The organism is Variovorax sp. EL159 (assembly GCF_900100965.1).
GTDB lineage: Bacteria > Pseudomonadota > Gammaproteobacteria > Burkholderiales > Burkholderiaceae_C > Variovorax.
The window spans coordinates 113,330-199,795 of sequence record NZ_FMUJ01000010.1 but is presented as its reverse complement, the minus strand read 5'-3'; the positions used below and the strand labels follow the sequence as shown (position 1 = coordinate 199,795).

The following is an 86,466-nucleotide window of genomic DNA, read 5'->3' as shown; positions in this document are numbered from 1 at the left end:
CTGATACTAATTGCTCGTGCGGCTTGACCCTATAACTTTGATCAATCCGATCAAGGTGTTATGCCAAGTTGACGCATTCAAAATAATTCGCCAAAAGCTGATTCCAAACTCTATGAATTCGTTGTGCTGATCATGTGATCAGCGCGACAACCCTTTATGCCTGATGACCATAGCGAGTTGGTACCACTCCTTCCCATCCCGAACAGGACAGTGAAACGACTCAGCGCCGATGATAGTGCGGGTTCCCGTGTGAAAGTAGGTCATCGTCAGGCTCTTACAGCCCAGAAAACCCCAGTCAGCAATGACTGGGGTTTTTTGCTTTGCGTGCGCGAAAAGCAGAGGCAAAGGACAAATCAATGCGGCCAGAGCAATGCTCGGCTCCAATAGCACAAGCAGGGGGCGAGCCAGAAAAGAAAAGGCGCCCTTCAGTCAGTTGTTGGCACCAAACAGGGAGAGCTGAAGCAAAGACTGATTCAGCAAGCCGCCCGCAAGCACCAAGCGGCTAGTGCAACCGGTGAAGTGGCAGCAGAAGTTCAAGTGCGCTGGAATCGCTTTCACAAATAAAAAAAGCCCGATGAAAATTCATCGGGCTTTTCTCAAGCTGCTAATTAGCCTGTCTGAACCAGCACCAATCAGGCCGCCAAGCGCTGCTCAATCGCAGCCTTGGTCTCCGGCAGTTCCTTCGGCAGGTGGTGTTCCAGCTGCTTGAACAGCTCTGCGTGCAGTTTCAGTTCAGCTTCCCACGCGGCCTTGTCGATGCTGGTCACGGTAGCGAATTGCTCGGCGCTGAAGTTCAAACCAGTCCAGTTCAGATCTTCATAGCGCGGGCTCACACCAGTGATGTGCTCGATACCCTCGGTCTTATTGCCTTCGACACGATCGATCATCCACTTCAGCACCCGCATGTTCTCGCCGTAGCCAGGCCAGACGAACTTGCCGTCGGCGCCCTTGCGGAACCAGTTGGTGGTGTAGATCTTCGGCAGCTTGGCGCCCGAGGCCTCGAGCTTCTTGCCGAGGTTCAGCCAGTGCTGGAAATAATCGCTCATGTTGTAGCCCATGAACGGCAGCATTGCGAACGGATCACGGCGCACCACACCTTGCTGGCCAGCCGCGGCTGCAGTGGTCTCCGAGCCCATCGTGGCAGCCATATAGACACCCTCGACCCAATTGCGAGCTTCGGTCACCAGCGGCACGGTGGTCGAGCGGCGGCCACCGAAGATGAAAGCGTCAATGGTCACGCCCTTCGGATCATCCCAAGCGTCGTCGAGCGCAGGATTATTGGTCGCAGCCACGGTAAAGCGCGCGTTCGGGTGCGCCGCCTTGGCGCCGGTTTCCTTGGCGATCTGGGGTGTCCAGTCCTTGCCTTGCCAGTCGATCAGGTGCGCCGGCAGCGCTTTACCCGGTGCGTCCTGTTCCATGCCTTCCCACCACACGTCGCCATCATCCGTCAGTGCGACGTTGGTAAAGATCACCCCGTCATCCAGGCTGCGCATGCAGTTCGGATTCGTCAGCATGTTGGTGCCGGGCGCGACACCGAAGTAGCCGGCCTCGGGATTGATGGCGCGCAGCGAGCCGTCGGCCTGCGGCTTGATCCAGGCGATGTCGTCGCCGATGGTCGTGACCTTCCAGCCTTCGAAGCCGGCGGGCGGCACGAGCATCGAGAAATTGGTCTTGCCGCAAGCGCTCGGGAATGCCGCGGCCACGTGGTACTTCTTGCCTTCAGGATTGGTCACGCCCAGGATGAGCATGTGCTCTGCCAGCCAGCCTTCGTCGCGACCCATGTTTGAGGCGATGCGCAGTGCAAAGCACTTCTTGCCGAGCAGCGCATTGCCGCCGTAGCCCGAGCCGTAGCTCCAGATTTCGCGTGTTTCGGGGTAATGAACGATGTACTTGGTCTTGTTGCAAGGCCAGGACACGTCCTTCTGCCCGGCTTCCAGCGGCGCGCCCACGGTATGCACGCAGGGCACGAATTCGCCGTCGGTGCCCAGCACCTCGTACACGGCCTTGCCCATGCGGGTCATGATGCGCATGTTGACTGCGACATACGGCGAATCCGACAGCTCGATGCCAATGTGCGCGATCGGCGAACCCAGCGGGCCCATGCTGAACGGAACCACATACATCGTGCGGCCCTTCATGCAGCCGTCAAAAAGCGGCTGCAAAGTAGCGCGCATCTCGGCCGGGGCCATCCAGTTGTTGGTGGGGCCGGCGCTTTCCTTTTCCGCGGAGCAGATGAACGTGCGATCTTCGACGCGCGCGACGTCGGTCGGGTCGGAAACAGCGAGGAACGAATTCGGGCGCTTGACCGGATTGAGCTTCTTGAAGGTGCCGGCGTCGACCAGTTGCTGGCAGAGCCGGTCGTATTCTTCCTTGCTGCCGTCGCACCAATGGATGGCGTCGGGTTTGCACAGCGCGGCCATATCGGCCACCCAGGCAATCAGCTTGGCGTTCTTGACGTATGAGGGCGCCTGAATGGTGAGGCCCTTCATCGTGGGTGCGTTCATCGGAAATCTCCTAAGTTGAAAAATCGTCTTTCCGAACGGGGCGCCGCGGTGCCTTCAAGAGGCGCGGAGGTCCGTTTGAGAAAACGTTTCGGCTTCGGGAGATTGCTGAATGCTGCGCCTGCGCGGGCTGCACGACCCGCGGACAAAGGCGCAAAAGCCTGTAGTCAGGCCATGAAAACTGCGATGGATGCCAGCAGGAGCATCAGGACGCCGCCAGCCAGCGGCAGCACGAGGGGCATGAGGTGAACGACCGATTCGACGGCGTCTTTTTCGACAGCGGCGTCATGGCCGTGTTCGACGGGAGTGGGGTTGGACATCGGGAAAGTACCTCGAATACGCAAATGACAGACTGCCGATATTTTACCGGCGGGTAGCCACTGACAGGTCTAGGGGGTTGCGAGCCCCCCAACCCCGAGTGTCAGACGGCTCAATGTTGTTCTTCGGCCTCGAAGCCGGCGTCTTTCAGCGCGACCAGTACGGCTGCCAGGTGGGCCCGCCCGCGGGTCTGCAGTACCAGCTCGATGTCGACGTTCTGTGCCGCCAGCATGGTGAAGGCGCGCTGGTGGTGCACCTCGTCGACGTTAGCGCCCGCTTCAGCCACTGTGGCAGTGATCTGGGCCAGCGAGCCCGGCACGTCGCGTGCGCTCACGCGCACCCGCGCCAGCCGTCCGGCACGCACCATGCCGCGCTCGATGATGGCCGCGAGCAGCAGCGGGTCGATGTTGCCGCCCGACAGCACCAGCCCGACACGCTTGCCCCTGAACCGCTCCGGATGCCGGATCAGCGCCGCAAGCCCAGCGGCCCCGGCGCCTTCGACCAGCGTCTTCTCGATCTCGAGCAGCATCAGCACGCCCTGCTCGATGTCGCCTTCGTCCACCAGCAGCAGGTCGTCGACCTTGCTGGCGATGATTTCCTGGGTCAGCACGCCGGGCGTGCCGACCGCGATGCCCTCGGCGATGGTGCTCTTGCCCTGCGGGTGGTGCGTGCCCTTCACGGCGTTGACCATGCCTGGGAATCGCGTCGTCTGCACGCCCACGATCTCGATGTCGGGCTTGCGGTCGCGCGCCGCGACCGCCATGCCCGCGATCAGCCCGCCGCCGCCGACGGCCACCACCAGTGTGTCGAGGTCGGGCACCGCGTCGAGCATCTCGAGCGCCACCGTCCCCTGGCCCGCGATGATGGCTTCGTCGTCATAGGGATGAACAAAGGTCAGCCCTTCGCGCTGCGCGAGCTCCAGGGCATGGGCACGTGCTGCGTCGAGCGTGTCGCCATGCAGCACCACCTCGGCGCCGAAGCCCCTCGTACGTTCGATCTTCACGCCGGGCGTGAAGCGCGGCATCACGATCAACGCGCGAAGCCCCAGCCGCTGCGCGTGATAGGCCACACCCTGCGCATGGTTGCCGGCGGACATGGCAATCACGCCCGTGCTGTTCCGGGAAAGATCGACCAGCTTGTTGCACGCGCCACGCTCCTTGAACGAGGATGTGAACTGCAGGTTCTCGAACTTCAGGAACACCTGGGCGCCGACGATCTCCGACAGCGTGCGTGACTCGACGCAGGGCGTATTGAGCACCTGACCTTGCAGGCGCGCCGCGGCGCGCTGGATTTCTTCGATTCCGACCATGGCGCGCATTGTGGCTGGAATCGCACCATGAGGGTTTTTACCGTTTGCCGGTCTTCCCGAAGCCAAAAGTCTGCGTTATGGTCTCTCCACGAATTTCCTGATCGATAGGAGGTTGCCTGATGGTCAAGCGTGCGGGTGTCGATGTCGTGGCTGCTGCAGTACGCGGGCAGGCATTGCCGTCGCCCGGCCTCAAGGAGGCGCCGGTGCTCGAGCTCATGTGCTCGCACTTCGTGCTCACGCTCGCCGCCAAGCAAGGCCCGCGCTTCAACGTGCGGCGCGATATCAACGGGCTGCTTTCGCTCACCGGCCGGCATCTCGTGTGGCCCACGGCCGTGCTGCACCGATTGCGCGAGTTCCTCGGCCGTCGCTGCGCGGGCAACGAGGCATGGAAGGGTGTCGAGAATTTCGATGGCCGCACGCTGCTCGAACGGCATGGCGTGTGGCGCGGCCCGTATGAAGAAGGCACGCTCTTCTTCTACCTCGACGAATACGCGAAAGACCAGCCCAAGGACCTGCTCTCGGTGCTCGCCGTCACGCGCGACTGGCTCACGCATGCACTGCGCAAGCAGTCAACGCTGGTCGAGAAGAACATCGATGCGCTCGCAGGCCTGCTGCAACTGAACAAGGCCGAGCGCGCGCTGCTGCTGTACGGCACGCTCGCGCGGTACCAGCGCGACCTGCGTTCCCTGCTGGTCGAGTTCAAGGTCAACAACGCGCCCGAGGCCTATGCGGCCATCGCCGACATCGCCGGCGTCAACGCGAGCGAAGTGGGCGAGGCGTTGCGGGCAGGCTCGCGGCTCGAACGCATAGGCCTTGTCGAGAACCTGATCTCCGAGCACAACATCACCGACCTCGCCGACCTCATGAAGGTCAGCGAGAAGCTGCCGCCCGTGCTGATGCGCGAGTACCGCGACCACAACGAGCTGATGGCGGTGTTCACGCGGCCGTCGGCCAAGAGCGCGCTCACGCCGCACGATTTTTCCTTTGTCGAAGAAGACGCGCAGATGCTCGTCACGCTGCTGCGTGCCGCCGTCGCGCGCAAGGAGCCCGGCGTCAACGTGCTGCTCTACGGGCCGCCCGGCACCGGCAAGACCGAGCTTGCCAAGGTCGTCGCGCAGGCGGCGGGCCTCGAGCTCTTCGAGGTCGAATACGCCGACCGCGACGGCAATTCATTGAGCGGCCGCGACCGCTACCGCTCGCTGCAGATCGCGCAGGTCTTCCTCAAGGGCAGCGCGCAGGCGGCCTTGCTGTTCGATGAAGTCGAAGACGTCTTCCCGCCCATCAGCACCGAAGCCGCGCAGTTCATGGCCCGCGCGGAGCAGATCCCCGCACCCACCAGCGGCAGCGTGAGCGGCAAGGCCTGGGTCAACCAGATCCTTGAAGCCAACCCCGTGCCTACGCTCTGGGTCACCAACCGCATCGAGCAGATCGACCCGGCCTTTCGGCGCCGCTTCGCGTACCACCTCGAACTGAAGTCGCCGCCGCCCGGCGCGCGCGAGCAGCTCGTGAAGAAGACGCTCGAAGGCGTGGTCGTGTCCGAAGCCTTCACCGCCAAGCTGGCCGGGCGCAAGGGCCTCACGCCCGCGCAGATCCGCACCGCGGTGCGCTTCGCGGGGCTGGCCCGCACCGACGATGCCTCGATGGAAGGGCTGATCGAACGGCAGCTGCGCAACGCCGACATCGCCCTGGGCACGCTCGACACCGGCCGCGGCGAGCGCCGCAGTGTCACCACCTACGACCTCGACATGCTTCATGTCGAGACGCGCTTCGAGATCCCGCGCATCGTCGAGGCGCTGAAGGCGCGTGGCCACGGCACGCTGTGCTTCTATGGCGCGCCCGGTACCGGCAAGACGGCGCTGGCTGAGCACATCGCCAAGGCCGTCGGCCGTCCGCTGATCGTCAAGCAGGCCAGCGACCTCATGAGCAAGTACGTCGGCGAAACCGAGCAGAACATGGCCGCCATGTTCAAGGACGCCGAGAACGAAAAGGCCGTGCTGCTGCTCGACGAGGCCGACTCCTTCCTGCAGGACCGGCGCGGCGCGCAGCGCACCTACGAAGTCACCGAGGTCAACGAGATGCTGCAGGGCATGGAGCGCTTCAACGGCGTCTTCATCTGCACCACCAACCTGCTCGACCGGCTCGACCAGGCGGCGCTGCGGCGCTTCACCTTCAAGATCAAGTTCAAGCCGCTCACCAAGGAGCAGCGCGAGCGCATGTTCGTGGTCGAGGCACTCGCGGGCGATGCCGCGCTCATGACCAGCGCCCTGCAGGCGCGGCTGGCCCAATTGCCACAACTGTGCCCTGGGGATTTCGCAGCAGTGAAACGGCAGACCGATATCCTCGCGGCCGAGTTCTCGGCGGCCGAGTTTCTCGACCAGCTCGAGGCCGAGCACCGCATCAAGCCCGAAGTGCGCGAATCGCGCGGCATGGGCTTCGTACAGTAGCCGCAACGCGGCGACTGGCGGCAGGCGGCGACAGAACAACGGGTGCGAAACCCGGGGAGCGTATCGGGCGGGCAGGCTGCGCGATGCGAAACATCCGTCCGGCATCGCGGACACGAGGAGGAACACATGGCTTTTCGCAAGGTAGACATGCGGCGGCTGCCGCGTCCTGGTGCCTGGGCTGCGGCCGCCACGTTCGCCGTGGCCAGCCTGCTGGCGGGCTGTGGAGGCGGCGGAGGTGGGGGCGGCGGCGGTATTCCGTTCGCCGCGCTCCCCGGCACCACGCCACCGCCGGCCACCGGCACCGGTGGCAGCAGCGGCATCGTTCCTTCGGCGACCGTGGCCGGCATGTGCGCCTCACCGCGCAGCGGCACCAACCCCGACACCGGCGCGGCCTACCCCGACCGTGCAGGCTCGATTGACAACGAAAAGAGCTGGGTGCGCGGCTGGATCGACGAAACCTACCTCTGGTACGGTGAAGTGCCGACCACCCTCAAGGCGAGCGACTACGCAACGCCGGTCGCCTGGTTCAACGTGCTCAAGACGACAGCCACCACGGCGTCGGGCCGCGCCAAGGACCGCTTTCACTTCACCTACGACACCGAGGTGTACCGGCAGTTGTCGCAGGGTGGCGTGTCGGTCAGCTACGGCGCGGAGTTCGTGTCCATCGCCACCAGCCCGCCGCGCGAACTGCGCGTTGTTCTCGTCGAGCCTGGCTCGCCCGCCGACGTCGCCGGGCTGAAGCGCGGCGCCAAGCTGGTGACCGTCGACGGCGTCGATTTCGTCAACGCGACCGGCACGGCCAATGCCGCGACGATCAACGGCGCGCTCTCGCCGAAGACCGTGGGCGAGACGCACAACTTCACGTTCCAGCTGGGCAGCGCACCGGCCGCATCCTATTCGCTGAAGGCGACCAGCGTCACGAGCAAGCCGGTGCAGAACGTCACGGTGCTCGACGTGGGCGGCGGCAACCATGTGGGCTACATGCTGTTCAACGACCACATCACGACCGCCGAACAGCAGCTCATCGATGCGGTGAACACCTTCAAGGCCAGCCCGGGTGGCATCCAGGATCTCGTGCTCGACATGCGCTACAACGGCGGCGGCCAGCTCGCCATTGCCAGCCGTCTGGCCTACATGATCGCCGCGCCGTCGGCCACGGCGAACAAGACCTTCGAGCAGCTGACCTTCAACGACAAGAACCCGTTCCACTTCTCGCAGGCGCAGAGCCAGATGCCGTTCTACAGCACCAGCCGCAACGGCGCGGCGCTGCCTTCGCTCGGCCTGTCGCGGGTGACCGTGCTGACGAGCCCGGACACCTGTTCGGCCAGCGAGTCGGTCATCAACAGCCTGCGCGGCGTGGGTGTCACGGTCAACCTCGTCGGTGGCACCACCTGCGGCAAGCCCTACGGCTTCTATCCGCAGGACAACTGCGGTACCACCTACTTCGCGATCCAGGTCAAGGGCGTGAACCAGCTGGGCTTCGGCGATTACGGCGATGGCTTCCCGCCCACCTGCACCGTGCCCGACGACTACGATCACCAGCTCGGCGACCCGAACGAAGCCCGGCTGGCTGCGGCCCTTGCCTTGCGCAGCGGAGGCTCTTGCCCCACGTCGACGGTCAAGGCCGCGGCGCAGGGCCTGCAAAAGACCCAGCCGGCCGAAGCCGAGACGCCCTTCCTGATCGACCAGTCGCCGTTGCGCCGCAACCGCCTGTTCGACCTCGCCCCCAACCCGGGCTGACCCCGCTCCGCGCCCTCGCGGAAAACCCCTAGGCCACGGCGCTTGCCACGCCCGTGGCAAGCGCCGTAGAGTTTCGCAAACGTTTGCGCAAAGCTTTGCGCAAACGTTTGTATTTCGGTGGTCTTCGACTGAAAACCAAATTCTTAGGAGCGGAACAATGCGCAAATGGATCGGGACGGTGTTCGCCGTCGTCATCGCGGTGCTGGCCGGTTGCGGGGGCGGAGGCGACGGTGGCGGTTTTGCCTTCGGTCCGGGTTCTGGCGCGGGCACTGGCTCCGGCGGGCCTTCGGCCGCTGCCGCGCAGAAGATCATCATCGACAGCGACTACAACACCATGAGCGACGACGGCCAGCTCGGCGTCATGGCCGCGCAGCTGCAGGCTACGGGCAAGGTCCGGGTCATGGGCATCAGCGTGGTGTCGGGCAACCAGTGGCTCAAGCAGGGCGTGGCCGATGCGCTGATGTCGGTCGAGCGGCTCGGCGTGGGCGACCGCATCGGCGTCTACTCGGGCGCGAACTACGCACTCAACCACACCTATGCCGACGTGCAGGCCGAAATGGCCGCAGGCGCGGGCGGTGACGGCTACCTGGGCGCCTGGGGCGGCCCCGAGCCCATGACCGCCGCCGACCTCAAGCCTTCGCCCGACGGCTTCGCCACCCACACGAGCGTGCAGCGCAAGAGCGCCGTCGATTTCATCGTCGACACCGTGAAGGCCAACCCGAACGAGATCACCATCCTGGCCATCGGCCCGCTCACCAACATCGCGCTCGCGGTGAGGCAGAACCCCGAGATCGTGCCGCTCATCAAGCAGATCATCTACATGGGCGGCGCCATCGACGTGCCCGGCAACACCACCAAGGCGGCCGAGTTCAACTGGTGGTTCGACCCCGATGCAGCGCAGTTCGTGGTGCGGCTGCCGATCCCGCAGGTGGTGGTGCCGCTCGACGTGACCGACACCGTGTTCCTGACCAAGTCGATCTACGACCGCATCGCGCACCCGGCCAAGCCCACCGCGGTGACGGACGTGTTCCAGAAGCTCAACGGCTACGGCTTCGACGGCAAGAACGGCTTCGAGACCAACCCCAACTACACCCAGAACATCTGGGACACGCTGACCCTGGCCTACCTGATCGACCCGACCTACGCCACCCAGACGGAGGACCGCTACGTCGACGTGATCGCCAAGCCGGGCGCGCCCGACAACGGCCGCTCCATCGGCTATGTCTCGCAGCCGCCGGGCCCGGCACTGCAGAAGCTGACGGTGGTGAAGAAGTTCGACAACGCGCGTTTCTTCACGCTCTATGTCGACCTGCTCACGCGGCCGGTCCCCATCACGCTGCCGGCAACCAACTGAACCGGCAAGCCTCAGCGGCTAGAACGCTTCGCAGACCCGCAGCACCTCGGAGCCATAGGCCTCGAGCTTCTTGGTGCCGATGCCGCTGATGCCTTGCAGGTCTTCGAGTGTGGCCGGCGCGCGCTCGGCGATGGAAGCCAGTGTCGCGTCGTGGAAGATCACATAGGCCGGCAGGTTGTGCTCTTTCGCGACCTCGGCGCGCCAGGCCTTGAGTGCCTCGAAGCGCTTCTTGCCGATGTCGTCCAGCTTGGCCGCCGCCGGCGAAGGTGCGCCCTTGGCGACTTTCTCGCGCCGCGACTTGCGCTCCGCCGGTGACGAGATCGACTCGCGCAGCGTCACCGCCGCCTCGCCCTTGAGCACCGCGCGCGAGCCTTCCGTGAGCTTCAGCGTGTTGAACGCTTCCGCGTCCACCGCCAGCGCGCCCGTCGCGATCAGCTGCCGCAGCACGCCGCGCAGCTGCACTTCGCTGAACTCCGCGCCCAGCCCGAAGGTGCTGATGCGCTCGTGGCCGAACTGCTTGACCTTCTCGGTCGACTTGCCGCGCAGGATGTCCATGATGTGCCCCGCGCCGAAGCTGATGCCACTGAGCTGCTGCACGCGGTAGATGGTGCTGAGCAGCTTGCGCGCGGCATCGGTGCCGTCCCACACCTGCGGCGGGTTCAGGCAGTTGTCGCAGTTGCCGCAGGGCGTGCTCTTCTCGCCGAAGTAGCCCAGGAGGCGCACGCGCCGGCAGTCGCTCGCCTCGGCCAGCGACAGCAGCGCATCGAGCTTGCCGCGCATCACCTGCTTGAATTCTTCGCCGGCCGGGCTCTCGTCGATCATGCGGCGCTGGTTCACCACGTCGTTCAGGCCGTAGGCCATCCAGGCGTCGGCGGGGCCGCCGTCGCGGCCCGCGCGGCCGGTTTCCTGGTAGTAGCCCTCGATGTTCTTGGGCATGTCGAGATGGCCGACGAAGCGCACGTCGGGCTTGTCGATGCCCATGCCGAAGGCGATGGTCGCGACCATCACGATGCCTTCCTCGCGCAGAAAGCGGTCCTGGTGCTTCTGGCGCACCGCCGCGTCGAGCCCCGCGTGGTAGGGCAGGGCGTTGATGCCCGCGTCGCGCAGCGTCACCGCGAGTTCTTCCACGCGCTTGCGCGACTGGCAATACACCACGCCCGCATCGCCTTCGTGCTCGCGCTCGATGAAGCGCAGCAGCTGCGTGGTCGCGTCTTTCTTCTCGACGATGGTGTAGCGGATGTTCGGCCGGTCGAAGCTGGAGACGAACTGGCGCGCCTCTTCGAGCTGCAGCCGCTCGACGATGTCGGCGCGCGTCAGGTCGTCGGCCGTGGCCGTGAGCGCGATGCGCGGCACGCCCGCGTAGCGCTCGTGCAGCACGGTCAGCGCGCGGTACTCGGGGCGGAAGTCGTGGCCCCACTGGCTCACGCAATGCGCCTCGTCGATTGCGAACAGCGAGAGCTTGCCGCGCTCCTTCAGCGAGTCGAGCTGCGACAGAAAGCGCGGCGTGTTCACGCGCTCGGGCGCCGCGTACAGCAGCGTGATCTCGCCGCGCAGCATGCGGCGCTCGACGTCCTGCGTCTGCTCCCAGTCGAGCGTCGAATTCAAGAAGGCCGCGCTCACGCCGGCCTCGTGCAGCGCGCCCACCTGGTCATGCATCAGCGCGATCAGCGGCGACACCACCACCGACACGCCATGCCCCGCGCGCTGCCGCGCGATGGCCGGGATCTGGTAGCACAGCGACTTGCCACCGCCCGTGGGCATCAGCACCAGCGCGTCGCCGCCCGCGACCACGTGGTCGACGATGTCCTGCTGGGCCCCCCGGAACTGCGCGTAGCCGAAGACTTCGTGAAGGATGTCGGCGGGTGCTGCGCTGCCGGGAGCGTCGTCGAGAGGATGGGGAGCAAGAGAGGACACAGGCAGCGAACGCGACGGTGCGCGAGGGCAAAAAGGGGAAGGCGCCGATTGTCCCCCAGTGGCATCGATATGACTGTGGCACGAGGTTTGCAACAGTGGCCTCCGTCTCGTCGCCTTTCCTGTATAGACAGCAATCTGGTGCATTTCACTCAGGCATGCACCGAAAATGACATTTCGGGTTATCCTGTATATACAAGTTGGGGCGCTTGGCAACAATGCGAGGCGTGTGCTGTCCGGAGTCCGGGGCGCATCGCCGAGTCACCTCTCTCAAAAAATGGAACCAGGAGTCCCCATGGTCAAGACGGTAGTTGTGAAAGTCGCTTCGCTGCTGGCAGCAGGTGCATGTGCAGCGGGCATGGCCGGAACAGCGGCTGCCCAGGAAACGAAGATCTCGCTCGGCATGTCCGGCTGGACCGGCTTCGCGCCGCTCTCGCTGGCCGACAAGGCCGGCATCTTCAAGAAGAACGGCCTGGACGTCGAACTGAAGATGATCCCGCAGAAAGACCGCCACCTGGCGCTCGCTTCCGGCGCGATCCAGTGCGCGGCCACCACGGTCGAGACGCACGTCGCCTGGAACGCCAACGGCGTGCCCATCGTGCAGATCTTCCAGATGGACAAGTCCTACGGCGCCGACGGCCTTGCTGTGCGCAACGACGTCAAGACCTTCGCCGACCTCAAGGGCAAGAGCATCGGCGTGAGCGCCCCGGGCACCGCGCCGTACTTCGGCCTGGCCTGGATGCTCAGCAAGAACGGCATGACGCTGAAAGACGTGAAGGTGGTCTCGCTCGAGCCGCAGCCCGCCGCGCAGGCCTTCGTGGCCGGCCAGAACGACGCCGCCATGACCTACGAGCCCTACCTCTCGACCGTGCGATCCAATCCCGCCGCCGGCAAGATCCTGGCCACCACGCTCGACTACCCGATGGTGATGGACACCGTCGGCTGCGCGCCCACCTGGCTCAAGGCCAACGCCAAGGCCGCCGCCGCGCTCACCAAGTCGTACTTCGACGCGCTCGACATGATCAAGGCCGATCCGGCCAAGGCCAACGAACTCATGGGCGCGGCCGTCAAGCAGAGCGGCGAACAGTTCGCCAAGTCGTCGGCCTACCTGCGCTGGCAGGACAAGGCCGCCAACCAGAAGTTCTTCTCGGGCGAGATCACCACTTTCATGAAGGACGCCGCGGCCATCCTTCTGGAAGCCGGCGTGATCCGCAAGGCACCTGAAGACTACACGGCGACCTTCGATGCAAGCTTCGTCAAGTAAGGCCCTGCCGCAGATGGCGCCCCGCGCGGCGTCTGCGCCTGCCGTTTCACCCCAACCCGTGACACCCCCCATGGCCCCCGTGCGCCGCCGCGCGTTCGCGCCCCTCGAACCCATCAGCGCGCGTGCCCGCATGGTGCTGGGGCTCGGCTTCTTCGTCCTGTTCGTGCTCGTGTGGGCGCTTGCCACGCTCGGCGGCTTCGTGTCGCCGACCTTCCTGGCAAGCCCGCCGACCATGGTCAAGGAGGGCTGGCTGCTCTTCACCGAGTACGGCTTCATCGGCGACATCGGCATGACCGTGTGGCGCGTGTTCGGCGGCTTCCTGCTGGCGGCCGTGTTCGCGGTGCCGCTGGGTATCGCGATGGGCACCTGGAAGACCGTCGAGGCTTTCTTCGAGCCTTTTGTCTCGTTCTGCCGCTACCTGCCGGCCTCGGCCTTCATTCCGCTGCTCATCCTGTGGGCGGGCCTGGGCGAAATGCAGAAGCTGCTGGTGATCTTCATCGGCTCGTTCTTCCAGATCGTGCTGATGGTGGCCGTCACCGTGGGCGGCGCGCGGCGCGACCTCGTCGAGGCGGCCTACACGCTGGGCGCCAACAGCCGCGGCATTGTGGCGCGGGTGCTCATTCCGGGCGCCGCGCCGGGCATCGCCGAAACGCTGCGCCTCGTGCTCGGCTGGGCATGGACCTACGTGATCGTGGCCGAGTTGATCGGCTCGTCCTCGGGCATCGGCCACATGATCACCGACAGCCAGGCGTTGCTGAACACCGGGCAGATCATCTTCGGGATCATCGTGATCGGCGTCATCGGGCTCTTGTCCGACTTCGCTTTCAAGGCAATGAACCGCCGTCTGTTTGCATGGGCCGCACTGTGAAGAACCAACTCTCCATCCAGGGCGTCTCGCGCGTCTTCACCGGCACCAAGGGCCAACGCACGCAAGCGCTGCTGCCCATCGACTTCGAGGTGAAGGAGAACGACTTCGTCACCATCCTCGGCCCGTCGGGCTGCGGCAAGTCGACGCTGCTGCGCATCGTGGCGGGGCTCGACTTTCCGACCACCGGGCAGGTGATGCTCGACGGCGAGCGCATCGAAGGCCCGGGCGCCGACCGCGGCGTGGTGTTCCAGAGCTACACGCTCTTTCCGTGGCTCACCGTGGCGCAGAACATCCGCTTCGGCCTGCGCGAGCGCGGCATGAGCGAGGCCGACCAGAAGGAGCGCAGCGAGTTCTTCATCGCCAAGGTCGGCCTGCGCGGCTTCGAGCATCACTTCCCCAAGCAGCTCTCGGGCGGCATGCAGCAGCGCACGGCGATTGCCCGCGCCCTGGCCAACGACCCCAAGATGCTGCTGCTCGACGAGCCCTTCGGCGCGCTCGACAACCAGACCCGCGTGCTCATGCAGGAGCTGCTGCTTGGCATCTGGGAATCGGCGCAGAAGACGGTGCTGTTCGTCACGCACGACATCGACGAGGCGATCTTCATGGCCAACCGCGTGGCGGTGTTCAGCGCGCGGCCGGGCCGCATCAAGACCGAGATCGCGGTCGACTTTCCGCATCCGCGCAGCTACACCATCAAGACCTCGCCGGAGTTCATGGAAATCAAGGCACGCCTGACCGAAGAGATCCGCGCCGAGTCGATGGCCGCGGCGGAGCATTGACCGACAGCACGATGAAACGCGACCTGCCGACCCTCGCGCTCTACGCGCAAGTCAAGGATCACATCTCCCGCAAGATCCAGGACGGCACGTGGCCGCCCGGCCACCGCCTGCCTTCGGAGCATGAGCTGGTCGCGCAGTTCGGCATGGCGCGCATGACGGTGAACCGCGCGCTGCGCGAGCTGGTCGAGCAGGGCCGCATCGTGCGCGTGGCAGGTGTCGGCAGCTTCGTGGCCGAGAACAAGCCGCAGTCGACGCTGCTGCAGATCGCCAACATCGCCAGCGAGATCCGCCAGCGCGGCCACGACTACCGCTGCGAAATGATCGAGGTCGAACGCCTCGCGGCCTCGCCCGACGTGGCCGCATGGCTCGGCCTGCGCCCCGGCGACTCGGTGTTCCACAGCGCCTGCCTGCACTGGGAGAACGACACGCCCGTGCAGCTCGAAGAGCGCTACGTCAACCCGCAGGTCGTGCCCGACTACCTCGAACAAGACTTCAACAGCACGCCGCCCAGCGAATACCTGCTGCGCAACGTGCCCTTCGACCAGATCGAACACGTCGTCGATGCCGTGCTGCCCAGCGCCGAACAGGCCGTCCGGCTCGCGATGACACCCACCGACCCCTGCCTGCTGCTGACGCGCCGCACCTGGATTCGCACCACGCCCGTGACATGGGTGCGCTGCCTGCATCCTGCGTCGCGCTACAGCCTGGGCAGCCGCTTCCGAGCCGACGGCAACCCCAGCTCCGGCTAAAGCAATGAACTCTCCCCCAGTCTTCGCGCACTTCGTGTCGCTTCGCCAACCCCCTCACCGGGGGCAACACCGGCGGCCCGGCAAAGCCGGTTCCGCGGTGTTCCACGAAGGAACCTAGCTTTTTTTATCGTCGTTATCGACTTCGTTTTCTCTCGCAATCACTTGTATAGACAGGTTCACATGCCAATCCACAACACCGCTTCATCCGATGCCACCCTGACCCTCACGCCCGGCAAGGTCGACCTTGCGATGCTGCGACGCATCCAGGCCGGCGGCGTGCAACTCGTGCTCGACCCGTCGGTGCGTGCCGGCATGGCGCAAGCCGAGGCGGCGGTGCGCCACATCGTCGAGAACGACCAGGTCGTCTACGGCATCAACACCGGCTTCGGCAAGCTCGCGAGCACGCGCATCGGCAACGACCACCTGGCCGAGCTGCAGCGCAACCTCGTGCTGTCGCACAGCGTGGGCACGGGCGAGCCGCTGGCCGCGCCGGTGGTGCGCATGATCCTCGCGACCAAGGCCGTGAGCCTGGCGCGCGGCCACTCGGGCGTGCGGTCCGCGCTGGTCGACGCGCTGCTGGCGCTGTTCAACGCGGGCGTGACGCCCAGCATTCCGTGCAAGGGCTCGGTGGGCGCCTCGGGCGACCTCGCGCCGCTCGCGCACATGGCCTGCGTGCTGATCGGCGAAGGCGAAGCGATGCTGGCCGACGGCAAGAAGGTCAGCGGCGCCGAAGCGATGCGCAGCATCGGCCTCGAGCCCTTCGTGCTCGGCCCCAAGGAAGGCCTGGCGCTGCTCAACGGCACGCAGGTGTCGACGGCGCTGGCGCTCGCCGGCCTGTTCGGTGCGGAAGACGTGTTCGCCGCCGCGCTGATGTCGGGCGCGCTGTCGCTCGAAGCCATCCAGGGTTCGATCAAGCCTTTCGACGCGCGCATCCACATCGCGCGCGGCCAGCCCGGCCAGATCGCCGTCGCAGGCGCGGTGCGCACGCTGCTCGAAGGCAGCGAGATCGTTCCCTCGCACGCCGACTGCGGCCGTGTGCAGGACCCGTACTCGGTGCGCTGCATCCCGCAGGTGATGGGCGCCTGCCTCGACAACCTCGTGCATGCATCGCGCGTGCTGGTCATCGAAGCCAATGCCGCATCGGACAACCCGCTCGTGTTCTGCGACACCGGCGAAGTGATCTCGGGCGGCAACTTCCACGCCGAGCCCGTCGCCTTCGCAGCCGACATCATCGCGCTGGCCGTGAGCGAAGTCGGCGCCATCTCCGAGCGTCGCCTGGCCTTGCTGCTCGACAGCGGCCTGTCGGGCCTGCCGCCGTTCCTGGTGCGCGATGGCGGCCTCAACTCCGGTTTCATGATCGCGCAGGTCACGGCCGCCGCGCTCGCGTCCGAGAACAAGTCGCTCGCGCATCCGGGCAGCGTCGACAGCCTGCCGACCTCGGCCAACCAGGAAGACCACGTCTCGATGGCCACCTTCGCCGCGCGCCGCCTGGGCGACATGGTCAACAACACCGCGGTGGTCGTCGGCATCGAAGCCATGGCCGCTGCACAAGGCATCGAGCTCAAGCGCAAGCTCAAGAGCTCGCCGCTGGTCGAAGCGGAATTCGCCAGCATCCGCCAGAAGGTCGCCTTCCTCGAACGCGACCGCTACCTCGCCCCCGACATCGAAGCCATGCGCCTGTGGGCGCTGAAGGCCGAGCTGCCGGCCGCGCTGCTCGACATCCTGCCCAGCCACTCGTAAAACACCACCCGACAGATCGACAGACAGATAGGAGAACCTCGCCATGAACGCTCCCGACAAATTCGCCCTGAACAATCCCGATGCGGCCGACCCGCGCCATGACCCGACGCGTGTGATCCGCGCGCCGCGCGGCAGCGAACTCAACTGCAAGAGCTGGCTCACCGAAGCGCCGTTCCGCATGCTGCAGAACAACCTCGACGCGGAAGTCGCCGAGCGTCCGCAGGACCTCGTGGTGTACGGCGGCATCGGCCGTGCCGCGCGCAACTGGGCCTGCTACGACCAGATCCTCGCGTCGCTGAAGGAACTGAACGACGACGAGACGCTGCTGATTCAATCGGGCAAGCCGGTCGGCGTGTTCAAGACGCACGAGAACGCGCCGCGCGTGCTGCTCGCCAATTCCAACCTCGTGCCGAAGTGGGCCAACTGGGAGCACTTCAACGAGCTCGACCGCCAGGGCCTCTTCATGTACGGCCAGATGACGGCGGGCAGCTGGATCTACATCGGCAGCCAGGGCATCGTGCAAGGCACCTTCGAGACCTTCGTCGAAGCCGGCCGCCAGCACTACAACAACAGCCTTGCGGGCAAGTGGATCCTGACGGCGGGCCTGGGCGGCATGGGCGGCGCGCAGCCGCTCGCGGCCACGCTGGCCGGTGCGGTGTCGCTCAACATCGAGTGTCAGCAGTCGAGCATCGACTTTCGCCTGCGCACGCGCTACGTCGACAAGCAGGCGCGCGACATCGACCACGCCTTCGAGCTCATCAAGCAGCATTGCGACGCGAAGGAAGCCGTGTCGATCGCGCTGCTCGGCAACGCGGCCGACATCCTTCCCGAGCTGGTGAAGCGCGCGAAGGCCGGCGGCCTCAAGCCAGACCTCGTGACCGACCAGACCTCCGCGCACGACCTCATCAACGGCTACCTGCCCTCGGGCTGGAGCGTGCCGCAGTGGCAGGCCGCGATGAAGGATGCGTCGCAGCACGATGCGCTCAAGAAGGCGGCCGCCAAGTCGTGCGCCGTGCACGTGCAGGCCATGCTCGACTTCCAGGCCATGGGCATCCCGACCGTCGACTACGGCAACAACATCCGCCAGGTCGCGTTCGACGAAGGCGTGAAGAACGCGTTCGACTTCCCCGGCTTCGTGCCCGCCTACATCCGTCCGCTCTTCTGCGAGGGCAAGGGCCCGTTCCGCTGGGTTGCGCTCTCGGGCGACCCGGAAGACATCTACAAGACCGACGCCAAGATCAAGGAGCTGTTCCCAGAGAACAAGCACACGCACCGCTGGCTCGACATGGCGCGCGAGCGCATCAGCTTCCAGGGCCTGCCCGCGCGCATCTGCTGGCTCGGCCTGGGCGAGCGCCACATCGCCGGTCTGGCCTTCAACGAGATGGTGAAGAACGGCGAGCTGAAGGCGCCCATCGTCATCGGCCGCGACCACCTGGACACCGGCTCGGTCGCCAGCCCGAACCGCGAGACCGAAGCCATGAAGGACGGCACCGATGCCGTGTCCGACTGGCCGCTGCTCAACGCGCTGCTCAACACCGCCGGCGGCGCGACCTGGGTCAGCCTGCACCACGGCGGCGGCGTGGGCATGGGCTACTCGCAGCACTCGGGCGTGGTGATCGTGTGCGACGGCACCGACGCTGCGGCCAAGCGCATCGAGCGCGTGCTCTTCAACGACCCGGCCACCGGCGTGATGCGCCATGCGGACGCGGGCTACGACATCGCGGTGGCCACGGCGAAGAAGCAGGGCTTGAAGCTGCCGATGATCAAGTAGGCCCGGCGAGTGAAGTAAAAAAGCGGGTCCCCGACACACCCCACAACAAGGAGACCCGACAATGACCTTCGATGCCCTCGACCTGCAGCGCCGCGTGCAGGAACGCGTGGACGACGCGCTGGTTGCGCAGTTCCAGCGCGACGGCGCGGTCTGCATCCGCCAGCTGCTCACGCCCGACGAGCTGGCGCTGCTGCAGGGCGGCATCGAGGCGAACCTCGCGGCGCCGAGTCCGCGCGCCAAGGTGGCGAGCCGTCCCGATGATCCGGGCCGCTTCTTCGAGGACTTCTGCAACTGGCAGGAGATCGATGCCTTCCGCCGCTTCATCTTCGAGGCGCCGCTCGCGCAACTCGCGCAGCGCCTGATGGGCTCGCAGACGGTGCGGCTGTACCACGACCACCTGCTCGTCAAAGAGCCCGGCACGCGCCAGCGCACACCGTGGCACCAGGACCAGCCCTACTACAACATCGAAGGCGAGCAGAACGTCAGCATGTGGATTCCGGTCGATCCGGTGTCGCGCGCGGCCACGCTCGAATTCGTGGCCGGCTCCCACAAGGGGCCGTGGCTGATGCCGCGCACTTTCATGGACAACCACGCCAAGTGGTTCCCCGAAGGCAGCCTCGAAGACCTGCCCGACATCGAGGGTGCGCGCGAGCGCTTTCCCATCGTCGGCTGGAACATCGAGCCGGGCGATTTCGTCTGCTTCCACATGCTCACGCTGCATGCGGCCGCCGGCGTCGAGGGGCCGAACCGGCGCCGCGTGTTCTCGGTGCGCTTCCTGGGCGACGACATCCGCCACGCGCCGCGCAGCTGGAAAACCTCGCCCGATTTCCCCGGCCTGGCCGATTCGCTGCCAGCCGGCGCACCGATGGACGACGCACGTTTTCCGCTGCTGGTGGGCTGAACGCGGCCGGATGCAGGTAAGACGAAGGTAGAAAGAAAAAACACCTCGATTCCCATCGAATGGGAATCGAGGCTTGGAACTGAGAACGGCGCGCAAGATACTGCACGCCGGTTCTACTCCCAACATCTCGCGATTGCCTCCGATGACGCCCCCGACCGAGACCCCCGCCCACAACGACCGCGCCCTGCGCGTACTGTCGGTGCTGGCACAAAGCAAGGTGGCGATGACGGCGGCCGACCTGGTGCAGGCCACCGGCCTGTCGCAGAGCACGCTGTACCGGCAGATCGCCATGCTGCGGCGCTGGGGCTTCGTGATGGAGTCGGACGGGCGCTACTCGCCGGGCCCGGTGAGCGTGCAGCTGGCAAGCGGCTTCGACGGCAACTCCGACCTCGTCATGGCCGCCCGCGCCGACATGCGCGCGCTGGTACAGCAAAGCCATGAGAGCGTGGCGCTGGTCACGGCGGTGAACGACCGCGTGGTGTGCCTGGAGATGATCGACAGCGAACATTCGCTGCGTTGCTCGTTCGACCGGGGGCGCAGCGTGCCCGCCCGCGACGGTGCCAGTGCCAAGTGCCTATTGGCGCACATGCCGCTGGACCAGCGCGATGCCTTGCTCGACGGGCTGGACGAGAGTCCGCAGCGCCGCGCCGAGCGCGCCGCCGAACTCGATGCGATCCGCCAGGCCGGCCATGCCGTGACCCACGGCGAGGTCGATGCCGGCGTATGGGGCGCGAGCGCACCGGTGCTGGCTTCGGGCCGGCGGCTGCGCGGCGCGATCACGCTCATGGCGCCGCTCACGCGTGTCGAGGGCATGGAAGCTGCATTGCTGCACATGACCGTCGTCACCGCGGCGCGCATCTCGCGGGCGCTGCAGTAGCCCATCGATCCTTCGTTTCTTCTTTCTTTCAAACCCACGAAAGCCTCTCACCATGAACACACGTCGCACCCTCGTCGCCGCCGCACTGTCCGGCCTTGCACTCATCGGCTTCGCCGGCACGGCGCAAGCCCAGGGCGAGCCACTGCGCGTCGCCACCGACGCCACCTTCCCGCCGATGGAGTTCGTGGAAAACGGCAAGCGCACCGGCTTCGACGTGGAGCTGGTCGAGGCCATCGGCAAGACGCTGGGCCGCAAGATCGAGTGGATCGACATCGACTTCAAGGGCCTCGTGCCGGGCCTCATTTCCAAGCGTTTCGACATGGCCGTCTCGGGCATCTACATCACCGACGAGCGCAAGAAGGTCGTCGACTTCACCGTGCCGTACTACGCGGGCGGCCTCGTGGTGATGGTGAAGGACGGCAACACCGCCATCAAGACGCCGGCCGACATCAACGGCAAGAAGGTCAGCGTGCAGGTGGGTACCAAGTCGGTGGCCTACACCAAGGAGAAATTCCCGCAGGTGCAGCTGATGGAAGTCGAGAAGAACCAGGAGATGTTCAACCTCGTGGACATCGGCCGTGCCGACGCCGCCGTCACCGGCAAGCCCGCCGCCTACCAGTACGTGCGCACGCGCGGCGGCCTGAAGGTGCTGCCCGAGCAGATCACCACCGAGGAATACGGCATGGCCATCCGCAAGGACACGCCCGAGCTCACCAAGGCCGTGAACGGCGCCATCGCCAAGCTCAAGGCCGACGGCACCTACGCCCAGATCGAAAAGAAGTGGTTCAGCGCCAACACCAAGTAAGCGCGCCATGGACTTCGATTTCTCGCCAGTCTGGCAAGGCTGGCCCGACCTGTTGCGCGGTGCGCTCGTCACGGTGGAGATCACCGCCTGCGCGCTCGCGCTGGGCTGCGTGCTCGGCCTCATCGTGGGCATCGGCCGGCTGAACCCGAAGCGGCGCGGGGTCTATGGCATCTGCACCGCTTACGTGGCGGCCATTCGCGGCACGCCGTTGCTGGTGCAGCTGTTCATCTTGTTCTTCGGCCTGCCGTACTTCGGCATCGTGCTGCCGGCCTTCGTGTGCGGCGTGCTGGGGCTCGGCGTGTACTCGGGGGCCTATGTGTCGGAGATCGTGCGCGGCGCGATCCAGTCGATCGACAAGGGCCAGACGATGGCGGCCCAATCACTCGGCATGACGCCCGACGTGGCCATGCGCCAGATCGTGCTGCCGCAGGCGGTGGTGCGCATGATTCCGCCGCTGGGCAACGAGTTCATCGCGCTCATCAAGAACTCGGCGCTGGTGTCGCTGCTGACCATCCACGACGTGATGCACGAGGGGCAGAAGATCATCAGCGTGTCGTACCGCTCGCTGGAGGTGTACCTGGCCATCGCGGCCGTGTACTTCGTGCTCACCGGAACGATGACGCTGGTGCTGCGGCACTTCGAACTGAAGCTGCGGCAAGGCGGGTTGATGCGATGAGCGTGTTTCGTTTTTCCCGTTCCACGCTGCCCGCCATGCCGTGGAAGAACGGCGGCGGCACCACGCAGGAAATCGCGAGCTGGCCGCAGGGCGCGGGGCTCGACAGCTTCGGCTGGCGCGTGAGCATCGCGACCATCGCGGCGGCCGGGCCGTTCTCGGTGTTCGCGGGCATCGACCGCAGCATCATGCTGCTGGAGGGCGACGGCGTGCGCCTCTTCACGCACGACGGGCGCATTGCGCACCGCCTCGACGTGCCGCAGCAGCTCTTTGCCTTCAGCGGCGACGACGCCATCGATTGCACGCTGCTCGGCGGCGCATCGAACGACTTCAACGTGATGACGCGGCGCGGACAGTGGCGCGCCGATGTGCGCGTGCTCGATCGCGCTGCAGCCATCGATCCCGCACCGCACGGCGTGTTGCTCGCGCTGCGTGGCGAATGGCGTCTGGACGACGAGACGCTTCGCGAAGGCGAGGGCATCTGCTGGGCCGATGCCGCACGCGGCTGGCAGGCCGCGCCGGCGCATGAAGACGCACGGCTGGTGGTGGTTCGTATCGTGCCGGCCTGACGGCAGGAAGAGGAACAGATGATGAAACCCACAAGTGAATTCCCCTCGGCCGACGGCCTCTGGACCGGCCTGCGTCTCGCACCCGGTGCGGCGCCGGGCGTGGCATTGGCAGAAGATGCCGAAGCCGCCATCGTGGTCGCGCAGGGCGCGATCCGCTGGGTCGGCGCACGCAATGCGCTGCCCGCCGAGTACGCAGGGCTCGCATCGCACGATGGTGGCGGCGCGCTCGTCACGCCGGGCCTCGTCGATTGCCACACCCATCTGGTCTACGGCGGCCAGCGTGCCAACGAATTCGCGATGCGGCTCGCGGGCGCCACGTACGAAGAAGTGGCCAAGGCCGGCGGCGGCATCGTGTCGTCGGTGCGCGCCACGCGCGAGGCCGACGAAGACACGCTCTTCGCGCAGGCCGCGCCACGGCTCGAGCAGTTGCTGGCCGATGGCGTCTGCGCCATCGAAATCAAGTCGGGCTACGGCCTGTCGCTGGAACATGAGCGCAAGCAATTGCGCGTGGCGCGGCGCCTAGGCGAAGCTTACGGCGTGACCGTGCGCACCACCTTCCTCGGCGCGCATGCGCTGCCGCCCGAATACGCGAACCGCAGCGGCGACTACATCGACCTCGTGTGCCGCGAGATGCTGCCCGCGCTCGCGGCCGAAGGGCTGGTGGATGCGGTCGATGTGTTCTGCGAGCGCATCGCCTTCTCGCTCGCCGAAACCGAGCAGGTCTTCCAGGCGGCGAAGGCGCTGGGCCTGCCGGTCAAGCTGCATGCCGAGCAACTGTCGGACATGGGCGGCGCCGCGCTGGCCGCGCGCTACGGCGCGCTCTCGTGCGATCACATCGAGCACCTGTCGGCCGAGGGCATCGAGGCCATGCGGCAGTCGGGCACCGTGGCCGTGCTGCTGCCCGGCGCGTACTACACGCTGCGCGACACGCACCTGCCGCCCATCGCCGCGCTGCGCGCCGCGGGCGTGCCGATGGCGGTGTCGACCGACCACAACCCCGGCACCTCGCCGGCGCTGAGCCTGCTGCTGATGGTCAACATGGCCTGCACGCTGTTTCGTCTGACGGTGCCCGAGGCGCTGGCCGGCGTGACCGTGCACGCCGCGCGCGCGCTGGGCCTGCAGGACACGCACGGCGCCATCGCACCCGGCATGCCCGCCAACTTCGTGCTGTGGAACGTGCGCGAAGCGGCCGAGCTCGCCTACTGGTTCGGTCAGAAGCCCGCGCGCACCGTCGTGCGGCAAGGTCTTGTCACCATGGAGAACGCTGCATGACGCGCACGCTTTTCGCAGCCGACGCGCTGCTGCCCGCGGGCTGGACGAAGAACGTCCTGCTGTCGTGGAACGATGCCGGCCAGCTCACGCAGGTTCAGTCCGCCGTGCAACCGCCGGCCGGTGCGCAGGTGACGAGCGGCCCGGTGATCCCCGGCATGCCCAACCTGCATTCGCACGCCTTCCAGCGCGCCTTCGCGGGCCTGACCGAGCACCGCGCCGAGCAGCACGACAGCTTCTGGAGCTGGCGCACGCTGATGTACCGCTTTGCCGCGCGCCTCGGGCCGCAGCACATGGAAGCCATCGCGACCTGGCTCTATGCCGAGATGCTCGAAGCCGGCTACACGAGCGTGTGCGAGTTCCAGTACGTGCACCACGACGCCGACGGCCGCCCCTATGCCGACGATGCGACCCTGAGCCTTGCGCTGCTGCGCGCGGCGCAGAAGGTTGGCATCGGCTTCACGCTGCTGCCGGTGCTCTACCAGACCGGCGGCTTCGGCGACGTGCCGCCCACGGAAGGACAGCGCCGCTTCATCCGCTCGACCGACTCGATGCTGCGCCTGCTCGACGCACTGAAGCCGGTGTGCGATGAACAAGGCGCGCGCCTTGGCATGGCGCCGCACTCGCTGCGCGCGGTGCCGCCCGAAGCGCTGCGCGATGCCATCGCGGGGCTCGAAGCCATCGACCGCACCGCGCCCATCCACATCCACATCGCCGAGCAGACGAAGGAAGTGGACGATTGCGTGGAGTGGAGCGGGCTGCGCCCCGTCGAATGGCTGCTCGACCATGCGCCGGTCGATGCGCGCTGGTGCCTCGTGCACGCCACGCACATGAACGCCGCCGAATACGAGTACGCCGCCAAGAGCGGCGCGGTCGCGGGCCTGTGCCCGACGACCGAAGCGAACCTCGGCGACGGCATCTTCGACTTTCCCCAGTGGCGCAGCCACGGCGGCGCATGGGGCGTGGGCTCCGACAGCCATGCCAGCGTCAACGCCGCCGAAGAACTGCTGATGCTCGAATACAGCCAGCGCCTGGCCCGGCGGCAGCGCAACGTCGGCGCCAGCGCGGCGCAGCCGCATGTCGCGACGGCGTTCACGCTCGAAGCAGTGCAGGGCGGGGCGCAGGCCGCGGGCCGTGCCGTCGGCGGGCTGGCCGTGGGGCAGCAGGCCGACTTCGTCGTGCTCGATGCCGCGCACCTCGCGCTGCAGGGCCTGTCGGCGCCCGATATGCTTTCGGCCCACGTTTTCGCGAGCCATCGCACCTCCGCCATCGACAGCGTCTGGGCCGCGGGCTGCGCGCGCGTCGTGGCCGGACGCCACACGCTGCATGACGCCGCCGCGGCCGCCTTCGTGGCCGCGCGCACCCAACTCCTCAAGGACTGAATTCCCATGGCCTTCACCACCACCGAACCGGCATTCCGCTTTCGCCAGGGCACGCGCCCGCTGCTGATCTCGATGCCGCACGTCGGCACGCACGTGCCGCCTGCGCTCGCCGCGCGCTTCACCGACGAGGCGCGCCACGTGCCCGACACCGACTGGCACCTCGAACGGCTCTACGACTTCGCCGATGCGCTCGGCGCCTCGGTGCTCGTGGCCACGCACTCGCGCTACGTGGTCGACCTGAACCGTCCGCCGGATGGCGCGAGCCTCTATCCGGGCCAGAGCGTGACCGGCCTGTGCCCGGTCGACACCTTCGACGACACGCCGATCTACGCGAACGCGGCCGACGTGCCGGGCGATGAAGAAATCGCCGCGCGCCGCGATGCGATCTGGGTGCCGTACCACCGGCAACTGCAGGCCGAGCTCGATCGCCTGAAGGCCGCGCACGGCACCATCGCGCTGTGGGACGCGCACTCGATCCGCTCGGTGCTGCCGCGCTTCTTCGAGGGCAAGCTGCCCGACCTGAACCTGGGCACCGGCAAGGGCACGAGCTGCGATCCGGCGCTGGCCGAAACGCTGCTGGGCATCGCGAAGTCGGCCACCGGCTACACCGGCGTGCTCAACGGCCGCTTCACCGGCGGCCACATCACGCGCCAGTACGGCAACCCGGCTGGCGGCGTGCACGCGGTGCAGCTGGAGATGACGCAGTCCAGCTACATGCAGGAGGCGCTGCCCTTCGACTACCTGCCGGCCGTGGCCGCCGGCGTGCAGCCGCATGTGCGGCGCATGCTGGAAGCGGTGCTCGACTTCGTCGAAAGCCGCCGCCAGTGAGCCATGAGGGCTTTCTCGCCGCCCTCGGCGAGGCCCTGGGCACCGGCCAGGTGCTGACCGGCGAAGCGATTGCCGAACGCCACCGCAGCGACTGGAGCGGCCTGCCGCCGGTGTTGCCGCTGGCACTGGTGCGGCCGCGCGACACGCAGGAGGTATCGACGGTGCTGCGCTTGTGCGCCGAGCACCGCGTGCCGGTGGTGCCGCAGGGCGGGCTCACCGGGCTGGCCGGCGCGGCCGTGCCGAGCGTGGATGCGATCGCAATGTCGCTCGAGCGCATGAATGCCATCGAATCGGTCGATGCCGCCGCCGGCACGCTGACCGTGCAGGCCGGCGCCACCCTGCAGTCGGTGCAGGAGGCAGCGGCCGCGCAGGGCCTGCTGTTCGGTGTGGACTTCGGCGCGCGCGGCTCGTGCCAGATCGGCGGCGCGCTCTCCACCAACGCGGGCGGCAACGGCGTGCTGCAGTTCGGGATGATGCGCGAGCAGGCGCTGGGCCTGGAGGTGGTGCTGGCCGATGGCCGCGTGCTGCCGATGCTGCGGCCCATGCTCAAGAACAACACGGGCTACGACCTCAAGCAGTTCTTCATCGGTGCCGAGGGCACGCTGGGCGTGATCACGCGCGCGCTGCTGCGGCTGCATCCGGCACCGCGCGCCAAGGCCACCGCGTTGGTCGCGCTGCCGGACTTCGATGCCGCGCTGGTGCTGCTGCGCCGGCTCGGCGCGCGCTTTCCGGGCGCACTGGCGGCCTTCGAGCTGATGTGGCGCGACTTCGTGCAGACCTCGCTGCGCTGGCAGCAGCTGCGCGAGCCTTTCGATGCGGCGTACCCGCTGCAGGCGCTGATCGACGTGGCCGGCGAAGACGAAGCCGCGCTGCGCGATGCGCTCGAAGCGGCGCTGGCCGATGCGATGGACGAGGGCACGGTGGCCGATGCCGCCATCGCCCAGTCAGAGGCGCAGGCGCGCGCCTTCTGGAAGATCCGCGAGGCCACTGCCGAGCTGCCGGTGCACATGCATCCGCCGATCAACCTCGACGTGAGCCTGCCGATGGCGTCCATTGGCCGCTTCGCCGACGACTGCCGCGCGGCGCTCGATGCGCGCTGGCCCGGGCACCACTCGCTGTTCTTCGGCCACGTCGGCGACAGCAACCTGCACATCACGACCGACGGACAGGCCATCGGCGGCGAGGCCGAGGCCTTCGAGCGCATGGTCTATGCGCAGGTCGAAGCCTGCGGCGGCAGCATCTCGGCCGAACACGGCATCGGCCTGCACAAGAAGCCCTACCTGGGCGCCAGCCGCAGCGCCGACGAACTGGCCGCGATGCGCGCCATCAAGCAGGCGCTCGACCCTCTTCAACTGCTCAACCCCGGCAAGGTATTCGACCTGTGAACACAAGCACCATCCACTCGCTCGCGCGTCCCGAAGTGACGCCGCTGCCGCCCTACAACGCGGGCCTGTCTTCGGACGCCGTGCGCACGCGCTACGGCGTCACCGACATCGCGCGGCTCGCGAGCAACGAGAACCCGTACGGCCCCAGCCCCGCAGTGGGGCGCGCGCTGGTCGATTTGGCGGCGCGCGCGGGCACCTACCCCGATGCCAACTGCACGGCGCTGCGTGCCGCCATCGCCGAACGCACCGGCGCCCGGCCCGGCGAGGTGGTGATCGGCAACGGTTCCGAAGACATCCTCCAGATGCTGTGCCAGGCGCTGCTGTCGCCGGGCGACCGCGTGCTGACGCAGCGCCCGGCCTTCGGCCTGCACGAGATCTACCCGCGCATGATGGGCGCGCAGGTCGAGTTGCTGGCGCTTACGCCGGAACTCGGCTTCGACGTCGATGCGTGGTGCGCGGCGCTCGCGCGCGGGCCCAAGGTGGTGATGCTGGCCAACCCCTCGAACCCGGTCGGCTGCATGTTCGATGCGGACGATTTCGCGCGCCTGCTCGCAGCGGTGCCCGGGGGCACCTTGCTGGTGGTGGACGAGGCCTACTACGAATACGCGCGGCTGGCGCCCGGCTACCCCGACGTGCTCGCCATGCTGCGCGCACGGCAGGTGGCCGACGAAGGCCGCTCCCCGTGGATCGTGCTGCGCACCTTCTCCAAGGCCTGGGGCCTGGCGGGCCTGCGCGTGGGCTACGGCATCGCGTCCGACGAGGCACTGGTGCAACTGCTCGACCGCGTGCGCACGCCCTTCAACGTGAACCTGGCGGCGCAGGCCGCGGCGCTCGCGGCCTGGGGCGACGAGGCCTTCATGGCGCAGGCCGTGGCGCGCACCGTGCAGCAGCGCGAGGTGCTGGCGGCGCAGCTTCGCGCGCTCGCCGCATCCGTCCTGCCGGGCCTTCGCGTGGCGCCCTCGGCGGCCAACTTCCTGTTCGTCGATCTCGCACGGCCGAACGGGCCGGTCAACGAGGCGCTGCTGGCGCGCGGGATCATCGTCAAGCCCTGGAAGGAGCCGGGCTTCGAGACTTTCATCCGCGTGTCGGTGGGCACCGACGAGGACAACGCGCGCTTCGTGCAGGCACTGGCGGAGATCGCGGGCGGCCAGGGCTGACGCCGCGCCGGCGCTGGCAAGACCCGCCTGCGCGCCGGGCCAGACCGGGGTTTTTACAATCGCGGACATGACCAAGCCCCTTATCTATACCCGCGGCCAGTCGCTGCCGGGCATCCTCGCCAAGCGCATCGCCATCCTCGATGGCGCGATGGGCACGATGATCCAGCGCTTCAAGCTCACCGAAGAGCAGTACCGCGGCGAGCGCTTCAAGGACTTCGAGCGCGACGTGAAGGGCAACAACGAGCTGCTGTCGCTGACCCGGCCCGACGTGATTTCGGACATCCACGAGGGCTACCTCGCGGCCGGCGCCGACCTGATCGAGACCAACACCTTCGGCGCGACCACCATCGCGCAGGAGGACTACAAGATGGCGCACCTGGCGCGCGAGATGAACCTCGAATCCGCGAAGCTCGCGCGCGCGGCCTGCGACAAGTTCAGCACGCCCGACAAGCCCCGCTTCGTGGCCGGCGCCCTTGGCCCGACGCCCAAGACCGCGAGCATCAGCCCCGACGTGAACGACCCGGGCGCGCGCAATGTCGATTTCGAGCAGCTGCGCGCGGCCTACTACGAGCAGACCGAAGCGCTGGTCGAGGGCGGCGCCGACGTGATCCTGGTCGAGACGATCTTCGACACGCTCAACGCCAAGGCCGCGCTGTTCGCGGTGGACGAGTACTTCGACAACAGCGGCCAGCGCCTGCCGCTGATCATCAGCGGCACGGTCACCGACGCCTCGGGCCGCATCCTGAGCGGCCAGACGGTCACCGCGTTCTGGCACAGCGTGCGCCATTCGCAGCCGCTGGCCATCGGCCTGAACTGCGCGCTGGGCGCGGCGCTGATGCGCCCCTACATCCAGGAACTGGCGCGCGTGGCGGGCGACACCTTCATCAGCTGCTACCCGAACGCGGGCCTGCCCAATCCGATGAGCGACACGGGCTTCGACGAGACGCCCGACGTCACCTCGCGCCTCTTGCACGAGTTCGCGGCCGAAGGGCTGGTGAACATCGTGGGCGGCTGCTGCGGCACCACGCCGGACCACATCGCGGCGATCGGCAAGGCTGTTGCACCGGTCGCGGGCCGGGTGCTGGGCAGCAACAACGCGGGCTTCTACCGCGAAGCCGCGTAGCTGAGCTCGCCCCCAGGCTGCGCGCACTTCGTGTCGCTACGCCAACCCCCTACCGGGGGCAACACCTGAGGCCCGGCGGAGCCGGTTCCTCGGTGTTTCACGAAGGGGACGCGGGTAAAGCGGATTGGTTGGGTTGATGGCTGATTGACAGGCTCTCGGCGCGCGGCCTACGCTGGGACGCACAGGAAAAGGAGCCAGCCATGACCCCTGCATTCGTCCCTCGCTGGATCGGCATCGGTGCGCTCGCCCTGGTCCTGCCGCTTGCGGCCTCGGCGCAGCAGGCATTCACGCGTGGCGCGGTCAATCTGCGGGCGGGGCCGTCTGGCGACTACCCGCTGGTCGCGCGGCTCGGGCCGGGCCAGCCGCTGGAAGTGGTCGGCTGCGTCAACGGCTACAGCTGGTGCGATGTGGTGCTGCCCGACGGCGGGCGCGGCTGGGTCTGGGCAAGGAACCTCGACTACGCCTACCAGGAGCAGCGCGTGCCGCTGGCCACTTACGGCGCGGTGATCGGCGTGCCCATCGTCAGCTTCGTGATCGGCAGCTACTGGGCCGACTACTACCGCGACCGGCCCTGGTACGGCGACCGGCGCTGGTGGGGCAACCGCCCGCCGCCGCCGATCGCGGGCTGGCGTCCTCCACCGCCCGTGCGGCCGGGGTGGCAACCGCGGCCGTGGCCGCCGGGCCCCGGCTTTCGTCCGCCCGGACCGGGCTTCCGACCGGGGCCAGGTCCGCGCCCGCCGGTGGACCCCGGTTTCAGGCCGCCCCGGCCGCCGGGTTTCCGGCCCGGGCCGCCGCCCGGCATGCCGCATCCGCACCCCGGAGGCGGCCGGCCCGGCGGAGGTGGTGGGCACCCGCACGGCGGTGGCGGCGGGCATCGGCACTGACTGACCGACTGAGCAGGGCGCGCGCTATCCGGCCTTGGCGGGCTGGGCGCCGGCGGCCGCCTGGCGGTCCCGTGCGATCAGCGCCACGAAGCGCTGGGCGCCCAGGCCCAGCGGGCGCTCTCTCGACCACACCAGATCGACCCACAGGTCGAGCCCGTTGCTGAGGTTCTCGAAGGGAATCTCGACCAGCGCGCCCGCCGCCACGTGCGGCCGCGCGAAGTTGCGCGGCAGCCAGCCCCAGCCGAGCCCGGCGGTGATCAGGCTCAGCGCCGCCAGCGCGTTGTCGGTGCGCCAGACATGGCGCGCGAACACGAAGCGCGGGTCGCTGGTGGTGAGGTCGCGCCCGGCCACCACGATCTGCCGGGTGTTCGTCAGGTGCTCTTCGCGCAGCCGGCCGCCGGAGGCCGCGAGCAGCACCGGGTGGTCGGGCGCCATCACGGCCACCATGATGTCGCTGCCGACCTCCTGAAAGCCCTCGCGGCCGTCCAGGCTGGGGCGCTCGAACACCAGCGCCAGCTGCGCCCGGCCGCTGTGCAGCAGGTCGAGCGCGTCGGCCTGCGGGGCGGCCAGCACTTCCACCTGCAGCAGGGGGTATTCCTGTGCCAGCTCGGACAGCTGGCCGCTCCAGGGGGCGGCCAGCAGCTCGGGCGCGATGGCGAGCGTGAGCCGGTCTTCCAGCCCCTGCGTGAGCGCCAGCGCCTGCACCTGCAACTGCTTGAGCTGGGCGGCCAGCAGCCGCGCCTGTGGTTCGAGCGAGCGGGCGGCGGCGGTCGGCTGGGGCTCGCGGCCGCTGCGGTCGAACAGCGGCAGGTCGAGCTCCGCTTCGAGGTTGGCGATGGCCATGCTCACGGCCGACGGCACCCGGCGCAGGGCCCGCGCGGCGGCCGAAAAAGAGCCGTGGTCGATCACGGCCAGAAAGACTTCGACGTTGTCGCTGGAAAAGGCCATGGCACCGATCTATCAGTAAAACTGAAACAAGTTAACTTTTTATATCAGCAAATAGCAAATAAAGTCCACCCCATCGCAGTCAAACATTTCAGTGAGCAAGTCATGCAAGGCATTCAGCGTCGCATCGTTTACATCTCCCTTTACGAAGGCATCGCCATCGTGGCCGCCAGTGCCGGCCTCGCACTGATGACGGACGCCGGCCTCGGCCATTCCGGCATGCTGGCGGTGGCTGCCTCGGTCATCGCGGTGCTCTGGAACCTGGCGTTCAACGCCCTGTTCGAGCGCTGGGAATCGCGCCAGGCCGTGCGCGGGCGCAGCGTGCGCCGCCGGATCGCGCACGCCATCGGCTTTGAAGGCGGGCTGATCGCGTTCCTGGTGCCGATGTTCGCGTGGGGCCTGGGCGTGTCGCTCTGGCAGGCGCTGGTGATGGACCTGGGGCTGGTGGTGTTCTTCCTGGTCTACACCTTCATCTTCAACTGGGCCTTCGACCGCGTGTTCGGCCTGCCGGCCTCGGCCATGGGCGAAGCGCAACCCGCGTAAGCCTGCGCTTACTTAGCCACCTTGCCGCGCCGGCTTGGACGCGGCAGCCGAGCGCATCGCCAGGGCACCGCTCAGGCGAAGGCGCTCGGTGTCGTTGAAGAGCGTCTCGCGCAACTGGGCCTGCTCGGCTTCGGAGGCGTTGGCGTAGCGGTCGAGCCGGGCATTCCACTCCTGCGTTTCCTGGTCGAGCGTCGCCAGGCCGCGCGCCACTTCGTAGCCGTAGGCCTCGCTGCGCGCGGCAAAGCGCTCCTGGGGGCTGGCGCCGCGCGCGTCCAGCGCCTCGGTCTGGCGCATCGCGTCCAGATGCGCCACCGATTCCTTGCGCACCTCGCGCTGTTCCGGCGACAGCCAGGCCTGCTCGCTTTTCGCGAGGGCCGCGGCCCGCTGCTCGGGCGTCAGGGCGGTGTTGGCGAGCAGCTCCAGCTTGTCGGCCATGAAGTTGTCCTGCCGGATCTGGTCGCCGAACAGGCCTTCGATTTCCTCGGGTGCGAAGTACTGCCGGCGCAGCGCCTCGCGCGCCTGCAGGCTGCGGCGCAGGTAGGCCGCGTCGCCGGGCGTGGGCGGCTGCATCGCCTGCATGGCTTCCTGCAGGTCGACGTAGCGCTCCAGCAGGCCCAAAGCGCGCACGCGCCAGTCTTCGCGCAGGTACTTGGCGAGCAGGGCGGGGGCCCTGGCCATCAGGGTGGCCTTGCTGTCGGCCTGTGCTTCGGCGAGCACCTTGTCGAAGACGGAGACAAGGTCGCTGGTCAGCAGCGCATCGGGGGCGGCGGGCGTTTGTGCCGGGCGTGGTTCGGGGTTCGGCGTGGGCCTGGCTGCGGCGGCCACGGCGTCGCGAGCGGCCGCCGGCGATGCATCGGTCGCGTCGGGCCCGGCCGCGAGCCAGCCACCGCCGACGGCGATCAGCAGCGCCCCGCCGGCGGCCCAGAAAGGCCATTGCCTGCGCATGCCCGCGCCCGCCCTCAGAGGCCCACGCTCTTCAGCCGCGCGGCCTGTTCCTTGAAGATTTCCGGCGGCTTCTTCTCGTAGTACGGGAACTGGCTGCCATAGGTGTTGCCCAGCACCTGGTTGACCTCGTCCAGATGGTTCTGGCGGTAGTCGCCCAGGTGGGTGCCCAGGCGGGTAGTGCAGACTGCGAGCAGGCCGTCGTTGGCTTCGCCGAAGAAGAAGAGCGTGCCCAGCGCCGACAGGGCGCCGTCGCTCGGGTCGAACAGGCTGAAGCCGGTCGAGACGCCCGACCACGAGTAGTAGCGCACGCCGTTGACCGTGGCCGCGCCGCTCTTGACGTCGCACGAGGAGCCGGGGGCAGGGCGCCCCTGCGGGAATTTCTTGTCGAAGGCTGCGCCGCCCGCGGTGGTGAGCGAGGCCAGCGCGTTCAGCGGCACTTCGGGCAGCTGGCTCGGGTCCTTGCCGGAGAGGAAGCCGATCACGTTCGTCAGCAGCCCGATGGCGGTCACGGCCACGCCTTGCGCAAGGCTGCCGTCGGGCAGCTTGGCCAGCAGGTCCGCCACCTTCGAGCCGCCGTTCGCACCGCCCACCGATGTGACCGACGCCACCATGTCGGGCGCCACCGCCGCAACGTAGCGCACCGTCGGCGCGCCCTGCGAATGGCCGATCAGGTTGAACTTGAGCGTGGGGTTCTTCTCGAGCACGCGGATGGTCTTGAGCTCCTGCAGCAACTGCTCGCCGCGGATCTCGGAGGTGTTGGTGCCCGACACCTGGGCCACGTAGACCTTGGCGCCCGCACCGGCCAGCTTGCCGGGAATGTCGTAGAAGTAATCGACACCCAGCAGGTTGTCAAAGCCCAGCAGGCCGTGGACCAGCACGATCGGGTACTTGGTCTTGGCCTCGTCGGATGTCGCGCGGGCCTGCACCAGCGTCGATGTTCCGCTGGCAGCGGCATGGGCGTTGTGCGTCAGGGCCGCCGCGGCCATGAGGCCGCAGCAAAGCGCCACGGCGCGCATCGGGTTGGCTGCAAGCTGCAGTCGGGCGTTCCACTTCCTGGCCATCTGGCGCTCTCCCTTACGTTGGTTGAAAAACACGAACGTTCGTTCAGAAACGGTGGCCGCATTCTGTGGATGCACGCCGAAATGGAAACTGGGGTTTTCCCCGGGGCTGGCCGAATCGCCCTAAAATGCGCGACTTCCCAAGGAGCGTTGCAGCGGCTTGCCACAGAGGCAAACCGTCAGGCTTGGGGCGACAACGACGCTCGCCTGTTCGACTGTTCCGCAGGTGAGGCCATGTCCCAGATTCCCGCTTCCTCCTCCTCTTCTTCTCCCGTTCCTCCGCCCATGAAGCTGTCCGGTCTCGAACCGGTCGCCATCGGCGAGGGCACGCTGTTCGTCAACATCGGCGAGCGCACCAACGTCACCGGCTCCAAGGCCTTTGCGCGGATGATCCTGAACGGCCAGTTCGAAGAGGCCCTGGCCGTGGCGCGCCAGCAGGTCGAGAACGGCGCGCAGGTGATCGACATCAACATGGACGAGGCCATGCTCGACAGCAAGGCCGCCATGGTCCGCTTCCTGAACCTCATCGCCAGCGAGCCCGACATCGCGCGCGTGCCGGTGATGGTCGACAGCTCCAAGTGGGACGTGATCGAGGCCGGGTTGCGCTGCATCCAGGGCAAGGGCATCGTCAACTCGATCTCGATGAAAGAGGGCGTCGACAAGTTCAAGCACGAGGCCAAGCTGGTCAAGCGCTACGGCGCCGCCGCCGTGGTCATGGCCTTCGACGAGAAGGGCCAGGCCGACACCTACGAGCGCAAGGTCGAGATCTGCGAGCGGGCCTACCGCATCCTGGTCGACGAGGTGGGCTTTCCGCCCGAAGACATCATCTTCGACCCGAACATCTTCGCGATTGCCACCGGCATCGAGGAGCACGACAACTACGCGGTCGACTTCATCAACGCCGTGCGCTGGATCAAAGAGAACCTGCCGGGCGCGAAGGTCTCGGGCGGCGTGAGCAACGTGAGCTTCAGCTTCCGCGGCAACGACCCGGTGCGCGAGGCGATCCACACCGTGTTCCTGTACCACGCGATCAAGGCGGGCATGGACATGGGCATCGTCAACGCCGGCATGGTCGGCGTGTACGACGACCTCGAACCCGAACTGCGCGAGCGTGTCGAAGACGTGGTGCTCAACCGCCGCCCCGATGCTGGCGAACGCCTCGTCGAAGTGGCCGAAACCGCCAAGAGCGGCGCGAAGGACGACAGCAAGAAGCTCGAGTGGCGCGGCACGCCCGAGAACCCGGTGCACGTCAACCAGCGCCTGTCGCATGCGATGGTGCACGGCATCACCGACTTCATCGTCGAAGACACCGAAGAGGCCTACCAGCAGATCCTTGCCAAGGGCGGGCGCCCGCTGCACGTGATCGAAGGCCCGCTCATGGACGGCATGAACATCGTGGGCGACCTGTTCGGCCAGGGCAAGATGTTCCTGCCGCAGGTGGTGAAGTCGGCGCGCGTCATGAAGTCGGCCGTGGCCCACCTCATTCCGTACATCGAGGAAGAAAAGCGCCAGGACGAGGCCGCTGGCCGCGACGTGCGCACCAAGGGCAAGATCATCATCGCCACCGTGAAGGGCGATGTGCACGACATCGGCAAGAACATCGTCACCGTCGTGCTCCAGTGCAACAACTTCGAAGTGGTGAACATGGGCGTGATGGTCCCGTGCCACGAGATTCTTGCGAAGGCGAAGGTCGAGGGCGCGGACATCGTGGGCCTGTCGGGCCTCATCACGCCGAGCCTCGAAGAGATGCAGTACGTGGCCGGCGAAATGCAGAAGGACGACCACTTCCGCATCAAGAAGATCCCGCTGCTCATCGGTGGCGCCACCACCAGCCGCGTGCACACGGCCGTGAAGATCGCGCCGCACTACGAAGGCCCCGTGGTCTACGTGCCCGATGCCTCGCGCAGCGTGAGCGTGGCGCAGTCGCTGCTCAGTGACCAGGCCACCGCGTACATCGACGAGATCAACGCCGACTACGAGAAGGTGCGCGTCCAGCACGCCAACAAGAAGCAGGTGCCGATGTGGCCGCTGGCCAAGGCGCGCGCCAACAAGACGCCGATCGACTGGACGAACTACACGCCGCCCGTGCCCAAGTTCATCGGCCGGCGCGTGTTCAAGAACTTCGACCTCACCGAGCTCGCGAAGTACATCGACTGGGGCCCGTTCTTCCAGACCTGGGACCTGGCCGGCCCGTTCCCTGCCATCCTGAAGGACGAGATCGTCGGCACCGAGGCCGTGCGCGTGTACGCCGACGGCCAGCGCATGTTGAAGCGCCTGATCGAAGGCCGCTGGCTCAGCGCGAGCGGCATCGTCGGCTTCTGGCCCGCCAACACGGTGAACGACGACGACATCGAGCTGTACACCGACGAGACGCGCAGCGAAGTCGCGCTCACCTGGTACGGCATGCGCCAGCAGACCGAGAAGCAGGTGATCGATGGCGTGATGCGCCCCAGCCGCTGCCTGGCCGACTTCGTCGCGCCGAAAGACAGCGGCCTGAAAGACTACGTGGGCATGTTCGCGGTCACGGCCGGCCTGGGCGTCGAGAAAAAAGAGAAGTACTTCATCGACGACCTGGACGACTACTCGGCCATCATGCTCAAGGCCCTGGCCGACCGGCTGGCCGAGGCCTTCGCCGAGGCATTGCACCACCGTGCGCGCACCGACTTCTGGGGCTACGCGCCCGACGAAGGCCTGAGCAATGAGGACATGATCGGCGAGAAGTACCGCGGCATCCGCCCCGCGCCGGGCTACCCGGCCTGCCCCGACCACAGTGTGAAGCGGCCGATGTTCGACCTTCTGGCGTGCGCGGACATTGGCATGACCCTGACGGAAAGCCTCGCTATGATGCCCGCCGCCAGCGTGAGCGGCTTCTACCTGGGCCACCCCGAGGCGACGTACTTCAACGTCGGCAAGATCGGGCACGACCAGTTGCAGGACCAGGCCGCGCGACGCAAGGAAAGCGAATCCGACCTCGAGCGTCTGCTGGCGCCCAATCTTTGAGCGTTCTTCTTTGAACCTGCCGGCCGGCGTGGCCGCCCGGCACCGGGAGTTGTTATTCAGAAGCTGATGTTTGCAGCCGCGCACTACGCGGCACTGGCGATTTTCGTGATCAGCTGCTGGGGTGCCGGACGCGCCGTGCTGGCCCGCCTGGCACCGCCGCCCCGGCGCGACGCGTGGCTCGAAGGCGCCGTGGCCGTGGCGCTTGGCGTCGGCCTTTTCATCTGCGTGTTCCAGGCGCTGGCCATCTTCGGTGCCTTCAAGGTCGAGGCCACCATCGCGCTGGTCGCGGCCGGCGTCGTGGCCGCTGCGCTGCAATTGCCCGCATGGCTGCGCGAGCAACGTGCGCTACGCGCCCATGCCGTCGTGGCGCCGTGGACATGGTTCGACCGGGTCGCGATGGTCGCGCTGGCGCTGGTCGCCTTGCCCGCGCTCGTCGCGCCGCTCGCACCGCCCGCCGCCTTCGACGAGCTGATGTACCACCTGCCCTATGCGCGCGAGGTCGCGCAGAACGGCTCGCTGGGCATCCATGCGTGGCTGCGCTACCCCTGGTTCCCGTACAACTACAACCTGCTCTACGCGGCCGCACTGCAGGTGGGCGACGACGTGCTGCCGCACTTCCTCAACGGGCTGGCGGGTGCGTTGTCGGTGGTGATGGTGCTGCGCCTGGGCACGCTGCATGCCAGCCGGCTCACCGGCCTTGTGGGCGCGGCCATCTGGCTGGGGCTCGGTGATTATTCGAACGCGCTGATCGACATGGGCGTGGCGCTCTTCGTGCTGACGGCCTGCGTGTCGCTGTGGTGGTGGCGCGAGTCCGAACCCGTGCACAGCGGCGCGCGCTGGCTGGCGCTGGCTGCGTTCTTCCTGGGGCTGGCGGCCGGCTCGAAGTACCAGGCACTGGTCTTCCTGCCGCTGGTTGCGCTGTTCGTCGTCTGGCACGAGCGCCGGCCCAAGGTCTGGGCGCTCGCGCTGCTGTGCTTCGTGATTCCGTGCCTCTACTGGTACGCGCGCAACGCCGTCATGACCGGCGACCCCTTCATCCCCATCGGCGCCCGCGTGTTCGGCTTCACCGAATGGGTGCCCGAGGACTACGTGCGGCAGGTCGACGACGTGCGCGCGCACGCGGCCATGCCGAACCCGCTCATCTGGCTGGTGGTGCTGGCGCCCTTCAGCGTGTTCTGGAAGCGTTCCGCGGCGGTGCGCGCGGCGGGCTGGTTCTGCCTGTACTCGGTGATCGTGTGGGCCGTGACTTCGCGCTATCCGCGCTACCTGATGGCCTCGTTTCCGCTGCTCGCGATGACGGCGGCGGTGGGCTGGCAGGTGTTTTTCGGCTGGATCGCAGCGGGTGCGCGCCGCGTCTTCGGCGCGAAGCGCACGCCGGCCATCGAAGCCAACACCGCATCCACCGGTGCCATGAGCCGCAACACCGCGCGCTCCGGCGCCCGCGTCGGCGACTGGGTGGCCGTGCTGCTGCTCGCCGTGCTGGCCGCCGTCGCCGTGCGCCAGACCGCTGCCAAGGTGGCGATGATCTCGCCCGGCCCCGAGGCGCGCGAAGCCTTCCTGCGCAAGAACGTGCCGGGCTATGCCGTCATGGACTACATGCGCCGCAACGCCACCGGCCGCGTCTACCAGATCGCGCTGAGCGAGGCGATCTACTACGGCCCGAACCCGATCTGGGGCGACACGCTCGGCCCGTGGCGCTACGCCGACTTTCTCTTGCTGCCGCCGGCCGACATGGCGCGCAAGCTGGCCCAGCAGGGCTTCGCCGCCATCGTCATGTCGCCGGAGATGGTGCCGATCTTCACCACGCGGCCCGGCTTCGACACCCACTTCAACCTGCTGCTCGACAAAGACGGCAGCCGGGCCTACAGCATTCTTCCGAGCGCAGCACCATGACCGACGCCGACCCCTCCGCCGCCTTCTTCGCCGCTTCTTCCGCGAGCCGAAGCCGCAGCGGTGCGGCGCTGCGCATCGCCGCCGTCATCCCCTGCTACAACGAAGCGCTGGCCATCGCGCAGGTGGTCGAGGGCTTTCGCGCGGCGTTGCCCGAGGCCGAGATCCACGTCTTCGACAACAACTCGACCGATGACACGGCAGCCGTGGCACGCGCGGCGGGCGCCATCGTCACGCACGTGGCGGCGCCCGGCAAGGGCAACGTGGTGCGGCGCATGTTCGCGGACGTCGAGGCCGACGTGTACGTCATGGTCGACGGCGACGCCACCTACGACACCGGCGCCGCGCGCCGCCTGATCGACCGGCTGGTCGACGGCAACCTCGACATGGTGGTCGGCAACCGGGTCGACGACGGCCAGGACGCGCAGACCTACCGCAAGGGCCATCGCTTCGGCAATCGCCTGCTGACCGGCGCGGTGGTGCAACTTTTCGGCGGCGGCCTCACCGACATGCTCTCGGGCTACCGCGTGTTCTCGCGGCGCTATGCGAAGTCGTTCCCGGCGCTGTCGCGCGGCTTCGAGACCGAGACCGAACTCACGGTGCACGCGCTCGAACTGCGCATGCCCTACGCCGAGGAAAGCACCGCCTACAGCACGCGGCCCGAGGGCTCGCACAGCAAGCTCTCGACCTACCGCGATGGCTGGCGCATCCTCAAGGCCATCTGCAAGCTCTTCGTGAGCGAGCGGCCGCTGCAGTTCTTCTCGATCATCGCGGCTCTGCTCATGGTGGCATCGATTGCGCTGGCCGTGCCGCTGCTCATGACCTACATGCACACCGGCCTGGTGCCCCGGCTGCCCACGGCGGTGCTGTCCACCGGCGCGATGCTGGCGGCGATGCTGTCCTTCGTGTGCGGCATCGTGATGCACACCGTCACGCTCGGCCGGCAGGAGGCCAAGCGCCTGTGCTACCTGGCCATACCGGGTGTGCGCGACCGCATCACGCAGCAGCAACAACAGCAGCGATGAAGCTCGGCCGCGAGTTCCTCTCGTTCGCGGTGGTCGGCGTGATCGGCCTCGTGGTCGACGTGGTGCTGCTGTACCTGCTGGCGCCGATGCTCGGCTGGTACGTGGCGCGGGTGATCTCGTTCCTGGCGGCCGCCACCACGACCTGGGCCTTCAATCGCCGCTACACCTTTGCCACGCGCGTCTCGGCAAAGGGCTCGATCTGGCGTGAGTACTTCAGCTATCTGGCGACCATGGTCGCGGGCGCCGTGCTGAACTACGGCGCCTATGTGCTGACGCTGCACTGGGTCGAGGGGCGCTGGGCCGCCGCGCTGGGCGTGGCGGTGGGCAGCATCGCGGGGATGGGCGCCAACTTTCTGTCTGCGCGCTTCCTGGTCTTCCGTTCGAAGTAGCCGTCTTGCTCCCTCCCCCTCTGGGGGAGGGCTGGGGTGGGGGCACGCGGCGCATCCATCGGGCGCCCTGCCTGCCCCCATCCCAACCTTCCCCCAGAGGGGAAGGAGAAAGAGGGCGCGCTGACGCTCTCAGTGCGCGCCCGACACCACCACCGGAATCTCTGTCGCAGGCGGCGTGTTGCGGCTGCGGCCGCAGCGCACGATGCCGTCGATCATCACCATGCCCACGCCCGGGATGTCGCCGAGCCGCACGCTTTCGAGCAAGCCCGGTGCGGGCGAGTGCTGCGCGCGGTCCATGAAGACGAAGTCGGCATCGCGGCCCACTTCGACCAGCCCGCAGTTGAGCTTGCGGATCTTCGCGGTGTTGCCGGTGGCAAAGCAGAACACCAACTCGGCTGGAATGTTCGCGATCGACGACAGCATTGCCACCATGCGGAGGATGCCCAGCGGCTGCACGCCCGAGCCCGCGGGCCCGTCGGTGCCCAGGATCACGCGGTGCGGGCACTTCAGTTCGAGTGCCGCCTTGGCCGCCGCGATGGCGACCTTCTCGTTGCCGTTGTGCACGATCTCGATGGCGCGCGAGCTCTTCTCGCACAGCTCGCACACATGCGCCTCGGGCAGCGAGGTGTGGCCGCCGTTGATGTGGCCGATGATGTCGGCGTCGGCTTCGAGCACCACGTCCTTGTCGATCAGGCCCGAGCCCGGAATCGACGGGCCGCCCGTGTGGATCGTGCTCTGGATGCCGTACTTGCGCGCCCAGGCCACCATCTCCTTGGCCTCGTAGCCGGCCTTCACCGAGCCCAGGCCGACTTCGCCGAGCAGGCCCACGCCGGCTTCGGCGAGTTCCTTGAAGTCGCTCTCGACCATGCCCTTCTCGATGACCGGCGCGCCGGCCAGCACCTTCACGCCGCCGGGGCGGAAGTTGTCGAACGCGCGCTGCGCGGTGATGGCCAGCGCCTTCAGGCCGACGATGTCCTTCGGGCGGCCGGGCAGGTGCACTTCGCCGGCGGAAATCATCGTCGTCACGCCGCCGTGCATGGTCGAGTCGATCCAGCCGATCTGGCCCTGGCGCGGCGTCCAGTCGCCGAACACCGGGTGCACGTGGCTGTCGATCAGGCCCGGTGCCACGCAGGTCCTGCGCGCGTCGATGACGGTCTGGGCGCCTTCGAGGTCGCAGTCTTTCTCCTTGCCGACCGCGACGATCAGGCCGTCGTTCACCACGATGGTGTCGGCGTCGAGGATGGGCTTGTCGATGTCGCCCGAGAGCAGCAGCCCGATGTTCTTTATGACGACCTTGCCCGACTTTGCGCCGGCTGCGATTTCTGCCATTTCGTGGTGTCCTCGTCGTGGGATGGGGAGTTGTTGTCTTGTATGTCGTCCGCGCGCACGGTGCGCAGCACGGTCTCGATCACGAAGTCTTCCCAGTGCGTGATCGCCTCGGGCGATTCCAGCGGCTCGCCGAGAAAGGCGGTCAGCGTGTGCCGGTTCGAGGTGTAGAAATAGCCGGTGGACGCGATCAGCAGGTAGATGTCGCGTGCCACGAGGTCCTTGCGGAACAGGCCCTGCAAAGAGCCGCTGGCCAGGATCTCGGAAATGATCGCCACCGCCCGCGACGAATACTCGCGCGCCCGCAGCGACTTCGAGATGTGCCGGCCCTTGTGCAGGTTTTCGGTGTTCAAGAGCGTCACGAACTCGGGGTTCTTGCGGTAGTAGCCGAGAACGAAGCGGATGACTTCGGTGAGCGCTTCCACGGGGCGGCTCGCATCGAGCGCGATGGCGGCCTCGGCATCGTCCATGCGCTGGTAGATGCCTTCGAGCACCGCGATGAAGAGGCCCTCTTTGCTGCCGAAGTAGTAGTAGATCATCCGGTCGTACGACTTCGCGGCCTTGGAGATCTTCTCCACGCTGCCGCCGTCGTAGCCGTACTTGGCGAACACCTTGGTCGCCGATTTCAGGATGCTGTCGCGCGTGGCCTGCGCCGCCGCCTCGCGCACGCCGATGCGGCGCTGGGGCTTGGTCAACTTCGTGGCGGTGCGGCTGTCGGCCATCGTGCGCGCGGCGTCTCTGGGCTTACTTTTCTGCGAAGGCGCGTTCGACGACGAAGTCGCCCGGCGTCGAGGTGTTGCCTTCCTTGAAGCCACGCGCCTCGAGGATGTGCTTCAGGTCGACCAGCAGGCCGGGGCTGCCGCACAGCATGACGCGGTCTTCCTCGACGTTCAGGGGCGGCAGGCCCAGGTCGTCGGTGAGCTTGTTGCTCTCGATCAGGTCGGTGATGCGGCCCTGGTTGCGGAACTCTTCGCGCGTGACGGTCGGGTAGTAGAGCAGCTGCTTCTCGATCATCTCGCCCAGGATCTCGTGCTTGGGCAGGTGGTCGGTCACGAGGTCGTGGTAGGCCAGCTCGTCGACCTGGCGCACGCCGTGCACCAGGATGACCTGCTCGAACTTCTCGTAGGTGTCGGGGTCGCGGATGATGCTCATGAACGGTGCAAGGCCGGTGCCCGTGCCGAACAGGTACAGGCGCTTGGCGGGCAGCGTGTAGTCGATCAGCAAAGTGCCGGTGGGCTTGCGGCCCACGATGATGGTGTCGCCCACCTGGATGTGCTGCAGCTTCGAGGTGAGCGGGCCGTCTTCCACCTTGATGCTCAGGAACTCGAGGTGCTCCTCGTAGTTGGGGCTCACGATGCTGTAGGCGCGCAGCAGGGGCTTGTTGTTGACCTTCAGGCCGATCATCGTGAAATGACCGTTCGAGAAGCGCAGCGCCGCATCGCGCGTGGTGGTGAAGGTGAACAGGCGGTCGGTCCAGTGGTGGACGCTCAGGACGCGTTCTTCGCTGAATGCACTCATACAGAACTCAAGTGTTGGTTGAAAACAGAGGAAGGTGGCTGAGCCGAAATGCACGCCTGTGGGGCGGCAACCGTCGGCCGGCTTCGAACCCTCCATTGTCGTTGGTCGGCAAAAACCCCGAGAGAAAACACCATTGCAAGCATCGGGCCCGTTTGCTACATTGACCTCGAATGTAGTGAACGCAACATGAAAGTGTAGGGAATGCTACACAAACGGCAGTCGACGCACAAGCGGGCAGACGGCACGTTTGTTGCAACCCTCGCCGGACGGTATTGCCCGACACACGCCCACGAGATCGCCCCGATGACAGAACACACCAAGACAGACGGATTGCCCGGCATCGACATGCCGGTGGTTGCCGAAGCCGGCAGCAGCGCCTTCGGCAAGGCGCCGCCGCGCAACGAGCGCATGAGCACCGCCAAGGTCGAGTGCAACGCCTGCCCCGTGCTGTGCCAGATCTCCGACGGCCGCACCGGTGCCTGCGACCGCTATGCCAACAAGGAAGGCGTGCTGGTGCGTGTCGACCCCGTGGTGCTGCTGCGCCGCGCAATCGCAGCCGATGCGCCCGCGCTGGTGCCTTTCAATCGCGCCACTGAAGAAGCCGCCACCACTGCCGATGCAGCAGGCGCAGTGGCCGCGCCCGACTGGAATGGCGACCTGCTGCACGCCGACGAAGTCTTCGTCACCGGCGTGGGCTCGTCCACCACCTACCCCGACTACAAGCCCGCCCCTTTCATCGTGGCCTCCAAGGCCAAAGGCGTCGACATGGTCACCGTCGTCACCGAAGGCATCTTCAGCTACTGCAGCTTCAAGGTGAAGATCGACACCGACCGCTTCCTCGGTTCCGAGCAGGCCAACGTGCGCTACCGCGGCGAGGTCGTGGGCCACGTCACCACGTCCGAATACGGCTCGCAGATGCTGTCGCTGGGCGGCGTGCACCACCTCACCGGCGGCAGCAAGAAAGAAGGCCGCATGACGGCCGAGCTGATGCAGTTGCTGGGCAACAAGAAGGCCGTGGAATGCACCATCGACGGCGGCTCCACCCTCGTCATCCAGGCCGGCAAGGCGCCCATCGTCAACGGCGTCGAAGAGCAGCGCATGCGCGTGGGCTGCGGCTCGGCGGCGGTCGGCATCTTCGCGCGCCAGTTCGCGGGCGTGGCCGACGAGGTGGTGGTGGTCGACGACCACATCACCGGCGTGCTCACCGAGCACCAGGCCGGCCGCTGCCTCGACATGGCGCCCTCGGGCATCCAGATGCTGGGCCGCAAATCGACGCCGGGGCGCTACTTCCAGGTGGCGAACCCAGGCAATGGCTGGGGCGGCACCGACATCGCCGATCCGCTCGCGATCATCGAAGGCTGGGAAGAGGGCGTCGCGCGCCCCGGCCTGCGCCTGCTCATGACATCGACCACCGGCGAGCATGCGCAGTGGTACGTGCTCGACGAGGCGCTCAAGCCGGTCGAGCACCCGATGCCGCCCGAAGTGAAGCGCATCGTCGATCGCATCGGCGAGAACTGCGAGCCGTCGCTGTGCACCGTGTTGTTCCTCGGCGGCGCCGGCGGCAGCCTGCGTGCGGGCGTCACTGAAAACCCGGTGCTGCTGACGCGCGCCATCAAGCGCGCGCTGGTCAACGTCACCTGCGGCGGTGCGCCGGCCTATGTGTGGCCCGGCGGCGGCATCACCGTGATGGCCGACGTCATGCGCATGCCCGACAACAGCTTCGGCACGGTGCCCACGCCGGCCATCGTGGCGCCCATCGAATTCAGCATGCGGCGCGACGACTACGAGGCGCTCGGCGGCCACATGAGACACATCTTCTCGCTCGAACAGGCGCTTGCGCGCGGTGCGTGGCAGGAAGACGGCGCGCCGCTCGCGCGCCAGTGGCTCGCGGTCGACGAGGCCAATCCGTGGCCGCTCGGTCACGCGCCGATGCTGGGTTGAAAAATGCCCGCGTCGATGCGCGCCGTGGTTCTTGCTCCTTCCCCCGCTGGGGGAAGGCTGGGATGGGGGCGGGCAGAGCGCCCGGTGGATGCGCCGCGTGCCCCCACCCCAACCCTCCCCCGGAAGGGGAGGGAGAAATGCGCATCCCTCGAGGGTGAGCCATGACCGCCCAGCGCACAGCGCTCGACAACGACCGCTGGCACTTCAACCACGGCCCGATCGACATCGTGGCCGAGGCGCACGGCGACCGGTACGCCGTCGCGGCCGCGCACGACGCGGCCTGGGCGCGCTTCTCGCACGTGCTCGAAGAGCTGGTGCAAGAGCTGCCGCTGCTGCGCCTGCCGGTCACCGACAAGCTGCGCCCGCGCGGCGTCATCGCACGCCGCATGTGGGACGCCTGCGCCGCGTTCTCGCCGATGTTCATCACGCCGATGGCGGCGGTCGCGGGTGCCGTCGCGCAAGAGCTGATGCCCTTCTACGAGCGCCCCGGCATCGAACGCGCATGGATCAACAACGGCGGCGACATCGCGCTGCACCTTGCGCCCGGCCAGTGCGCGCGCGTCGGTGTCTTCGCCGACATCGCGCGCTTCGACTGGCGCGAGAACAGCGGCCTGCTCACCACCGACGGCCAGTTCGAGTTGCGCGCAGACCAGCCCGTGCGCGGCGTGGCCACCAGTGGCTGGCGCGGCCGCAGCTTCTCGCTGGGCATCGCCGACAGCGTGACGGTGCTGGCCGCCACCGCGGCGCAGGCCGACGCTGCCGCCACCGTGATCGCCAACGCCGTCGATGTCGACGACCCCGCCATCCGCCGCCGCCCCGCGAACGAATGCAAGGACAACAGCGACCTGGGCGACACCCTCGTCACCGTCGACGTGCCGCCGCTCGCACCGTCGCAGGTCAGGAGCGCACTCGATACGGGCGCGATCTGCGCGAAGGTGCTGCAAAAAGGCGGGCTTGTGTGGGCCGTTCTACTCGTTTGCCAGTGGCAGTGGAAACTCGTCGAGCCCTTATGCTCGAAGGCGCTCAGGAGCAAGCTGCCCAAGACAGTTGGTTCAGTATTTGCTTAACGAAAAGCAAGGTTCTTTTTCATGATCGAAATCCGTCGCGTCTTCACCCATGTCGAGCACATTCACCACGAGTTCGGACCGCGTGCCGACACGCCGTTGGTGCGCGGTGCCATCGGCGCCGTGCTGACCAATCCCTTCGCCGGCCGCTACGAGCCCGACATCCTTCCGATGATGGCGTTGCTCGACCCGGTGGGCGTCGACATGGCGCACAAGCTGCACGCTGCCATGGACGTGCCGCTCGACCAGATCGCCACCTACGGCAAGGGCGCCATCGTCGGTGCCGACGGCGAGCTGGAGCACGGTGCGCTCTGGCACGTGCCCGGCGGCTACGCCATGCGCGAACTGCTCGGCTGGAAGGGCAGCCGCGCGGCCTACACCGCAGGCAAGGCCGAAGAGAAAACCGGCCAGCCCGGCAATGCGCTTTCCATCGTGCCTTCGACCAAGAAGGTCGGCCCGCCCGGCGCCGCGCTCGACGTGCCGCTCACCAACATCAACGCCAGCTACGTGCGTGGCCAGTTCGACGCGATCGAAGTGCGCGTGCCCGGTGCACCGGCTGCCGACGAGATCGTCTTCATCCTCGCGATGAGCACCGGTTACCGCGTGCACGCCCGCGTCGGCGGCCTGCTCGCGAAAGACATCAGCAAGTGGGACGGCCTGCGCTGATCCCAGTGCGCAAAGACAAGCCAAAGAGACAAGACAAGGAACACACAGAACATGACCGCCAACATCCGCAAGCTCGTCATCCAGGTCGATGAAACCCGCAAGGAAATGGGCCAGGACGTGACGCCGCCCACGCGCCGCGCCGTCGCCATCGCCGTCATCGAGAACCCCTACGCCGGCCGCTACAGCGGGAACCTCGACGAGCTCATCGCCATCGGCGAAGAGCTCGGCGCGCTGCTCGGCCAGAAGGCTGTGAAGGCGCTGGGCATCGAGCCCGGCCAGGCGCAGAGCTACGGCAAGGCCGCCATCGTCGGCGAGCGCGGCGAGCTCGAACATGCCGCCGCCATCCTGCACCCCAAGCTCGGCGCGCCGCTGCGCGTGGCCGTTGAAAAGGGCGCGGCGCTCGTGCCTTCGGCCAAGAAGCAGGGCACGCTCGGCACCGCCATCGACGTGCCGCTCGGGCATAAAGATGCGGCCTTCGTGCGCAGCCATTTCGACGCCGTCGAAGCCCGCGTGTCCGACGCACCGCGCGCCAACGAAATCGTGGTCGCCGTGGCCGTCACCGACAGCGGCCGTCCGCTGCCGCGCATCGGCGGCCTGCAGGCCAGCGAGATCAAGGGCGAAGACGGCCTTCGCTGAGCCGGCCGCCTTCGCACCACCGTCACAACATCGTGTTTATTGTTCGAACCCAAGGAGCTTCCCGATGATTCCATTGCGCCATGTTTTCTGCGCTGCTTCCGTCGTCACGCTGGCCACAGCGGCCCTTGTCCCCGCGCATGCGCAGGGCGTGATCAAGATCGGTGAAATCAACAGCTACAAGGCGCAGCCCGCCTTCCTGGAGCCCTACAAGAAGGGCATGGAACTCGCGGTCGACGAGATCAACGCCAAGGGCGGCATCAACGGCAAGAAGATCGAACTCATCAGCCGCGACGACAACGCCAACCCCGGCGACGCCGTGCGCGTGGCCGAAGAACTGATCTCGCGCGAAAAGATCGACGTGCTGGCCGGCGCCTTCCTGTCGAACACCGGCCTGGCGCTGGCCGACTTCGCCAAGCAAAAGAAGTTCTTCTACCTGGCTGCCGAGCCGCTCACCGACAAGATCGTCTGGAGCAACGGCAACAAGTACACCTACCGCCTGCGCCCCTCGACCTACATGCAGGTCGCGATGCTGGTGCCCGAGGCCGCCAAGCTCAAGAAGAAGCGCTGGGCCATCGTGTACCCCAACTACGAGTACGGCCAGTCGTCGGTCGCCACCTTCAAGACGCTGCTGAAGGCCGCGCAGCCCGACGTGGAGTTCGTCGCCGAGCAGGCGCCGCCGCTGGGCAAGGTCGATTCGGGCAGCGTGGTGCAGGCCCTGGCCGATGCCAAGCCCGACGCGATCTTCAACGTGCTGTTCGGTGCCGACCTCTCCAAGTTCGTGCGCGAAGGCAACACGCGCGGCCTGTTCAAGGACCGTGAAGTCGTCAGCGTGCTGACCGGCGAGCCCGAGTACCTCGACCCCCTGAAAGATGAAGCGCCCAACGGCTGGATCGTGACCGGCTACCCGTGGTACGGCGTCAAGACGCCCGAGCACAAGGCCTTCCTCGACGCCTACCAGGCCAAGTTCAAGGACTACCCGCGCCTAGGCTCGGTGGTCGGCTACAGCGCCATCCACTCGATCGCGGCCGGCATCAAGAAGGCCGGCGGCACCGACACCGAGAAGCTCGTCGCCGCCTTCAAGGGCCTGCAGGTCGACTCGCCCTTCGTCAATATCAGCTACCGCGCGCAAGACAACCAGTCCACCATGGGCGCGTATGTCGGCAAGACCAAGAACGATGGCGGCAAGGGCGTGATGGTCGACTACGTCTACCTCGACGGCGCCAAGTTCCAGCCTTCGGACGACGAAGTGAAAAAGATGCGCCCTGCGGACTGACCGCACGGCTCCTGCAACGCACTGCTCACCGCCGGCAGCCGGCGGTGAGCGGAGCGGATGTCTCCAGTTTCCTCAGGGTCCTTCATGAGCTTTTCAGGCTTCGTTGTTCAGTTGCTCAACGGGTTGGCCGGCGCGTCTTCGCTCTTCTTCGTGGCGGCCGGCCTCTCGTTGATCTTCGGCGTGACGCGCATCGTCAACTTCGCCCATGGGTCGTTCTTCATGGTCGGCATCTACCTGGCGTACACGCTCGTCGACAAGCTGGGTTCGAGCCTGGGCTTCTGGCCCGCGCTGCTGATCGCGGCGGTGGCGGTCGGCGTGCTCGGTGCGCTCATCGAAGTGCTGCTGCTGCGCCGCATCTACAAGGCGCCCGAGCTGTTCCAGCTGCTCGCGACCTTCGCACTGGTGCTCGTCATCAAGGACGCGGTGCTGTGGCTCTGGGGCCCTGACGAACTGCTCGGCCCGCGCGCGCCGGGCCTCAGGGGCTCGGTCGAAATCCTGGGCCGGCAGTTTCCTTCCTACGACCTGTTCCTGATCGTCATCGGCCCGGTGGTGCTGGGCCTGGTGTGGCTGCTGTTGACGCGCACGCGTTTCGGCACGCTGGTGCGCGCCGCCACGCAAGACCGCGAAATGGTCAGCGCACTGGGCGTCAACCAGGCCTGGCTGTTCACCGCCGTGTTCGCACTGGGCGCCTTGCTCGCAGGCCTCGGCGGCGCACTCCAACTGCCGCGCGAACCCGCCACGCTCGAGATGGACCTGAACACCATCGGCGCCGCCTTCGTGGTGGTCGTGGTGGGCGGCATGGGCTCGCTGCCCGGGGCCTACGTGGCCGCGCTGCTCATCGCCGAGATCAAGGCCGTGTGCATCTGGCTCGGCGTGGTGCAGATCTTCGGCATCGACGTGTCTTTCTCCAAGCTCACGCTGATGGTCGACTTTCTGGTCATGGCCATCGTGCTGGTGTGGCGCCCCTGGGGCCTGTTCGGCCGGCCGCAGGCGCCGAGCCGCTACGTGGGCATGCAGGAAGAGCCGCTGCGCCGCCCGAGCAATGCCTACCTTGTCGCCGCTGCGGTGCTGGCGCTCATGCTCGCCGTGCTGCCGCTGCTGACGGTGAACTCGCCCTACACGCTGGTGCTGATGATCGACCTGCTGATCGCCGCGCTCTTTGCTACCAGCCTGCACTTCATCATGGGCCCGGCCGGCATGCACTCGTTCGGCCATGCCGCGTACTTCGGGCTCGGCGCGTACGGCGCCGCGCTGCTGGTTCGTTCGCTGCACCTGCCGATGGAAGTCGCGCTCATCGCCGCGCCGATCGTGGCGGCGCTCGGCGCGCTGGTCTACGGCTGGTTCGCGGTGCGGCTGTCGGGCGTGTACCTGGCCATGCTCACCTTGGCCTTCGCGCAGATCACCTGGGCCATCACCTACCAGTGGGACAGCTTCACGGGCGGCAGCAACGGCCTGACGGGTGTGTGGCCTTCCGAGTGGCTCTCCGACAAGCAGGCCTACTACTGGCTCACGCTGGTGCTCGTCGGTTTCGGCGTGTGGTGGCTGCGGCGCGTGCTGTTCTCGCCCTTCGGCTATGCGCTGCGCGCGGGCCGCGACTCGGTGCTGCGCGCCGACGCCATCGGCATCGACGTCAAGCGCATGCAGTGGGCCGCGTTCGTGATCGCGGGCACGGTAGCCGGCCTGGCCGGTGCGCTCTATGCCTTCTCGAAGGGCAGCATCTCGCCCGAGAGCCTGTCGGTCGGCAAGTCGGTCGATGGTCTCGTGATGGTGCTGCTCGGCGGTATCCAGACGCTGGCGGGGCCGGTGGTCGGCGCCATCACCTTCACCTGGCTGCACGACACCGTGGCGCGCAACACCGACTACTGGCGCGCGATGCTCGGGGCCATCATCCTCATTCTGGTGCTGCTGTTCCCGCAGGGCATCGCGGGCTCGATCAAGCAACTGGCGGATCGCTGGCGCGCACCCAAGCACGACGATGCGGATGCCGAAGCCAAGCTCAAGGAGGTGAAAGCATGAGCCTCCTCAAGGTCACCAACCTCGGCAAATCGTTCGGCGGCGTCAAGGCCGTGGACGGCATCAGCTTCGAGCTGCCGCCCGGCGAACTGCTCGCGCTCATCGGCCCGAATGGCGCAGGCAAGTCCACCACCTTCAACATGGTCAACGGCCAGCTCAAGGCCGACCAGGGCTCGATCACGCTCGACGGCCAGGAGCTCGTCGGCCGCAAGCCGCGCGAAATCTGGCGCAAGGGCGTGGGCCGCACCTTCCAGATCGCCGAGACCTTTGCCTCGCTCACCGTCGTCGAGAACGTGCAGATGGCGCTGCTCTCGCATGACCACAAGCTGTTCTCGATGTGGCGCCGTGCCGCCGACCACAAGCGCGACGAAGCGCTGGCGCTGCTCGACCAGGTCGGCATGAAGTCGCAAGCCGACCGGCCCTGCAGCGTGCTCGCCTATGGCGACGTGAAGCGTGTCGAACTCGCCATCGCGATGGCCAATTCGCCCAAGCTGCTCTTGATGGACGAGCCCACCGCCGGCATGGCGCCCAAGGAGCGCAACTCGCTGATGGCGTTGACCAAGGACCTGGTCATCCAGCGCGGCATGGCCGTGCTGTTCACCGAGCACAGCATGGACGTGGTGTTCGCGTATGCCGACCGCATGATCGTGCTCGCGCGCGGTCGCCTCATCGCGCAGGGCAAGCCGCTGGAAATTCGCGACCACCCCAAGGTGCAGGAGGTGTACTTCGGCACCGGCAAGACCTTCGAGAAGAAGATCGCAGAAAAGGCTGCGGCCATTGGAGAAGCGGCATGAGCACGCACGAACCCCTGCTGGAAGCGAAAGCGCTGTGTGCTTGGTACGGCGCCGCGCAGATTCTTTATGACGTCGACCTCGACGTGCGTCGCGGCGAAGTGGTCGCGCTCATGGGCCGCAACGGCGCGGGCAAGTCCACCACGCTGAAGGCGCTGATCGGCATGCTCGCCAAGCGCCGCGGCGCGGTGCGCTTTCTCGGCCACGACATCTCGAAGAGCGAGCCGCACCATGCGGCGCGCCTGGGCCTGGGCTTCGTACCCGAAGACCGGCGCGTGTTCACCGACCTCACGGTGATGGAGAACCTCGAGGTCGGCAAGCAGCCCGCGCGCCGCTGGGCCGACGGCACCGATGCGCCGCTGTGGTCGCCCGAGCGCCTGTTCAAGCTGTTCCCCAACCTCGGCGAAATGCCCAACCGCCCCGGCGGCCGCATGAGCGGCGGCGAGCAGCAGATGCTGACCGTGGCGCGCACGCTCATGGGCAACCCCTACCTCGTGCTGCTCGATGAACCTTCCGAAGGCGTGGCACCGGTCATCGTCGAGCAGATGGCGAACATGATCCTGGAACTCAAGGCGCAGGGCGTGAGCATCCTGCTGTCGGAGCAGAACATGCACTTCGCCGAACTGGTGTCCGACCGCGCCTACGTGCTCGAGAAGGGCCAGATCCGCTATCACGCGACGATGGCCGAGTTGGCGGCCAACGACGAAGTGCGCCGTGCGTATTTGAGCGTCTGATTTTTCTTCAACCCCTGGAGTCCACGCCATGCATCGCAGAACCCTCGTGAAATCCGCCGCAGCCCTCGGGCTGGCCGGTGGCCTCGGCAGTGTCGCTTTCAACGCCTTCGCGGCCGGCAAGATCAAGCCCGGCGCCAAGGCGGCGCTGATCGTGGTGGACGTGCAGAACTGCTTTCTCGACGGTGGCACGCTGGCGGTGAAGGGCGGCAACGAAGTCATTCCGGTCATCAACGCGCTGGCGCCGGCGTTCGAGAACATCGTCGTCACGCAGGACTGGCACACGGCCGGCCATGCTTCGTTTGCCAGCTCCTACAGTGGCAAGAAGCCCTTCGAGACCACCAAGCTCAGCTACGGCACGCAGGTGCTGTGGCCCGACCATTGCGTGCAGGGCACGGAAGACGCGGCGCTTGGCAAGGAGCTGAAGGTGCCGACCGCGCAGCTCATCATCCGCAAGGGCTTCCACAAGGAGATGGACAGCTACTCGGCCTTCGAGGAAGCCGACCACAAGACGGCCACCGGCCTGGCCGGCTACCTCAAGGCGCGCGGCATCAAGACCGTGTTCGTCACCGGCCTGGCCACCGACTTCTGCGTGGCCTGGACCGCGATGGACGCGCGCAAGGCCGGCTTCGAGGCCTATGTGATCGAAGACGCGACGCGTGGCATCGACCTCAATGGCTCGCTGGCCGCCGCGTGGAAGCAGATGACGGCCAAGGGCGTCAAGCGCATCCAGTCCGGCGACATCCAGACCGCCTGAGGCACGCAGGGCCGACAACCTGCAACCACGACAAGACCAGAAAAAACAACGAGACAAACGACGCATGAAGCTTTCGATTTCAAGGCGCGCGGTGGTGGCGGGCGGCGCGGCCCTGGCGCTCGGCCCGGGTTTGCTGCGGTCGGCACGCGCGGACAACGGCGTGACGGACGCCACCATCCGCATCGGCCAGTCGGCCGTGTTCAGCGGCCCGGCCAAGGACTTCGGCGTCGACTACCGCGCGGGCATCAAGCTGTACTTCGATCGCGTCAACAAGTCGGGCGGCGTCAACGGCCGCAAGATCGAACTGGTCACCTACGACGACGCCTACGACCCCGCGAAGACGGCCGTCAACACCGCGAAGCTGATCGATGAAGACAAGGTCTTCGCGCTCACCGGCTACGTCGCCACCGGCAACCTCGCGGCCGCGATGCCGCTGGCCGAGAAGGCCGGCGTGCCGATGTTCGCACCGCTGGTGGGAACCACGTCGTTTCGCACCAAGACCAACCGCTACCTGTTCCACGTGCGCGCGGGCTACGACCTGGAGCTGCGCAAGATCATCAGCCACCTCTCGACCCTCGGCATCCAGTCGATCGCGGTGGTCTATCAAGACAGCGCCTTCGGCAAGTCGAACCTCGCGACCTGCGAAGAGCTGGCGGCCGACTACAAGGTCAAGGTGCTGAAGACCTTGCCGCTGGCGATCACGGCCGAAGACGCGAAGTCCGTCGTCGCGAGCCTGGCCGAAGCCAAGCCCGGTGCGGTCGTGATGATCATGGCCGGCCGCATGGTCGAGGTGTTCATGCGCGACTACCGCGCCAATGCGGTGGCGGCACCGCTGTACACGCTGTCGGTCGGCATCACCGATGCGGCCGGCTCCGCCAAGCGGCTCGACGGCAAGCTCGCCGGGCTGGTCACGGCCAGCATCGTGCCGCCGCCGACCGCGCAGCGCGTGCCCATCGTGGCCGACTACCAACGCGACCGCGCGGAGTTCGGCGAGAAGATCGACAGCTACACCGCGCTCGAGGGCTACATCGTCGCGCGCGTGATGGTCGAGGGCCTGCGCCGCGCGGGCAAGACGCTCACGCGCGACAGCTTCATCGCCGGGCTCGAAAGCATCGGCAGCACGCGCTTCGGCGATTTCCCCGTCGACTACAGCGCGAAGAACCACAACGGCTCGACCTTCGTGGACCTGGAGATGTACACCCGTGACGGCCAGTTGCGGCGCTGAGCCGCTGCACCTGCGGGTCAACGGCCAGGCGCATGCACTTGCCGGCGTGCCACGCGAGGCGACGCTGTTGCATCTGCTGCGTAACGACCTGGGGCTGAACGGCCCCAAGTACGGCTGCGGGCTGGGGCAGTGCGGTGCCTGCACGGTGCATGTCGATGGGGTGGCGGCGCGTGCCTGCGTGATTCCGGCGCATGGCGTGGCGGGGCGCGCGATCACGACGCTCGAAGGGTTGGGGGCGCGGGGCAACTGGCATCCGGTGCAGGCTTCGTTTGAAGATGCGCAGGCCGCGCAGTGTGGCTACTGCCTGAACGGCATGGTCATGCAGGCGGCGGCGTTGCTCGCGCGCGATCCGCAGGCGAGCGAGGCGCGTATTCGGAGCGAGTTGTCGGGCAATCTGTGCCGTTGCGGCACGCACATTGAAATTCTCGATGCGGTGCATCGTGCGGCGCTGCGTATGCGTGCAGAAGCAAACCCATGAGCCGCCCGCGTCATCTGCTCCCGAGGTTTTGTCCCCTCTCCCTCTGGGAGAGGGCTAGGGTGAGGGCATGGGCCTGTGAACAAGCACTGCCGCAACCATCGCCGCTTGCCCTCACCCCAACCCTCTCCCAGAGGGAGAGGGAGCAAGTCCGATGACACGCCGCGCAGATCTGCCGCAGACCCGTGCGGAGTTCTTCGCTGCCGATGGCGTCCTGCTCGTCGTGCGCGAGGCACCCCCCGCACCGCCGCCAACCAAAGGCCAGCCCGCACTGATCGCCGGCAACCCCATCGAAGGCGACGAGATCCTGCTCGCCGTGTGGGACGACGGCAGCGCCTCCGCGCTCAACGGCCACGTCGACCTGGGCACCGGCATCCAGACCGCGCTCGCGCAGATCGTGGCCGAGGAACTCGACCTCGGCATGCCTTGCGTGCGCATGATGCTCGGCGACACCGCGCGCGTGCCCAACCAGGGCGCGACGATCGCGAGCGCGTCGATCCAGATCCATTCGCAGCCGCTGCGGCTGGCCGCCGCGCAGGCGCGGTCGTGGCTGCTCGCGCGCGCGGCCGAGCGCCTTGGCGTCGCCGTCGATGCGCTGCAGGTGCGCAACGGCGTGGTGCGCGTCACCGAAGCACCGGACCGTCACGTCAGCTATGCCGACCTCGTCGCCGCCCAGCGCACCGTGCTGCGGCTCGATCCGCAGGCGCAGCCCAAGAACCCGGCCGACTACCGCGTGGTCGGCACGCGGCAGGCGCGCGTCGACATTCCCGCCAAGCTCGCGGGCGAACTCGTGTTCGTGCACGACATGCGCGTGCCCGGCATGCTGCATGGCCGCGTGGTGCGTCCGCCCTATGCGGGCGCGGACCATGGCGAGTTCATCGGCAACACGCTCGAGTCGGTCGATGAATCTTCCATCGCGCACATCCCGGGCATCCACGCCGTGGTCGTCATCCGCGACTTCGTCGGCATCGTGGCCGAGCGCGAGGAGCACGCCGAACAGGCGCTGCGCGAACTGCGCGTGGCGTGGAAGCCGTGGCCCGGCATGCCCGACCTGTCCGATGTTGCGCAGGCCCTGCGCGACAACCCTTCGACGCAGCGCCTGCTGGTCGATGAAGGCGATGTCGATGGCGCGATGGCCGCGGCCGCGCAGCCGATGCAGCGCACTTACGTGTGGCCGTACCAGATGCACGCGTCCATTGTCCCTTCATGCGCGCTGGCCGAATGTCAACCGGCCGATGGCAGCGGCATGCAGCTGCGCTGCTGGGCCGGTTCGCAGAACCCGCATGTGCTGCGCGCCGACCTGGCGAAGCTCATGGGCGTGGAAGACGTGCAGGTCGATGTGGTCCGCATGGAGGCCGCTGGCTGTTATGGCCGCAATGGCGCCGATGACGTGGCGGCCGATGCTGCGCTGCTCGCACGCGCGGTCGGCATGCCGGTGCGCGTGCAGCTCACGCGCGAGCAGGAACACGCGTGGGAGCCGAAGGGCGCCGCGCAGCTCATGGAGATCGACGGCGGCCTGATGGCCGACGGCCGCATCGCCGCCTACGACTTCGAGACCTCGTACCCATCGAACGGCGCACCAACGCTCGCGCTGCTGCTCACGCGCACCATCGAGCCGGTGGCGCAGGCCTTCGAGATGGGCGACCGCACCGCGCGCCCGCCCTACAGCTACGACAACCTGCGCGTGAAGGTCAACGACATGGCGCCGATCGTGCGCGCCTCGTGGCTGCGCGGCGTGTCGGCGCTGCCGAGTTCGTTTGCGCACGAGTCGTACATCGACGAGCTGGCGACTGCCGCTGGCGTCGATCCGGTGCAGTTCCGGCTGCGCCATCTGGAAGATCCGCGCGCGGTCGAGCTGGTGCAGGCCACCGCGCAGAAGGCCGGCTGGCGCATGCGCACCGGGCCGCAGGAAAACGCCGACGGCGGGCTGGGCGAGGGCGGCGACATCCTCTTCGGCCAGGGCTTCGCGTATGCGCGCTACATCCACAGCAAGTGGCCCGGCTTCGGTGCCGCGTGGGCCGCATGGGTGGCCGATGTGGAGGTCAATCGCAAGACCGGCGAGGTGCATGTGCGCCGCGTCGTGGTGGGGCATGACGCGGGCCTGATGATCAACCCCGCGGGTGTCGAGCACCAGGTGCACGGCAATGTGATCCAGACCACCAGCCGGGCGCTCAAGGAGCGTGTGCAGTTCGCGCCGCAGCAGGGTGGCGCCGAGGCCGGTGGTGCGCAGCTGCCGGGCGTGTTGCCGTCGGGCGTGGTCGCGAGCCGCGAATGGGGCAGCTACCCGATCATCAACTTCCGCGAAGTGCCGGTGATCGAGGTCATGCACATGCCGCGTCCGGGCGAGCCTTCGCTGGGGGCGGGGGAGTCGTCGTCGGTGCCGGGGACGGCGGCGATCGCGAATGCGATCTTCGATGCGACGGGGGTGCGGTTTCGGGCGCCGCCGTTCACGCCGGAGACGGTGCTGGCGGAGTTGAATCGGGGTTTGCTCCCTCCCCCTCTGGGGGAGGGCGGGGGTGGGGGCGAGCGGCGCTTGAATGGTGACGCTGCCGTGCCCCCATCCCAACCTTCCCCCAGAGGGGGAAGGCGCAATGCCGAAGCCATCTGGCCCAAGAGGAAGGGCGTGTGGGCGACAGGCGCAGCCCTCTTCATCGGCGGCATCGGCGTTGTTGCCGGCCTGCTCGGCTGGCGCTCCGCCATCGCGCCCGTGTCCCTTACCGCACCGGTCTACAGCGAGTCCACCATCGAGCGCGGCCGCGTGCTCGCCGCCCTTGGCGATTGCGCCGTGTGCCACACCGCACCCGGCGGTACACCCAACGCCGGAGGCCGTGCGATGGACACGCCCTTCGGCACGCTCTACACCACCAACCTCACGCCCGATGCCGACACTGGCCTGGGCCGCTGGTCGTTCAGCGCCTTCCAGCGTGCGATGCGCGAAGGCGTCTCGCGCGACGGCCATCACCTGTACCCGGCATTCCCCTACACCGCATTCGCGAAGACCAGCGACGACGACCTGCAGGCGCTCTATGCGTACTTCATGTCGATGCCTGCCGTGCGCGCCGAAACGCCGAAGTCCGAACTCAAGTTCCCCTTCAGCATGCGGCCGTTGATGGCCGGCTGGAACGCGCTCTTTCATGACCCCGCGCCATTGCAGCCCGTGGCCACGCAAAGCGCCGAGTGGAACCGCGGCGCCTACCTCGTCAACGGCCTGGGCCATTGCGGCGCCTGCCACACGCCGCGCAGTGCATTGGGCGCGGAGCAGGGCGGCAGCGCCTTTCTCTCGGGCGCGATGGTCGACGGCTGGGAGGCACCATCGCTCACGCAGTTGTCGAAGTCGGCCGTGCCGTGGGATGCCGACGCGCTCTATCGCTACCTGCGCAACGGCCACTCGCCACGCCACGGCATCGCCGGTGGACCGATGGCCGAGGTGGTGCGCGAACTGGCCCAGGTGCCCGATGCGGATGTGCGCGCCATGGCCACCTACCTCGGTTCGTTCAATCCATCGCCGGTGGCCGAACCGCAGGCTCTTGCGCAACAGGCGATCGACAACGCCGCCCGCACGCAAGGCCAGTTGCTCGGCCCCGCGCAGCGCATGTTCGACAGTGCATGTGCGTCATGCCATCACGATGGCAACGGCCCCACGCTGCTGGGCGTGAACACGCCGCTCGCGCTCAACAGCAACCTCACGAGCGCGCGGCCCGACAACCTGCTGCGCACCATCCTCGATGGCGTGCGCGAACCCGCGAGCCGCGACATCGGCTTCATGCCCGCGTTTCGCGAAGCGCTCGACGACCGGCAGATCGCCGAACTCGCCGGCTACATGCGCGCACGCTTCGCGCCGCAGGAGCCGGCGTGGAAAGACCTGCCCGCCGAAGTCGCCCGCGTGCGCGCGGCACCGGGGCACTGACAGGGCCGGCCGTCGTCATCCGCGATGCGCCGCTACGATGCCCCGTAGCGACACATACCTACGGAGACACGACGCCATGCCCTTGAACCTCTCGACTTCTTCCAGCCTGCCCCGCGACGCCGAGCGCGCCACACTGGTCGGCCGCATCTGGCAACCCGGCGTGGGCCCGGTGCTGGTGGCCGTTCATGAAGGCGGCCTGCACGACCTCTCGAAGCTCGCACCGACCATGAGCGAGCTGCTCGAAGGCGACGCACAGCCTGCAGAAGCCGTTCGCCGGGCACTGATGACGAACGCACCGCGCATCGCCGCGCTCGACGCCGTGCTCGCCAACAGCGACGAGCCCGCGCGCGACGAAAGCAAGCCCTGGCTGCTTGCGCCCTGCGACCTGCAGGCCATCAAGGCCAGTGGCGTGACCTTCGTCGCGAGCCTGCTCGAGCGCGTGATCGAGGAGCAGGCGCGCGGCGATGCATCGAAGGCCGAAGCCACGCGCGCCGCCATCGGCGACGTGCTCGGCGACAACCTCGCCGACATCGTGCCGGGCTCGCCCGAAGCCGCGAAGGTCAAGGACGTGCTGATCGCGCAGGGCCTGTGGTCGCAGTACCTCGAAGTCGGCATCGGCCCCGACGCCGAGATCTTCACCAAGGCCCCGGTGCTTGCAGCAGTAGGCACGGGCGCCGACGTCGGCATTCATTCGGGCTCCGTGTGGAACAACCCAGAGCCCGAAGTCGTGCTCGCGGTCAACAGCCGCGGCCAGACGCTGGGGGCCGCGCTCGGCAACGACGTCAACCTGCGCGACTTCGAAGGCCGCAGCGCATTGCTGCTCGGCAAGGCGAAGGACAACAACGCCTCGTGCGCCATCGGCCCCTTCATCCGTCTGTTCGATGCGCACTTCGGCATTGCGGACGTGCGCCGCATCACGGTCGGGCTCGAAGTGACGGGGCCCGAAGGCTTCAGGCTCGAAGGATCGAGCTCGTTGTCGAAGATCAGCCGCGATCCGCTCGACCTCGTGGCGCAGACAGTGGGCATACATCACGCCTACCCAGACGGTTTCATGTTGTTTCTGGGAACCATGTTTGCGCCGACACAAGACCGTCACGGGCCTGGTCAAGGATTCACCCATGTGGTGGGCGACAGCGTGCGCATCGCCGCACCCGAGTTGGGGGCGCTGGTCAATCGCGTGGTGCACGCCGATCAGGCGCCGCGATGGACTTTCGGCATCGGCGCGTTGATGCGCAACCTGGCCGGGCGCGGACTGTTGTAGTTGCGCTGTAGACGTTCGGTAAACGTTTTAAAAGGAGTTGTACTCCTTTGTGATTCATAGGCTGCGCGTTGCATTCTGTTGCGGTTGACCGAAGCTTGCGTACCCCTCAAGATAACTATTGTTGAAAAACGGTTAACAGGGGAGAAGAGTTGTCGCCGAGCGAGATCGAACTGTTGCAGTCGCCTGTGGAGGGCCCGTTCCCGTGCGGTGAAGATCTGGAGTACGACCCCGATTTCATGGCACTGCAACAGGCAACGACGGGCAAGCGCGAACAACAGTTCGGGTCGACCATCATCCCCGCCGAGCCACCGGACTGGGCCCGTGTCGAGCGCATCGCCAAGCAGCTGTGCACGCGCACGCGGGACCTGCGCGTGCTGGTGCCGCTCACGCTGGCATGGACCGAAAGCCGGGGCCTTCCGGGCTATGTCGATGGCCTGCAGGTGGTCGATGCGGTGTTGCAGAAGTTCTGGAGCGACGTGCATCCGCGCGTGGTGGTCGATGAGGATTTCGAAGACCCGTTGCCGCGCATGAATGCGCTGGCTGCACTGGCCGAATCCGAAGGACTCGGGCGCAGTGTGCGCGATGCGCGCCTGCTGGACGACGGCGGTGCGGCCATGAGCCTGCGGCAGGTCGAGGCACTGCTCGATTCGAGCAAGACCGACCAGGTCGACTACCCCGGCGGTATCGGCCGCCTGCGCGATGCGGCCCGCCGCGCGCACGAGAAAGAAGCGCCGCCGGTGGTGGCCCTGCGTGCCGCGCTCGATCTGCTGCAGCGCATTCGCCAGACCTCCGAACGCGCGTTGGGGCAAAGCTGGGCGCCCGACTTCTCGCGCCTCGAACGCTCGCTGCGCACGGTGGTTCAACTGCTCCCCGAACAGGCGCAACCCGACCCGTCGCAAGCTGTTGAAGCCCCATCAGGAGTGGCATCGGATGGGGTCGTACCCACCGAATCGGTAGTACCAAATGCCGCAGCCGGTACGGCTGCAAATGGCGGCGCAGGACTACGCGCGGCCAGCATTAAAGATATTGAAATATCGAGTCGTGATGATGTGCAAGTGTTGTTGGAAAAAGCTTGCCTGTATCTGGAGCGTGCGGAGCCCAGCCATCCGGCGCCCATGCTGATACGAAGAGCGCAGCGGCTGCTGGACCTCAACTTCTTCCAGATCATCGAAGAGCTCGTGCCCGAGGGATTGCAAAAGATAGAGAGCCTCGCGGGGCGGCCGTTGAACGGCGGGAGCCCGTCGCAATAGCCACCAGACGCCGCGGGCCCGGCGACAGCCGGTCGATCAGGGGCGGACCCCACACGCATTCAGATTCAAGAGGAAGCTTATGGCAGACAACCGTGTCAGAAACAGTGGTCAGAAGTTCATCGCGCGCAACCGCGCGCCGCGTGTGCAGATCGAGTACGACGTCGAGATCTACGGCAGCGAACGCAAGATCCAGCTGCCCTTCGTGATGGGCGTCATCGCCGATCTCGCGGGCAAGCAGATCGATCCGATGCCGGACCTGGCCGAACGTGAATTCATGGCGGTGGACATCGACAACTTCGACGACCGCATGAAGTCGATCAAGCCGCGCGTGGCCTTCCAGGTGCCCAACACGCTCACCGGCGAAGGCCAGATGAATGTCGACATCACCTTCGACAGCATGGACGACTTCTCGCCCGCACGCATCGCACGCCAGGTCGATGCGCTGCAGCAACTGCTCGAAGCGCGCACCGAGCTGTCGAACCTGCTGTCCTACATGGACGGCAAGAACGGCGCGGAACAACTGATCGCACAGGCGCTGCAGAACCCGGCGCTGCTCAAGTCGCTGGCGTCCGCGCCCAACCCCGCCGTTGCCAAGGCGGTGGAAGCCGCGAACGAAAAAGCGGGCTCGGCACCCGGCGCTTCTTCCGAGTAAGCGCACGCACGAGCAGCACCCGCAACGCAAGCCGACGACGACGACGACAGGATCTCCATCATGAGCACCGCACCCAAACAGACAGCAGCGCAAGCGCAGGCCACCGTGGAGGCGCTCGCGCCGAACGAGTTCTCCGACCTCCTGCAGCGCGAGTTCAAGCCCAAGACCGACCAGGCCCGCGAGGCGGTGGAGAACGCCGTCAAGACGCTGGCCGTGCAGGCGCTGGAAAACACCGTCACCATCTCCAATGATGCCTACCGCTCGGTGCAGGCCATCATCACGGAGATCGACCGCAAGCTCTCGGAGCAGATCAATCAGATCCTGCACCACGAAGACTTCCAGCAGCTCGAAGGCGCATGGCGCGGCCTGCACTATCTCGTGAACAACACCGAGACCGACGAGCAGCTCAAGATCCGCGTGATGTGCGCGTCCAAGCGCGAAGTGGCGCGCTCGCTCAAGCGCCACAAGGGCATCGGCTGGGATCAGAGCCCGCTGTTCAAGAAGATCTACGAAGCCGAGTACGGCCAGTTCGGCGGCGAGCCCTTCGGCGCGCTGATCGGCGACTTCCACTTCGACCACAGCCCGCCCGACGTCGAGATGCTCGGCGAAATGGCCAAGATCGCCGCGGCCGCGCACTGCCCCTTCATTGCCGGCGCATCGCCCACCGTGATGCAGATGGATTCGTGGCAGGAGCTGTCGAACCCGCGCGACCTGACCAAGATCTTCCAGAACACCGAGCACACCGCATGGCGCTCGCTGCGCGATTCGGAAGATGCGCGCTACATCGGCCTGGCCATGCCGCGCTTCCTGGCGCGCCTGCCTTATGGCGCGCGCACCAACCCCGTCGACGAATTCGAGTTCGAGGAAGAAACCGATTCGGCACAGCACACGCGCTACACCTGGGCCAACTCGGCCTATGCGATGGGCGTGAACATCAACCGTTCGTTCAAGCAGTTCGGCTGGTGCACGTCGATCCGCGGTGTGGAATCGGGTGGCGCGGTCGAGAACTTGCCCACGCACACCTTCCCGACCGACGACGGCGGCGTGGACATGAAGTGCCCGACCGAGATCGCCATCAGCGACCGGCGCGAGGCCGAGCTGGCCAAGAACGGCTTCATGCCGCTGGTGCACCGCAAGAACTCCGACTTCGCGGCCTTCATCGGCGCGCAGTCGCTGCAGTCGCCGGCCGAGTACTACGACGCCGATGCCACGGCCAATGCCAACCTGGCGGCACGCCTGCCGTACCTGTTCGCATGCTGCCGCTTCGCGCACTACCTGAAGTGCATCGTGCGCGACAAGATCGGTTCGTTCCGCGAGCGCGAGGACATGGAGCGCTGGCTCAACGACTGGATCATGAATTACGTCGACGGCAGCCCCGGCACGTCGTCACAAGACACGAAGGCAATGAAGCCGCTGGCGGCGGCCGAAGTCCAGGTGGAAGCCATCGAGGACAACCCCGGCTACTACGCCGCCAAGTTTTTTCTCCGGCCGCACTATCAGCTCGAAGGGCTGACGGTTTCCTTGCGGCTGGTTTCGAAGCTGCCATCCAACAAGAAGGACGGCAGCTAGTTCAACGGTGTCCCGGCACACGGGCGCAAATAACTTTGGGGGTTAATCATGGCAGTAGACATGTTCATGCGCGTCGAAGGCGCGAACGGCGAATCCAAGGACTCGAATCACAAGGAATGGACGGATATCAAGTCGTTTGCCTGGGGTGCGACGCAGCCTGGAAACATGGTCAGCGGCGGTGGCGGCGGTGTGGGCAAGGCCAGCTTCAACGACTTGCAGGTTCTGGCCCGCATCGACAAGGCGGCACCGTCCGTCATGAAGAACTGCGCAAGCGGCAAGCACCTGTCCAAGATCGAAGTGTCGGTGTGCAAGGCCGGCGGCTCGCAGATCGAATACACGCGCGTCACGCTCGAAGAAGTGCTGGTCACCTCGGTGCAGTACACGGCCGAACAGGGCTCCGACGCCGTGCTCGTGCAGTACGCCTTCCAGGCTGCCAAGGTGAAGCAGCAGTACTGGGAACAGACCGACAAGGGCGGCAAGGGCGCCGAGACGGTGCTGGCCTGGAACATCAAGGAAAACAAGGAAGCCTGATTTCCTTGCGCTGAGCCCGACGGGCCGCGCGCGTCGCACGATGGTGCGACGCGTTCGCGGGCCGGCCGGGGATGTTCCCCGACGGCCATCGACGGCCGTCTTTTGCACGACGGCTTTTTTTCGCGCCGCGTGCCAGCAGTCAATGAGGAAGCTTCATGGGCGATGGGTTTGCAGTGCTGGGCGATCGCTCCGTGGCCGAGCACACCGAAGGGGTACAACGGCAGATTCGCGCCCGCCCCCAGGATGCCGGCCTGCGGCTTGCCCTGTGCCACTTTCTTGCGCTGCGCGGCGAATGGCAACGGGCTGAAGACCAGCTCAAGCTCGCCACCAAGCTCGATCCCACGTTCACGCCGGCCAGCGTCACCTGCGCGATGGCGCTTGCCGGCGAACGTCATCGCACCGAATTCTGGGCCGGCGGGCGCGCGCCGGCCATCGTCTGCGGCAACGCGGACTGGGTCGAGCAGCTGATCGCCGCGGCGACGCTGCCGGCCGAACGCGCCGAAGAAGCAGCCGCCCTGCGCGACAGCGCGCGGCAGGCCGCGCCCGCATTGCAGGGCACCCTTGCCAGCGTCGACCGCTCGGATGCGCGCGCCGTGCAGGCGCTCGACGGCGAACCGGTCGAGCACAGCGAATTCGCGTGGCTGTGCGACGGCGACGCGCGCCTGGGCGCGGTGCTGGAACTGCTCACGCCTTCGGGCTATGCATGGCTGCCGCTGCCTTCGGTGCGGCGCATCAAGTTCTCGCGTCCGCAGCATCTGGTCGACCTCTTGTGGGCCCCGGCCCAGATCGAGCTGCACGACGGCCGCGCACTCAACGGCCTGGTGCCGGTGCGCTATCCCGGCCCGCTCGATGCCCTCGACGACGACACCGCGCTGGGCCGCCGCACCGACTGGCTCACGCTGCCCGGCGAGGCGCAGTACGCGGGCGTTGGCCAGCGCACGCTGATCAGCGAGGCCGGCGACCATTCATTGCTCGATCTGCGGCTCATCGAATTTGCGGCCGCGGCGAGCGCCTTGCCATGAGTGCCCTGATGGACGCCGAAGGCGACCCGCAGGAAAGCGTTGCGCGCGACCGCCTGCAGCCCGTGCTGCTCGATCGCCTGACCGACAAGCAGCCGCTGACCCGGCAGGAGCGCGCGGGTTCGTTCCTCATGAGCGGCAAGCTGCTGCGCGACTCGGTGCTGCGCGACCTGCAATGGCTGCTGAACACCGCCAACTTCGGCGCCGACCACACCATCAACGGCATGCCGCGTGCACGCAGCTCGGTGCTGAACTACGGCGTGCGCGGCTGGGCCGGCGGGCGCATGTCGGAGGTCGACTTCGCGGACGTCGAGGCGGCCATTCGCGCCTCGATCATCGACTTCGAGCCGCGCATCATGAAGGACAGCATCGACGTGCGCTGCGTGACCGACGCGACCGAGCTGGAGCACCACAACCTGCTCGCGCTGGAGATCCGCGGCACGCTATGGTCTGTGCCTTACCCGATCGAGTTCATCCTGCGTTCGGAGCTGGACCTGGAGAGCGGGCACATGGTGCTGCGGCCGACCGGGGGACTTTGATGCTGGCGTTCTCTTTTCGTGGAACACCGTGGAACCGGCTTTGCCGGGCCACCGGTGTTGCCCCCTGCAAGGGGGTTGGCGAAGCGACACGAAGTGCGCGCAGCCTGGGGGTGAGCCACTGATGGACGCCCGGCTCCTCGACTACTACAACCGCGAGCTCACCTACATGCACGAGCTCGGGGCCGAGTTCGCGCAGCGCTATCCCAAGATCGCGGGCCGGCTCGGCATGCGCGGCATCGAGGTCAGCGACCCGTACGTGGAACGCCTGCTCGAAGGCTTCAGCTTTCTCACGGCGCGCATCCAGCTCAAGATGGACGCGGAGTTTCCGCGCTTCTCGCAGCGGCTGCTCGAAGTGGTGTACCCCAACTTCCTCGCGCCGCTGCCTGCCATGGCCGTGGTGCAGATCGACGGCAACCTCAACGAAGGCTCGCTGAAGTCGGGCTACGAACTGCCGCGCCACACGATCCTGCGCGGCCGCATGATCAAGGGCGAGCAGACGGCCTGCGAGTTCCGCACCGGCCATGCCGTCACCCTGTGGCCCATCCGCATTGCCGAAGCGGGCATCGGACCGGTGCCGGCGGAGATCGCGCATGCGATGCCCGTGGTGGCGCGGCAGGCCAAGAGCGCGCTCACCATCCGGCTCGAAGCCGTGGGTGGCGCGCGCTTTTCCGACATGCCGCTCGACCGGCTCGAATTCTTTCTCTCGGGCGCCGAGCTGCATGCGCTGCGCCTGCTCGAACTCGCGGCGCACCACAGCGTGGGCACCGTGTGCCGCAGCGGCCCCGGCAGCACCGCGCGCCTGGTGCCGCTGGGCGACGACGCCATCCGCCACGAGGGCTTCGACCCCGAGCAGGCGCTGCTGCCTTACGACGCGCGCTCGTTCCAGGGCTACCGCCTGCTGCACGAGTACTTCGCCTTTCCCGATCGCTACCTGTTCTTCAGCGTGAGCAAGCTGCGCGCGGCGGTCTCGGCCATCGGCGGCACCACGATGGAAATCGTGATCCTGCTCGACCGCGCCGATGCCGACCTGGAGCGGCTGGTCGATGCCAAGCACTTCTCGCTGTTCTGCACGCCCATCATCAACCTCGTGCCGCGCCGCAGCGACCGCATTCCGGTCGGCCCCGGCCAGCACGAGCACCATGCGGTGATCGACCGCACGCGGCCGCGCGACTTCGAGATCTTCACGGTCGAGCGCGTCACCGGCCACATGGCCAACGGCTCGGAGGAGCGCGAGTTCCGGCCCTTCCTCGGTTCGTTCGCGGCCGACGACGGCGACTTCGGCGCCTACTTCTCGCTGCGCCGCGAGCCGCGCCTCGTGTCCGACCGCGCACGCGCGCAGGGCACGCGCACCAGCTACACCGGCAGCGAGGTCTACGTGTCGCTGGTCGACCAGCACGACGCGCCCTTTCCGCACAGCCTGCGGCACATCACGCTCGATGCGCTGTGCACCAACCGCGATTTGCCGCTGCTGATGCCGACCGGGCTCGAGTCGGACTTCACGCTGCGCGTGTCGGCACCCGTGCGCGCCATCCGCATCCTGCGCGGCCCTTCGCGGCCTTACCCCGCGCTGTCCGAAGGCGCGCTCACCTGGCGCCTCATCAGCCACCTGGGCCTGAACTACCTGAGCCTGACCGACATCGATGCGGCGCAAGGCGCGGCCGCGTTGCGCGAAATGCTCGACCTCTACGGCAACCTGGCCGACCCGTCGGTGCGCCGCCAGATCCAGGGCGTGCGCTCGATGGCGCTGGCGCCGGTGTTCCGCCGGCTGCCCGAGCCGGGGCCGATCGTCTTCGGGCGCGGCGTGGAGATCGCGCTGAAGATCGACGAGGTCGCGTTCTCGGGTGCCAGCCCGTACCTCTTCGGTGCCGTGCTGGAGCAGTTCTTCAGCCGTCACGTGTCGCTCAACGCGTTCACCGAGTTCGCGCTGTCCAGTCTGCAACGCGGCGAGATCGCGCGCTGGACGCCGCGCGTGGGACGCCGCCCCGCCGTATGAGCGAAGCCGGCGTCACCGAAGGCATGCAGCAACAAGCGTCGTCGGCCGAAGACGGCGAGGTGCTGCTGGACGCGGCCGTGGCCGGCATGGCCCACGGCCTCCCGCCGTCCGCGCAGGCCACGCCGGCGCCGCGCGGCATGCCCGAGGCCGACCCCGAGCTCTGGGCCCGGCTGCTCGATCAACCCTTCGAGCACGACCTCTTCATGCTGCTGCGCCGCCTCGATGCGCAGGGCGACCATCCGCTGCTGGGCCGCGCGCCGCGCCCGCTCGACGAGCCGTTGCGGCTCGGGCAAGAGCCTTCGATGGCCTTCGCGCCATCGAACGTCTCGGGCGTGGAAACGGACGGCGACGGCCCGCCGCGCATCTCGATCTACGGCTTTGGTTTGTTCGGCCCCAACGGCCCGTTGCCGCTGCACCTGACCGAGTACGCACGCGAGCGCAAGCGGCACCACGCCGACAACACGCTCAGCGCATTCGCCGACCTGTTCCATCACCGGCTGATCATGCTGTTCTACCGGGCCTGGGCCGATGCGCAGTCGGTCAACAGCCTGGACCGCGTCGATGGCCACCGCTTCGTCGACTACGTCGCGAGCCTCATGAGCATGGGGCAGCCAGGCCTGAAGAAACGCGACCGCATCGCCGACCATGCGCGCACCTTCATGGCAGGCCATCTCGTGCGCCAGACGCGCAACCCCGAAGGCCTGATCCAGATCCTGCGGCTGTACTTCGACGTGCCGGTGCGCGTCGAGGAGTTCGTGAGCAACTGGATGATGATCGACGAGCGCCAGGTGAGCCGCCTGGGCCTGTACGGGCGCAACCACCAGCTGGGCGGCGGTGCCACCATCGGCCTGGCGGTGCGCGATGCGCAGAGCAAGTTCCGCCTCGAGCTCGGGCCGCTGTCGCAGGCGCAGTTCCGCGAGTTCCTGCCGGGCAGCACGCGGCTGCGGCAGGTGGTCGACTGGGTGCGCCAGTACGTCGGCATCGAATTCGCCTGGGAGCTGCGGCTCGTGCTGCGCAAGCAGGACGCGCAAGGCATGCAGCTCAACGGCGGCCAGCGCCTCGGATGGGGCAGCTGGCTCGGCACGCGCCTGTCGGACACCGACGCCGGCGACATGGTGTTCCAGCCCGAGGCCCTGTTTTCTTCCCACGCAACGGCGGCATCCGCTGCCGCGCCCGCATCTTCCCTATGACCGACATCCGCCGCGTCTCCCTGTTCTCGAAACTCAATCCGATGCTCTACAAGGCATTGGAGACCGCCACCGCCTTCGCCAAGCTGCGCGGCAATGCGTACGTCGAGCTGGTGCACTGGCTGCACCAGATCCTGCAGCTGCAGGACAGCGACATGCTGCGCATCATCAAGCGCGCGGGCCTGAACCTCGATGCCGTCGAGCAGGACCTGGTGCGTGCGCTCGACCGCCTGCCGCATGGCGCCACGTCGATCAGCGACATCTCGGAGCATGTCGACAACGCCGTCGAACGCGCATGGGTGTACGCCAGCCTGCGCTTCGAGGCCACCTCGATCCGCGGTGCCTACCTGCTCGCGGGCATCATCAAGACGCCGGGGCTGCGGCAGGTGCTCTCGGGCATCTCGCGCGAGTTCGACAAGATCGTGCCCGACGTGCTGGTGGCGCAGTTGCCCGCATGGACCGAAGGCTCGCCCGAAGACGACTACGACATCGCACCGAGTGCGGGCACCGGCAGTGCCGGCGCATCGGCCGCCGCGCATCACCAGGGCGATGGCCCGGCGGCGGGCGGCTCGGCGCTTGCGAAGTACGCGAGCGACCTGACGGCCAAGGCACGCGCGGGCGAACTCGATCCGGTCTACGGCCGCGACGACGAGATCCGCCAGATCATCGACATCCTGATGCGGCGTCGGCAGAACAACCCATTGCTTACCGGCGAGGCCGGCGTGGGCAAGACGGCCGTGGTCGAAGGGTTGGCCTCGCGGCTGGCGGCCGGCGACGTGCCGCCGTCGCTCAAGGACGTGTCGCTGTGGGTGCTCGACCCCACGCTGCTGCAGGCCGGCGCGGGCGTGAAGGGCGAATTCGAACAGCGGCTGCGCCAGGTGATCGACGAGGTCGAGAAAAGCCCCAAGCCCATCGTGCTGTTCGTCGACGAAGTGCACACGCTGGTCGGCGCGGGCGGCACCGCCGGCACCGGCGACGCGGCCAACCTGCTGAAGCCGGCGCTGGCGCGCGGACGGCTGCGCACCATCGGCGCGACCACCTGGTCGGAGTACAAGAAGTACATCGAGAAAGACCCGGCGCTCACACGCCGCTTTCAAACGATCCAGGTGCACGAGCCCACCGAGCCCAAGGCGGTCGTCATGCTGCGCGGCATCTCGGCCGAGCTCGAAAAGCACCACGGCGTGCTCATCCTCGATGCCGCGCTCGAAGCGGCCGTGAGCCTGTCGCACCGCTACATTCCCGCGCGGCAGTTGCCCGACAAGGCCGTGAGCCTGCTCGACACGGCATGCGCGCGCGTGGCACTGAGCCAGCATGCGCTGCCGGCTGCGCTGGAAGACCTGCAGCGGCGCATCGAAGTGCTGGGCATCGAGTCGGGCATCGCGGGGCGCGAGGCTGCGATCGGCGTCGGCGAGCACCAGCGTGTTCAGGACATCGCGGCCGAAGTGGCGGCGGCGCAGGCCGAACTCGATCTGCTGGAGCAGCGGCGCGTGGAAGAAAGCGCGTTGGTCGAGCGCATCGTGGCGCTGCGCAAGCTGCTGTCGCCGGCGGCCGTGCCGGCGCAAGCCGAAGTGCAGGAAGAGGGTTCAGAGCATGCGGAACCCGTTGCCGCAGACACCGCACCGGCCGAGCCCGAAAGAACGCCCGAAGAAATTCGCGCCGAACTCAACGAGGCGCAAGACAAGCTCGTGCAGCTGCAAGGCGAATCGCCGCTCATCCTGGCGGCCGTCGATGCGCAAGCCATCGCCACCGTGGTGGCCGACTGGACCGGCATTCCCATCGGCCGCATGGTGCGCGACGACGCGCAATCGGTGCTGCGCCTCGGCGAGATCCTGTCGGCCCGCGTGGTCGCCCAGCCCGATGCGCTGGAGACCATCTCGCGCCGCATCCGCACCGCGCGTGCGCGGCTCGACAACCCCAACAAGCCCGTCGGTGTGTTCCTGCTGTGCGGCCCATCGGGCGTCGGCAAGACCGAGACCGCGCTCGCGTTGTCGGAGGCCCTCTACGGTGGCGAGCAGAACCTCGTGACCATCAACATGAGCGAGTTCCAGGAGTCGCACACCGTCTCTACCCTCAAGGGCGCGCCGCCCGGCTACGTGGGGTATGGCGAAGGCGGCGTGCTCACCGAGGCCGTGCGCCGCAGGCCCTACAGCGTGGTGCTGCTCGACGAGATCGAGAAGGCGCACACCGACGTGCACGAGATCTTCTTCCAGGTCTTCGACAAGGGCTGGATGGAAGACGGCGAAGGCCGCCACATCGACTTTCGCAACACCGTGATCATCATGACCTCCAACGTCGGTACCGACCTGGTCATGCAACTGTGCGAAGACCCGACCCTGCGGCCCGACCCCGAGCCGCTGGCCGCGGCGCTGCGCGAGCCGCTGCTCAAGGTGTTCGCGCCCGCGCTGCTGGGCCGCCTGGTTGTCGTGCCTTACTACCCGCTGCATGCCGAGGCCCTGCACCGCATCATCCGGCTGCAGCTCGACCGCATCGCCACGCGGCTTGCTGCCAACCACGGCATTGCGCTGAACTACGACGACAGCGCCGTCGAACTGGTGGCGCGCCGTTGCACGGCCATCGAGTCAGGCGGCCGGATGATCGACGCGATCCTCACGCACACCATCCTGCCGCGACTGAGCGAGGAAGTCATCGGCGCCACGGTCAGTGCGCGCAAGCTCGCGGGCGTGCAATTGAGCGCGGCGGACGACGACTTCCGCTACGAATTTTCTGAACACTGAGCGCAAAGAGGGAGTACCACATGGCCAGAGTCGTCATTGCACATACGCCGCTTGCACCGGACCAGTTGCTGTTCCGTTCGATGCACGGCAACGAAGGGCTGTCGGAGCTCTTCGAGTTCGAGGTGGACCTGCTGAGTCCCAACACCTCCGTCGACATGAAGGCGTTGCTCGGCAAACCGCTCACGCTCGAGATCGTGACCATCGACGGGACGCCGCGCTACCTCAACGGGCAGATCACGCGCTTCACGATGATCGGCCGCGAAGAGAGCTCGTCGCGCTATGTGGTGTACCGGGCCCTCGTGCAGCCCTGGCTCTGGTATCTCACGCGCACCAGCGATTGCAAGATCTTCCAGAACAAATCGGTGGTCGACATCCTGGACGAAGTGCTCGGTGAGTACGGGTTCGCATTCGAGAAGAGGCTCAGCGCCAGCTACCGCCAGCGCGACTACTCGGTGCAGTACCAGGAGACCGACTTCGAATTCGTGAGCCGCATGATGGAACACGAAGGCATCTACTACTACTTCAAGCACGAGAAGAACCAGCACACGCTGGTGCTGGCTGACGACATGGGGGGGCACGACACGCTGCCGGGCTACCCGCGCATCGGCTACCTCGCCACCGATCGCGTGGGCGGGACGGGCCGCGAAGTGATCGACCAGTGGGAGGTGACCGAGGAGATTCGCCCCGGCACCTTCGTGGTCGACGACTTCGACTTCAAGAAGCCCAAGGCCGACCTGCTCAACACGCGCAGCCAGCCGCGCGACAACGACCACGGCCGCTACGAGATGTACGAGTGGCTCGGCGGCTACAGCGACGCCGGGCAGGGCGAGCACTACGCGCGCATCCGGCTCGAGGAGGCGCAGGCGAAGGCCGAGATCGACACCGGCCACTCCAACGTGCGTGGCATGGCGCCCGGCTACCGCTTCAACATGCAGAACGCGCCGCGCGACGAGGACAACAAGGAATACCTGATCGTCGCGGTGACGTACAACTTGCGCGAGGGCGGCTATGCAACGGGCAGCCCCGACGGCCTCTACAGCTTCAACTTCGGCGTGCAGCCCACGTCGTTTCCGTTCCGCGCGCCGCGCGTCACGCGGATGCCGACCACGCACGGCCCGCAGACCGCCACGGTCGTGGGCCCGCCCGGGGAAGACATCTGGATCGACAAGTACGGCCGCGTGAAGGTGCAGTTCCGCTGGGACCGCTACGGCCAGCGCAACGAGGACAGCTCATGCTGGGTGCGCGTGTCCAGCGCGTGGGCCGGCTCGAACTTCGGCGCGGTGAATCACCCGCGCGTGGGGCAGGAAGTGGTCGTCGATTTCATCGCCGGTTGCCCCGACCGGCCGATCATCATCGGCCGCGTCTACAACGCCGACCAGATGCCGCCGCTCGAACTGCCGGCCAAGGCAACAGTCAGCGGCTTCATCAGCCGCACCATCAAGGGCGACGGCGAGCTGGCCAACCACTTCGTGATCGACGACGACCCCAGCAACGAGTCGATCAAGCTCCATGCGCAGAAGGATCTTGGCGTCAGTGTCGAGAACAATGAAAAACACACCGTGGAAGGCACGCGCGAGACGTGGATCGAACGGGCGGACACCTACACGGGAAACACCTCGCTCGATGAGACGGTCAACGGGCCGCACACGCTGACGGTCAACAAGGGCGGGCCGCAGAAGATCACCGTCAACGGCGGCGACCAGTTCATCAAGGTGGATGGTGGCAACCAGCAGGTCGATGTCATCGGGAATCAGACCATCCATGTCACCGGCAAGCGCACAGACACGGTAGACAAAGGGGAAGAGCGAATCATCGGTGTCTCGCTCAAGGAAGACATTGCGGGCCCGCAGACCACGACGGTGGTCGGTCTGTATACCGAAAACACCAAGGGAAAGAAGGTGACGGTCGACGGCAACGAGGACTATCTTGTCAAGGGGGCCCAAAAGGTGCATGCGAACACGTCGTTGAGCGCGACGACGGATGGCCCCATGAACCTGGAAAGCACCAAGGCGGACATCACGATCAAGTCACCGACCAAGATCATCCTGAACGCACCGAATGTGGAGGACACGTCGAAGAAAAAAATAACGTTCACGGACTGGGGCATTGCCTTCAAGGGCTTCAACATGGGGCTCACGGCGCTCAACGTGAACCTCAATGGCGCAGCCATCACCGCGAATGGGAGGACGGTCAGCGTTGCCGTCCAGAACATGGGGTTCAACGCCTACTCGATCACGGGTTCCATCAACAAGTTCGACATGTATTCCGCTAGCGGGGCAATGGGCCTCTACTCCACCACGCAGACGCTGTTCCAGACAGCCAACAAGGCGACGACCATCGAAATGTCTCAAGTGAAGGTGAATCCCCGTGGGATCACCGTGTACCTCTGATGGCTCAGATGTCGGATCTTTTCGTTGGGTGGTTCGCTGAACACTGGCTTCTCATTGTTCCGATCGCAGTCGTCCTGCTGCTGTGGTCCGGGCTGACCGCGCTGGCTAAGCGCTATGTGTTCCGCATATTGCATATGCAGAGCGAGGTCAACCGCCGTGTGATGGGCTCGGACCGCGCCGAGCGCGTGCTTCGCACCGGGCAGGCGGCGGTGGCGACGGTGCTCGACAGCCATGACACCGGCATGCGCGTCGAGTTCATCTATGTCATGGTGCGGCTCAAGCTCCGGGTACAGCCCGAGGGCGGGTTGCCCGCCTACGAGACTGAACTGGACGCTCCGATCAGTCCGGTGAAGCTCGCCGACTTCGCACCAGGGCGTTCCGTGAAGCTGCGCTTTGATCCGGTCTCACGCGAGATCGCCATCGACCAGCCGATGCGCTGAAGCAGGTGCGCTGCCCCGATGAAGACCATCAAGCCTTTTCGCCTGAGCATCCTCACGCGGCCCTTCCGAAGGCAACGGCAAGACCACCTGGGCGTCTCGGTCTTCGCGATGGCCAGCCTGGCGCCCGAGCCCTTGCTGATGCCTGACCAGGATCTCTGGAAGCTGGCGGCCGACGAGATCGGGCCCGGCAACGTGCTGGACATGGGTGTGCCCAAGATCGAGCCGGAGTGGTTGGTCAGCGGCTATGCGTACACGGCGCATCAGGACGACAAGACACTGTGCGCGGCCCAGGCCGTCTTCCATGGCAAGGCCAAGTCGTTGCTGGTGAGTGGTGATCGCTATTGGCTTGGCGGCCGCGCGACGCATCCCCAGCCTTTCGAGCGCCTGAGGCTGGATTGGGCACATGCCTATGGCGGCCCGGGCGAGTCCGAAAACCCCGAAGGCATCGGCAGCTTCGATGAAACGATCAACGGCGTGCATACGCGCCGGGTTCCCAATGTCGAGTTGCCCGGCGCGCGTCAGGACGCACCCGGGCGGCGCATCGTGCCTGCGGGTTTCGGCGCCGTGCCACCCGATCGGCCGCAGCGGCTCGCACTGATGGGGCGCGCCTACGACCAGCAGTGGCTGCAGCACGAGTACCCGGGTTTCGCCGATGACATGGACTGGCGCTACTTCAACGCTGCGCCTGCCGACCAGCGCCTGCCCGGCCAGCGCGAGTTGCCGCCGGGCGCCGCCTACGAACTGTGGAACATGCACCCTCGGCAGCCGGTGATGCGCGGCCAGCTGCCCGATTGGCAGGCGCGCTGCTTCGCCAGCTTTCAGAAAGACGGTGGCGCGCTGTCGGAAATTTCGCTGAGCTTGAGCACAGCCTGGTTTTTCCCACACGCCGAGCGCGTCATCCTGGTCTGGCACGGTGCATCACCCATCGCAGAGGATGACGCGGCCGACGTCAAGCACATCATGCCCGCGCTCGAGTTGCGCGGGCAGCCGCGGCCGCTCGCCCACTACCAGCAGGTGCTGCAGCAGCGCATCGATCCAGCCAAGGCGGTGCTGGTCCTGCGCGACAGCGACTTGGTCCCCAAGGCGGTCATGGGGCCGTGGGCGGGCGACCAGGTGCCCGATATCGCCTCGCTTCCGCTGGTGCGCAATCTGCGCGCAGGCCGGCAGCGCGAGCGCGAACGCCTGCACGCCCGTCTGCTGGAGCAGGGGCTGGACCCGGCGCAGTATCTGCCGCCCCTGTCCGAACCGGATTTGCAGCCGCCTGCCTCCATGGACGATCTGCCCGACTTCGCCGAGAAGGCCGATCAAGCCCTCGAGCAGATGCGCAAGGCGGCCCTTGCCCGCGGCGCCGAGGACCGGGCTCAGGTCGTCGCACACGGGATGCCCGCGGCCATTCACCCCGATATCGATATCCCGCCGCTGTCGCAGATGGATCCGCGCAAGCTGTCCGACGAGATCAAGGCGAGCATCGACAAGGCCATGACCGAGGTGGCATCGCAGACCGGCAAGCCTGTGCAGCGCCGATTTGACCCGGACCGCCTGCTGCACGACCTCGTGCGCCTCGAGGAAGACGCGGCGCGTGAGCGCCGAACACCCCTCACGCCCGACGAGGCCGCCGAAAGCGCGCGGCTGCGCGAGCAGGCCGGGCGCAGCGCGCGCATGGGGCACCTCTACGGCGCACACCTGCTCGAGCCTGCGCCGCCGGCCAGCAGCCTGCGCTCCAGGCGGCTGCGTCGGCGTCTCGAGGCCGCAGCCAGCGGCGAGCGTCGCTTCGCAGGCATGAGCTTCGCCGGCGCCAACCTCTCGGGGCTGGACCTGCGCGGTGCCGACTTCACGGAAGCGAACCTCGAAGACGTCGACTTCAGCGATGCGCGGCTCGATGGCTGCAACTTCACGCGCGCGGTGCTTGCGCGGACGCGGCTTGTCCGGGCGTCACTCACCGATGCGAGGCTGGACGAGGCCAACCTGGGTGGCGCGCATTGCGAAGGCGCGAACTTCACGGGTGCGAGCTTCGTGCAGACGCGTTGCAACAAGACCATTTTTCGTTCCTGCGTGCTGGCGAAGACCGCATTCAAGCAAGCCGATCTGTTCGAAAGCGAATGGGTGCGTTGCGATGCGCGCGGCTCGCACTGGGAGGAAATGGCGTTGCTCAAGCTGGCGCTGAAAGACATGGCTTTCGACAACGCCGCGTTCAAGCAGGTGAGCTGGATCGAGTGCAGCTTCAAGGGAGCATCTTTCGTACGCGCCGCGCTGAACGCCTGCGCTTTCGTCACCGTCGATGCGCAGGAGGGAGTCGACTTCACCGAGGCCAGCCTCGTGACCTGTTCCTTCGTCCATGGCTGCAGCCTGGTGCAGGCCGTGTTCTGCGCTGCTTCGCTCAGGCAGTGTGGCCTGCGCGGCGCCATATTGGTCGGCGTCGACCTCGCGAAGGCACGCCTTGACGGCTGCGACTTCTCCGAGTGCGACCTGCGGCGCGCGCGGCTGGAAGGGTTGCATGCCGGCGAGAGCCTGTTCATTCGCGCGGACTTGCGCGAAGCCTCGTTGCGCGGTGCGAACCTCATCGATGCCAATCTTTCCAAGGCCGACCTGCGCTTTGCCAGCCTGCAGGACGCCAATCTGTTTCGCGCCGACGTGTCGCAGGCCGCCATCGACGGCTCGACCACCTTTATCGACGCCTACACCCAAGGAGCCAAGACCTTGCCTGCAAGAAGGACTGAGCCGGTTCGATGACAGTCGAAGAACTTCTGGACAAGATTCGGCATGGCGAACCGGTGGTCAAGGCGAGTCTCGCGGGTCAGGACCTCAGCGGCATCGACTTGTCGGGGGCGCAGATGGAGCACGTCGACTTGAGCCGGACGAATCTGCGCGGCGCCTGCCTCGACGATAGCTCGCTGGCGCAATGCAACTTCGATCAAGCCGACCTGTCGGCGGCCAGCTTGAAAGGCGTGCGCGTGTTTCGGTGTCGATTGGAAGCCGCGCAACTCGGCCGCGCGTTCATGCAGGACGCCAACTTCTTCGAATCTTCACTGGCTCACGCGGATTTAGAGAAAGCGCAAATGGAGCGCGTGGCTTTTGTCCGATGCGAGCTCGGACATGCGGTGTTGAAGCCCAGCATCTGCGATCAGATCGTCATCACCGAATCACGGGTCGACCAGCTCGATTGCCGCGGGGCGAAGCTGCTGCACCTGATGTTCTTTCGCATGGATCTGCGCACGGTGGAGTTCGCCCAGGCCCAATGCGATGGTTCGATCTTGATGGAGTGCAATCTCGAAGGGCAGCGCTTGCCGCACACCGCCTTCCTGCGCTGCCAGTTCACCGACAGCACCATGGCCGGTGTCGATTTCAGCGGCGCCGTGCTGACCCAGAGCAACTTCAAGGGCGCCACGCTGACCAAGGCGAATTTCAGCGCAGCGGATGCCGCGCAGACGATGTTCCCGGAGGCCGATCTGCGTGAAGCGAATTGCACCGATGCCATCTTCGACCAGTCGATCTGGGCCGACGCCAAACTCGAAGGTACCGATTTCAGCCGCTCGCGCCTGCCGTTGAGCGTGTTCCATCGCGCGCAGGCCAGGGGGGCCAGCTTTCGCGACGCGGACCTGCAGGATGCCGATTTTTCTTATGCCGGACTTCAGAATGCGGATCTGCGCAATGCACGTTTTTTGCGCACCCGCTTTCATCGCGCCGTGCGCACAGATGCGCGTTTCTCGGGAAGCGGTGGCATCATCGAAAACGATGCGGAGCTGTTCAAGGCTCAAGAGCTCCTTTCGCCGCGCTGATGCCGCCAGGCCTGTCCGTTCCACTGTTGACCCATCGAAACAAGGAAATCTCCATGTCAGTCGTTTCACTGCGCAAAGCCTCGAAACTGGCGACGCCGGTTCACTTCCAGGGGGTGGTCGCCGCATTGCTGCCGGATGGACGCGTCACCGTCGATGACGAGCAGGGTGCTGTCTGGGTTTGCCGGCGCGCGGCGAGCTGCCTGCTCAAACCGGCCGGCGGCGATACCGTGCTGGTGTCCGGTCCTGACAGCGCGCGGGCCTACCTGATCGCCGTGATCGAGCAGGCCGATGCGTCGTCAAGCTGCATCGAGGCGGCGGGCGACGTCACCTTCGCATCCACCGGCGATGGCCGGGTGACCATCGCGAGTGCCTCGGAGCTCAAGCTTCGCGCAGACAAGCGCTTCGTACTCAAGACGGAAGAGGGCGAGTGCGACATCGGTGAACTGCGGCTGGTGACGCGCTCCGCGCAGGCCGCGGCCGGAAGCGTCCGGCTGGTCGGCAAGGTGTTCGAGACCGTGGCCGATCGCATCGTGCAGATGGCGCGCCAGACGCTGCGCCTGACGGATGAAGTCGACCAGGTGCGTGCGGGCCACATGGACTACAAGGCCAGCGAGACGGTGCGCATTCATGGCCACCACACGATGGTCACCGGCCAGGAGCTGGTGAAGGTGGACGCGGCTCAGATCCACATGGGCTAGGCAAGGAGGTCCCCGATGTTTGCAAATTGCCAGCTCATGGGAATGGACATGGCATTCCCCGACGTCTGCAGGACGCCGGTGCCCATTCCTTTCCCGAACATGGCCATGGGGCCGATGGCCATTCCGAATGCCTGGAACATCCTCTTCATGGCGATGCCGGCACATAACATGGCGACGACCACGCCAATCACCCTGGGCGATCAGCCCGGGGCACTGGGTGGCGTTGTGTCGCAGACCTTCATGCAGCAATCGCGTCATCTGACAGGCGCGTTCACCGTGCTTCTCAAGGGGACGCCGGCCACGCGGGTCACCAGCATCACGACGCAGAACCGATGCAACATCGTCGGCATGCGCATCGTGCCGAGCCAGTTCAAGGTGCTGATGCTGGCGCCCTGAGGGCGCACCGATTCAGACCGTCCCCGCCAGCGTCACCTGCTGCGGAAACCCCACCCACACGGCCAGCGCCGAGTAGTTGTCGCGTGACTCGTCGGCCTTGGCTTCGGCCGCGCGACGGATCAGCGCAAGCCACTCTTCCGCGCTGTCGGCCAGTTGCAGCGAGCGTTCCATCACCTGCTGCGAGATCAGCTGCCACAGGCCATCGGTGCACAGCAGGAAGGCATCGCCATCGGCCAGGCGTTGCGGCGCGGTGATGGTGGCCTCGGCCGTGGCGCGCGCGCCGAGTGCGCGGTACAGCAGGTTGGTCTTCACCAGGCGCTCGCCGCCGTTCTGGTGGCTCGCGGCCGCATCGCCCGAGCGCTCCGACAGGCTGTGGTCTTCGGTGCGCTGCATCAGCGCACCGCGGCGGAACCAGTAGAGGCGGCTGTCGCCCACGTGGGCCCAGCAGGCCTGGTTGGTGGCGCGGTCGACGAACAGCGAGACGAAGGTGGCGCTCATCTTGCTCTGGTCGGCCAGCTCGCGCTGCTTCGCAAGAATGGCGTCGTTGGCGGACTTCACGCAGCGCTGGATGGTGTCGGCTTCGAGCGAAGGCGCGATGACGAAGGTGTCGAGGGCGGTGTCGACCGCGATGCGCGAGGCCAGCTCGCCGCCCGCGTTGCCACCGACGCCGTCGCTCACGACGAAGCAGGCGTTGTGCTCGTCGAGGTGGTAGCCGATGGCGTCCTGGTTGCCGCTGCGTTCACCCACGCAGGAAAACTGCGAGGTCGAGATGGGCACGGCGAAAGCGCGGGCGGCCTCAAGCACGGCGAGCCTCCTTCAGCCGGTCCATTTCCTTGTCGTAGGCCTGCTGGAAGGCCCGGCCGAAGACGGCCTGGAAATCGTCCTCGACCGCCGCGGTGGTGTCCGCATGCAGCGCCTGCAGCTGGCGCCACAGCCGCGCCTCGCGCCCGCCGGGCAGCACCTTTTCGCCGAAGCTGCCGTCGTGCGGCGTTTCGCGGCTGAGCACGGCGGGGTCGAAGCGCTGCAGCAGCGTGAGCAGCGCGGCACGCATGCCGGCCACCATGCCGAGCTGGTGCGACTGCAGGTCGCCGAGCGCATCGTGCACGGCAGCCTCGGGCGTAAGAAAGCCGGGCATGCGCGCGCCGAACATCTGCATCAGCACGGCGCGGCCGTTGGGCAGGATCTTGAAGGGGTTGTTCTCTTCGTCCACGATCATCGTGATCTCGGCGCGCACCTCGCGCTTGAGCATCGCGCGCGACGACAGCAACTCGATGGTGCCGTCGGTGAACGCGCGCATCAGGCGGCCCAGGCGCTGCATGGCCTCGATGTCGAGGGCCTGCTGGCCGGCGACGTCGGGCACGCCGGCGCCTTCGAGGAACGCCTTGAAGAGCGCTTCGGACGAAGCGGATGAGCCGGAGGGCAGCGAAGGCGCATCGGCCACCGGTGTCGTTGGCGTCATCGGCGTTGCAGGCGTCACCGGGGGCGCGACAGGCGTTGTTGCAACAGGTGCCGCGATGACAGGCGCCACGGCCGTCGGTATTTCGACGGCAGCAGGGGGCACTTCGGCTGCGACTGGCGGGGCTGCTGCCACGGGTGGCGGCGCCACAGGGCTTTCCTGCACGGCGGGCGGAGGTGGCGGTGCAGGAGGAGGGGGTGGCGGTGGTGCCTCCACCTTCACTGGTGCCACGACAGGCGGCGGTGCGGCCACGACCGCAGGCGCTGCGACCGGATTCGGTGGCCGGAACTGCGCCGCCACTTCACGCGTGTGGTTCGCATGGCTGAACCCGGGCGTGACCTGCGGCGTGGGCCGGGTCAGCAGGTCGAACGGGGTATCGACTTCACCGAGCAACGGCTGGTCGTGCGACGTGAGCGCGGTGGGGCGCGGATCGGACAGCGGCGAAGGTGCGCTGTCGTCGTGCGCGAAGAAGGACAGCGGATCGACGCCGCGCTTGAGCGCCACGTCCGACATGTCGTTCGCCGCATGCGGGTTCAGTTCGGCGAGCGGATCGACCGGGTTCCTGCGCGCCTGCGATGGCAGCTCGAAGGGCTCGTGTGCCATGGGGTCGGGCATCGGCGCGGGCGTGCTGTCGACGCGCCGCGGTGCGTTGGCCAGGATGGCGTCCCAGTCTGCCGCGGAGGGTATCTGCGACGAAGGTGCGCTTGTTGTGCGAGGCGCTGCAGCCGGTGCAGGTGATGACAAGGGCGGCGCGTACATCGCGGGTTGCACGGGCGCCGCGAAAGGGTCCCTGGGTGCATGCACCGGTGCAAATGCGGGAGGCGGTGCAAATGCAGGCGCCGGTGCGGGCACAGGCGCGGGTGCCTGCATGGGCGATGGCATCGCCACCGTTGGCTGCTGGTGCGCATCGCCGATGGGCAGCGCGCCTTCGCCGAACAGGTCCGAGAACACGTCGGATGCCGGCGATGCGGGCAGCAAGCCGCCGAGCGGGTTCGATGGCGTGGCGCGCGCATCGTGCGGCGCCGGCATCGGCGCGGAGGGCGGAGGAGGTGGCGGCGGCTGCCATGGCGGCGGTGCGGCCACCGCTGCCACCGTAGGTGCCGCGCGCTGCGCGCTCGCCGCCTCCAGCAGATAGCTGCCGATGGCCACGTGGTCGCCATCGGCCACGCGCGATTCCTGCTCGTGCGCCAGCGTGCGTCCGTTGACGCTGATGGGCAGCACCGCGCTCATGTTGCGCAGCACCGCGACACCGTCTTCGTCGAAGCGCACGGTGGCCTGCAGGCGCGAGATCTGTCGCTGCTCGTCGGGCAGCACGAGGTGGTTGTCGGGACTGCGCCCGATCGTTCCGCCGGGCGCGGCGAGCAGTGCCGAGGGCCCCGCCGTCACCGGCCTGCCGGCATGTTCGATCACCGTCCAACGCATGGCTTCTCCGTGTTCATGTCGAGCCGCGGCCCTCTCTGTTGCCCGCGGCGTTCAACGCTTCATTCGCCTGGCGGCCTCGAAGGCCGGGCCCCACACCGGGTGCTTGCGTTCGGCCACGTTGAGATCGAAGCTGGGAAACGCGTCGAGGATCTTGCGGAACTGCGTGCGGCACTCGGGCACCTGGTTGGCCACGCAGTAGCTGAAGGCTTCGAGCCTCATCGCGTCGAGGCGCGTGTTGGGGTCGGCACCCTCGAACACCGAGACGCCACCGCTCTTGAGCGTGTTGATGGCCTTGGCGTAGTCGCCTTCGTCATACGCCTGTTGCGCGCGTTCGAGCGTGGTGCGCGCGACCTGCTGGCTCAGGCGCTCGGGCGTGGGAGGCGGTGTGGGCTCGGGCGGCGGTGTGGTCTTACAACCGGTCACCAACAACAAAGTGAACGCCAGAGCTGGCAGACATGACTTCAATCTTCTCTCCTACCTCGCGAAAGGCAATGCTTGAGATAGTGTGCCGCTGTGTTGCGACATGCATGTGATGCGACATTCGAAGTGCGCATGACTTCGATAATATAGGCCGCGAACCTCTGGGGGAGATATCAATGCATCGACGAACCTTGCTACAAGGCGCACTTGCAACAACACCGTTGTTTGCGGGCCTCAGTGGATGCGCATCGACAGCCAAGTCCTTGCCCACACCCTATGCCATCTCGATCAGCATCGACGATGGAGTCAACCCCGACGGACGCGGCCAGGCCGCGCCGATCCTGGTGAAAGTCTTCGAACTGAAATCGTCCGGTAACTTCGAGACGGCAGACTACTTTGCACTACAGGACCGCGACCGCGAGACGCTGTCGACAGAACTCGTGAACGCAGACCAGGCCATCATGCGAAGCGGCGAAGAGCGCGTGTTCAAGCGCGAGGCCGGGCTCGACTCGCGTGCCATCGGCATCATCGCGGGTTACCGCAAGCTCGAAGCCGCGCGCTGGCGCATCGTGCTGCCACTGAAAGAGCCGAAGCAGACCAACCTCTACAAGGTGTGGCAGTTCTCGCCGAGCGAGCAGGCGGTGCATGTTGCCATCCGCAAGACGGGCATCGAGCTACTACCAAGTCGCTAACTCTGGGGCTCCAGTAGTGCGAAAGTGCGAAAAATGAGTGCGAGAAATGCGGTGCAAAACGTAAGACGCGCCGTGTAGCATCAAGAGCAAAACCGATCGATCGGGAGGTCGTTCATCCACGCACCTCCCGCTTCCGTGTTGAGCACTCCCAGGAGGTTCTTTGGTGACAGTTCGCAACTCGGGCTCCGGAAGAAACGGCGCCCAACCGCAGGCATTGGCGAATCGCGTGGTGTGGTCCGAAGGCATGTACCTGCGGCCGCAGCATTTCCAGCAGCTGGAACGCTATGTCGAACAGTACGTGACCCGCCGCACCGCGGGCCTGCAAGGTGCCTATTGGGGTTGGCTGCACCTGGAGATCGACCGCGATGCCTATGCGCTGGGCCGCGTGTCGCTGCTCGGTGGCGCGGGCGTGCTGCCCGATGGAACACCGTTTTCTTTTGGCGCCGAAGATGCGCCGCTGCCTTATGAAGTGCCCAGCGACCTGACCGACGAGCTGATCGTGCTTGCGTTGCCGCTGCGCAGGCCGGGCAGCGAAGAGGTCATCTTCTCGGACGACGAAGGCTCGGCCGCGCGCTTCGGCGTGATCGAGCGCGAGGTCAACGACGGCAACGCGGTCGCGCTCGGCCCGGCCGTGCTGCAGCTTGCAGCACCGCGCCTGCGCCTGGCGCGCGCGTTGTCGCTCACGGCCGAATGGCAGGCCATCGGCGCGGTGCGCGTCATCGAACGGCGCACCGACCACAAGCTGGTGATCGATGCGAACTACATCCCGCCGGTGCTCGATGCCTCGGCGCACACCATGCTGCGCAGCATGATCGCGGAGCTGCACGGCCTGCTCACGCAACGCTCCGAAGCCCTGGCCTCGCGCTTGTCGCAACCGGGGCGCGGCGGCGTGAGCGAGGTCTCCGACTTTCTTCTGCTCGAACTGGTCAACCGCTACCTGGCCACCACCTGGCATGCGCAGCAGGCGGTGCAGGTGCACCCCGAAGAGCTCTTCGTCGATTGGCTCAAGCTGGCCTGCCACCTCGCCACGCACACCTCGCCCACGCGCAGGCCGGTGCTGTGGCCGGTGTACGACCACGACAACCTCAACGAAAGCATTCGTCCGCTGATGGAAGAGCTGCGACGTTCGCTGTCGGCGGTGCTCGAGCAGAGCGCCATCGCCATCGAGCTCGAAGAGCGCAGCCACGGCGTGCGCGTGGGCCGCATGCCCGACCCGGTGCTGGTGCGCAACGCGGGCTTCGTGCTCGCGGTGCATGCCGACCTGCCGGCCGAGGCGATCCAGCAGCGCTTTCCGACGCAGGTCAAGATCGGCTCGGTCGAGCGCATCCGCGACCTGGTGCAACTGCAGCTGCCCGGCGTGGTCGTGCGGCCGCTGCCCGTGGCACCACGGCAGATTCCGTACAACGCGGGCTACCACTACTTCGAACTCGACAAGAGCGGCGACATGTGGCGCCAGCTCGAAAAATCAGGCGGCGTCGCCATGCACCTGGCCGGTGACTTTCCAGGGCTGGCCATGGAGTTCTGGGCCATCCGTCCGTGAGGGACTCTATGAACGGTGTCAACGACATGGCCGTCGGACCGGGAGGCTTCGTGCCGCCGAACCCCGGTGGCGGCGCGAACGGCGATTCGTCGCGCGGCTTCGGCGCGCAGCCCGAATCTTTTACCGCGTGGCATGACGCGCGGCGTCCGCATGCGGGCGACACGGCGCTGGCCGGCAACAACCCCTTGGTCGCGGCGGCCAATCCGCTGCTCGACCTGATCCCGCAGATCCGCGCCACCGGCCACCACCCCGCGCCGGCGCAGCTGCGCGAGCACCTGGTCGATGAGGTGCGGCGCTTCGAGACCCGCGCGCAGCAGGCCGGCATCGCGCCCGAAGTGATCATCGGCGCGCGCTACTGCCTGTGCACGGCCGTCGACGAGGCCGCGGCGCTCACGCCATGGGGCGGCAGCATCTGGTCGTCGCAGAGCCTGCTCGTGATGTTCCACAACGAGACCTGGGGCGGCGAGAAGTTCTTCCAGCTGCTCTCGCGCCTGGTGCAGAACCCGCAGCAGCACCTGCAGCTGATCGAGCTCATCTACTTCTGCCTGGCCATGGGTTTCGAGGGGCGCTTTCGTGTCATCGACAACGGCCGCTCGCAGCTCGAAACGCTCAAGCAGCGGCTGCTGCAGATCATTCGACAGACACGCGGCGAGATCGCCGTGCCGCTGTCGCCGCACTGGCAGGACGCGAGCGCGCCGGTGCGCCGCACGCGCAACTGGCTGCCCGTGTGGGCGGTGGCCGCGCTGGCGGGGGTGCTGCTGGTCATCGCGTTCACGGTGCTCAATTTCAACCTGGCCGGCAGCTCCGACGGCGCGTTCGCGGCCGTCAATGCGGTGCACCTGCCGCAGTCGGCGCGCGCCGTGGCCATTCCGGCGGCGCAGCCGCGTCTGCAGCGCTTTCTTGAACCCGAGATCCGCGACGGCCTGCTGACCGTGCGCGACGAGGCCGACCGCAGCGTGGTGGTGCTGCGCGGCGACGGCCTGTTCGCCTCGGGCTCCGACCGCGTGCTCGACCGCTATGCACCCGTGCTCGCGCGCGTGGCCGATGCGCTCAATGCGGTCGAAGGCAACGTGCTGGTCAGCGGCTTCAGCGACGACCAACCGATCCGCAGCGTGCGCTTTCCTTCCAACTGGCAGCTCTCGCAGGCGCGTGCCGATGCGGTCAAGAAGATGATCGCCGCGCGCGTGACCCGACCCGAACGCCTGCGCGCCGAAGGCCGCGGCGATGCCGATCCGCTGGTGCCCAACGACTCGGCCGCCAACCGCGCGCGCAACCGGCGCGTCGAGGTCACGCTGCTGGTGGCGCCGGTGGCCGGCGTGCCGGTGCAGCCCGTGGCGCCCGCCGCTGCACCCGCGCAAGGAGGAGCACGCTGATGCTGCGCGCCATCTTCCGTTTTCTCATCAGCCGCGATCTCTGGGTCTTCCTGGGCCTGATCGCCGTTGCGTTCCTGATCTGGATCATCGGCCCGGCCATCGCCGTGGGCCGCTACCGGCCGCTCGAAGACGAACTCGTGCGCATCGTGGTCATCGTGCTGATGTTCGCGATCTGGCTGATACGGCTGGTCTACCGCAAGTGGCGCGAGCACCGGCTCAATGCGCAGCTGCTCAACCAGCTGCGCACGCCCTCGAAGAAAGAGAAAGAGGCCAAGCCCGAGGACGCGCCCGAAATCAAGGAGCTGCAGAGCGGCTTCACCGACGCCACCGCGATCCTGAAGAACATGCGCTTCGGGCAGGGCGCAGACGGCAAGCCCGCGAGCCGCTTCGCGGTGTTCGACCGGCAGT

General features: G+C 67.0%; 71 protein-coding genes, 1 rRNA gene and 1 riboswitch (1 of these 73 running past the window's edge). Of the genes, 59 read left to right on the top strand and 13 right to left on the bottom strand.

The features are described 5' to 3' along the window. The first annotated feature begins 159 nt into the window (after nt 1-159). A 5S ribosomal RNA gene (rrf, locus tag BLQ28_RS30895) occupies nt 160-272 on the top strand. 360 nt (nt 273-632) lie between these two features. Here rrf and BLQ28_RS30890 read toward each other — a convergent pair. From BLQ28_RS30890 to BLQ28_RS30885, 3 genes are all read right to left on the bottom strand, one after another. Continuing rightward, nucleotides 633-2,504 carry a phosphoenolpyruvate carboxykinase (GTP) gene (locus BLQ28_RS30890; protein ID WP_093247157.1) on the bottom strand — a complete coding sequence of 624 codons (1,872 nt, stop codon included), beginning with the start codon at nt 2,502-2,504 and terminating at the stop codon, nt 633-635. 164 nt (nt 2,505-2,668) lie between these two features. Next, complete coding sequence (locus tag BLQ28_RS33130; protein ID WP_176801281.1) at nt 2,669-2,821, bottom strand: hypothetical protein; 153 nt, start codon at nt 2,819-2,821, stop codon at nt 2,669-2,671. Between the two features lie 110 nt (nt 2,822-2,931). After that, nucleotides 2,932-4,128 (bottom strand): threonine ammonia-lyase, encoded by a 1,197-nt coding sequence (locus BLQ28_RS30885; protein WP_176801280.1) that lies wholly within the window; start codon nt 4,126-4,128, stop codon nt 2,932-2,934. Between the two features lie 119 nt (nt 4,129-4,247). Between BLQ28_RS30885 and BLQ28_RS30880 the strand changes: the two genes are divergently transcribed. The 3 genes from BLQ28_RS30880 to BLQ28_RS30870 all read left to right on the top strand — a co-directional run bounded on the left by BLQ28_RS30880 (nt 4,248) and on the right by BLQ28_RS30870 (nt 9,666). Beyond that, on the top strand, nt 4,248-6,572 hold the full coding sequence (locus BLQ28_RS30880; RefSeq protein ID WP_093247155.1) for an ATP-binding protein: 2,325 nt from the start codon (nt 4,248-4,250) through the stop codon (nt 6,570-6,572). A gap of 126 nt (nt 6,573-6,698) precedes the next feature. Next, complete coding sequence (locus tag BLQ28_RS30875; protein WP_093247154.1) at nt 6,699-8,312, top strand: S41 family peptidase; 1,614 nt, start codon at nt 6,699-6,701, stop codon at nt 8,310-8,312. 157 nt (nt 8,313-8,469) lie between these two features. Continuing rightward, nucleotides 8,470-9,666, top strand: coding sequence for a nucleoside hydrolase (locus tag BLQ28_RS30870; protein WP_093247153.1), 1,197 nt, complete (start codon nt 8,470-8,472; stop codon nt 9,664-9,666). A gap of 18 nt (nt 9,667-9,684) precedes the next feature. Here the strand turns inward: BLQ28_RS30870 and recQ are convergent, their stop codons facing one another. After that, nucleotides 9,685-11,580: a DNA helicase RecQ gene (recQ, locus tag BLQ28_RS30865; RefSeq protein ID WP_093247152.1), complete on the bottom strand. Its 1,896-nt coding sequence runs from the start codon at nt 11,578-11,580 to the stop codon at nt 9,685-9,687. A 292-nt stretch (nt 11,581-11,872) separates the two neighbouring features. On the opposite strand from recQ, the gene BLQ28_RS30860 reads away from it, so the two are divergent. The 18 genes from BLQ28_RS30860 to BLQ28_RS30770 all read left to right on the top strand — a co-directional run bounded on the left by BLQ28_RS30860 (nt 11,873) and on the right by BLQ28_RS30770 (nt 30,601). Next, complete coding sequence (locus BLQ28_RS30860; protein WP_093247151.1) at nt 11,873-12,841, top strand: ABC transporter substrate-binding protein; 969 nt, start codon at nt 11,873-11,875, stop codon at nt 12,839-12,841. 13 nt (nt 12,842-12,854) lie between these two features. After that, nucleotides 12,855-13,709, top strand: a complete 855-nt coding sequence (locus BLQ28_RS30855) for an ABC transporter permease (RefSeq protein ID WP_371126722.1) — start codon at nt 12,855-12,857, stop codon at nt 13,707-13,709. Further along, the gene (locus BLQ28_RS30850) at nt 13,694-14,488 is read left to right on the top strand and encodes an ABC transporter ATP-binding protein (protein ID WP_093247149.1); all 795 of its coding nucleotides are present in this window, start codon (nt 13,694-13,696) and stop codon (nt 14,486-14,488) included. Before BLQ28_RS30855 ends, BLQ28_RS30850 begins: the two co-directional genes overlap by 16 nt. 11 nt (nt 14,489-14,499) lie before the next feature. Continuing rightward, nucleotides 14,500-15,237, top strand: coding sequence for a histidine utilization repressor (gene hutC, locus BLQ28_RS30845; protein ID WP_093247165.1), 738 nt, complete (start codon nt 14,500-14,502; stop codon nt 15,235-15,237). 180 nt (nt 15,238-15,417) lie between these two features. Continuing rightward, entirely contained in the window at nt 15,418-16,977 is a 1,560-nt protein-coding gene (gene hutH, locus BLQ28_RS30835; protein WP_093247148.1) for a histidine ammonia-lyase, read from the top strand. A gap of 43 nt (nt 16,978-17,020) precedes the next feature. Then, nucleotides 17,021-18,748: a urocanate hydratase gene (gene hutU, locus BLQ28_RS30830; protein WP_093247147.1), complete on the top strand. Its 1,728-nt coding sequence runs from the start codon at nt 17,021-17,023 to the stop codon at nt 18,746-18,748. 61 nt (nt 18,749-18,809) lie between these two features. Continuing rightward, nucleotides 18,810-19,649 (top strand): phytanoyl-CoA dioxygenase family protein, encoded by an 840-nt coding sequence (locus BLQ28_RS30825; RefSeq protein ID WP_093247146.1) that lies wholly within the window; start codon nt 18,810-18,812, stop codon nt 19,647-19,649. Between the two features lie 142 nt (nt 19,650-19,791). Continuing rightward, on the top strand, nt 19,792-20,526 hold the full coding sequence (locus BLQ28_RS30820; protein WP_093247145.1) for an IclR family transcriptional regulator: 735 nt from the start codon (nt 19,792-19,794) through the stop codon (nt 20,524-20,526). 52 nt (nt 20,527-20,578) lie between these two features. Beyond that, entirely contained in the window at nt 20,579-21,331 is a 753-nt protein-coding gene (locus BLQ28_RS30815) for a transporter substrate-binding domain-containing protein (RefSeq protein WP_093247144.1), read from the top strand. Between the two features lie 7 nt (nt 21,332-21,338). Next, the gene (locus tag BLQ28_RS30810) at nt 21,339-22,007 is read left to right on the top strand and encodes an amino acid ABC transporter permease (RefSeq protein WP_093247143.1); all 669 of its coding nucleotides are present in this window, start codon (nt 21,339-21,341) and stop codon (nt 22,005-22,007) included. Continuing rightward, nucleotides 22,004-22,573, top strand: coding sequence for a HutD/Ves family protein (locus BLQ28_RS30805; RefSeq protein WP_093247142.1), 570 nt, complete (start codon nt 22,004-22,006; stop codon nt 22,571-22,573). The genes BLQ28_RS30810 and BLQ28_RS30805 overlap by 4 nt, the downstream gene beginning before the upstream one ends. Nucleotides 22,574-22,594: 21 nt before the next feature. After that, on the top strand, nt 22,595-23,845 hold the full coding sequence (gene hutI, locus BLQ28_RS30800) for an imidazolonepropionase (RefSeq protein WP_093247164.1): 1,251 nt from the start codon (nt 22,595-22,597) through the stop codon (nt 23,843-23,845). Next, nucleotides 23,842-25,224, top strand: coding sequence for a formimidoylglutamate deiminase (locus BLQ28_RS30795; protein WP_093247141.1), 1,383 nt, complete (start codon nt 23,842-23,844; stop codon nt 25,222-25,224). Before hutI ends, BLQ28_RS30795 begins: the two co-directional genes overlap by 4 nt. Before the next feature lie 6 nt (nt 25,225-25,230). Next, a complete protein-coding gene (gene hutG / locus BLQ28_RS30790) occupies nt 25,231-26,052 on the top strand; it encodes an N-formylglutamate deformylase (protein WP_093247140.1) in 822 nt (273 codons plus the stop codon). Next, nucleotides 26,049-27,437: an FAD-binding oxidoreductase gene (locus BLQ28_RS30785; RefSeq protein WP_093247139.1), complete on the top strand. Its 1,389-nt coding sequence runs from the start codon at nt 26,049-26,051 to the stop codon at nt 27,435-27,437. Before hutG ends, BLQ28_RS30785 begins: the two co-directional genes overlap by 4 nt. Beyond that, on the top strand, nt 27,434-28,594 hold the full coding sequence (locus BLQ28_RS30780; protein WP_093247138.1) for a histidinol-phosphate transaminase: 1,161 nt from the start codon (nt 27,434-27,436) through the stop codon (nt 28,592-28,594). The genes BLQ28_RS30785 and BLQ28_RS30780 overlap by 4 nt, the downstream gene beginning before the upstream one ends. Nucleotides 28,595-28,661: 67 nt before the next feature. Further along, nucleotides 28,662-29,717: a homocysteine S-methyltransferase family protein gene (locus BLQ28_RS30775; protein ID WP_093247137.1), complete on the top strand. Its 1,056-nt coding sequence runs from the start codon at nt 28,662-28,664 to the stop codon at nt 29,715-29,717. A gap of 200 nt (nt 29,718-29,917) precedes the next feature. Continuing rightward, nucleotides 29,918-30,601: an SH3 domain-containing protein gene (locus tag BLQ28_RS30770; RefSeq protein WP_093247136.1), complete on the top strand. Its 684-nt coding sequence runs from the start codon at nt 29,918-29,920 to the stop codon at nt 30,599-30,601. Nucleotides 30,602-30,625: 24 nt separating this feature from the next. On the opposite strand, the gene BLQ28_RS30765 is transcribed toward BLQ28_RS30770, so the two are convergent. Beyond that, nucleotides 30,626-31,549, bottom strand: coding sequence for a LysR family transcriptional regulator (locus tag BLQ28_RS30765; RefSeq protein ID WP_093247135.1), 924 nt, complete (start codon nt 31,547-31,549; stop codon nt 30,626-30,628). 102 nt (nt 31,550-31,651) lie between these two features. On the opposite strand from BLQ28_RS30765, the gene BLQ28_RS30760 reads away from it, so the two are divergent. Next, nucleotides 31,652-32,089, top strand: coding sequence for a PACE efflux transporter (locus tag BLQ28_RS30760; protein ID WP_093247134.1), 438 nt, complete (start codon nt 31,652-31,654; stop codon nt 32,087-32,089). A 12-nt stretch (nt 32,090-32,101) separates the two neighbouring features. Here BLQ28_RS30760 and BLQ28_RS30755 read toward each other — a convergent pair whose 3' ends face one another. Together BLQ28_RS30755 and BLQ28_RS30750 are read right to left on the bottom strand one after the other, a co-directional pair. Next, on the bottom strand, nt 32,102-33,034 hold the full coding sequence (locus tag BLQ28_RS30755; protein ID WP_093247133.1) for a lipase secretion chaperone: 933 nt from the start codon (nt 33,032-33,034) through the stop codon (nt 32,102-32,104). Nucleotides 33,035-33,048: 14 nt separating this feature from the next. After that, on the bottom strand, nt 33,049-34,095 hold the full coding sequence (locus BLQ28_RS30750; protein ID WP_093247132.1) for an esterase/lipase family protein: 1,047 nt from the start codon (nt 34,093-34,095) through the stop codon (nt 33,049-33,051). 133 nt (nt 34,096-34,228) lie between these two features. Next, nucleotides 34,229-34,304, top strand: a riboswitch (S-adenosyl-L-homocysteine riboswitch). Nucleotides 34,305-34,326: 22 nt separating this feature from the next. Between BLQ28_RS30750 and metH the strand changes: the two genes are divergently transcribed. The 4 genes from metH to BLQ28_RS30730 all read left to right on the top strand — a co-directional run bounded on the left by metH (nt 34,327) and on the right by BLQ28_RS30730 (nt 40,396). After that, the gene (gene metH / locus BLQ28_RS30745) at nt 34,327-37,092 is read left to right on the top strand and encodes a methionine synthase (protein WP_093247131.1); all 2,766 of its coding nucleotides are present in this window, start codon (nt 34,327-34,329) and stop codon (nt 37,090-37,092) included. Between the two features lie 66 nt (nt 37,093-37,158). Next, a complete protein-coding gene (locus BLQ28_RS30740) occupies nt 37,159-38,985 on the top strand; it encodes an ArnT family glycosyltransferase (protein ID WP_093247130.1) in 1,827 nt (608 codons plus the stop codon). Continuing rightward, nucleotides 38,982-40,007, top strand: a complete 1,026-nt coding sequence (locus BLQ28_RS30735) for a glycosyltransferase (protein ID WP_093247129.1) — start codon at nt 38,982-38,984, stop codon at nt 40,005-40,007. The genes BLQ28_RS30740 and BLQ28_RS30735 overlap by 4 nt, the downstream gene beginning before the upstream one ends. Continuing rightward, the gene (locus tag BLQ28_RS30730) at nt 40,004-40,396 is read left to right on the top strand and encodes a GtrA family protein (RefSeq protein ID WP_093247128.1); all 393 of its coding nucleotides are present in this window, start codon (nt 40,004-40,006) and stop codon (nt 40,394-40,396) included. Before BLQ28_RS30735 ends, BLQ28_RS30730 begins: the two co-directional genes overlap by 4 nt. A gap of 129 nt (nt 40,397-40,525) precedes the next feature. On the opposite strand, the gene BLQ28_RS30725 is transcribed toward BLQ28_RS30730, so the two are convergent. The 3 genes from BLQ28_RS30725 to BLQ28_RS30715 are packed head-to-tail and all read right to left on the bottom strand — an operon-like array spanning nt 40,526 to nt 43,240. Then, nucleotides 40,526-41,725, bottom strand: coding sequence for an amidohydrolase family protein (locus BLQ28_RS30725; protein ID WP_093247127.1), 1,200 nt, complete (start codon nt 41,723-41,725; stop codon nt 40,526-40,528). Beyond that, nucleotides 41,680-42,444 (bottom strand): TetR/AcrR family transcriptional regulator, encoded by a 765-nt coding sequence (locus BLQ28_RS30720; RefSeq protein WP_093247126.1) that lies wholly within the window; start codon nt 42,442-42,444, stop codon nt 41,680-41,682. The genes BLQ28_RS30725 and BLQ28_RS30720 overlap by 46 nt, the downstream gene beginning before the upstream one ends. Before the next feature lie 22 nt (nt 42,445-42,466). Next, nucleotides 42,467-43,240, bottom strand: coding sequence for a ferredoxin--NADP reductase (locus BLQ28_RS30715; protein WP_093247125.1), 774 nt, complete (start codon nt 43,238-43,240; stop codon nt 42,467-42,469). Nucleotides 43,241-43,543: 303 nt separating this feature from the next. On the opposite strand from BLQ28_RS30715, the gene BLQ28_RS30710 reads away from it, so the two are divergent. From BLQ28_RS30710 to BLQ28_RS30565, 28 genes are all read left to right on the top strand, one after another. Then, nucleotides 43,544-45,181: a 6-hydroxynicotinate reductase gene (locus tag BLQ28_RS30710; RefSeq protein ID WP_093247124.1), complete on the top strand. Its 1,638-nt coding sequence runs from the start codon at nt 43,544-43,546 to the stop codon at nt 45,179-45,181. Nucleotides 45,182-45,342: 161 nt separating this feature from the next. Further along, complete coding sequence (locus tag BLQ28_RS30700) at nt 45,343-46,248, top strand: UPF0280 family protein (RefSeq protein ID WP_093247122.1); 906 nt, start codon at nt 45,343-45,345, stop codon at nt 46,246-46,248. Between the two features lie 21 nt (nt 46,249-46,269). Next, complete coding sequence (locus BLQ28_RS30695) at nt 46,270-46,911, top strand: amino acid synthesis family protein (protein WP_093247121.1); 642 nt, start codon at nt 46,270-46,272, stop codon at nt 46,909-46,911. 51 nt (nt 46,912-46,962) lie between these two features. Continuing rightward, nucleotides 46,963-47,547 (top strand): amino acid synthesis family protein, encoded by a 585-nt coding sequence (locus BLQ28_RS30690; protein WP_093247120.1) that lies wholly within the window; start codon nt 46,963-46,965, stop codon nt 47,545-47,547. 64 nt (nt 47,548-47,611) lie between these two features. Then, a complete protein-coding gene (locus BLQ28_RS30685) occupies nt 47,612-48,820 on the top strand; it encodes an ABC transporter substrate-binding protein (RefSeq protein WP_093247119.1) in 1,209 nt (402 codons plus the stop codon). An 84-nt stretch (nt 48,821-48,904) separates the two neighbouring features. After that, nucleotides 48,905-50,836 (top strand): ABC transporter permease, encoded by a 1,932-nt coding sequence (locus BLQ28_RS30680; protein WP_093247118.1) that lies wholly within the window; start codon nt 48,905-48,907, stop codon nt 50,834-50,836. Next, nucleotides 50,833-51,627, top strand: coding sequence for an ABC transporter ATP-binding protein (locus BLQ28_RS30675; RefSeq protein ID WP_093247117.1), 795 nt, complete (start codon nt 50,833-50,835; stop codon nt 51,625-51,627). Before BLQ28_RS30680 ends, BLQ28_RS30675 begins: the two co-directional genes overlap by 4 nt. Beyond that, nucleotides 51,624-52,358, top strand: a complete 735-nt coding sequence (locus BLQ28_RS30670; RefSeq protein ID WP_093247116.1) for an ABC transporter ATP-binding protein — start codon at nt 51,624-51,626, stop codon at nt 52,356-52,358. Before BLQ28_RS30675 ends, BLQ28_RS30670 begins: the two co-directional genes overlap by 4 nt. A gap of 28 nt (nt 52,359-52,386) precedes the next feature. Further along, nucleotides 52,387-53,112, top strand: a complete 726-nt coding sequence (gene pncA, locus BLQ28_RS30665; protein WP_093247115.1) for a bifunctional nicotinamidase/pyrazinamidase — start codon at nt 52,387-52,389, stop codon at nt 53,110-53,112. A 64-nt stretch (nt 53,113-53,176) separates the two neighbouring features. After that, nucleotides 53,177-54,337, top strand: a complete 1,161-nt coding sequence (locus BLQ28_RS30660; RefSeq protein WP_176801279.1) for an ABC transporter substrate-binding protein — start codon at nt 53,177-53,179, stop codon at nt 54,335-54,337. After that, complete coding sequence (locus tag BLQ28_RS30655) at nt 54,315-54,815, top strand: (2Fe-2S)-binding protein (RefSeq protein WP_093247114.1); 501 nt, start codon at nt 54,315-54,317, stop codon at nt 54,813-54,815. Before BLQ28_RS30660 ends, BLQ28_RS30655 begins: the two co-directional genes overlap by 23 nt. Nucleotides 54,816-54,966: 151 nt before the next feature. Next, a complete protein-coding gene (locus BLQ28_RS30650; protein ID WP_093247113.1) occupies nt 54,967-58,719 on the top strand; it encodes a molybdopterin cofactor-binding domain-containing protein in 3,753 nt (1,250 codons plus the stop codon). A gap of 76 nt (nt 58,720-58,795) precedes the next feature. Beyond that, on the top strand, nt 58,796-59,980 hold the full coding sequence (locus BLQ28_RS30645) for a fumarylacetoacetate hydrolase family protein (protein WP_093247112.1): 1,185 nt from the start codon (nt 58,796-58,798) through the stop codon (nt 59,978-59,980). Nucleotides 59,981-60,129: 149 nt separating this feature from the next. After that, on the top strand, nt 60,130-61,230 hold the full coding sequence (tssA, locus tag BLQ28_RS30640) for a type VI secretion system protein TssA (RefSeq protein ID WP_093247111.1): 1,101 nt from the start codon (nt 60,130-60,132) through the stop codon (nt 61,228-61,230). Nucleotides 61,231-61,309: 79 nt separating this feature from the next. Continuing rightward, nucleotides 61,310-61,882: a type VI secretion system contractile sheath small subunit gene (gene tssB / locus BLQ28_RS30635; RefSeq protein ID WP_093247110.1), complete on the top strand. Its 573-nt coding sequence runs from the start codon at nt 61,310-61,312 to the stop codon at nt 61,880-61,882. 60 nt (nt 61,883-61,942) lie between these two features. Continuing rightward, nucleotides 61,943-63,451: a type VI secretion system contractile sheath large subunit gene (tssC, locus tag BLQ28_RS30630; protein ID WP_093247109.1), complete on the top strand. Its 1,509-nt coding sequence runs from the start codon at nt 61,943-61,945 to the stop codon at nt 63,449-63,451. A gap of 48 nt (nt 63,452-63,499) precedes the next feature. Continuing rightward, nucleotides 63,500-63,982, top strand: coding sequence for an Hcp family type VI secretion system effector (locus BLQ28_RS30625; RefSeq protein WP_093247108.1), 483 nt, complete (start codon nt 63,500-63,502; stop codon nt 63,980-63,982). Between the two features lie 155 nt (nt 63,983-64,137). Continuing rightward, nucleotides 64,138-65,004 carry a type VI secretion system accessory protein TagJ gene (locus tag BLQ28_RS30620; protein WP_093247107.1) on the top strand — a complete coding sequence of 289 codons (867 nt, stop codon included), beginning with the start codon at nt 64,138-64,140 and terminating at the stop codon, nt 65,002-65,004. Between the two features lie 8 nt (nt 65,005-65,012). Then, nucleotides 65,013-65,540: a type VI secretion system baseplate subunit TssE gene (gene tssE, locus BLQ28_RS30615; protein WP_093247106.1), complete on the top strand. Its 528-nt coding sequence runs from the start codon at nt 65,013-65,015 to the stop codon at nt 65,538-65,540. A gap of 121 nt (nt 65,541-65,661) precedes the next feature. Continuing rightward, the gene (gene tssF / locus BLQ28_RS30605; RefSeq protein WP_093247104.1) at nt 65,662-67,533 is read left to right on the top strand and encodes a type VI secretion system baseplate subunit TssF; all 1,872 of its coding nucleotides are present in this window, start codon (nt 65,662-65,664) and stop codon (nt 67,531-67,533) included. After that, nucleotides 67,530-68,723: a type VI secretion system baseplate subunit TssG gene (tssG, locus tag BLQ28_RS30600; protein WP_093247103.1), complete on the top strand. Its 1,194-nt coding sequence runs from the start codon at nt 67,530-67,532 to the stop codon at nt 68,721-68,723. The genes tssF and tssG overlap by 4 nt, the downstream gene beginning before the upstream one ends. Then, nucleotides 68,720-71,455: a type VI secretion system ATPase TssH gene (gene tssH, locus BLQ28_RS30595; protein WP_093247102.1), complete on the top strand. Its 2,736-nt coding sequence runs from the start codon at nt 68,720-68,722 to the stop codon at nt 71,453-71,455. The genes tssG and tssH overlap by 4 nt, the downstream gene beginning before the upstream one ends. Before the next feature lie 20 nt (nt 71,456-71,475). Next, nucleotides 71,476-73,845, top strand: coding sequence for a type VI secretion system Vgr family protein (locus tag BLQ28_RS30590; RefSeq protein ID WP_093247101.1), 2,370 nt, complete (start codon nt 71,476-71,478; stop codon nt 73,843-73,845). Beyond that, nucleotides 73,845-74,285 (top strand): hypothetical protein, encoded by a 441-nt coding sequence (locus BLQ28_RS30585; protein WP_093247100.1) that lies wholly within the window; start codon nt 73,845-73,847, stop codon nt 74,283-74,285. The genes BLQ28_RS30590 and BLQ28_RS30585 overlap by 1 nt, the downstream gene beginning before the upstream one ends. Before the next feature lie 18 nt (nt 74,286-74,303). Further along, complete coding sequence (locus BLQ28_RS30580) at nt 74,304-77,015, top strand: DUF2169 family type VI secretion system accessory protein (RefSeq protein ID WP_093247099.1); 2,712 nt, start codon at nt 74,304-74,306, stop codon at nt 77,013-77,015. Continuing rightward, nucleotides 77,012-78,061, top strand: a complete 1,050-nt coding sequence (locus BLQ28_RS30575) for a pentapeptide repeat-containing protein (RefSeq protein WP_093247098.1) — start codon at nt 77,012-77,014, stop codon at nt 78,059-78,061. The genes BLQ28_RS30580 and BLQ28_RS30575 overlap by 4 nt, the downstream gene beginning before the upstream one ends. 53 nt (nt 78,062-78,114) lie before the next feature. Then, nucleotides 78,115-78,759, top strand: coding sequence for a DUF3540 domain-containing protein (locus BLQ28_RS30570; RefSeq protein ID WP_093247097.1), 645 nt, complete (start codon nt 78,115-78,117; stop codon nt 78,757-78,759). 15 nt (nt 78,760-78,774) lie between these two features. Then, complete coding sequence (locus BLQ28_RS30565) at nt 78,775-79,155, top strand: DUF4150 domain-containing protein (protein WP_093247096.1); 381 nt, start codon at nt 78,775-78,777, stop codon at nt 79,153-79,155. Nucleotides 79,156-79,167: 12 nt separating this feature from the next. Here the strand turns inward: BLQ28_RS30565 and BLQ28_RS30560 are convergent, their stop codons facing one another. Genes BLQ28_RS30560 through BLQ28_RS30550 form a run of 3 tightly spaced genes read right to left on the bottom strand, consistent with a single transcriptional unit; the run spans nt 79,168 to nt 82,498 of the window. Next, entirely contained in the window at nt 79,168-79,959 is a 792-nt protein-coding gene (locus BLQ28_RS30560) for a PP2C family protein-serine/threonine phosphatase (RefSeq protein ID WP_093247095.1), read from the bottom strand. Beyond that, nucleotides 79,952-82,033: a type VI secretion system-associated FHA domain protein TagH gene (gene tagH, locus BLQ28_RS30555; RefSeq protein ID WP_093247094.1), complete on the bottom strand. Its 2,082-nt coding sequence runs from the start codon at nt 82,031-82,033 to the stop codon at nt 79,952-79,954. Before tagH ends, BLQ28_RS30560 begins: the two co-directional genes overlap by 8 nt. 51 nt (nt 82,034-82,084) lie before the next feature. Then, nucleotides 82,085-82,498, bottom strand: a complete 414-nt coding sequence (locus tag BLQ28_RS30550; RefSeq protein ID WP_093247093.1) for a TssQ family T6SS-associated lipoprotein — start codon at nt 82,496-82,498, stop codon at nt 82,085-82,087. 131 nt (nt 82,499-82,629) lie between these two features. Between BLQ28_RS30550 and tssJ the strand changes: the two genes are divergently transcribed. The 4 genes from tssJ to tssM form a co-directional block, all read left to right on the top strand. Then, complete coding sequence (gene tssJ, locus BLQ28_RS30545) at nt 82,630-83,145, top strand: type VI secretion system lipoprotein TssJ (protein WP_093247092.1); 516 nt, start codon at nt 82,630-82,632, stop codon at nt 83,143-83,145. A 160-nt stretch (nt 83,146-83,305) separates the two neighbouring features. Then, nucleotides 83,306-84,685, top strand: a complete 1,380-nt coding sequence (gene tssK, locus BLQ28_RS30540) for a type VI secretion system baseplate subunit TssK (protein ID WP_093247091.1) — start codon at nt 83,306-83,308, stop codon at nt 84,683-84,685. Nucleotides 84,686-84,693: 8 nt separating this feature from the next. Further along, complete coding sequence (locus BLQ28_RS30535) at nt 84,694-86,058, top strand: DotU family type VI secretion system protein (RefSeq protein ID WP_093247090.1); 1,365 nt, start codon at nt 84,694-84,696, stop codon at nt 86,056-86,058. Next, a protein-coding gene (gene tssM, locus BLQ28_RS30530) for a type VI secretion system membrane subunit TssM (RefSeq protein ID WP_093247089.1) crosses the window boundary here: on the top strand, nt 86,058-86,466 show its 5' portion. It continues 3,251 nt past the right edge of the window; only the first 409 of its 3,660 coding nucleotides appear in the window; it begins with the start codon at nt 86,058-86,060; the stop codon falls past the right edge of the window. The genes BLQ28_RS30535 and tssM overlap by 1 nt, the downstream gene beginning before the upstream one ends.

Excerpts from the sequence above, each read along its gene's own strand:
- BLQ28_RS30890 (WP_093247157.1), bottom strand. The coding sequence starts at position 2,504 with ATGAACGCACCCACGATGAAGGGCCTCACCATTCAGGCGCCCTCATAC.
- BLQ28_RS33130 (WP_176801281.1), bottom strand. The coding sequence starts at position 2,821 with ATGTCCAACCCCACTCCCGTCGAACACGGCCATGACGCCGCTGTCGAA.
- BLQ28_RS30885 (WP_176801280.1), bottom strand. The coding sequence starts at position 4,128 with ATGGTCGGAATCGAAGAAATCCAGCGCGCCGCGGCGCGCCTGCAAGGT.
- BLQ28_RS30880 (WP_093247155.1), top strand. The coding sequence starts at position 4,248 with ATGGTCAAGCGTGCGGGTGTCGATGTCGTGGCTGCTGCAGTACGCGGG.
- BLQ28_RS30875 (WP_093247154.1), top strand. The coding sequence starts at position 6,699 with ATGGCTTTTCGCAAGGTAGACATGCGGCGGCTGCCGCGTCCTGGTGCC.
- BLQ28_RS30870 (WP_093247153.1), top strand. The coding sequence starts at position 8,470 with ATGCGCAAATGGATCGGGACGGTGTTCGCCGTCGTCATCGCGGTGCTG.
- BLQ28_RS30860 (WP_093247151.1), top strand. The coding sequence starts at position 11,873 with ATGGTCAAGACGGTAGTTGTGAAAGTCGCTTCGCTGCTGGCAGCAGGT.
- BLQ28_RS30855 (WP_371126722.1), top strand. The coding sequence starts at position 12,855 with ATGGCGCCCCGCGCGGCGTCTGCGCCTGCCGTTTCACCCCAACCCGTG.
- BLQ28_RS30850 (WP_093247149.1), top strand. The coding sequence starts at position 13,694 with ATGGGCCGCACTGTGAAGAACCAACTCTCCATCCAGGGCGTCTCGCGC.
- hutC (WP_093247165.1), top strand. The coding sequence starts at position 14,500 with ATGAAACGCGACCTGCCGACCCTCGCGCTCTACGCGCAAGTCAAGGAT.
- hutH (WP_093247148.1), top strand. The coding sequence starts at position 15,418 with ATGCCAATCCACAACACCGCTTCATCCGATGCCACCCTGACCCTCACG.
- hutU (WP_093247147.1), top strand. The coding sequence starts at position 17,021 with ATGAACGCTCCCGACAAATTCGCCCTGAACAATCCCGATGCGGCCGAC.
- BLQ28_RS30825 (WP_093247146.1), top strand. The coding sequence starts at position 18,810 with ATGACCTTCGATGCCCTCGACCTGCAGCGCCGCGTGCAGGAACGCGTG.
- BLQ28_RS30820 (WP_093247145.1), top strand. The coding sequence starts at position 19,792 with ATGACGCCCCCGACCGAGACCCCCGCCCACAACGACCGCGCCCTGCGC.
- BLQ28_RS30815 (WP_093247144.1), top strand. The coding sequence starts at position 20,579 with ATGAACACACGTCGCACCCTCGTCGCCGCCGCACTGTCCGGCCTTGCA.
- BLQ28_RS30810 (WP_093247143.1), top strand. The coding sequence starts at position 21,339 with ATGGACTTCGATTTCTCGCCAGTCTGGCAAGGCTGGCCCGACCTGTTG.
- BLQ28_RS30805 (WP_093247142.1), top strand. The coding sequence starts at position 22,004 with ATGAGCGTGTTTCGTTTTTCCCGTTCCACGCTGCCCGCCATGCCGTGG.
- hutI (WP_093247164.1), top strand. The coding sequence starts at position 22,595 with ATGAAACCCACAAGTGAATTCCCCTCGGCCGACGGCCTCTGGACCGGC.
- BLQ28_RS30795 (WP_093247141.1), top strand. The coding sequence starts at position 23,842 with ATGACGCGCACGCTTTTCGCAGCCGACGCGCTGCTGCCCGCGGGCTGG.
- hutG (WP_093247140.1), top strand. The coding sequence starts at position 25,231 with ATGGCCTTCACCACCACCGAACCGGCATTCCGCTTTCGCCAGGGCACG.
- BLQ28_RS30775 (WP_093247137.1), top strand. The coding sequence starts at position 28,662 with ATGACCAAGCCCCTTATCTATACCCGCGGCCAGTCGCTGCCGGGCATC.
- BLQ28_RS30770 (WP_093247136.1), top strand. The coding sequence starts at position 29,918 with ATGACCCCTGCATTCGTCCCTCGCTGGATCGGCATCGGTGCGCTCGCC.
- BLQ28_RS30765 (WP_093247135.1), bottom strand. The coding sequence starts at position 31,549 with ATGGCCTTTTCCAGCGACAACGTCGAAGTCTTTCTGGCCGTGATCGAC.
- BLQ28_RS30760 (WP_093247134.1), top strand. The coding sequence starts at position 31,652 with ATGCAAGGCATTCAGCGTCGCATCGTTTACATCTCCCTTTACGAAGGC.
- BLQ28_RS30755 (WP_093247133.1), bottom strand. The coding sequence starts at position 33,034 with ATGCGCAGGCAATGGCCTTTCTGGGCCGCCGGCGGGGCGCTGCTGATC.
- BLQ28_RS30750 (WP_093247132.1), bottom strand. The coding sequence starts at position 34,095 with ATGGCCAGGAAGTGGAACGCCCGACTGCAGCTTGCAGCCAACCCGATG.
- metH (WP_093247131.1), top strand. The coding sequence starts at position 34,327 with ATGTCCCAGATTCCCGCTTCCTCCTCCTCTTCTTCTCCCGTTCCTCCG.
- BLQ28_RS30740 (WP_093247130.1), top strand. The coding sequence starts at position 37,159 with ATGTTTGCAGCCGCGCACTACGCGGCACTGGCGATTTTCGTGATCAGC.
- BLQ28_RS30735 (WP_093247129.1), top strand. The coding sequence starts at position 38,982 with ATGACCGACGCCGACCCCTCCGCCGCCTTCTTCGCCGCTTCTTCCGCG.
- BLQ28_RS30730 (WP_093247128.1), top strand. The coding sequence starts at position 40,004 with ATGAAGCTCGGCCGCGAGTTCCTCTCGTTCGCGGTGGTCGGCGTGATC.
- BLQ28_RS30725 (WP_093247127.1), bottom strand. The coding sequence starts at position 41,725 with ATGGCAGAAATCGCAGCCGGCGCAAAGTCGGGCAAGGTCGTCATAAAG.
- BLQ28_RS30720 (WP_093247126.1), bottom strand. The coding sequence starts at position 42,444 with ATGGCCGACAGCCGCACCGCCACGAAGTTGACCAAGCCCCAGCGCCGC.
- BLQ28_RS30715 (WP_093247125.1), bottom strand. The coding sequence starts at position 43,240 with ATGAGTGCATTCAGCGAAGAACGCGTCCTGAGCGTCCACCACTGGACC.
- BLQ28_RS30710 (WP_093247124.1), top strand. The coding sequence starts at position 43,544 with ATGACAGAACACACCAAGACAGACGGATTGCCCGGCATCGACATGCCG.
- BLQ28_RS30700 (WP_093247122.1), top strand. The coding sequence starts at position 45,343 with ATGACCGCCCAGCGCACAGCGCTCGACAACGACCGCTGGCACTTCAAC.
- BLQ28_RS30695 (WP_093247121.1), top strand. The coding sequence starts at position 46,270 with ATGATCGAAATCCGTCGCGTCTTCACCCATGTCGAGCACATTCACCAC.
- BLQ28_RS30690 (WP_093247120.1), top strand. The coding sequence starts at position 46,963 with ATGACCGCCAACATCCGCAAGCTCGTCATCCAGGTCGATGAAACCCGC.
- BLQ28_RS30685 (WP_093247119.1), top strand. The coding sequence starts at position 47,612 with ATGATTCCATTGCGCCATGTTTTCTGCGCTGCTTCCGTCGTCACGCTG.
- BLQ28_RS30680 (WP_093247118.1), top strand. The coding sequence starts at position 48,905 with ATGAGCTTTTCAGGCTTCGTTGTTCAGTTGCTCAACGGGTTGGCCGGC.
- BLQ28_RS30675 (WP_093247117.1), top strand. The coding sequence starts at position 50,833 with ATGAGCCTCCTCAAGGTCACCAACCTCGGCAAATCGTTCGGCGGCGTC.
- BLQ28_RS30670 (WP_093247116.1), top strand. The coding sequence starts at position 51,624 with ATGAGCACGCACGAACCCCTGCTGGAAGCGAAAGCGCTGTGTGCTTGG.
- pncA (WP_093247115.1), top strand. The coding sequence starts at position 52,387 with ATGCATCGCAGAACCCTCGTGAAATCCGCCGCAGCCCTCGGGCTGGCC.
- BLQ28_RS30660 (WP_176801279.1), top strand. The coding sequence starts at position 53,177 with ATGAAGCTTTCGATTTCAAGGCGCGCGGTGGTGGCGGGCGGCGCGGCC.
- BLQ28_RS30650 (WP_093247113.1), top strand. The coding sequence starts at position 54,967 with ATGACACGCCGCGCAGATCTGCCGCAGACCCGTGCGGAGTTCTTCGCT.
- BLQ28_RS30645 (WP_093247112.1), top strand. The coding sequence starts at position 58,796 with ATGCCCTTGAACCTCTCGACTTCTTCCAGCCTGCCCCGCGACGCCGAG.
- tssB (WP_093247110.1), top strand. The coding sequence starts at position 61,310 with ATGGCAGACAACCGTGTCAGAAACAGTGGTCAGAAGTTCATCGCGCGC.
- tssC (WP_093247109.1), top strand. The coding sequence starts at position 61,943 with ATGAGCACCGCACCCAAACAGACAGCAGCGCAAGCGCAGGCCACCGTG.
- BLQ28_RS30625 (WP_093247108.1), top strand. The coding sequence starts at position 63,500 with ATGGCAGTAGACATGTTCATGCGCGTCGAAGGCGCGAACGGCGAATCC.
- BLQ28_RS30620 (WP_093247107.1), top strand. The coding sequence starts at position 64,138 with ATGGGCGATGGGTTTGCAGTGCTGGGCGATCGCTCCGTGGCCGAGCAC.
- tssE (WP_093247106.1), top strand. The coding sequence starts at position 65,013 with ATGGACGCCGAAGGCGACCCGCAGGAAAGCGTTGCGCGCGACCGCCTG.
- tssF (WP_093247104.1), top strand. The coding sequence starts at position 65,662 with ATGGACGCCCGGCTCCTCGACTACTACAACCGCGAGCTCACCTACATG.
- tssG (WP_093247103.1), top strand. The coding sequence starts at position 67,530 with ATGAGCGAAGCCGGCGTCACCGAAGGCATGCAGCAACAAGCGTCGTCG.
- tssH (WP_093247102.1), top strand. The coding sequence starts at position 68,720 with ATGACCGACATCCGCCGCGTCTCCCTGTTCTCGAAACTCAATCCGATG.
- BLQ28_RS30590 (WP_093247101.1), top strand. The coding sequence starts at position 71,476 with ATGGCCAGAGTCGTCATTGCACATACGCCGCTTGCACCGGACCAGTTG.
- BLQ28_RS30585 (WP_093247100.1), top strand. The coding sequence starts at position 73,845 with ATGGCTCAGATGTCGGATCTTTTCGTTGGGTGGTTCGCTGAACACTGG.
- BLQ28_RS30580 (WP_093247099.1), top strand. The coding sequence starts at position 74,304 with ATGAAGACCATCAAGCCTTTTCGCCTGAGCATCCTCACGCGGCCCTTC.
- BLQ28_RS30575 (WP_093247098.1), top strand. The coding sequence starts at position 77,012 with ATGACAGTCGAAGAACTTCTGGACAAGATTCGGCATGGCGAACCGGTG.
- BLQ28_RS30570 (WP_093247097.1), top strand. The coding sequence starts at position 78,115 with ATGTCAGTCGTTTCACTGCGCAAAGCCTCGAAACTGGCGACGCCGGTT.
- BLQ28_RS30565 (WP_093247096.1), top strand. The coding sequence starts at position 78,775 with ATGTTTGCAAATTGCCAGCTCATGGGAATGGACATGGCATTCCCCGAC.
- tagH (WP_093247094.1), bottom strand. The coding sequence starts at position 82,033 with ATGCGTTGGACGGTGATCGAACATGCCGGCAGGCCGGTGACGGCGGGG.
- tssJ (WP_093247092.1), top strand. The coding sequence starts at position 82,630 with ATGCATCGACGAACCTTGCTACAAGGCGCACTTGCAACAACACCGTTG.
- BLQ28_RS30535 (WP_093247090.1), top strand. The coding sequence starts at position 84,694 with ATGAACGGTGTCAACGACATGGCCGTCGGACCGGGAGGCTTCGTGCCG.